This is a genomic window from Prosthecobacter sp. (assembly GCF_044227185.1).
Lineage (GTDB): Bacteria > Verrucomicrobiota > Verrucomicrobiia > Verrucomicrobiales > Verrucomicrobiaceae > Prosthecobacter.
Genome location: NZ_JBGAFO010000006.1, coordinates 344045 through 457013 on the forward strand (window position 1 = coordinate 344045; position 112969 = coordinate 457013).

Annotated in this window: 99 protein-coding genes and 2 tRNA genes (2 of these 101 cut by a window edge); 57 read left to right on the forward strand and 44 right to left on the reverse strand. The window is 62.6% G+C overall.

All coding sequences use genetic code 11. From position 1 onward, the window contains the following. The 3 genes from ACILSQ_RS16285 to ACILSQ_RS16295 all read right to left on the reverse strand — a co-directional run. Positions 1–1230 carry the 5' portion of a DUF1501 domain-containing protein gene (locus tag ACILSQ_RS16285; protein WP_395744713.1) on the reverse strand. The gene continues 225 nt to the left of window position 1, outside the view, so 1230 of the gene's 1455 nt are visible here — the first part of the coding sequence; the start codon lies at positions 1228–1230; the stop codon falls past the left edge of the window. A 79-nt stretch (positions 1231–1309) separates the two neighbouring features. Further along, positions 1310–4417: a PSD1 and planctomycete cytochrome C domain-containing protein gene (locus tag ACILSQ_RS16290; RefSeq protein WP_395744714.1), complete on the reverse strand. Its 3108-nt coding sequence runs from the start codon at positions 4415–4417 to the stop codon at positions 1310–1312. Positions 4418–4489: 72 nt separating this feature from the next. After that, the gene (locus ACILSQ_RS16295) at positions 4490–5905 is read right to left on the reverse strand and encodes a dihydrolipoyl dehydrogenase family protein (RefSeq protein ID WP_395744715.1); all 1416 of its coding nucleotides are present in this window, start codon (positions 5903–5905) and stop codon (positions 4490–4492) included. 201 nt (positions 5906–6106) lie between these two features. On the opposite strand from ACILSQ_RS16295, the gene ACILSQ_RS16300 reads away from it, so the two are divergent. Further along, positions 6107–7405, forward strand: a complete 1299-nt coding sequence (locus ACILSQ_RS16300) for a Gfo/Idh/MocA family protein (RefSeq protein ID WP_395744716.1) — start codon at positions 6107–6109, stop codon at positions 7403–7405. Positions 7406–7636: 231 nt separating this feature from the next. Further along, positions 7637–8071, forward strand: a complete 435-nt coding sequence (locus ACILSQ_RS16305; RefSeq protein WP_395744717.1) for a hypothetical protein — start codon at positions 7637–7639, stop codon at positions 8069–8071. Positions 8072–8216: 145 nt separating this feature from the next. Here the strand turns inward: ACILSQ_RS16305 and ACILSQ_RS16310 are convergent, their stop codons facing one another. After that, positions 8217–8987 carry a TrmH family RNA methyltransferase gene (locus ACILSQ_RS16310; RefSeq protein WP_395744718.1) on the reverse strand — a complete coding sequence of 257 codons (771 nt, stop codon included), beginning with the start codon at positions 8985–8987 and terminating at the stop codon, positions 8217–8219. Positions 8988–9073: 86 nt separating this feature from the next. Here ACILSQ_RS16310 and ACILSQ_RS16315 point away from each other — a divergent pair. The 3 genes from ACILSQ_RS16315 (at position 9074) to ACILSQ_RS16325 (ending at position 12424) form a co-directional block, all read left to right on the forward strand. Then, a tRNA-Thr gene (locus tag ACILSQ_RS16315) sits at positions 9074–9148 on the forward strand. A 287-nt stretch (positions 9149–9435) separates the two neighbouring features. Continuing rightward, positions 9436–10845, forward strand: a complete 1410-nt coding sequence (locus ACILSQ_RS16320; protein ID WP_395744719.1) for a DUF1501 domain-containing protein — start codon at positions 9436–9438, stop codon at positions 10843–10845. A gap of 121 nt (positions 10846–10966) precedes the next feature. Next, the gene (locus ACILSQ_RS16325) at positions 10967–12424 is read left to right on the forward strand and encodes a hypothetical protein (RefSeq protein WP_395744720.1); all 1458 of its coding nucleotides are present in this window, start codon (positions 10967–10969) and stop codon (positions 12422–12424) included. 31 nt (positions 12425–12455) lie between these two features. On the opposite strand, the gene ACILSQ_RS16330 is transcribed toward ACILSQ_RS16325, so the two are convergent. The 4 genes from ACILSQ_RS16330 to def form a co-directional block, all read right to left on the reverse strand. Beyond that, a complete protein-coding gene (locus ACILSQ_RS16330) occupies positions 12456–13775 on the reverse strand; it encodes a hypothetical protein (RefSeq protein WP_395744721.1) in 1320 nt (439 codons plus the stop codon). 402 nt (positions 13776–14177) lie between these two features. Beyond that, positions 14178–14537, reverse strand: coding sequence for a c-type cytochrome domain-containing protein (locus tag ACILSQ_RS16335; RefSeq protein WP_395744722.1), 360 nt, complete (start codon positions 14535–14537; stop codon positions 14178–14180). 20 nt (positions 14538–14557) lie between these two features. After that, positions 14558–15625 carry a DUF3500 domain-containing protein gene (locus ACILSQ_RS16340; protein WP_395744723.1) on the reverse strand — a complete coding sequence of 356 codons (1068 nt, stop codon included), beginning with the start codon at positions 15623–15625 and terminating at the stop codon, positions 14558–14560. 59 nt (positions 15626–15684) lie between these two features. Further along, positions 15685–16248: a peptide deformylase gene (gene def / locus ACILSQ_RS16345; protein ID WP_395744724.1), complete on the reverse strand. Its 564-nt coding sequence runs from the start codon at positions 16246–16248 to the stop codon at positions 15685–15687. A gap of 98 nt (positions 16249–16346) precedes the next feature. Here def and ACILSQ_RS16350 point away from each other — a divergent pair, with 98 nt between their 5' ends. From ACILSQ_RS16350 to ACILSQ_RS16375, 6 genes are all read left to right on the forward strand, one after another. After that, positions 16347–17723 carry an MFS transporter gene (locus tag ACILSQ_RS16350; RefSeq protein ID WP_395744725.1) on the forward strand — a complete coding sequence of 459 codons (1377 nt, stop codon included), beginning with the start codon at positions 16347–16349 and terminating at the stop codon, positions 17721–17723. Positions 17724–17746: 23 nt separating this feature from the next. Then, positions 17747–18376 (forward strand): hypothetical protein, encoded by a 630-nt coding sequence (locus ACILSQ_RS16355; protein WP_395744726.1) that lies wholly within the window; start codon positions 17747–17749, stop codon positions 18374–18376. A gap of 135 nt (positions 18377–18511) precedes the next feature. Beyond that, complete coding sequence (locus ACILSQ_RS16360) at positions 18512–19840, forward strand: dipeptidase (RefSeq protein ID WP_395744727.1); 1329 nt, start codon at positions 18512–18514, stop codon at positions 19838–19840. Positions 19841–19992: 152 nt separating this feature from the next. Next, positions 19993–20805: a hypothetical protein gene (locus tag ACILSQ_RS16365; protein ID WP_395744728.1), complete on the forward strand. Its 813-nt coding sequence runs from the start codon at positions 19993–19995 to the stop codon at positions 20803–20805. A gap of 713 nt (positions 20806–21518) precedes the next feature. After that, positions 21519–22181, forward strand: coding sequence for a histidine phosphatase family protein (locus tag ACILSQ_RS16370; protein ID WP_395744729.1), 663 nt, complete (start codon positions 21519–21521; stop codon positions 22179–22181). Positions 22182–22786: 605 nt separating this feature from the next. Then, complete coding sequence (locus tag ACILSQ_RS16375) at positions 22787–24160, forward strand: DUF1501 domain-containing protein (RefSeq protein ID WP_395744730.1); 1374 nt, start codon at positions 22787–22789, stop codon at positions 24158–24160. 166 nt (positions 24161–24326) lie between these two features. On the opposite strand, the gene ACILSQ_RS16380 is transcribed toward ACILSQ_RS16375, so the two are convergent. From ACILSQ_RS16380 to ACILSQ_RS16400, 5 genes are all read right to left on the reverse strand, one after another. After that, positions 24327–25199, reverse strand: a complete 873-nt coding sequence (locus ACILSQ_RS16380; RefSeq protein ID WP_395744731.1) for a hypothetical protein — start codon at positions 25197–25199, stop codon at positions 24327–24329. A gap of 63 nt (positions 25200–25262) precedes the next feature. Further along, complete coding sequence (locus ACILSQ_RS16385; protein WP_395744732.1) at positions 25263–25784, reverse strand: dihydrofolate reductase; 522 nt, start codon at positions 25782–25784, stop codon at positions 25263–25265. Positions 25785–25810: 26 nt separating this feature from the next. After that, positions 25811–26785 carry an MBL fold metallo-hydrolase gene (locus tag ACILSQ_RS16390; protein WP_395744733.1) on the reverse strand — a complete coding sequence of 325 codons (975 nt, stop codon included), beginning with the start codon at positions 26783–26785 and terminating at the stop codon, positions 25811–25813. 150 nt (positions 26786–26935) lie between these two features. Next, complete coding sequence (locus ACILSQ_RS16395) at positions 26936–27790, reverse strand: 50S ribosomal protein L11 methyltransferase (RefSeq protein WP_395744734.1); 855 nt, start codon at positions 27788–27790, stop codon at positions 26936–26938. A gap of 37 nt (positions 27791–27827) precedes the next feature. Beyond that, positions 27828–27902: transfer RNA gene (locus ACILSQ_RS16400), tRNA-Gly, on the reverse strand. Between the two features lie 96 nt (positions 27903–27998). Between ACILSQ_RS16400 and ACILSQ_RS16405 the strand changes: the two genes are divergently transcribed. The 5 genes from ACILSQ_RS16405 (at position 27999) to ACILSQ_RS16425 (ending at position 32375) form a co-directional block, all read left to right on the forward strand. After that, positions 27999–28847 (forward strand): aminotransferase class IV, encoded by an 849-nt coding sequence (locus ACILSQ_RS16405; protein WP_395744735.1) that lies wholly within the window; start codon positions 27999–28001, stop codon positions 28845–28847. A 149-nt stretch (positions 28848–28996) separates the two neighbouring features. Further along, positions 28997–29374 (forward strand): hypothetical protein, encoded by a 378-nt coding sequence (locus tag ACILSQ_RS16410; protein ID WP_395744736.1) that lies wholly within the window; start codon positions 28997–28999, stop codon positions 29372–29374. Between the two features lie 136 nt (positions 29375–29510). Further along, on the forward strand, positions 29511–31673 hold the full coding sequence (locus ACILSQ_RS16415) for a multicopper oxidase domain-containing protein (protein ID WP_395744737.1): 2163 nt from the start codon (positions 29511–29513) through the stop codon (positions 31671–31673). A 59-nt stretch (positions 31674–31732) separates the two neighbouring features. Then, entirely contained in the window at positions 31733–31984 is a 252-nt protein-coding gene (locus ACILSQ_RS16420) for a YHS domain-containing protein (RefSeq protein ID WP_395744738.1), read from the forward strand. Positions 31985–32063: 79 nt separating this feature from the next. Continuing rightward, the gene (locus ACILSQ_RS16425) at positions 32064–32375 is read left to right on the forward strand and encodes a hypothetical protein (RefSeq protein WP_395744739.1); all 312 of its coding nucleotides are present in this window, start codon (positions 32064–32066) and stop codon (positions 32373–32375) included. Positions 32376–32425: 50 nt separating this feature from the next. Here ACILSQ_RS16425 and ACILSQ_RS16430 read toward each other — a convergent pair whose 3' ends face one another. Further along, positions 32426–32944, reverse strand: a complete 519-nt coding sequence (locus ACILSQ_RS16430; RefSeq protein ID WP_395744740.1) for an RNA polymerase sigma factor — start codon at positions 32942–32944, stop codon at positions 32426–32428. A 110-nt stretch (positions 32945–33054) separates the two neighbouring features. Between ACILSQ_RS16430 and ACILSQ_RS16435 the strand changes: the two genes are divergently transcribed. Next, the gene (locus ACILSQ_RS16435; RefSeq protein WP_395744741.1) at positions 33055–33777 is read left to right on the forward strand and encodes a heavy-metal-associated domain-containing protein; all 723 of its coding nucleotides are present in this window, start codon (positions 33055–33057) and stop codon (positions 33775–33777) included. A 130-nt stretch (positions 33778–33907) separates the two neighbouring features. Here ACILSQ_RS16435 and ACILSQ_RS16440 read toward each other — a convergent pair whose 3' ends face one another. Genes ACILSQ_RS16440 through ACILSQ_RS16450 form a run of 3 tightly spaced genes read right to left on the reverse strand, consistent with a single transcriptional unit; the run spans position 33908 to position 37580 of the window. Further along, a complete protein-coding gene (locus tag ACILSQ_RS16440) occupies positions 33908–34252 on the reverse strand; it encodes a barstar family protein (protein ID WP_395744742.1) in 345 nt (114 codons plus the stop codon). Continuing rightward, a complete protein-coding gene (locus ACILSQ_RS16445) occupies positions 34249–35223 on the reverse strand; it encodes a hypothetical protein (RefSeq protein ID WP_395744743.1) in 975 nt (324 codons plus the stop codon). The genes ACILSQ_RS16440 and ACILSQ_RS16445 overlap by 4 nt, the downstream gene beginning before the upstream one ends. Positions 35224–35264: 41 nt before the next feature. Further along, a complete protein-coding gene (locus tag ACILSQ_RS16450) occupies positions 35265–37580 on the reverse strand; it encodes a hypothetical protein (protein WP_395744744.1) in 2316 nt (771 codons plus the stop codon). Positions 37581–37723: 143 nt separating this feature from the next. Between ACILSQ_RS16450 and ACILSQ_RS16455 the strand changes: the two genes are divergently transcribed. The 8 genes from ACILSQ_RS16455 to ACILSQ_RS16490 all read left to right on the forward strand — a co-directional run bounded on the left by ACILSQ_RS16455 (position 37724) and on the right by ACILSQ_RS16490 (position 44409). Continuing rightward, the gene (locus tag ACILSQ_RS16455) at positions 37724–37990 is read left to right on the forward strand and encodes a hypothetical protein (protein ID WP_395744745.1); all 267 of its coding nucleotides are present in this window, start codon (positions 37724–37726) and stop codon (positions 37988–37990) included. Between the two features lie 85 nt (positions 37991–38075). Beyond that, entirely contained in the window at positions 38076–41300 is a 3225-nt protein-coding gene (gene secA, locus ACILSQ_RS16460; RefSeq protein ID WP_395744746.1) for a preprotein translocase subunit SecA, read from the forward strand. A gap of 78 nt (positions 41301–41378) precedes the next feature. Then, entirely contained in the window at positions 41379–41588 is a 210-nt protein-coding gene (locus ACILSQ_RS16465; RefSeq protein WP_395744747.1) for a hypothetical protein, read from the forward strand. 18 nt (positions 41589–41606) lie between these two features. Next, positions 41607–42026: a type II toxin-antitoxin system VapC family toxin gene (locus ACILSQ_RS16470; protein ID WP_395744748.1), complete on the forward strand. Its 420-nt coding sequence runs from the start codon at positions 41607–41609 to the stop codon at positions 42024–42026. Positions 42027–42537: 511 nt separating this feature from the next. Next, the gene (locus ACILSQ_RS16475) at positions 42538–43047 is read left to right on the forward strand and encodes an alpha/beta hydrolase (protein WP_395744749.1); all 510 of its coding nucleotides are present in this window, start codon (positions 42538–42540) and stop codon (positions 43045–43047) included. Positions 43048–43196: 149 nt separating this feature from the next. After that, complete coding sequence (gene rplM / locus ACILSQ_RS16480; protein ID WP_395744750.1) at positions 43197–43628, forward strand: 50S ribosomal protein L13; 432 nt, start codon at positions 43197–43199, stop codon at positions 43626–43628. A gap of 21 nt (positions 43629–43649) precedes the next feature. Beyond that, positions 43650–44042: a 30S ribosomal protein S9 gene (rpsI, locus tag ACILSQ_RS16485; protein WP_395736162.1), complete on the forward strand. Its 393-nt coding sequence runs from the start codon at positions 43650–43652 to the stop codon at positions 44040–44042. A 103-nt stretch (positions 44043–44145) separates the two neighbouring features. Then, complete coding sequence (locus tag ACILSQ_RS16490) at positions 44146–44409, forward strand: hypothetical protein (RefSeq protein ID WP_395744751.1); 264 nt, start codon at positions 44146–44148, stop codon at positions 44407–44409. 91 nt (positions 44410–44500) lie between these two features. On the opposite strand, the gene ACILSQ_RS16495 is transcribed toward ACILSQ_RS16490, so the two are convergent. Next, positions 44501–44773: an HPr family phosphocarrier protein gene (locus ACILSQ_RS16495; RefSeq protein ID WP_395744752.1), complete on the reverse strand. Its 273-nt coding sequence runs from the start codon at positions 44771–44773 to the stop codon at positions 44501–44503. Between the two features lie 23 nt (positions 44774–44796). Next, entirely contained in the window at positions 44797–45765 is a 969-nt protein-coding gene (gene hprK, locus ACILSQ_RS16500; RefSeq protein WP_395744753.1) for an HPr(Ser) kinase/phosphatase, read from the reverse strand. Between the two features lie 133 nt (positions 45766–45898). On the opposite strand from hprK, the gene ACILSQ_RS16505 reads away from it, so the two are divergent. From ACILSQ_RS16505 to ACILSQ_RS16540, 8 genes are all read left to right on the forward strand, one after another. Then, the gene (locus ACILSQ_RS16505; protein ID WP_395744754.1) at positions 45899–47113 is read left to right on the forward strand and encodes a bifunctional 3,4-dihydroxy-2-butanone-4-phosphate synthase/GTP cyclohydrolase II; all 1215 of its coding nucleotides are present in this window, start codon (positions 45899–45901) and stop codon (positions 47111–47113) included. Between the two features lie 138 nt (positions 47114–47251). After that, entirely contained in the window at positions 47252–47755 is a 504-nt protein-coding gene (gene ribH, locus ACILSQ_RS16510) for a 6,7-dimethyl-8-ribityllumazine synthase (RefSeq protein ID WP_395744755.1), read from the forward strand. A gap of 4 nt (positions 47756–47759) precedes the next feature. After that, positions 47760–48200 carry a transcription antitermination factor NusB gene (nusB, locus tag ACILSQ_RS16515; RefSeq protein ID WP_395744756.1) on the forward strand — a complete coding sequence of 147 codons (441 nt, stop codon included), beginning with the start codon at positions 47760–47762 and terminating at the stop codon, positions 48198–48200. A 180-nt stretch (positions 48201–48380) separates the two neighbouring features. After that, positions 48381–49226, forward strand: a complete 846-nt coding sequence (gene ftsY / locus ACILSQ_RS16520; RefSeq protein ID WP_395744757.1) for a signal recognition particle-docking protein FtsY — start codon at positions 48381–48383, stop codon at positions 49224–49226. 184 nt (positions 49227–49410) lie between these two features. Continuing rightward, on the forward strand, positions 49411–50835 hold the full coding sequence (locus ACILSQ_RS16525; protein WP_395744758.1) for a MotA/TolQ/ExbB proton channel family protein: 1425 nt from the start codon (positions 49411–49413) through the stop codon (positions 50833–50835). Between the two features lie 30 nt (positions 50836–50865). Further along, the gene (locus ACILSQ_RS16530) at positions 50866–51780 is read left to right on the forward strand and encodes a hypothetical protein (RefSeq protein WP_395744759.1); all 915 of its coding nucleotides are present in this window, start codon (positions 50866–50868) and stop codon (positions 51778–51780) included. Between the two features lie 9 nt (positions 51781–51789). Further along, positions 51790–53328 carry a hypothetical protein gene (locus ACILSQ_RS16535; RefSeq protein WP_395744760.1) on the forward strand — a complete coding sequence of 513 codons (1539 nt, stop codon included), beginning with the start codon at positions 51790–51792 and terminating at the stop codon, positions 53326–53328. 112 nt (positions 53329–53440) lie between these two features. Beyond that, positions 53441–54658 carry an aminotransferase class I/II-fold pyridoxal phosphate-dependent enzyme gene (locus ACILSQ_RS16540; RefSeq protein WP_395744761.1) on the forward strand — a complete coding sequence of 406 codons (1218 nt, stop codon included), beginning with the start codon at positions 53441–53443 and terminating at the stop codon, positions 54656–54658. A gap of 57 nt (positions 54659–54715) precedes the next feature. On the opposite strand, the gene ACILSQ_RS16545 is transcribed toward ACILSQ_RS16540, so the two are convergent. Further along, positions 54716–55414, reverse strand: coding sequence for a vancomycin high temperature exclusion protein (locus ACILSQ_RS16545; RefSeq protein ID WP_395744762.1), 699 nt, complete (start codon positions 55412–55414; stop codon positions 54716–54718). A gap of 152 nt (positions 55415–55566) precedes the next feature. On the opposite strand from ACILSQ_RS16545, the gene ACILSQ_RS16550 reads away from it, so the two are divergent. Further along, on the forward strand, positions 55567–56124 hold the full coding sequence (locus tag ACILSQ_RS16550; RefSeq protein ID WP_395744763.1) for a hypothetical protein: 558 nt from the start codon (positions 55567–55569) through the stop codon (positions 56122–56124). 55 nt (positions 56125–56179) lie between these two features. On the opposite strand, the gene ACILSQ_RS16555 is transcribed toward ACILSQ_RS16550, so the two are convergent. From ACILSQ_RS16555 to ACILSQ_RS16575, 5 genes are all read right to left on the reverse strand, one after another. Continuing rightward, complete coding sequence (locus ACILSQ_RS16555) at positions 56180–56443, reverse strand: hypothetical protein (RefSeq protein ID WP_395744764.1); 264 nt, start codon at positions 56441–56443, stop codon at positions 56180–56182. Between the two features lie 234 nt (positions 56444–56677). Then, on the reverse strand, positions 56678–57994 hold the full coding sequence (locus tag ACILSQ_RS16560; protein WP_395744765.1) for a caspase family protein: 1317 nt from the start codon (positions 57992–57994) through the stop codon (positions 56678–56680). Between the two features lie 115 nt (positions 57995–58109). Beyond that, a complete protein-coding gene (locus ACILSQ_RS16565) occupies positions 58110–58628 on the reverse strand; it encodes a hypothetical protein (protein ID WP_395744766.1) in 519 nt (172 codons plus the stop codon). A gap of 52 nt (positions 58629–58680) precedes the next feature. After that, positions 58681–59121, reverse strand: coding sequence for a hypothetical protein (locus tag ACILSQ_RS16570; RefSeq protein ID WP_395744767.1), 441 nt, complete (start codon positions 59119–59121; stop codon positions 58681–58683). A 122-nt stretch (positions 59122–59243) separates the two neighbouring features. Continuing rightward, entirely contained in the window at positions 59244–59861 is a 618-nt protein-coding gene (locus ACILSQ_RS16575) for a L,D-transpeptidase (protein WP_395744768.1), read from the reverse strand. A gap of 122 nt (positions 59862–59983) precedes the next feature. On the opposite strand from ACILSQ_RS16575, the gene ACILSQ_RS16580 reads away from it, so the two are divergent. Further along, positions 59984–61345, forward strand: a complete 1362-nt coding sequence (locus tag ACILSQ_RS16580) for a caspase domain-containing protein (protein WP_395744769.1) — start codon at positions 59984–59986, stop codon at positions 61343–61345. 32 nt (positions 61346–61377) lie between these two features. Here the strand turns inward: ACILSQ_RS16580 and ACILSQ_RS16585 are convergent, their stop codons facing one another. The 7 genes from ACILSQ_RS16585 to ACILSQ_RS16615 all read right to left on the reverse strand — a co-directional run bounded on the left by ACILSQ_RS16585 (position 61378) and on the right by ACILSQ_RS16615 (position 68816). Then, complete coding sequence (locus ACILSQ_RS16585) at positions 61378–61653, reverse strand: caspase family protein (RefSeq protein WP_395744770.1); 276 nt, start codon at positions 61651–61653, stop codon at positions 61378–61380. Positions 61654–61827: 174 nt separating this feature from the next. Continuing rightward, entirely contained in the window at positions 61828–63645 is a 1818-nt protein-coding gene (locus ACILSQ_RS16590) for an SUMF1/EgtB/PvdO family nonheme iron enzyme (RefSeq protein ID WP_395744771.1), read from the reverse strand. Between the two features lie 199 nt (positions 63646–63844). Then, positions 63845–65680, reverse strand: a complete 1836-nt coding sequence (locus ACILSQ_RS16595) for an SUMF1/EgtB/PvdO family nonheme iron enzyme (protein ID WP_395744772.1) — start codon at positions 65678–65680, stop codon at positions 63845–63847. A 153-nt stretch (positions 65681–65833) separates the two neighbouring features. Continuing rightward, positions 65834–66499 carry a hypothetical protein gene (locus ACILSQ_RS16600; protein ID WP_395744773.1) on the reverse strand — a complete coding sequence of 222 codons (666 nt, stop codon included), beginning with the start codon at positions 66497–66499 and terminating at the stop codon, positions 65834–65836. Between the two features lie 64 nt (positions 66500–66563). Beyond that, positions 66564–67493: a hypothetical protein gene (locus ACILSQ_RS16605; protein ID WP_395744774.1), complete on the reverse strand. Its 930-nt coding sequence runs from the start codon at positions 67491–67493 to the stop codon at positions 66564–66566. Positions 67494–67538: 45 nt separating this feature from the next. After that, positions 67539–68138 carry an OmpA family protein gene (locus tag ACILSQ_RS16610; RefSeq protein WP_395744775.1) on the reverse strand — a complete coding sequence of 200 codons (600 nt, stop codon included), beginning with the start codon at positions 68136–68138 and terminating at the stop codon, positions 67539–67541. 135 nt (positions 68139–68273) lie between these two features. Next, a complete protein-coding gene (locus tag ACILSQ_RS16615; RefSeq protein WP_395744776.1) occupies positions 68274–68816 on the reverse strand; it encodes a GNAT family N-acetyltransferase in 543 nt (180 codons plus the stop codon). Positions 68817–68998: 182 nt separating this feature from the next. Between ACILSQ_RS16615 and ACILSQ_RS16620 the strand changes: the two genes are divergently transcribed. The 6 genes from ACILSQ_RS16620 (at position 68999) to ACILSQ_RS16645 (ending at position 78915) form a co-directional block, all read left to right on the forward strand. After that, positions 68999–69151 (forward strand): hypothetical protein, encoded by a 153-nt coding sequence (locus tag ACILSQ_RS16620; protein WP_395744777.1) that lies wholly within the window; start codon positions 68999–69001, stop codon positions 69149–69151. 55 nt (positions 69152–69206) lie between these two features. Further along, a complete protein-coding gene (locus ACILSQ_RS16625) occupies positions 69207–71444 on the forward strand; it encodes a trypsin-like peptidase domain-containing protein (protein ID WP_395744778.1) in 2238 nt (745 codons plus the stop codon). A gap of 148 nt (positions 71445–71592) precedes the next feature. After that, positions 71593–73068 carry a serine/threonine-protein kinase gene (locus ACILSQ_RS16630; protein ID WP_395744847.1) on the forward strand — a complete coding sequence of 492 codons (1476 nt, stop codon included), beginning with the start codon at positions 71593–71595 and terminating at the stop codon, positions 73066–73068. 122 nt (positions 73069–73190) lie between these two features. Next, a complete protein-coding gene (locus tag ACILSQ_RS16635) occupies positions 73191–76820 on the forward strand; it encodes a CHAT domain-containing protein (protein ID WP_395744779.1) in 3630 nt (1209 codons plus the stop codon). 114 nt (positions 76821–76934) lie between these two features. After that, positions 76935–77777 carry a polysaccharide deacetylase family protein gene (locus ACILSQ_RS16640; protein ID WP_395744780.1) on the forward strand — a complete coding sequence of 281 codons (843 nt, stop codon included), beginning with the start codon at positions 76935–76937 and terminating at the stop codon, positions 77775–77777. A gap of 190 nt (positions 77778–77967) precedes the next feature. After that, a complete protein-coding gene (locus ACILSQ_RS16645; protein ID WP_395744781.1) occupies positions 77968–78915 on the forward strand; it encodes an energy transducer TonB in 948 nt (315 codons plus the stop codon). 89 nt (positions 78916–79004) lie between these two features. On the opposite strand, the gene ACILSQ_RS16650 is transcribed toward ACILSQ_RS16645, so the two are convergent. Then, complete coding sequence (locus ACILSQ_RS16650; RefSeq protein WP_395744782.1) at positions 79005–80117, reverse strand: hypothetical protein; 1113 nt, start codon at positions 80115–80117, stop codon at positions 79005–79007. A gap of 273 nt (positions 80118–80390) precedes the next feature. Between ACILSQ_RS16650 and ACILSQ_RS16655 the strand changes: the two genes are divergently transcribed. From ACILSQ_RS16655 to ACILSQ_RS16670, 4 genes are all read left to right on the forward strand, one after another. Then, a complete protein-coding gene (locus ACILSQ_RS16655) occupies positions 80391–83861 on the forward strand; it encodes a hypothetical protein (protein ID WP_395744783.1) in 3471 nt (1156 codons plus the stop codon). A 99-nt stretch (positions 83862–83960) separates the two neighbouring features. Further along, positions 83961–85631, forward strand: coding sequence for a caspase family protein (locus tag ACILSQ_RS16660; RefSeq protein WP_395744784.1), 1671 nt, complete (start codon positions 83961–83963; stop codon positions 85629–85631). 302 nt (positions 85632–85933) lie between these two features. Continuing rightward, the gene (locus ACILSQ_RS16665; protein WP_395744785.1) at positions 85934–88486 is read left to right on the forward strand and encodes a hypothetical protein; all 2553 of its coding nucleotides are present in this window, start codon (positions 85934–85936) and stop codon (positions 88484–88486) included. Between the two features lie 20 nt (positions 88487–88506). Then, complete coding sequence (locus ACILSQ_RS16670) at positions 88507–91506, forward strand: hypothetical protein (RefSeq protein WP_395744786.1); 3000 nt, start codon at positions 88507–88509, stop codon at positions 91504–91506. Positions 91507–91659: 153 nt separating this feature from the next. Here ACILSQ_RS16670 and ACILSQ_RS16675 read toward each other — a convergent pair whose 3' ends face one another. Continuing rightward, positions 91660–92184: a hypothetical protein gene (locus tag ACILSQ_RS16675; RefSeq protein ID WP_395744787.1), complete on the reverse strand. Its 525-nt coding sequence runs from the start codon at positions 92182–92184 to the stop codon at positions 91660–91662. 172 nt (positions 92185–92356) lie between these two features. On the opposite strand from ACILSQ_RS16675, the gene ACILSQ_RS16680 reads away from it, so the two are divergent. From ACILSQ_RS16680 to ACILSQ_RS16705, 6 genes are all read left to right on the forward strand, one after another. Continuing rightward, positions 92357–94471: a S16 family serine protease gene (locus ACILSQ_RS16680; protein WP_395744788.1), complete on the forward strand. Its 2115-nt coding sequence runs from the start codon at positions 92357–92359 to the stop codon at positions 94469–94471. Between the two features lie 19 nt (positions 94472–94490). Next, the gene (locus ACILSQ_RS16685) at positions 94491–95315 is read left to right on the forward strand and encodes a hypothetical protein (RefSeq protein ID WP_395744789.1); all 825 of its coding nucleotides are present in this window, start codon (positions 94491–94493) and stop codon (positions 95313–95315) included. Between the two features lie 54 nt (positions 95316–95369). Beyond that, on the forward strand, positions 95370–96344 hold the full coding sequence (locus tag ACILSQ_RS16690; protein WP_395744790.1) for a DUF4384 domain-containing protein: 975 nt from the start codon (positions 95370–95372) through the stop codon (positions 96342–96344). 19 nt (positions 96345–96363) lie between these two features. Further along, complete coding sequence (locus ACILSQ_RS16695) at positions 96364–97149, forward strand: OmpA family protein (RefSeq protein ID WP_395744791.1); 786 nt, start codon at positions 96364–96366, stop codon at positions 97147–97149. A gap of 104 nt (positions 97150–97253) precedes the next feature. After that, positions 97254–97406 carry a DUF3309 family protein gene (locus tag ACILSQ_RS16700; RefSeq protein ID WP_395744792.1) on the forward strand — a complete coding sequence of 51 codons (153 nt, stop codon included), beginning with the start codon at positions 97254–97256 and terminating at the stop codon, positions 97404–97406. A gap of 25 nt (positions 97407–97431) precedes the next feature. Continuing rightward, positions 97432–98559 carry a DNA topoisomerase IB gene (locus tag ACILSQ_RS16705; RefSeq protein ID WP_395744793.1) on the forward strand — a complete coding sequence of 376 codons (1128 nt, stop codon included), beginning with the start codon at positions 97432–97434 and terminating at the stop codon, positions 98557–98559. A gap of 23 nt (positions 98560–98582) precedes the next feature. On the opposite strand, the gene ACILSQ_RS16710 is transcribed toward ACILSQ_RS16705, so the two are convergent. Both ACILSQ_RS16710 and ACILSQ_RS16715 read right to left on the reverse strand, forming a co-directional pair. Beyond that, on the reverse strand, positions 98583–99674 hold the full coding sequence (locus ACILSQ_RS16710) for a putative zinc-binding metallopeptidase (protein ID WP_395744794.1): 1092 nt from the start codon (positions 99672–99674) through the stop codon (positions 98583–98585). Positions 99675–99778: 104 nt separating this feature from the next. Next, positions 99779–100609 (reverse strand): Ku protein, encoded by an 831-nt coding sequence (locus tag ACILSQ_RS16715; protein ID WP_395744795.1) that lies wholly within the window; start codon positions 100607–100609, stop codon positions 99779–99781. A gap of 201 nt (positions 100610–100810) precedes the next feature. Here ACILSQ_RS16715 and ACILSQ_RS16720 point away from each other — a divergent pair, with 201 nt between their 5' ends. Further along, on the forward strand, positions 100811–101002 hold the full coding sequence (locus ACILSQ_RS16720; RefSeq protein ID WP_395744796.1) for a hypothetical protein: 192 nt from the start codon (positions 100811–100813) through the stop codon (positions 101000–101002). An 81-nt stretch (positions 101003–101083) separates the two neighbouring features. On the opposite strand, the gene ACILSQ_RS16725 is transcribed toward ACILSQ_RS16720, so the two are convergent. Further along, positions 101084–101467: a hypothetical protein gene (locus ACILSQ_RS16725; protein WP_395744797.1), complete on the reverse strand. Its 384-nt coding sequence runs from the start codon at positions 101465–101467 to the stop codon at positions 101084–101086. Between the two features lie 2 nt (positions 101468–101469). Further along, the gene (locus tag ACILSQ_RS16730; protein WP_395744798.1) at positions 101470–101919 is read right to left on the reverse strand and encodes a CBS domain-containing protein; all 450 of its coding nucleotides are present in this window, start codon (positions 101917–101919) and stop codon (positions 101470–101472) included. 236 nt (positions 101920–102155) lie between these two features. Between ACILSQ_RS16730 and ACILSQ_RS16735 the strand changes: the two genes are divergently transcribed. Beyond that, entirely contained in the window at positions 102156–102803 is a 648-nt protein-coding gene (locus ACILSQ_RS16735) for a sigma-70 family RNA polymerase sigma factor (RefSeq protein ID WP_395744799.1), read from the forward strand. A 113-nt stretch (positions 102804–102916) separates the two neighbouring features. Next, the gene (locus ACILSQ_RS16740) at positions 102917–103654 is read left to right on the forward strand and encodes an endonuclease/exonuclease/phosphatase family protein (protein ID WP_395744800.1); all 738 of its coding nucleotides are present in this window, start codon (positions 102917–102919) and stop codon (positions 103652–103654) included. A 2-nt stretch (positions 103655–103656) separates the two neighbouring features. Here ACILSQ_RS16740 and ACILSQ_RS16745 read toward each other — a convergent pair whose 3' ends face one another. The 3 genes from ACILSQ_RS16745 to ACILSQ_RS16755 all read right to left on the reverse strand — a co-directional run bounded on the left by ACILSQ_RS16745 (position 103657) and on the right by ACILSQ_RS16755 (position 106352). Next, positions 103657–104970: a phosphatidylserine/phosphatidylglycerophosphate/cardiolipin synthase family protein gene (locus ACILSQ_RS16745; protein ID WP_395744801.1), complete on the reverse strand. Its 1314-nt coding sequence runs from the start codon at positions 104968–104970 to the stop codon at positions 103657–103659. After that, positions 104967–105470 carry a DUF421 domain-containing protein gene (locus tag ACILSQ_RS16750; RefSeq protein WP_395744802.1) on the reverse strand — a complete coding sequence of 168 codons (504 nt, stop codon included), beginning with the start codon at positions 105468–105470 and terminating at the stop codon, positions 104967–104969. The genes ACILSQ_RS16745 and ACILSQ_RS16750 overlap by 4 nt, the downstream gene beginning before the upstream one ends. A 282-nt stretch (positions 105471–105752) precedes the next feature. Next, positions 105753–106352 carry a nitroreductase family protein gene (locus tag ACILSQ_RS16755; RefSeq protein WP_395744803.1) on the reverse strand — a complete coding sequence of 200 codons (600 nt, stop codon included), beginning with the start codon at positions 106350–106352 and terminating at the stop codon, positions 105753–105755. A gap of 121 nt (positions 106353–106473) precedes the next feature. Here ACILSQ_RS16755 and ACILSQ_RS16760 point away from each other — a divergent pair, with 121 nt between their 5' ends. After that, the gene (locus ACILSQ_RS16760) at positions 106474–108285 is read left to right on the forward strand and encodes a glycoside hydrolase family 15 protein (protein ID WP_395744848.1); all 1812 of its coding nucleotides are present in this window, start codon (positions 106474–106476) and stop codon (positions 108283–108285) included. Positions 108286–108295: 10 nt separating this feature from the next. Here ACILSQ_RS16760 and ACILSQ_RS16765 read toward each other — a convergent pair whose 3' ends face one another. Then, a complete protein-coding gene (locus ACILSQ_RS16765) occupies positions 108296–109612 on the reverse strand; it encodes an Nramp family divalent metal transporter (protein WP_395744804.1) in 1317 nt (438 codons plus the stop codon). A gap of 307 nt (positions 109613–109919) precedes the next feature. On the opposite strand from ACILSQ_RS16765, the gene ACILSQ_RS16770 reads away from it, so the two are divergent. Together ACILSQ_RS16770 and ACILSQ_RS16775 are read left to right on the forward strand one after the other, a co-directional pair. After that, positions 109920–110798 carry an SDR family oxidoreductase gene (locus tag ACILSQ_RS16770; RefSeq protein ID WP_395744805.1) on the forward strand — a complete coding sequence of 293 codons (879 nt, stop codon included), beginning with the start codon at positions 109920–109922 and terminating at the stop codon, positions 110796–110798. Positions 110799–110814: 16 nt separating this feature from the next. After that, positions 110815–111795, forward strand: coding sequence for a DUF72 domain-containing protein (locus ACILSQ_RS16775; RefSeq protein ID WP_395744806.1), 981 nt, complete (start codon positions 110815–110817; stop codon positions 111793–111795). On the opposite strand, the gene ACILSQ_RS16780 is transcribed toward ACILSQ_RS16775, so the two are convergent. Both ACILSQ_RS16780 and ACILSQ_RS16785 read right to left on the reverse strand, forming a co-directional pair. After that, positions 111785–112456: a hypothetical protein gene (locus ACILSQ_RS16780; protein WP_395744807.1), complete on the reverse strand. Its 672-nt coding sequence runs from the start codon at positions 112454–112456 to the stop codon at positions 111785–111787. The genes ACILSQ_RS16775 and ACILSQ_RS16780 overlap by 11 nt on opposite strands. 340 nt (positions 112457–112796) lie before the next feature. After that, positions 112797–112969, reverse strand: the 3' portion of a protein-coding gene (locus tag ACILSQ_RS16785; RefSeq protein WP_395744808.1) for a hypothetical protein. The gene runs 169 nt beyond the window's last position; 173 of the gene's 342 nt are visible here — the last part of the coding sequence; its start codon lies beyond the right edge, outside the window; the stop codon is at positions 112797–112799.

A 112969-nucleotide genomic window follows, 5' to 3' on the forward strand; every position in this document is an offset into this window, starting at 1 on the left:
GTAGCAGCGGGGGTGGTGGTCGCGGCCGTAGTTCGTGGGGGTGAGCGTGCCCTGGGAGTAGATGGTGCGGCCGAATTCGCCGCCCCACACAATAAGAGTGTCATCCAGCAGGCCGCGCTGCTTGAGGTCTTTGATGAGGGCGGTGGTGGGCTGATCGGTGTCGTAGCACTGGCCGCGGATGGCATTGGGCAGGCCGCCGTGGTGGTCCCAGCCCATGTGGAAGAGTTGGATGCAGCGCACATCGCGCTCGGCGAGGCGGCGGGCGAGCAGGCAGTTCGCGGCATAGGTGCCGGGCTTTTTCACTTCGGGGCCGTAGCTGTCGATGATGTGCTGCGGCTCCTTGGAGATGTCCACCAGATCGGGGACGCTCATCTGCATACGAAATGCCATTTCATACTGGGAGATACGGGTGGCGGTTTCGGGGTCGCCGAAGGCTTCGAAGTCGCGCTGATTGAGCGCGGCGAGTTCATCCAGCATCTGGCGGCGCATGGGGCGGTCCACACCAGCGGGATTGGAGAGGTAGAGCACGGGGTCGCCGGAATTGCGGAAGCGCACGCCCTGGTGCTGCGTGGGCAGGAAGCCGCTGCCCCAGAGGCGGTCATAGAGCGGCTGATCATCGCGGCGACCGGTGCCGAAGGAAGTCATCACCACATAGGCTGGCAGATCGCGATTGGCGCTGCCGAGGCCGTAGCTGAGCCAGGAGCCGATGCTGGGGCGACCGGCGAGCTGGGAGCCGGTCTGGCAAAAGGTGATGGCGGGATCGTGATTGATCGCCTCCGTGAACATGGAGCGGATGACACACATCTCGTCCGCCACGGTGGAGAGATGAGGCCAGAGCTCGCTGAGCCAGATGCCGCCCTGGCCATGCTGTGCGAATTTGAAGAGCGATGGAGCGACAGGAAAAGCCTTCTGGCCGGAGGTCATGGTGGTGAGGCGCTGGCCCTGGCGGATGCTGGCGGGCAGATCCTCGGCGCGGTGCTTTTCCATCTGCGGCTTGGGATCGAAGAGATCGAGCTGCGAGGGCGCGCCGGACTGGAAGAGGTAGATGATGCGCTTGGCCTTCGGCGCGAAGTTGGGGAAGTAACGCGTGGGGGACGCGGCGGCGGCTTCTTGCTGCAAAAGTCCTCCGAGCGCGGCCGCTCCGATGGCGGCGGAGGAGTTCTTGAGGAAGATGCGGCGGTTGAGCCGGTCCTGAGCTTGGAGCAATGAAGGAGTGAGCTGCGGATGCATGGCGGAGGGGAATTGAAGGTAGAAAAATTAGGGGTAGAAAAATTTTCCAGACTTCTGAATTTTGAAATGATCTGTCCTGTCAATCACGGGTGATGACGCGGTCGAGATTCAGAATCACGGAGGCGGTGGTGGTATAAGCTGCCAGTTCGGCAGCGTTCAGCGAAGCATCCGGCTTCGTGGCGCCCTGAGCGATGAGGGCGGTGGCCTCGGTGGGTTTGGCCTGGAATTCAGCGAGGCGCTGCTTCACGCCAGCGGCCAGTTGCTTGAGCGCTGCGGGCTCGATGGCCTTGCCCGTGGCGCGCTGGTAGCCGTAGGCGATGCGCTGCTCAGGCGTGGTGCCGCCGTGCTGCATCATCTGCTGGGCCAGGCCGCGTGCGGCTTCCACGAAGGTGACTTCATTGAGGAGGGAGAGCGCCTGCAGGGGCGTGTTGGTGCGGCTGCGTTTCACGGTGCAGATCTCGCGTGTGGGCGCATCAAAGAGGAGCATGGTGGGCGGTGCGGCGGTGCGTTTCCAGATAGTGTAGAAGCTGCGGCGGTACAAGCCTTCGCCGGTGTCGGCCTTGTAGCCGCGGAGGTCGCCGTACTTGCTGGTTTCGTCCCACACGCCTTCGGGCATGTAGGGCTTCACGCTGGGGCCGCCGATCTTGGGCACCAGCAGTCCGGCGATGGACAGCGCCTGATCGCGCACCACCTCACCGGGCAGGCGGAAGCGTGGGCCGCGGGCGAGCAGGCGATTCTCGGGATCTTTTTCGAGCAGGGCGGGCGTGAGCTTGGACGACTGGCGATATGTGGCGCTCATGACGATGAGCTTTTGCAGGGCCTTCATGTCCCAACCGCAGCGGATGAATTCGGTGGCGAGCCAGTCGAGCAGTTCAGGATGCACGGGATACTCGGACTGCGTGCCGAGGTTCTCGGTGGATTTGGAAAGGCCGACGCCAAAGAATTTCTCCCACGCGCGGTTCACCCACACGCGGGCGGTGAGCGGATTTTCTGGAGACACGATCCACTGCGCGAGGCCGAGGCGGTTTTGCGGCGCATTCTTCGGCATGGGCGGCAGCACGGCGGGCGTGGCCATGGTGACTTTGTCGCCGGGCTTGTCATACTCGCCGCGTTTGAGGATGAAGGCATCGCGCACAGGGCCTTCTTTCATGACCATCACGGAGGGGACGTTGCGCTCGTATTTGTCGAGCTCGGCCTTTGCGGCGGCGAGCGCGTAGTCGGCATCGCGCAGGGGGCTGTCCACGCTGGTGCGATAGTACTTTTCCAGCTCCGTGCGCTGTTTGGGCGTGCGGTTTTCAGTGGGTGTCTTCAGCACCGCCAGCACGGTGGCGGGCGGTCCGCCGGTGCCGTCGATGCTGGCCAGCGCGGGCTCGGCATCGGTGCTGGAAAGGCGGAAGCGGCCCATGTTGTGCCCGCCAAACTTGGACTGGTGCAGCAGGCTCACGGTCAGCGTGGCGCCTGCGGGCACGCGCATGGATTTTTCCATGATGAACATGGCATTGCGCTCCACGCGCTTCGTCGGGTCGTTGCCATCGATGGCCCAGCCGTTCTTCGGGTCTTTGTCGAGCAGCAGCTTCACATCGTAACCCTTCTGCGCGTAGTCGGCCTCGGCGCGGGTGAAGGCGATTTTGACCGGCCTTCTCAAGGTGGGGGCGGTGATGGTGCCTTCGATGCCGGTGAGCACGAAGTTGCCATTGGACGCGCGGCCGAGGCTTTGATTGGGCAATGAAGGATCTGGCAGCGCCTCCAGCAGCAGGCCGCTGAAGCTGCCCTCCGCGAGCGGTGTGGTGACGGTGTAGCTATCGGAGGCTGGATTGGTACCGCTGGCGAGCCAGGAGGCGTCGGCCTGTTTCGTCAATGTGGCGCCGCCCTGAGACTTTGCCTCGATCACCGGCAGCACATTCCACATGGGCTTTTTCAGGGCTTCGGGGTTGTCCATCTCGGCTTCCCAACTGGCCACGAGGTTGGGAAGCTGGAGCTGCACTTCCGTCACCTGCTCCTGCGCGTCCTCGATCTTTTTGCGCAGAGCCGCAAGCTGCTGCTCCTCAGCGGCATTGGGCACGGTGATCACGGGGTCGGAGTTGCCGCCGCTGCGATTGGACGAGCCCTGGATGGTGCCGCTTTCGGCGATGTTGTTGAAGAAGGCGAAGAAAGAATAGAAGTCCTTTTGCGTGAAGGGATCATACTTGTGGTCGTGGCAGCGGCAGCAGTTCAGCGTGAGGCCCAGCCAGGTGAAGCTGGTGGTCTCCACGCGGTCGATGATGTTTTCGATACGCCACTCCTCGGCGATGATGCCGCCCTCGCCATTGATGCGGTGATTGCGATTGAAACCGGTGGCCACGATCTGCGGACGCGTGGCATTGGGCAGGAGATCGCCGCCGATCTGCTCCAACGTGAACTGGTCGAAAGGCTTGTTGTCATTGAAGGCCTTGATCACCCAATCACGCCAGGGCCACATGGCGCGGCTGCTGTCGGTCTGGAAGCCGTGGCTGTCGGCGAAGCGGGCGAAGTCGAGCCACTGCATGGCCATGCGCTCGCCGTAGTGCTCGGATTTGAGGAGGCGGTCCACCACCTTCTCGTAGGCCTGCGGAGATGTGTCTTTTTCAAAGGCGGCGATTTCTTCCAGCGTGGGTGGCAGGCCGGTGAGATCCAGCGTGACGCGGCGGAGGAGGGTGGCGCGGTCGGCTTCGGGTGCGGTGTGAAGCTTCTCCTCCTGCAGGCGCTCGGCGATGAAGGAGTCGATGGGATTGCGGATGGTGAAGGCAGCATCCTTGATCTGCGGAACGGGGGCGCGCTCGGGTTTGATGAAGGCCCAGTGGCCCTGATACTCCGCGCCTTCGGTGATCCACTGGCGGAGGATGGCTTTTTCTTCGGCGGTGAGGGGCTTGCCGTCTTTGTCCGGCGGCATGACGTCGTCATCGTCATGCGGCAGTTCGACGCGGGCGATGAGCTGGCTCAGCTCGGGCTTGCCGGGGACGAGAGCGATGTCTCCGGACTTCGCGGGCTTGATGGCGCTTTCGCGGAGATCGAGGCGCAGGTCGCCTTTGCGATGGCTGGCATCGGTGCCGTGGCAATGAAAACACTTCTCATTGAGGATGGGCCGCACATCGCGGTTGTATTTCAGTTTGGCAGGCCCCGCTGTGAGCAGGGCGGGGAGGGCCAGGAGGATGCAAAGAGCTCGGCGCATGGTGGGGACGTAGTAAGATGCTAACGTCCGCCGACACCTGCCTTTTCTTGGGATTGTGATGTCCTATGCTGCTCAGCCCGCCATCTGGTCGGCGATTTCCTCCGCGGGGTAGGTCCAGATTTCGCTCAAGGTCGGATGATAATGCGGGATGGCCATGAACTGCTGCACGGTGGCGTTGAAGTTCATGGCGATGACGACTTCGTGGATGAGTTCGGTGGCCTCAGGGCCGACGACGCAGGCACCGAGGATCTCGCCGGTTTCCTGGTGGGCGAGCATCTTTACGAAGCCGGCGGTTTCGCCCATGACCATGGATTTGCCGTGGTCGTTGAAGGGATAGCTGGCTTCGAGGAAGGGGATATTTTGTGCTTTGAGCTGCTCGGTGGTGGCACCGACCACGGCCATCTGGGGGTGGGAAAAGACGCCGAAGAGGGTGAGGCGGTAGTCGATGGTTTCATCAGCGGGTTTGCCCGCAAGGAGCTTGGCGGCATTGCGCGCGGAGATTTCTCCCTGCTGGATGGCGATGTGAACGACATCGAGCGGGCTGCAGACATCTCCGGCGGCGAAGATGTGCGGCTGGGAGGTCTGCATGCGGTCATTGACGATGACTTTGGATTTGTGCAGCGACACCTTTGCGGCTTCGAGATCGAGGCCGCGCGTGGCGGGGATGCGGCCCATGGCGAGGAGGATTTCATCGACGAGGATGGAGTGCGTGTGGCCATCCTGTGTGAAGGAGATGCGTTTGCGGCCTTCGTGTTTGGAGACGCTGCTCAGGTGCGTGCCCAGGTGCATTTTCATGCCGCGCTCGGAGTAGGCTTTCACCAGGACGTCGCTGCATTCGCGGTCCTGGCCGGTGAGGAGCTGGGTGTTCCGCTGCAGGAGCGTGATGCCGCAGCCCATGGCTTCGAGGTAGTGGGCCATTTCGAGAGCGATGGCACCACCGCCGAGGACGGCGATGGTTTTTGGCAGGATGTCCGCATCCAGCACATCATTGCTGGTCCAGTAACCAGTCTCAGCGAGGCCGGGGACATCTGGGACCATGACTTCTGAGCCGGTGGCGATGCAGAAGCTGCGCGCTGTAACGCGGAAGGAGGCAGAACTATCGCGGGGCTGTACTTCGAGAGTGTGCGCATCCACAAAGCGCGCATAACCGCGATGGAGCGTGAAGCGGCCGTCTTCGAGCTGGCCCTGGCGATAGCCTGCGAAGTCGGCGATGAGGGCGCGTTTGCGGTCGCGGATGGTGCGGACGTTGACGCCGTGGGAGGTGGCCTTGAGGCCGAACTCCTCCGCGTGGCGGATGTGGAGCTGGCGGTTGGCGGATTCGATGAGGGTCTTGCTGGGCATGCAGCCGCGCAGGATGCAAAGGCCGCCGAGCTCTGAGGCACCGTCGATGACTGCGACGCGGAGGCCGGCGCTGTGGGCGGTGCGGGCTGCTGCGTAGCCACCGCTGCCGCCGCCGATGACGATGAAATCGAAAGATGTGTCTGACATGGGAAGAGGTGTGGAGAGAGATGAGGGGATACGCAAGGCTGGGAGGTTGAGAGAAGATTTTTTTGGTAGAAAGATTAGGGGTAGAAAAATTTCAGAGTCCAGAAGGGGTCTGGGGTTGTCTGATTTCGCCCAAACTTTGTCCTTCAAAACACAGGGGTGGGTTTCGTAGCATTCATGAATCCAGCCATCACCCAACCAGCCATGAAGACACGCCGCTCCTTCCTTTCCCAGATCATTGCAACTGGTGTCGCTCCGGTGTTTGTGCCTGCGCATGTGCTGAGGGCGCAGACGGCGCCGTCGAACAAGATCACGCTGGGAGTGATTGGCGTGGGCTCGCAGGGGACGCATGACATGAAGGCGTTTTTGAATCATGACGATGTTCGGGTGACGGCGGTGTGCGATGTGAACAAGAAGAACATCGAGCGTGCGCAGCAGGCGGTGGCGGAACGTTATGGGAGTGCGGATGTGAAGGTGGTGAGCGATTTCCGTGAGCTGAACCGGGACAAGGGCGTCGATGCGGTGCTGATGGCGCTGCCGGTACACTGGCACAGCATTCCGGCGACGGATGCGATTTTGAATGGGAAGCACATTTACCATGAGAAGCCGATGGGGATGTCCATGCAGGAGTCGAAGCATGTGCGGGCGGCGGTGAAGAAGACCGGCGTGGTGTTTCAGTTTGGCACGCAGCAGCGGAGCGATCTGAAGTTTCGCTGGGCCTGCGAGCTGGCGCGCAATGGGCGGCTGGGGAAGCTGAAGGAGATCCAGGTGGGCGTGCCGGGCGGCAAGATCGGACCTGATTTTCCTGAGCAGCCCGTGCCGGAGCATGTGGACTGGGAGCGCTGGGTGGGACCCGCGCCGATGACGGCTTTCAATGTGGAGAAGCTCAAGCGGGACAACCACGAGAACATCACGAATTTCTCGCTCGGCATGATCTCGTGCTGGGGCATTCATCATCTGGACATCGCGCAGTGGGGGAATGGCACGGATGAAACGGGGCCGATCAGCGTGGAGGGGGAGGCGACGTATCCTGACAAGGGAGGGTGCGATGCGGTGCTGACGTGGAAGGTGCGCTTTGAGTATGCGAACGCGGCGCCGATCACCTTTGTGAATGAGAAGAACATGGACATCGGCCATGGCACGCGCTTCATCGGCGAAAACGGATGGGTGCATGTGCTGCGTGGAAACATCAAGGCGGGCGATGATGCCATTCTGCGCGATCCGGCGAACAAGGCGGGGACGATGCCGGTGAAGCTGATCGAAAGCATCGAACACACGCGCAATTTTGTGGATGCGATCAAGAACAAGCAGCGGGCGATTTGTGATATTGAAACGGCGGTGAGGTCTGACACGCTGCCGCAGCTCACGGCGATGGCGCTGAAGGCGAAGAGGAAGCTGCTGTGGGATCCGCAGACGGAGACGTTTACGAATGACGGGGCGGCGAATGCGCTCATGAATGCGCGGCCGTTCCGTGGGGAGTGGAAGCTGCCGGGGATTGGGTAGGCGGAGGTCAAGGGGGGCAACGAGGCGGCGGTGGGATAACTGGGGACTTGGATGCCGGCGCTTCATTTCCCGCGCTCCTTCAGAGCGCTACCTTGAACTGGGAGAGGCCTTGTCATGCGATACCCAGGGCTTGCTCCGCTGCGCCCTGGGCTGACTCCTGCGGGCCGTCAGCCCGCGTCAGGTGGAGTCGTGTTAATTGACAAACTGCAGTGCGTGGCGGTCATTTTCTGCATGTCTGATGCCGCCGAGAGTTCTCAATTTGTCTTCAAGCGCACTTGGTCCTATCGCTGGATCGGGGCTCCGGTGTGTCTGTGGGCGGCGGTTTGGATTTTTAGCAACATGGTTCAGGATGGTCTTAAAGACTGGCGTTTTGGCGCCCTTTTCGTGGCGGGGTGTCTGTGCGTGGTGCTAGGCCTGTGGCTGCCATCCCGCCTGGCGGTGTGGCCGCTGCGTGTGCTCGGCGGGATGATCTCTGTGGTGATGGTCTTTTCTTTCATGGATACCTGGGAGAGACGGGCCCAGGTGCCTGGGTTTGGCGGCTGGCATGGGGTGTATGAGATCCTGCGCGCCTCGAAGGGTGTGTTTCTGCTGACCTTTCCCGGCATGTGGTTTGCACTGACGGGCAAAATCGGCTGGAGAGAGGATCAGCGGCCGGTCATTGTTTGAAATGATTCAAGTGGTCTGAAGCGGGACCGCTGAAGCCGGTACTATAATACGAAAGGCGAGATGTGTCGCGGAGGCTAGGGCGCGGGCGGTGCGTTAGGATCGAGGACGAGTTCGAGTAGGAGGACGAGGACGATTGACTGAATGACTAGCGGCGCTGCCTTACCGCTTCGAAGAGGATCGCTGCGCCGGCGGCGGCGACGTTGAGAGATTCCACGGGCGTATGCAGCGGGATGCGCACGCGGGTGTCGCAGGACTGCATGATTTCGGGGCTGGCGCCGCGGCCTTCGTTGCCGAGGATGAGGAGGGTGGGCTGGCGCCAGTCGTAGTCGTAGTGGAGGAGGTCGGCTTCGCCGGTGGCGACGACGGCCTTGAGGCCACGAGCGCGGCAGGTTTCGAGGGTGCCGAGGCCGGAAACATCCGGCAGGATGGGCAGGCGGAAGGCGGAGCCCATGGAGCTGCGCAGGGTCTTGGGAGAGAAGGCATCGGCCGAGCCAGCGAAGGAGAAGAGGCCGCTGACGCCGGCGGATTCGGCGGTGCGGACGAGGGTGCCGAGATTGCCGGGGTCCTGAATGCGGTCGAGGCCGAGGATGAGCGGGGCTTTGCCTTCGAAAAGGCGGTCCAGTGCCGGGAAGGGGCGCTCGGCGATGACGATGATGCCCTGCGTGGAGGTGGTGTCGCTGAGGGATTCGAGGACGGATTCGGAGAGCTGATGCACCGGGCAGGAGATGCGCTCCAGCAGCGCTTGCTGGACAGGGGAGGGGACCTCGGCGGTGAAGCAGGCGTGCAGTTTCAGTCCAGAAGACACGCACTCGCCCACGAGACGCTCGCCTTCGATGAAGATGAGCTCTCGCTCACGGCCTTCGCGCACGCGGCGGGCGTGTTTGATGCGTTCGTTGGAAGAGCTGGTGATGAGCATGCGGGGCTGATCATCTACCGTCTATTCCGCTTGTAAATCCATTTGCCGAATCATCTCCGGCGTTTATTATCCTGACCCTCACGAATGCCTGCATAGCTCAGTGGTAGAGCAGCGGTTTTGTAAACCGCAGGTCGTCGGTTCGACCCCGACTGCTGGCTCCATTTGAAAACTTTCCAAAGTGTCTGGTGTCAATGGTTTGATGGGCAAGGAGGGGCCAAACGACCTCTCTCAAGCGGGCAAAAGTCCCGGCATTCCAGGTCAGAATGCGTCGGGTGTGCCATTTTCCAGCGGCAATGACTGCCAGAGACCGACGAATTCTCTCATCTTAGGCCTTTCATGCCGGTGATGAGAAATCTCGGCGAGTGGTGCCGTAATTCTCCAGTCCCGGGGTCTGCACGGGGCATGTGGCACGCAGCTGCATTCCATTTGTCACGAACAGCCACTGTTTATGAACGTCCTCCCGACCTCGCGCCGCCGGTTTCTTCAAGCCGGTGGCATCGGCGCTCTGAACCTCGCCATCCCGGGACTGGTCGTGGGGAAGGACAAGCTGGACGCCTCAGGCAAAGCGGTGGCTTCGAAGAAGCGCTGCATCTTTCTGCTGCTCTGCGGCGGCCCGAGCCAGCTCGACACCTGGGACCTCAAGCCGGACGCACCGTCCGAGATCCGGGGCCCTTATAAACCCATCCGCACCAAGGTGCCGGGCATGCACCTGAGCGAGCTGCACCCGATGCTGGCGAAGGTGACCGATCAGTTTTGCCTGATCCGCTCGATGACGCATCCGGGGCCGATCAACAACCACTTCGACGCGATGCACAACCTGCTCAGCGGGCAGTTGATCGAGCGCGTGAAGCAGGGCGAGCCCGACGGCCTGCCCTATCTCGGCTCCGTGGTGGCCAAGCATCTGCCGAGCGAGCACAACCTCGTCTCCAACGCCTGGCTGATCAAATGCGTGGGGCAGCCGGTCTTCTGCGCGCCGAATATCGGCTCCGGAGGCTACCTTGGGTCCGCGCATGCGCCGGTGTTCGTCGGCTCCGAGAGCAACCATCCCGCGATGCCGAATTTCAGGCCGCCGGAGATCTATGACATGGGCGATCCCGAGCGTCTGTGGGAACGGCGCAAGCTGCTGGCCGATCTGGAATCCAAGCTCCTCGCGGACAATCCGCAGGGCAAGGACTGGAACGAACTCCGAGAGAAAGCCTACGACTCCATGACCCGCCCGGAAGGCCGGCAGGCGTTTGATTTGAAGAGTGAGCCGCTGGCCGTGCGCGAACGCTATGGCATGCACCCGCTCGGCCAGAATCTCCTGCTCGCCCGGCGTATGGTGGAGGCAGGCGTACGCTTCATCACCGTCAATGGCTGGGTCGGTGCCGCGCCGGATGAAAAAGGTGGCGGCCCGCCCAGCTCCAGCTGGGACATGCATGGTGGCAACATGGGCATGGGCAACGCCTTCGGCGGTGGTTCCTATGGCATGAACTTCTGCCTGCCGCGCCTCGATCAGGCGCTCTCCGCGCTCCTCACCGACCTCAAGCAGCGCGGCCTGCTGGAAGACACGCTGGTCGTTGCCGTGGGCGAATTCGGACGCACGCCCATCATCCTGACGCAGGGGCCTCCGGGACGCCAGCACTGGCCCAAGTGTTTCTCCGCCATCGTCGCCGGTTGCGGTATTCGCGGCGGTGCGGTCTACGGCGAGTCCGACAAGACAGCCTCCGCTCCGGTGAGCGACCCCGTCACCGTCCAGGATCTCCACGCCACCGTGCTGCATGCCTTGGGGGTGCCCTTGAACGATCTCACCATGAACACGGGCCTGTCCCGTCCGCCCTTCTCCACAGGCAAGCCCGTCATGGGTCTGTTTGGATAGTGTGGTGCGGAGCGCGGGGCGAAGCGAACGCAGAGGAAATCAACGTTCTCCTGACCCCGACCGGTCCACGAGCTTTGTCTTGAGACTCGAAGAAAGGGCTGTTGCGGCCCGTTTGTCGCTCATGAGACTTCTTCTGGTTCTTCTTGTCACGAATTCGCTGTGCGCCGCCGAACTCCGCATCGGCTCAGCCACAGTCAGCATCACGCCGGACAAGCCGGTGGCTCTGGCTGGACAGTTTGGCACGCGCATTTCGCAAAGCGTGGAAGCTCCGATTATCGCCGCCGCCGTGGCGATTGAGTCGGTGGAAAGCGGCAAGGTGGTCGATCAGAGCATTCTCATTTCCTGCGACCTCGTGGCGATCCATCACTCCGTGCTCGCCCAGTTTCGGCAGCATTTGAAGCCGCTGCTGCCCGATTTCGATGTGCGGAAGGTCATCGTGTCCGCTACGCACACTCACACCGCGCCGGTGACGTCCGAGATTCCTGAGGAGACGCTGATCACCTACGCGATCCCCAAGGAAGGCGTCATGCAGCCGGTGGAATACACCGCGTTTCTCGTCGAGCGGCTCTCGCAAGCCGCTGTACAGGCCTGGAAGGGCCGCAAGCGGGGTGGTGTGAGCTGGACGCTCGGGTTTGCCCAGGTCGGCGAAAACCGCCGCTCGGTCTTTGCCGATGGTCACGCACAAATGTATGCGAAGACGAATGACGCGCGTTTCCGTCACATGGAGGCCGGCTCCGATTCGGGTGTCGAGACGCTCTTCTTCTGGAATGCGGAGAAGCAGCTTCAAGCCGTCGCGATCAACATCGCCTGCCCATCGCAAGAAGTGGAGAGCCGCAGCGCGCTCAACGCCGACTTCTGGCATGACGCACGGGAGCGGTTGAAGGCCAGATTGAACATGCCTGACCTCACGGTGCTCGGCTGGTGCAGCGCGGCCGGTGATCAATCGCCACATCCACAGTATCGCAAGGACGCCGAGGCACGCATGATCGCCCTGCGTGGTCTCACGCGGCAGCAGGAACTCGGCCGCCGCATCAGCAATGCCGTTTACGACACGGTCGATGCTGCAAAGGCCGACATCCGCACTGATACGTCCTTCGGCCACATCGTTGAAGACCTGCCACTGCCGCCGCGCAAGATCCTCGAACGTGAGTATGTGGACGCGAAGAAGAACATCGCGCAATACAGCGTCGTCGAGAAGCCGGACAACCGCGTCATCACGATGCTGGCGCTCGAAAAAGGCATCGTGAAGCGGTTCGAAGAGGCGGACAAGCTGCCGCCTTATGGCATGGAGCTTCATGTGCTGCGTCTCGGCGACATCGCCATCACCACGAACACGTTTGAGCTGTATCTCGACTGGGGCATCCAGATGAAGGCTCGCAGCCCCGCTCAGCAGACCTTTGTGCTCCAGCTTACGAATGGCTGCGGCATGTATCTGCCAACCGCGCTCGCCATCGAAGGCGGCAGCTACAGCGGTCTGCCGCACGTGAACAAGGTCGGTCCTGAAGCCGGGCAAATCCTCGTCGATCAAACCGTGCGTGCCATGCAGGCCCTGTTTCCATCACCTGCCGTGGTGAAATAAGACATGTTGTCGCAATTTGCGATGCGCGAGATCACACTCTTCGCAAAGGTTGAGAAAAGATCATGTCAACGATCGGGATGCGGGAGCGAAGTTCCGCGCCGCCTGAACTGGAAAAATGGGCCTTGCCGCCCGTGGAGCGGCGGTCATGCAGAAGGGAGATGTCATGGACATTCAGGTTACGCATTTTCTCAGCCGTCAGAGGCTCTCCGCCAAGGTGCGTGTCCGGATAGGCGAAGGCCTCCACCCGCACAAACGCCGCCATCCATTGGCCGGCTGCATTTCGCTGCAAAGGAAATTCCGCCTGCGATGCATCAACCGCCAGAACCACTCCCTGGTCGGTCACAAAACGGATTTGTACGTTGGGGCGCCTGAGGCTGTCGTTGCCTGTGACTGCAACCTCCACGGCCGCCGGATTGCCATCGGCATCGCGCCGGACGACGATGCGCGTGAAGCGAAAAGCGCTGTAATCATAAGGTGGCACCACTTCCCCCGCGTCGTTTACCGCCAATGCGGACACCGACCCGAAAAAGGCTCCCTTTCTATAAGCTCGCAGTGCCTCCACTTCCGCGCCGGCCGCGTGCCCTGCAGGGTTTGGGACGAGCAGCACATTGCGACCGCGCCCAAAGGTGTTGTGATCTTTGACAAAGAACCCCCAGCAGCGCCTGCCAGTTTTCAGCAGGTCGTCCCACAGCTCGTAGAAGTGCAAATGCGGCCCGGCGCTGTCATCGTAGAATCCTTTGCTGGATCCGAAGCCCGACGTCAGCTGATTCCATATCTCAATGCCCAGCACGCGGGGGTCAAAGTCCAGAAACATCTCATAGAGTTTACGATCCTGCGTGGGGTGGTTGAGCGTGATGCCGCCCCCATCCGCGTGCAGCAGCCCGCCAGTGCGGCGCCCGTCGATGGTTTCTCCATCCAGCGCCGCGCCGAAAACCTCGCGCCAGGGGCGGTTGGCACCCTGCATCAGGCGGTGCTGAGTCACCATGAGCTGCCTCTTGTCGTAGATCAGCTGCGTGTGCAGATGCGGTTCTGTCGTTCTGAAATAGAACGTATGACTGCCTGCCTTCAGTGGCACGTCACGCACTGGCGCTTTGGCGGCAAATTTACCGGTGAACTCGCATTCGTCGGCGCCTTCGACCGTCAGTTTGGCCAGTCCGCCTCCGGCGACGGCCGTTAACACCAGGTCCAGCCGGTACACGCCGGCCCATGGGCGGGCCTCATTGAAGACCTGCAAGCCGTCAAACCGATGAACCAGCGGAGATGCGCTGCGCTGCGCCGCACTGAGGCTGCTGCCATACCCGGTGGCGAGCAAGCTGCCGAGTGAGTTGAAATGAAGCCCCGCGTCTGGCATGGAGTGCTGCTCAGCATTCGGCGCAGCTATGACGTCCGCGTGCTTCGCCAGAAAGGCCTGAGGGAGCGGATACGTCGGCGCGGAAGGATAATAATTGCTGAAGGCAAAGTGGCGATAGCCCATGGCATAAAACTCGGCACAGGATGCCTCCGTCTGCCCCCCATGCTGATGTGACATCGAGTGCAGATAATCGCACTTTTCCCAGTCCACGTCCGCATAGGGGTCATGCAAACCGCCTTCGCTCCTCTGCTTTGCCGCCTGGGCGTCATGACGCAGCAGCGCCTGGGCGCCATACAAGCTGGCCATGGTGGAGAGTAGGCGCCTTCGTTTCATGGCTGAAACCAACGAAACCACTGCCGGATTTTTTCTGCCGCCGCTGGTTCCATTACGATCAGACATTGATCAAGCCTTGCCTGGCATGGAATTAATCCACAGGCGCAGCATTTCGAGTTCTGCGGGAGTGACGTAGCTGGCGTCTTTTTTGGGCGGCATCTCCTTGTAGTGAATGAGCTCGATGAGGAGGCTTTTTTTGGCGTTGCCGGGTTTGAGGGCGGGGCCGGTGTCGCCGCCTTCGAGCATGGCCTCCAGGGTGCGCATGTCCAGCTTGCCGCCTTTGCGTTTCGCGCCGTGGCAGCGGATGCACTTTTCTTCAAAGACGGGCAGGACGTCTTTTTTGAAATCGGGCGGCGCCGGGTCGGCCGCTTCAGCAAGGCTGCCGAGGAGCAGCAGTCCGCTGAAGAGGAGTGGAGGGAAAGCCCGCATCAGCGCAGAGAGGGGTGATCTCAGGCCTGGCCGACCACGTTCACGAAGCAGTGCACGTGCGGGAGGACGCGGTAGTTCCAGACGAAGCCGGGGCCTTCGATGCGCCAGGCGTCCCAGCGGTCGTTGCCTTTCTCCGCGTTGTCCTTGTAGAAGGCGAGTCGCAGCTTTTCCATGCCGCCGTTGGTCTTGATGAGCTGCATCACCTCGTCGCCGTCTTCCTGGCGGAAGGGGTTCAGGAGCTTGCGCATCACATCGGCCACCAGTTTGCGCTGGGATTCATCGAGGTCGCTGTAGCCGACGCCGGTGGGGGAGCTGGCCACCAGCTTGGCCTGCAGCGCGCCGACGCCATCGCCCGGGGAGCCGACGATGATGGCCTGCTTGCGCTGGGGTTCATTGAGCATGTCAAAGACGCTCATCACCTCACGCGTCTGGTCGTTGTAAACGTTCACATCGCTGTGGCCGTTGGCGGAATGGCCGTAGTACATGGGGCCGCCGAAGGCGGTGTTGGGCTGGGAGTTGCCATCGCAGCGCAGGGTGAGGTGATGACCCGCGAAGACCCAGGAGAAGGGATCTTTGCCGGAGGGATCGCCGAAGATGGCGATGCCATTGCCCTCAAAGGAGCCGCTGCTGTCCCACTTGCCGTGGCGGCTGATGCGGTCATAGGCCTCGTCACCGGAGAGGATGGACTTGAAGGTCTGCTGGATGAGGTCCTGCTGCGGTTTGGTGAACTGCTCGCCGAGCTTTTTGCCCAGCGGGGCGGCGTTGTGCGTCTTCAGACGCGTGGGGATGCCGCCTGCCTCAGCGCCGTGGTCCCAGGGGCGCACCATGTCTTTTTTCTGGTCGGCGGTGAGCGTGGCAAAGAGCTCGCGGATGAGCTCTTCGGCCGGCTTCGCCTTGCGCGGAGTTTCGGCCGGGGCCGCAAAGCCGGAGCTCAGCGTGGAGGCACCCATGACGCCCAGGGCGCTGCCGGAGAGCACCCGCATGAAGTCCCGGCGCCCCATCTGCGAGGGAGGCATGGCGTGCGCGGCGCACTCGGGGCAGGCCGTTTGATCGAGATCGGACGAGGAAGGGGTGGATGGGATGTTCATGGCAGCCTCATATACTGCCCGGGCACCCCGCATCTTGCCGCCTGCCGCCCGTCGCCCGGCTATTCGTCGTCCTCCTCCCACTCCTGCATGAGGCGGGCGAGCTTGCGCTTGATGCCCACCTTGGCCACGGCGTTCAGGCGGTCGATGAAGAGGATGCCGTTGAGATGGTCGATCTCATGCTGGAAGGCGCGGGCGAGGAGGCCGTCGCTTTCCACGGTGACGGTTTTGCCGTCGAGGTCGGTGTAGGTGACCTTCATGGTGCTGGAGCGGCGGATGTCGCCACGCAGGCGGGGGAAGCTGAGGCAGCCTTCTTCGCCGATCTCCTTGGCATTGCCGAGATCGAGCTGAGGATTCATGAAAACGATGGGCATGTGCTTCACCATGTCCACCGTCTCGCCATTCACCTTCATGAAGGTGATGCAGTCGGGATTGTGGGAGACGTCAATGACGGCGAGCTGGAGGTCCACGGCGACCTGGGGGGCGGCCAGACCCACACCATTGGCCTCGCGCATGGTTTCCAGCATGTCTGCCGCCAGGGTGCGGATTTCGGGCGTGACCTCGGTCACGGGGCGGCATTTGGCACGGAGGACAGGATCTGGATAGCGGACGATTTTACGGACCATATCCTTCTTCAATATCACCGGCTTTTCCCCGGCTCAAGCCCCGGAGTGGTTTTGTCCTTGCCAAGATGTGGCGCTCTCCCTAGCCTCGCGGCCACCTTATGACCGCCACTCCCGCGCAATCGTCCATCAAGTTCAAACTTTTCCTCATGATGATCCTCGAGATCGCGATCTGGGGGGCATGGCAGCCGAAGATCTTCAGCTACATGGGCATGCTCGGATTTGTGGACTGGCAGCAGTTCCTGGTGGGAAGCGTGTTTGGCATCGCGTCGATTTTGGGCATCTTTTTCAGCAATCAGTTCGCGGACCGTCACTTTGCGGCGGAGAAATTTCTGGCGGCTTCCCATGTGATCGGCGGGGTGGCTCTCGTGGGCGCGGCGTTTGCGACGGACTTCTGGCCCTTCTTCCTCCTGTTCTGCCTTTATGGCATCGTCTATGTGCCGACGATTTCGGTGACGAATTCACTGGCCTTTGCCAATCTGAAGGAGCCTGCGCGGGACTTTGGTTTTGTGCGAATGGGCGGGACGATCGGGTGGATCGTGGTCTCCTGGCCGTTCATCTTTCTGGTGGGGGAGAAGGCCGGGGCGGAGCAGGTGAAGAGCATCTTCCTGGTGGCTGCGGTGCTGTCCTTCATCATGGCTGGCTACAGCCTGACGCTGCCGCACACGCCTCCGCGCAAGGGGGCCGAAGGGCTGGACAAGCTGGCCTGGCTCAAGGCGGTGAAACTGCTGGGCACGCCGTTTGTGCTGGTGCTGTTCATTGTGACGCTGATCGACTCGGTCATTCACAACGGGTACTTTGTGGTGAGCGACGCCTTTCTGACCAACCGTGTGGGGATCGCGGGAAATCTGAGCATGGTGGTGATGAGCATCGGGCAGGTGGCGGAGATTCTGACGATGCTGGTGCTGGGCGCGGTGCTGATCCGCTGCGGATGGCGCACGACGATGATCCTGGGCATCCTGGGCCATGCGGCGCGCTTTGCGGTGTTTGCCTTCTGTCCGAACATGATGGGGCTGATCATCGTGGTGCAGATCCTGCACGGCATCTGCTATGCGTTCTTCTTTGCCACGGTTTACATATTTGTGGATGCGGTGTTTCCGAAGGACATCCGCTCCAGCGCCCAGGGGCTTTTCAATCTGCTGATTCTCGGCGTCGGCATGGTGGTGGCGAGCTATGTGTTTCCCAAGCTGCAGTGGCAGTTTGTGAGCGAGCCGGTGCTGCAAAACCTGCTGAGCCAGCCGGCGGTGCAGACCGTGATGAGTGGGGACCCGAAGTTTGCGGCGCTTCAGGGCGGCGAGCTGCTGGCGAAGATCAGCCAGGTGGATTCGCTCAAAGAAGTGGTGACCAAGGCATGGGCTGTGTCCAACTGGCAGCAGCTTTTCCTGGTGCCGACCGGAATGGCGCTGGTGGGCATTGTGCTGCTGGCCTTCTTCTTCCGCCCGCCCACACGCGGGCCGGTGGGAGAAGTGAAGCATTGATCCCCTCCGAACCTCCCCTCGCCATGAAAACGGTCCTGCTTCTCTGCCTTCTGCTTGCCGCCACCACCGCCACGCACGCGGCAGACAAGAAACCCAAGGCCATGCGACTGAAGGGGGATGTCATCCTGACGGACGATTTTAAGAGCGAGAAGCTGGACGAGAAGTGGGTTTATGCCAAAGGCGAGGAGGCGGCGAAATACGAGATCGTGGACGGCACGCTGCTGATGGATCAGGCGGGGTCCAAGGGCGCGGTGCTCTGGCGTGCGTTTGATGCGCCGGTGCAGGATGCGTCGATTCAACTGCTGGTGAAGCCCTGGGCCTGCATGTGGATCGCCTTTGGGTTTTACACTCCGGGAGACCGGCCGGGGGCGCAGCGGAAGGTGAACATCGCCGTGACTCAAAACGGCGCGGTGGTGGTTCGGGATGTCGATGGCGTGAAGGTGCTGAAGTCCGCCGCGACGCGCATCCCTGCCTCTGAGTGGGAGCGGGTGACATTTGAATCCAAGGGGGACAAGATCACCGTGCAGGTGAATGACCAGCAGGTGCTGGAGATCAAGACGGAGCTGACTGTGGGTCCGAAGGCGGGGATTTTGCTCAATCTCTATGGAGGGAAGGGGAATGTGGCTGAGATTGAGGTGAAGCGGTTGAAATGACGAAACCAGAATGAGGAATGACGAATGCCAGAGTGTCTGATTTCAGTGCTTGATGGGGTTCGGGCTTCTGTCATTTGGTCTTCGACATTCATTCCTCATTCCTCATTCGTCATTCTGGTTTAGTCATTTCCACCTATGAACCCTCCCGGCCTCGACAATCTCCTCACCTGCCTGCGTTTTCCTTCTGTTTCCACCGACTCCACGCGACGTGGCGATACACGGGCCTGCGCGGAGTGGCTGCTGGGGAAGGTGCGGGAGATGGGGCTGACGGGGGAGCTGCATGAGACGCCGGGGCACCCGGTGCTGGTGGCGAAGAACAAGCACACCGCCGGACGGCGCACGGTGCTGCTGTATGGGCACTACGATGTGCAGCCGGCGGAGCCGCTGGGGGAGTGGAAGTCGCCGGCGTTTGAGCCGACGATCCGGGACGGGCGCATCTTCTGCCGCGGGGCCACGGACAATAAAGGGCAGCTCATGGCGCATGTGCAGGGGCTGGCGGAGACGCTGGCGAAGCACGCGGACCTGCCGGTGAACCTGACGCTGCTGTTTGAAGGGGAGGAGGAGATCGGCAGTCCAAATTTGAAGCCCTTTTTACAGCAAAATCGGGAGCTGCTGAAGTGCGATGTGGTGGCGATTTCAGACACGGGCATGGTGGCGCCGGGCGTGGGCACGTTCACGTACGGACTGCGTGGCATCGCGTGCATGGAGGCCAAGATTTACGGACCGTCGATCGATCTGCACAGCGGCATCTTTGGCGGCACCATCGCCAATCCGGTGACGGCCATCGCGCGGCTGACGGCGACGCTGCATGATGCTGAAGGGCGTGTGATGATCGACGGTTTTTACGACGGCGTGCGGCCGGTGGAAGACTGGGAGCGCAAGGCCTGGGCCGCCCTGGGAGACGGCGATGCCGAGATGCTGGAGCTCACCGGATCTCCCGCGCTGTTTGGCGAGCCGGGCTACACCGAGCGCGAGCGCCGCTGGGCGCGGCCCACGGCGGAGGTGAACGGCATCGGCGGCGGGTACCAGGGGGAGGGATCGAAGACTGTGATCGGGCGCGAGGCGTTTGTGAAGCTGTCCTTTCGCCTGGTGCCGGATCAGCAGCCGGAGATTGTCTTGAAGCGTGCCGCCGAGCATCTGCAGGCGCACCTGCCGAAGGGTGTGAGGCTGGAGATCAAGCCGGGGCACACCGGCATGCCCTACCTCATGGATCCGCACTCACCGCTGGGCGCGGCCGCGCAGCGCGCGCTGAAGCAGGTGTTTGGAGACAAGACCGCGCTCATCCGTGAAGGCGGCAGCATCCCCATAGTGCAGGCGTTTAAAGATGTGCTGAATGCGGACACTCTGCTGCTGGGGCTGGCACTGCCAGACTGCCAGGCGCATGCGCCGAACGAGAACTTTCCCATCGAGAATTTTGTGGCCGGGGTGAAGCTGAACCAGGCGCTGCTGGCGGAGCTGGCGTAGCGGATTCTCGAAACAATCCGTCCGTCTGTCGGATCAAACGCGAATTCGTTCCGAGATGCGGGCCAAACTTTTTTTCCGCAAACTTCGCAACCAATCTTGCGGGGTTCTGTTTGAACCCGTGTTGCTTTTACTAACCAACGCACACGCACGACATGAAACTTAAAAAATCACTTCTTTACGGGTTCAGCATTTTGAGCCTGACCTGCCTCACCAGCGCTCAGGACGCACCCAAAGGACCTCCTCCTGAGGGTGGCCAGCCCGGCAGACCTCCTGGCGGTCCGCAGGGCGGCCCTCCTGGCGGTGGCGACCCCAGCGCGCGTCTGGCGGAATTCATCAAGCGTGCGGACGCTGACAATGACGGCAAGATCAGCAAGGAAGAATTTGCCAACCTGGGCAAGAAGGAGAGCGAGGAGCGCTTTGGCCGCATGGACGCCAACAGCGACGGCTTTGTGGACCAGGACGAGATCGGCAAGATGGCGCAGATGATGCGCCAGGGGCAGAACGGCCAGGGCATGCGCCGGCCGGAAGGCGGCCCCCCGGGCGGTGGTGGCGAAGGCGGCGGCTTCCGTCGTCCGCCAGGCGGCGAAGGTGGCTCCCCCGGCGGCCCTCCAGGTGGCGGTCAGGGGCAGGGCATGCGCCCCGGTGGTGAAGGCGGCCCGCGCGGCGGCGGCATGTTTGGAGATCCCAAGGAAAACTTCAAGCGCATGGACGCTGATGGCAACGGCAGCGTGTCCGAAGATGAATACATCAAGGCGATGGAAAAAATGCGCGAGATGTTCCGCAGTCGTGGTGGCCAGGGCGGCCCGGGCATGAACCGCCCCGGTGAAGGCGGTGCCGGCGGCCCTCCTGGAGAAGGCCAGGGTGGCTTCCGCCGTCCTCCGGTGGAAGGCGATGCCCCGAAGGCCCCCGCGGCTCCCGTCCCGGCTCCCTCTCCCACGCCTGACAAGCCGAAGGATCCGGCATAACACGAGACTCTGATCTCAGTTAATCAATCACCCACGAGGCGGGATGGTCGGAAGGCCATCCCGCCTTGGTTTTGGGGGATGGAGGGCCGGGTGGGTGAGTGGCTGGTGGTTATCGGTAGGACGTGGTATGAGAATGATCTGGCGGAAGGGATGGTGGCAGAAAGATTGTGTGCAGAAACGTTTTGGAAATTTGCCTGGGATGCATGAGGATGCAATCCAGCGCGGAGAAGGGGGGGCTGGATTGTAGAGACTCGTGCCATTGGGGTGATGGGATGCCTTGTGAACAACGCCACCTTGGACGGAGGCCGTTTGTATCCATTGATCCTGGAAGATCGCGGAAGGCAGCCGGTGGTGAAGCGAGGCTTGGCGAGCGGGAGCCACCGCCCCCTGTAAATCCACGCCCGGGATCAGAGCCGCATGCCGGAGGTATGCGAGAAGCTTTTGGCCTTCCGGCGTTGGCGAGGGATTCGCGAATGGTTCTCGCATGCCTCCGGCATGCGGCCTTGGGCAGAAAGGTGATCGCAGGCAAGATCCGGTGGTTCCGCTGCACCGCTTCGCGGTTTCGCTTCACCATATCTAATTTCTCTGCTCCCTCCGGGAGCTTGTGGCAAGACTGTGTGAGGATGTGACAGCAGTATCGCCTGTGCCATTTCCATTCTAAACGCACCTGCATTTGCCATTGGGCCCGCGCGCGCCTATGGCGGAGGTGAAATATGAAAACGATCTGGTTCATCCGACATGCTGAAAGTCTGAGCAATGCGGGGTTTCCCACGGACACGCCGCATGAGATCGGGCTGAGTGAGAAGGGGCTGCGGCAGGCGGAGGCGCTGGGGGAGCAGTGGCGGGCGGAGGCGGAGCCGGAGGTGATGGTGGTGTCGCGCTATGCGCGCACGGGGTTCACGGCGGAGCCGCTGCGCAGGCGGCTGCCGGCGGTGCCGGTGATCACGCTGCCGCTGCATGAGCTGACCTTTCTGGCGCCGGCGCGCTATATTGGCACCACGGAGACGCTGCGGCGGGAGCCGGCCCGGCAGTACTGGGAGCGCTGCGACCCCGACTACTGCGATGGCGAGGGCGCGGAGAGTTTTCGCGAATTCTGCGCGCGGATCGATGACTCCCTGGCGGCGCTACGGGAGCGGGCGGAGAGCCGCATCGTGGTGGTCTGCCACGGGTATGTGATCAAGGCGATCCTGTGGCGGCAGATGAATCCGGGCGCGCCGGTGACGGCGGCGTACATGCGCGGCTTCTTCGATTTCCACCTCCGCTGCGTGGTGCCGAACCTGATGGTGTACCCCTTTGAATGCGAGGGAGACGCGCCGCTTTTCATGCTGACGCCGTTTCAGATCCAGGTGGACGCAGCGGAGCGCCAGGCTGCCTGAGCCAGCGGCCAGACTTCCCCAATTTCCACGCCAGGGGGTACACGCAGGCGGGTCAGCCAGCGGCCAGACTTCCCCAATTTCCCCAATTTCCACGCCAGGGGATACACGCAGGCGGGTCAGCCAGGGGATGCCTTCCAGGCCGGTTTGCCAGGATTGACAATGAGATGCTTTCTCATGCGTTCTAATGCTATCTCATACCACCTTGGTACAGCACTGTTCAGGTCTCTGGGAATAAGGATGCGAAAGATCACAGGCGCTTTGTAACACCCCTCACCCGCCGCAATCAGTTACCCAAGCTGGCTGCTGGTTTGATCATTGCCCCTGGCAGGCGCTCTTCACGAGGGAGAGGCGTGGGGGTCAGGCCGAGTGCTTCCTTTTGCCTTGTTTTGCGTCTTGTTTCCATCACTGCCTGACGGGGAGGTCCCAGATTGGGGGTAATACCAGGACGCAGCGCCGTTGGCTGGAACTGCGCGTGCGTACCCCCTGCCGTGGAAATTGGGGAAATTGGGGAAATTGGGGAAGTCTGGCCCTTTCTTCCTGGCGAATCCCTGCCTGAATCTGCCCGGAGCCCGCAAGCGTCTGCCTCCGGAGTGCGTACACTCCGCATGTCTGATCTCTCCGCACTCTCGCGCCGTGAACTGCTCTCCCGCATGGGGGGCGGGCTGGGGGCGCTGGGGCTGGCGTCCACGCTGCAGGGAGCGGGCGCAGGCGGGCTGGTGCCGCGCACGAACTTTGTGCCGAAGGCGAAGCGGGTGATCCAGCTTTTCATGAACGGCGGGCCGTTTGGGGCGGACTTCTTTGATCCAAAGCCGGGTCTGCTCAAGTATGCCGGGCAGAAGCCTGCGGGTGCGGACCTGCGGACGGAGCGGCCCACGGGCGGGCTGCTGGCTTCTCCTTACCAGTATTCAAAGCACGGGCAGAGCGGGCTGGAGATCAGCGAGCTGCTGCCGAATCTGGCGCAGCATGCGGACGACCTGTGCGTGCTGCGCTCCTGCCACACGGACAATCCGAACCACGGCCCGGCGCTGCTGCTGATCAACAACGGCACCATGACCGAGCGTGTGCCGAGCATGGGCTCGTGGCTGAGCTACGGGCTGGGCAATGAGAATGCGAACCTGCCCTCCTTTGTGGTGCTCTGCCCGGGCAAGCCGGTGCGGTTTTCGGTGTTGTGGACCAGCGCCTTTCTTCCTGCGCAGCATCAGGGCGTGTACATCAACCATTCCAATCTGGATCCGAAGCAGATGATCCCCTGGCTGACGAATGAGAAGCTGGCGCGCGCAGACCAGCGCAAACAGCTCGATCTCATGCAGGCGCTGAACGCCGAGCACCTGGCCGCACGCGGCGGCGCGGATGTGGCGCTCAATGGGCGCATTCAGGCCATGGAGACCGCCTTCCGCATGCAGTCCGCCGCCACGGATGCCTTTGATGTGAATCTGGAGCCGGAAAAGGTGCGCGAGCTGTATGGCAAGAGCCACTTCTCCAACGGCTGCCTCATGGCCCGCCGCCTGGTGGAGCGCGGCGTGCGCTACGTGCAGCTCTACTACGGCAACGGCCAGCCCTGGGACACGCACTCCAAGCACGACGAGCAGACGCGCAAGCTCGCGGCGGACATCGACCGGCCCATCGCCGCGCTGATCGGCGACCTCAAACAACGCGGGATGCTGGAGGACACCCTCATCATCTGGGGCGGTGAGTTTGGCCGCACGCCCGTGAGCGAGAACGGCAACGGGCGCGACCACAATCCGCACGGCTTCTGCATGTTCTTCGCCGGCGGTGGCGCACGTGGCGGGCAGGCCTATGGGCAGAGCGATGAGTTTGGCTTCAAAGCGGCGGTGGACAAAATGCACGTGCATGACATCCACGCCACAATCCTGCACCTGCTGGGGATGGATCACGAAAGACTGACCTACCGCTACGCCGGGCGGGACTACCGCCTGACGGATGTACACGGCCGCGTGCCGCAGGCGATCGTGGGGTGAGTGGTGTGGTACTCTCGCTCTTTCCTCTCGCGCTTCGCGAGAGGGGCGAGGGCTTTCGCAGGGAGGGGAGTTTGGGGAGGGGTGGGGACGTGGGAGGTGGCGCGAGCGCTGGGCTCATCTCGGCGGAGCGAGATGAGTACTGTACGGCGGCTGCGGCGTGCGGGCGCTATGCGCGGGACTTGTCCGTGCGGAAGCGGCTCCAGAAGGAGGGCTTGCTGGGAGTGGCGCGGCGGATTTCCACGGTGGGATGCTTTTTGTTCGCCGCGGGGGCTGGCTTCTGTTTCTCGGATTCCTTTTCGGGCTTCGCAGGGGATGGTGTCGCGGGCGGTGTGTCCTGCTGTGCGGGGCCGTAGAGCTCGCGGGTTTTCTGGTGCAGCATCTCGGCCTCGGCGGCGCGCTGCATGGAGTCGCGGATGCTGCTGGGCACGGCGCTCTCCGTCAGCGGAGGCAGCAGGGGATTGGGGCCGGCGGCCCAGGTGCCGAGGGTCGGCATCATGGAGGCGATTTCATTCTGATTGTTCACCTTGTGCAGGCCGATCACGCGCAGCGAAGTGCCGAAGAGGTAGAAGATGGTGCTTTCATCCAGACCTTCCACCATGCTGCCGCCGCGCTGCAGGATGGGGCTGCCACGCAGGATGATTTCGTCTTCGGTGATGAAGGCTTCCTGGCAGAGGGCCTTGGCAGGCTCATTGAAATTCATTTCAATGAAGACCTTGCCACGCGCGCGCGCCTTGAGGGGCTTGCCATCGGGCGAGTACTTGAAGACCTGGATGGAATCCGCGGCGATCTTCAGGTAGGGCGGAAACTCGAGCTGCTGCGTGGAGATGCTCTTGGCCTCCATAAAGCTCATGCTGAGCAGGAAGCTCAGATCTGCGGGCGATTTCACCAGCGAGATGTCTTTGGCGCCGGTCTGGGTTTTGTCGGACGCCGTCGCAGACTTGGTGGAGGCGGTGTTCATGCTGGCGCAGCCGGCACACAACACGACCGCCATCAGCAAAGTGGCTGCCGAGCCGGGTTTAATCTTGGAAGAGAAGGTCATCAGCGAGTCTTAGATACACCCAAAGGCGATTTTGCTCATCTTGAAATTATTATAAAGCGTTATTCACGGCCCGGCGGGGGGCCTGACGCGCTCGTAGGTGACAAACCTCATGCTCTGGGGGTTGGCGGCATCGGCGGGGAAGTCCTGCTGCGAGGTGGCCTGCCACTCGGCGGGGTCCACAGGCGGGAAGGGGACGCCAGCGCCCAGCGTGGAGTCCACATGGGTCAAAATCAGCCGGTCAGCGAGGGGCATGGCGGCCGCGAAGGCGCCACTGCCGCCGAGGTTAAACAACTCGCGGGCTCCGTGGCTCCCCGCTTTGTGGAGTGCTTCCTCCACGGTGGCGACTTTTTCGCCCACGGGGGGAATGAAGGACGGATCCCGCGTCAGCACGAGAGGGTGGCGGTCGTCAAACCAGCCGATCATCTCCTCGTAGGTGATGCGGCCCAGCAGCAGCCACTGGCCGCGCGTGGTGCGGCGGAAGTGCTCCTTGTCCCGGGGGAGGTTCCACGGCACGCCTCTGCCGGTGGAAATGAAGCCGTCTGCCGAGACGGCGGCGATTAGGGTCAGGACTGGGCGTGCACTCACTGGGGGGCGGGGAGCGGAGACCTCGCTCAGTAAATGGCGGATTCACCTTCACTAAGGAGGCGCACGCGGTGCTCCAGCCCGCGGGCCAGCGCGGCTTTCATCAGGCGTTCGGCGGGCTCGCGCAGGGGCTCACCGCCGAGGGGGAAGGTGTCGTGGTGCATGGGCACCATGGACTGGGCCCCCATCATTTCAAAGGCGTCCAGCGCCTCCTCGGGATTCATGTGCACCTGGCGGCCGCTGGGCGCATCGTAGGCGCCGATGGGCATGAGCGCGAGGTCGATGCTGGCGCGTTTGCCGATCTCCTGAAAGCCGTCAAACATGGCGCTGTCGCCACAGTGGAAGAGGCAGCGGTTGGGGGATTTTACCAGGAAGCCGCCGAACTGCCGGTGGGTGTCGTGGATGTTGCGCGCACCCCAGTGGCGTGCGGGGGTGAGGGTGATGCGCAGGTCCTTGAAGGTGGCGCTCTGCCAGGTCTTCAGCTCCACGATGTGCCCAAATCCGCAATTTTTCACCACCCGGCCCACGCCCTGGGGCACGATGATGGGCTGGGCGGCGGCCAGCTTGCGCAGGCTGGGCAGGTGCAGGTGGTCGTAGTGGGCGTGCGTGACCAGCACGAGATCGATGTGGGGCAGATCATGCGCCCAGACGCTGGGGTGGCGCACGCGCTTCACCGGGCCGTGCCAGAGAGCCCAGTTGGGGTCGATGGCGATATTGACCCCGCCGATCTGGCAGAAGAAGCCGGCGTGACCCAGCCAGGTGACGGCGATCTCGTCCCGGGTGGCGACGGGCAGGCGGCCGAAATCCTGGCCTGGCTGACGCGGAGAGAAGAGGGTGGGAATGAGCACCTCATTGAGGAACTGGAGGTTGCGCTTGCGCCAGCCTTCCGTGGGCAGCAGGCCGATGCGGTTCCCTTCGGTCTGCGCTTTGTGGAGCAGACCGCGCTTTTTCTGCGGACTGGTGGAACCAGGCCCGCCCAGTGGGGAAGCGGGATCGAAGAGCATGGGATTCTGCTGAATTCGGTGACAATGGTAGAACCCAACGTTTTCAAACTCAAGACTTAAGTTCACAGGGCACACCGGAGAGGTGCCTGGGGGTTTTGCCGATGGCGCACCCCCGGGATTCGCTGGTGCATGGGGCGCAGCGGGGAAGCTCTACGCTTTCACGGTTCCCAGAGCGGTGACCCATTTGCCTTTGGTCACCACTTTCTGCAGGACAAACCCCGCGCGCTTTCCAGCAGCCAGGCAGGCCTTCGCCTGGGATTTCAGAATGCCGGAGAGCATGAGGAGGCCGCCCGGGGCCACGGAGCGCACGAGCTGCGGAAAGGCCGCCTCCAGCACATCAAAAAAGATGTTTGCAGCCACGATGTCCCACTTCTGCGTGGGCTCCCACTTCAGCACGTCCACCTGGGTGAAGCGCGTTCTGGGCGTGTCGTTGCGCTCTGCGTTTTCCTTGGAGATTTTGACGGCGGCGGGGTCGTAGTCGCAGCCCCAGATGCGGGTGGCGCCCAGTTTCTCGGCGGCGATGGCGAGGATGCCGCTGCCGCAGCCGAGGTCTGCCATGCTCCATTTCTGACCGGCCTTCTGCCGTTCAGCAGCGGCGTCCACCAGCAGCCGCAGCACGGTGGCGGTGGTGGCGTGGTGGCCGGTGCCAAAGGCCATGTCTGCCGGCACGGCGATGATTTCACGACCGGGAAATTTGGCGCGGGCTTTGGCGAGGTCGGCGTCTGTCTTGGCCGCGCAGATGACGAAGCGGTCCCGCACCTTCACCGGCGGCGGTGTCTGCGAGGCATGGGCGGCCCAGTTCTGTGTTTTGAGCTTCTTCACCGTGCCGCCGTATTTTTTCTGCGCGGCTTTCACCGGGGCCTGCACTTCGCTGTAAAGCTCCAGGCGGACCATCTTCCGGCCGGGAAAGCTGGTGGTGACGAGCGTGGCGTCCGGGGTTCCTTCAAAACGTTCTTCCCAGGTGTCAGCCGAACGTGAAGCTGTGAGTTTGGTCCAGACAAACATGAACAATCTTGGAGGAGGAGCATCTCTCTGAGAGAGATGGAGCGGGTGACGCGATTCGAACGCGCGACATCTTCCTTGGCAAGGAAGTGCTCTACCACTGAGCTACACCCGCTTTTGCTTTGGGACGGGGATTGTGGCGCATGCCGAAGATCGCGCAAGTGCAAAGTGCATGGGTTGAGAATGTTTTTATCCGGGCCATGCTGCGGCTGTGAATCTTCCCGCATACACCTGGATCAACGGCCGCATCGTCAGCACCGCCGAAGCGCGCATCTCACCTTTCGACCACGGCATTCTGGTGGGAGATGGTGTTTTTGAAACGCTTGTGGCACGCCGTGGCAGGCCCTTCACACCCACGCGCCACTGGCGGCGGCTGGTGGCCTCCGCGCAGGCCATGAACATCACGCCTCCGGAGTTTGACGCTTACTTGAGCGCGATGCTGGCCACCATGCAGGCGAATGATCTCACGGAGGCGCGCGTCCGTGTCACGCTGACCAGCGGTGACGGGCCGCTGGGCTCCGACCGTGGCGAGTCTCCTCCGACGATGACCGTGGCGGCCACACCTCTCAAGCCCTGGCCTCCCACGGATACCGTGATGACCGTGCCATGGACACGCAACGAACGCGGCGCGCTGGCGGGCATCAAGTCCATCTCCTATGGGGACAACGTGCGCGCCCTGGCGCTGGCTCATGGAGAAGGGGCAGGGGAGGCGATCTTTGCGAACACACGCGATGAACTCTGCGAAGGAACGGGGACGAACATCTTCATCGTCGCTGCGGGCAAGGTGCACACACCGCCGCTGAGCTCCGGCTGCCTGGCCGGCGTGACCCGCGCGCTGGTGCTGGAGGCCTGCGCCGCCGCCGGCATCGCCGTGGATGAGACCGCGATCCCCATCGCCATGCTGCACACCTGCGACGAAGCTTTCCTCACCTCCAGCACGCGGGATGTGCATCCCCTCGCGAAGATCGACCAGCGCCCGATGCCCGGGGTGTCAGGAGCCATCACCCAGCGCGTGGCGCGGGCGTTTCAGGATTTTGTGGCGGGGCGGGATGATCCGTGAGACGCGCCTTTTTGTGACGCACTGATCGTGGAGCGGAGCCTCACTCTCGTAGCGTTGCGTCGATCTTGTCACTCACGCCGGGCGCGGGGGGGGAGAGCGATTCAAAAAGCTTGAAATAAAACCGCGGAGGCGCACTCTAAAATAGAGAGATGAAACGTGCCCTCCAGATGTGTCTGATGATGCTGGTGCTGCTGATGCAGACGGCACCGCTGCTCATCGCCGCCTCTCCGCAGGAGAAGAAATGCCAGATGGCATGCTGCGCGTGGCTGGAGCAGGCGGGCATGTCAGACTGCACATGCGCCGAGCCATCTCTCCCAAACCAGAACCTCCCCGCACCGCTGCCGCCCGCCTCTGAAGGCCGCGGCTTTACGCCCCAGGTGGTGTGGACGGAGCTTTCCCAGGATTTTCAGTTCTACCTTTTCCAGGCAAAACAGACGGGCTGCACGATCCGGCCCGCTGCTGAGGAGCGTGCCAGCACCTGGCCCCATGTGAGGCTCAGCGTGCTGCACTGCTCCCTGCTGACCTGAATCCGGCCGAGCACAGACGCACTGTGCCTGCATCACGCGGTCCCACCGGGATCCTCATGCTTTGCAGGCGTGGCTTTTCGTATCAACGCCCCGATTCAGCTTCTCCGTGAAAACACTTCATGTTCTGGCGAGTGCCATGCTCCTGGCACCCGGCGCAGCTCTTGCCTGCGACACCTGCAAGAAAACGCCGCCGGCCCCCGGCCAGCGCGTCGTCGAGTACGACCTGCACATCTCCGAGCAGCATCTGGCCCCGGCGGGCAGGAAGGTGCGTGCCCTCACCATCAATGGCAGCATCCCCGGCCCGGTGCTGCGTTTTCGTGAGGGCGACTACGCCCGCATTCGCGTCCACAATGACCTGAGGAATGAGGAGACCTCCACGCACTGGCACGGCCTGCTGCTCCCGAATGAGCAGGATGGCGTGCCGTACGTCACCACACCGCCGATCCTGCCCGGCACCACCCACACCTTTGAGTTTCCGCTGCGGCAGAGCGGCACCTACTGGTTTCATTCCCACACGCACCTGCAGGAGCAGAGCGGCGTGTATGGCGGCATCGTCGTGGAGCCACGCGGCGGCGAGCCGGTGAAGGCGGACCGCGAGCAGGTGCTCATCCTCTCCGACTGGACCAACACGGACCCCATGGAAGTGATGCGCATGCTCATGCGCGGCAGCGACTACTTCGGCATCATGCGGAGGAACTCGCAGACCATTCTCGGCGCATGGCAGCGCGGCAATCTCAAAGACTACTTCCGCAGGGAATGGAGCCGCATGGTGCCCATGGACGTCTCCGATGTGGGCTACAACGCCTTCCTCATCAACGGCCAGCGGCAGACCCGCATCTCAGGCCGCCCAGGCGAGCGCGTGCGCCTGCGGGTCATCAATGCCTCCGCCGCCACCTACTTCCACCTCAGCTCCAGCGCAGGGCCCATGACGATCGTGGCCGCAGACGGTCCGCCGGTGCAGCCCGTGCAGGTGGGCAGCTTTCTCATGGCCATCGCAGAGACCTACGATCTCATCATCACCATCCCCGCCAGTGGCGAGTATGAGCTGCGCGCCACCGCGCAGGATGGCAGCGGACATGCCTCCGCCTACTTTGGCGAGGGCGAGCGTCACGCTGCCGAAAGCCCCCCGCGCCCCAATCTGTATCAGATGGATCAAATGCTCTCCCTCTCGCTGGAAGAGCAGGAGGCAGACCCCCGCGCACCGCTCCGGCTACCCCGCCCGGGCTCGCCCTACAAGCTGCTGAAAGCCACGCATGACACGACGCTTCCGTCAAAACTTCCGCGCCGCAGGATCACCCTGCACCTCACCGGAGACATGGTGCGCTATGTCTGGAGCTTCGATGGCAAGACCATCGCTCAGGAGCCTTATATCAAGATCAGGAAGGGCGAGATCATCGAGCTGGAACTGGTGAACGACAGCATGATGCACCACCCCATCCACCTGCACGGTCATTTCTTCCGCCTGCTGCTGGGCGGCGGCTCACGCTCCCCTCTGAAGCACACCGTCGATGTCCCGCCCATGGGCCGGCGGCTGGTAGAATTTGAAGCCAATGAGGACAAGGACTGGATGTTTCACTGCCACATCCTCTATCACATGATGAGCGGCATGGCCCGGGTGTTTCGCTATGAGCAGGGCACTGCGGCTGCGCCTCATCATGGCGATGCCATGAGCGAGACTCCTGCCGACACACTCGCCAATGCCGCCGGGCTCACCGGCATGACCGCCGCTCCTCACGCCGCACACCGCCCGAGCCCCTTCTCATTCTTCCGTCATGATCACGCCGCCGCCGGACTCGGCGAGCATGCCCATGACATGAGCTACTTCTGGGGCGCGGCATCGCTCCAGACGCAGATGAGCAACGGGCTGCTTTCCTGGATGAATCCGAAAAACAACCTGCTCCTCTCCTGGGAGCTCGGCTGGCGGCGCAAGCCCATCACCGAGCATGAAGTGGACGCCATCTACCAGCGCTACTTCAACATGAACTTCCAGGCCTACGCGGGCTTCCGCTTTGCCAACCATGGCGGCGGAAACCGCATCATCGCCGGGTTCAACTACCGGCTGCCGCTCATGTTCCTGGCGGACTTCACCGTGGACAGCCATGGCAACGGCCGCTTCCAGCTCTCCAAGCGCTTTCAGCTCACGCCGCGTCTCGGTGTGTCTGGCTATGCCTTTTATGACACCGGCAGCCGCTGGGAATGGAGCGCCGCCGCCGACTACACGCTGGCGCGAAATGTCTCCCTCTCCGCCAGCTACCACAGCGACTACGGCCCCGGAGTGGGCCTCATCATCCGCTTTTGATGGAACTCAACCCATCAACTCCGCACCCAAAAACAACACACCCCAAAAAACACATCACCATGAAAACAAACACACTCATCCTCCTCGCCACCCTGCTGCTCAGCCTCGGGCTCGTCTCCTGTGCCGGCACATCCACTGCCGGCGGCGTCAAACCCTATCCGCTGAAGGTCTGCCTCGTCACGGGCAACGCCCTCGACAGCATGGGCGGCCCCGTCAGCACCGTGTACAACGGCCAGGAGATCAAGTTCTGCTGCAAGCCCTGCCTCAAGAAGTTCGAGGCCAATCCCGCCAAGTATCTCTCGAAGCTCTAAGCGGCGGCAAACCCTTTCCCAGGCGGCTCCCCGCCGCCTGGGACTGAAAACAAACACACAACACAAACGCAAACACACCATGAAAACGAAACTCATCCGCACCACCCTCCTCGGCATCAGCGCGTTCAGCGCCCTGCTGCTGGCCTCCTGCCAGGCTCCCGCCTCGGCACCCCATAGCGCAGTGACATGCAGCAAGTGCCACACCGTTCACTTCATGTCTCCCTCCATGACCGGCACCGGCCCCAAGGGACTCGTGACTCTGAAGCACTCTGACAGCATGAGCTGCCCCGACTGTGAAAACAAGGTCGTGGCCATGCTGAAGACCGGCAGCCTGACCACGCATACATGCAAGACCTGCGGAGGCACTTTGCACCACTGCACCGGCCATTGAGCCGCGCTCAGGGTAAACGCCGTCTGCGAACGCGCCGCAGGCGGTCTGCATCACTGGCAGTCGCAGTCCAGGCAGCCATGCGTGGCGCAGCTGCGGCAGATTCTTTCCACCTGCGCACGCAGTCTCTGCCGCGCGCGCAAGAGCCGGACATTGACGGTGTTGACGCGCTGCTGGGTGGCCCTGGCCATTTCTGTGGGCGATTCTCCGCCGAGATCAATGCGTCTCAGCAGCTCCGCATCCGCCTCCGGCAGCAGCGGCAGCATCTTCATCACACACTGGCACAGTGTTTTTTCATCCTCCGGGGAAACGGATTCGGGCAGCTCCACCTTGAGCCGGGTCATGGCTTTTTCCTGCGTCGTCCTGCGCCGGTGCGCATCGATGATGGCATGACGCAGCACACGGTAAAACCACGTGACCACGCCCTCGCTGTCCGCAGGCGCCTGCCCGGAGCGCAGCGCCTTCAGCAGGCATTCCTGCACCAGATCGGCCGCCAGCTCGGGATCGCCCGTGCGGGAGCGCGCAAATCCCACAAAGGCATCGAGATGCTGAAGAAGCGCGTCCGGGATCATCACCTGAACATACGAGGCGTAAGAAAGACCGTAACATTTTTTATCGGCTGCGTGAGCAGGAGGGAAGGGGACATCCCTTCGACCAACCCTCAACTCAACCCCTGCACTCCATGAACCTTCCTCAGACATTTGAACTCACCGGTTTGTCCTGCCCCTCCTGCGTGGAAAAAATCCGCGCCCGGCTGCTGGATCATCCTGCCATCACCGAGGCCGTCGTCACCCTGCATCCACCTCAGGCCGACATCAGAACCCACCAAGTCTTCAGCGACGAGGAAATGAACGAGTGGCTGCGTCCTCTGGGGAAATATCAAGTGGCCGCTGAGGCATCTCCGGCAGAGCCGGTGCTGCCCGCCAAAAGCGCCCGCACCTACCGCCCGCTCATCATCCTTCTGAGCTATCTGCTGCTGGTCATCACGGCGGCAAATATCATGCAGGGCGGCTTTGATCCGGCGCTTTCCATGCGGCTTTTCATGGGCGGCTTCTTCATCGCCTTTTCCTTCTTCAAAATGCTCGACCTGCGCGGATTCAGCGACGCCTACCGCAGCTACGATCTCGTGGCCAGGGCGCTGCCTGCCTATGGTTTTGTGTATCCCTTCATCGAGCTGCTACTCGGCCTCGCCTACCTGGCCGGCTGGGAGCCCGCGTGGGTCAATGCAGCCACGGCGCTTGTCATGGGCGTGAGCCTGCTGGGCGTGCTCAAGGCGGTGACGAGCAGGAAAACCATCCGCTGCGCCTGCCTCGGCACCGTGTTCAACCTGCCCATGTCCACCGTCACCATCATCGAGGACGGTCTCATGCTGGTGATGGCCCTGGCGTCCGTGCTCCACTTCTGATGAGAGGCGAACGCCGTTTGTTTCAGGATTTTGCGGCGGGGCGGGATGATCCGTGAGGTGATGCAGCTTTTTCAAAAACGAGTCTGAACGGAAATCTCCGCATGGATGCCGAGTCGCTGTGTTTTCATTCTCACCTAAGCTCGTAAACGAATCGCTCGTCCATTTTGAAGTCTAAATCCTGCTTCACTGCTTCATTGAATATGGCCGTGATCTTGCCAAACAGAGTACTTCCCATGAACCGTTTGCTGATTGCAGAATCGTCCCAAATCAGCGTGATAGGACGCTCAACATCTGTCAGGAGGCGGTCCCGTAAAGCCGCGAGATTTCTCCCGTAATAAGGACCGAAATCCAGAAGGTTTGCCAACGACGTGTGCAATTCACCCTCTGTTGATATTTTTTTACCTTCGATATGAATTTCCATGGGGTGGACGTTGACAATTTGCGTCGATTTATGACGCGAATTGAAAGCGATCATGACTTCGTCTCATACACCTCTCCCAGCTTGCGCAGCAGGGCTTCGAGCTTGGTGTAGTAGTCGTCTTCTTTCATCTTGGCGCGTTGTTCCTTCAGCGCCTTCAATTCGCGCTCCAGAGCATCACGGGTGCTGCGCTGGGCATCGGTGAGTTTTTGTTCTTCTTCGCTGAGCACGAGCACCATCTGGGCGGCGCGTTCGCCATCCAGCACGGCGCCGGCGGCCACGGGGGCGTCCACGTTCAGAACTTCACTGCGGGTGCCGATGCCGTCGCCGTTGTCTTCAATAAGGGCGTGCTCGGTGGCCAGGCGGCCGTCGTTTTCATAGAACATGGCGGCGGCCTTGCTGGCGTGGCGAAAGGCTTCGAGGAGGGAGACCTGCTTGTCCTGATCGGCGTCGGCTTCGGCCAGTCCGCCGATGGCCTGGGCGAAGTATTCGCCAAAGCGGGCGTAGAAGACTTCATCCGGGCTTTTGGTGGAGGTGATGATGATGCGGTTTTTTCCAGACAGCGCCTTCAAGAAGCCGCCGCTGGCGGAGGCGGTGTGAATCACCGCCACTTCCTGCTTCAGCGGTTTGATCCAGCCGGCGAGCTGCTTCACATCGAAGTCTGGTCCTTCGGCGCTGAACTTGGCCTCGCGCCCGTCAAAGGTGCCGTGGCCGATGAGCACGAGCCAGAGCGAATGGGATGGGTCGGAAGTGGTGAGGCGTTTTTCGAGTTCTTCGGTGGTCTTCTCGCCATGCACGATGGCAGGAGAGACGCCCGCCTTCTTGCAGGCGGTGGTCCAGGCCTCGACCTGGGTTTGGAATTTCTTGCCGTATTCCTCCGTGCCGGGTGCGCCGAGGACGATGACGACATCCAGCGCACGCGGCGCGGCGTGGAGCAGGGGGGAGAGCAGGAGCAGCGCCAGCAAAGTACTCGCGAGCTTGAGCTCGCTCTGGAAGCGCCGCAGGGGATTGCGTGGGGTTGTCGTCATAACACGCCGGAGCGGGCTGAAGCCCGCGAGTACTTTCTTCGTCATGCCATGCCTCCTTTTCTACGCAAGACCCACTCCGCGCCGATGAGCAGCAGGAGCGCGAGGAAGATCCAGGGCGAATGCCACAGCGGTGTGGAAAGCGTGACCTCCACGGGAACGCGGATGTTTTTCAGCAGCTCCGGTATTTTGCCGATATCCTCCAGCGCGAGCATCTGGCCGCCGGTGTCTGCCGCGATGCGCTGCAGAAAGGCTTTGTCTGGAGCGAGACGGCTGAACTCCTCCGCCTGCGGGCCGTAGGTCCAGCCGGTGAGTTTGGTGCCGAGCTGTGTGTGCTTCTCCATGTCCTCCACACTGGCGGTGGCGCGGTAGTTGCCAGAGTTCGCGGAGAAAAATTCGGTTTCAAACAGTCCGGCCTCCTTGAGGCTGGGCTCGGCGAAGAGCTGGGACTTTTTGCCGTCGGGCTGGGTGACTTCGATCTTCACCATCGCATCGCCGTGGGCCTTGAAGGCGCGGTCCCGCACACGCACGGAGAGCTTCACGCGCTCGCGGTCGGCGGCGTCGGTTTCGGCGGAGAAGGTGATGCTGTCCGCCACGTCCACCACGAGCCAGCGCATGAGCTGACGCCAGGCGCGCTCCATGTCCTTGCGCGAGTCCGCGTCGTTCATGCCCCAGCGCCACAGGTCCGCCACCATCACGCTGCCCACGCGGCCTTCGCCGAAACGCTGGGAGACGATGGCGGGCAGGGTGGTCTGCGTGGAATCCGAGACGGTGGCCAGAATGCTGGCGCCGGGCTTGATGGCGAAGGTTTGATTGATGGCGTAGAAAGCGGGCATGGCGGCCAGGCGTTTTTCGTCCTCGGCGCGGTCCGTGCGCAGACGCATCCAGGACTCCAGCCAGCCTTCGCGGGTGAGATTGAAGCGCGCATCCAGCATGGGGCCGGTGGTGGTGGTGCGGTCAATATAGACCGGCAGCATGCTTCCAATCGGCGTGTGGTCATAGCCGCCCGCCTGGTAGCACTCCTGCCCGCCGAGCATGAGCAGCGCGCCGCCGCGCTCGCTGACGAAGCGCTGGATCAGGTGCATCTGCTCCTGGGTGAAGAAACCGGCTTCGAGGTCGTCGATGATGATGGCGCGGTACTCGCTGAAGAGATCCTCGGCGGCCTTGGGAAAGCCGTCGCTGAGTTCCTTGGCATCGCGGGTGCCAAGGCGGATGAGCACGGGCTGGTCGTAGCGCTGCGCCTCCTCGCCTTCCTTCGCACCAAAGCCGCGGAAAAGGGGATTGGCACTTTCTCCGGCATGGCCGCGCCATTCAAACTTCGGCTCTCGTTTGGCGATGCGCACGAGGCTGGGCATCTGGATGTCGTCATCACCCGCAATGGCGCGGCGCAGGAATTTGTACTCCCAGTTGGGCCGTCCGGCGATGTAGAGCACGCGGTAGGGGCCGGAGCCGCGGTCCGCCGCGAGGAGGCGGGTGTTGTTGGCCAGGGTGGCCTCCTGCACGCCTTCGGTCTTGAGCTCGAGCTTGTGAAACGACATGCCGGGCTTCGCCACCGGGATGCGCAGGCGCACCGTCTGAGGCGAGTCGCCACTGAAGGTGACTTTTTCGCTCACGATGGCTTTGCCCTGCTCATCCAGCGCGGCCAGGGTGGCCTGCCTGCCGTTCAATCCGTGGGCGGACACGCGGGAGGTGATGGTGATGGGTGCGTCTTCAAAGGGGCTGGTGGCCACGGTGGCATCCAGGATCGCCAGATCGGGCGTGGGAGTGTTTTTCCCTGCCAGCACGGTGAAGACGGGCGCGCCTTTGGCCTCCGTCTTCCAGATGGAGGCATCGGTGGCATTGCCATCGCTGATGAGCACCACGGCGGCGAGGTTGGTGCCGCCATTGCGCAGAGACATGAGGGTGCGGCAGAGGTCCGAGCGGGAGCCGTCAAACTTCAGCGCGCGGAAGTGCGGCACGCTCTGCGTCTGCGAGCCGGCGGTCATGAGGCGCAGCCGGAAGTCTTCACTGAGGGACTTGATCCACACCGCGTCTTCAGCGCCGGCATTGAGTGCAGCGGTGACCTGGGCGGCGCGGGTGGGCGCGCCGGCTTTCTCCGCGGTTTCCAGGGAGGCGCTGTTGTCCACCAGGACGATGACTTCGTTTTCCCCCTTCTTTGGCTGCTGCTTCGTCCACAGCGGGTCCAGCAGGCAGAGCGCCAGCAGGGCCAGGGCGGCCAGCTTGCAGGCGACGGCCGCCAGTTTGCGCCAGCCGCGCAGGGGGGAACGGCGGTAGCCCAGCCAGAGCAGCCCGAAGACAGCCACAACCACCAGGACGGCGAGCCAGGTGATGTCGGTGTTTTGCCAGAGAATGCGGGGCATGAGCTGCCAGTAAACGTGAAGCGGGCCGAAAAGCTACATCACAACCTGCCGCAATCTTTTTTGTTGCCAGAAAAATGAATGTGGAAGCGCTTGTGGGATCACGCATCCTCGTTTTGATCAGCGCGTCCTCACCGCCCGCCGCCATGCCTCTCTACGACCCCTATGCGTTCCAGCTCGCCGGCTTCAGCGAGGGAGATGTCGATGAAATCCTGGCCGATCTGGACTACCTGCACCGCAATTCACGCTGGACGCACCGGCGCGACCAGATCGAGCGGATGATCGTGGAATCGCCGGTGATTTTGCTCGATTTCCTGCGCAGCGTGAAGCCGGAAGTGGTGAAAAGCGCCATGATTCCGCGCCGCGTGAAGGAGCTGGTGTTCCGCCCCGCCTCGACGAGACAGGCTGTTTGAGTCCTTGCGCACTGGCTGACATCCGCCACATTCGGCCTCCCCCCGACCCGGCCATTGTGCGCCGGGAGGCGTATTCCCATTTCCCATGTTCAACTGGATCATCAAAAAAATCATCGGCACCAAGAACCAGCGCACCGTGCGCAAGCTTCAACCTGTGGTGCTCGAGATCAACCGCATCGAAGCGCAGCTTCAAAACGAGCCGGAGGAGGCGCTGCGGGAGCGCACGCAGAAATGGCAGCAGCAGTTCCAGGCCTTCCACACCCCGCCGTTTCTCGGTGGTGTGGGCCTGCGCATCGCCGATGAAGCTGCGGTGGACGCCTGCCTGGAAGCGGTGGAGAAATACTTCACCGCGCTGAAGCCGCACTTTCCCGCGCTGGAGAGTGATTACCTTGCCTCCGCCGCCTGGCGCAGCGCCGCTCTAGACGACAAGAAGGCACGCATTGACCGCGCCCGCGAAGCCTGGAACGCCATCCAGCCCGACTTTGCCGCCATCGAGCAGAAGATGCTCAATGACATCCTGCCCGAAGCCTACGCCGTGGTGAAAAACGGCGCCCGCCGCATGTGCGGACGCGAGATTGTCGTCTGCGACCAGCCGCTGGGCTGGAACATGGTGCACTTCGACGTGCAGCTCATCGGCGGGGTGGCGCTGCACCGCGGGATGATCGCCGAAATGGCGACCGGGGAAGGGAAGACGCTCGTGGGCACCCTGCCCGTGTATTTGAATGCGCTCACCGGCCGCGGCGTGCACGTGATCACCGTGAACGACTACCTGGCCCGACGCGACAGCGAGTGGATGGGCAGCCTGTACAAATTCCTGGGCCTCACCGTGGGCTGCATTCAGAACGACCAGCCCAGCCACCTCCGCCGGGAGCAGTACGTCTGCGACATCACCTACGGCACGAACAGCGAGTTCGGCTTTGACTACCTGCGAGACAACGGCATGGCCTCCAGCAAGGAGCAGCAGGTGCAGCGCGGGCACTACTTTGCCATCGTGGACGAAGTGGACTCCGTGCTCATCGATGAGGCGCGCACGCCGCTCATCATCAGCGGCCCCGTCATGGCGGCCGAGAGCAACCACCAGTACGAGCGCTACAAGCCCCTGGTGGAGCAGCTCGTGCGCCGTCAGAACACGCTGTGCAACCGCCTGATCACCGAGGCGAAGGAAAACGCCGCCGCGGGCGACATGGAGCTGGCCGGGAAGAAGCTCTTCCAGGTGCACATGGGCCAGCCGAAGAACCGCGCCCTCATGCGCGCCATGGAGGAGCCCGAGCTGCGCCGCGCCATGGAAAAGTCCGAGCTCTCCCTCTATGCGGACACGCAGAAGGTGGAGTTCTTCAAGCTCAAGGAGGAGCTGTACTACTTCATCGAGGAAAAATCCCACGACGCCGACCTCACCGAAATGGGGCGCAACTTCCTCAACCCCGACGAGCCGGACGCCTTCGTGCTGCCGGATATCGCCACCATTTATTCGGAGATCGACGGCGATGCGACGCTCTCTGAAGAAGCCCGCAGCCGCAAGAAGAGCGAGATGCAGGACCGCCTCTCCCACCAGGGCCAGCGCATCCACCAGATCAGCCAGCTTCTGCGCGCCTACTGCCTTTATGAGAAGGACGTGGAATACGTCGTCGAAGAGAACAAGGTGATCATCGTCGATGCGCAAACGGGCCGCAAGATGGCCGGACGCCGCTGGAGCGACGGCCTGCACCAGGCGGTGGAAGCGAAGGAAGGCGTGCAGATCGACGCCGAGACGCAGACGCTGGCCACCATCACCATTCAGAACTACTTCCGCCTGTACCAAAAGCTGGGCGGCATGACCGGCACCGCCGAAACGGACGCCGCCGAATTCCACGACATCTACAACCTGGACGTGCTCACCATTCCGACCAACCGGCCGGTGAAGCGCAAGGACCACAACGACAGCATCTACAAGACCCGCCGTGAGAAATTCACCGCCGTGGTGGAGCTCATCCGCGAGCTGAATGCCAAGGGCCAGCCCGTGCTGGTGGGCACCGCCAGCGTGGAGGCCTCTGAAATGGTCTCCCGCCTGCTGAAGCTGCAGAAGATCACCCACAACGTGCTGAATGCGAAGTATCACCGCCAGGAGGCGGAGATCGTGGCACGCGCCGGACACCGCGCCGCCGTGACGATCTCCACCAACATGGCCGGTCGCGGTACCGACATCAAGCTGGGCGAAGGCGTGGCCGAACTCGGCGGCCTCTACGTGCTGGCCACGGAGCGTCACGAAAGCCGCCGTGTGGACCGCCAGCTTCGCGGGCGTTCGGCCCGTCAGGGAGACCCCGGCGAGAGCAAGTTCTTCCTCAGCTTTGAAGACGACCTCATGCGCAACTTCGGCGCCGCCGAGCGCATGACGAAGATGATGGAGCGCTTTGGCATGAAGGAGGGCGAGGAGCTGCAGCACCCCTGGCTGAACCGCAGCGTGGAGACCGCGCAGAAGCGCGTGGAGCAGCGCAACTACGTCTGGCGCAAGCGCGTGCTGGAATACGATGACGTGATGAACCAGCAGCGCGAAGTCGTCTATGAGTGGCGCAACGACGTGCTCAACAGCAACGACACCCGCATCCTCATCAATGAGGCGGTGGAAAAGGGCATCACCGAACGCCTTGGCGCCTTTGTGCCGAAGGACGTGAAGGATGCGGACGACGTGGATTATGACGGCCTGCTTTCCTGGGTGAACACGACCTTCCCCATCGGCCTGCGTGTGTTTGACGAGGAGTTCAAGGCCCTCGATTTCGATGCCAAGGCAGCGTATCTCAAAGACAAGATCCTTGGCGCCTACGACGTCAAAGTCAGCAACGCGAATCCCACGGCCTTGCAGGAGATCGAGAAGATGATTCTTCTCAATGCCATCGACCGCCTCTGGCAGGAGCACCTCTTCGCCCTGGACGCCCTGAAGGAAGGCGTGAACCTGCGCACCTACGGCCAGAAAGACCCGCTCATCGAGTTCAAGCAGGAGGCCTTCACCATCTTCGCGGAGCTGATGAACAACATCAACGGCGAGGTCCTGGGCAATCTCTTCCGCAGCACGCAGCAGCTCGCCGCCTTTGAGCAGTTCCTGGCCCAGATGGTCCTACAGCAGAGCGGGGAGTCCACCGCGCAGCAACGCGAGGAAGAGGAGGAGAGGGAGGAAGCCGCCCCCAATCCCGGCCGCGACGGCCCCCGCCTCATCCTTCCCAGCGCCGCCGCCGGCGGCGCCAAGCCAAGGCCGAAACTCACCAACATCGGCCGCAACGACCCCTGCCCCTGCGGCAGCGGGAAGAAGTACAAGCAGTGCTGCGGGCGGATTGCGTGATTTGATCACCGGGAACAGCAGTGTTTCCGATCTCGAATACCTGTGGAACAGTTCCTTTTCGGCTGTTAATATCACCGCATGAGCAAAGCCTCAACCAAACGCCCAACAGTTAGCAAGCGTCTCGCCACGCTGGAGCTGGAGTTCGCGGCGCTGCGGGAGCAGGTGCTGGGACACCCTCCTGTGAAAAAAGACTGGAAGAGCACCGTGGGTTCGTTGCCGGACGATGCCATGACCCGCCGTGCATTCAAGCTAGGCGCCCGGTGGAGCAAGGCCGCGAGAGGGGCTTGATCCTTTAGTCCTCTCCTCATGCTGGTGCTCGATACAGATCACCCCAGCGAACTGGAGGTTCGCTCGCCGTCCGGCCTGCGCCTGCTGCGTCGTCTGGAACAAAGCCACGAGGATGCGGTGATCACCGCTGTGACGTGCGAGGAGCAAGTGCGTGGCTGGCTGGCAGAGATTCACCGTCAAACGCGTCCTCGCGATCAGATCAGCGCCTATGCCCGCCTGATTCGTACCATCGAAAGTCTCGCGCGGTGGACGATCCTCTCACTGGATGAAGAATCATCCGCCGCCTTCGAAAGCCTGAAGAAGCAGCGCGTCCGCATCGGTTCAAACGACCTCAAGATCGCCTCTATCACGCTGGCTCATGACGCCACGCTCCTGACGCGGAACACTGGCGACTTCGCCAAGGTTCCCGGTCTGAAGTTGGAGAACTGGCTGGAATAGCCGCCGGATTCGCGTCCTCACGTGGGCCGTAATGCTCCCTTGTTCCTGCGGAAGTCCAAAAAGCGCCACGGACGGTCGAGAAAGCTGGAGCCCTCATCATCATGGGAGCTCCCTTCTTGACTCCTGTATGGCTCATCCTCAAAGTGGCGCGCCATGGCTTCACGTCTCCTGCTCCTGCTGCCCCTTTTTCTTTCCATTGTTATCCCGGTTCTAGCCGTCGATGACTACCAGCTTGGCCCTCTTTCGCAAGAGAAAGCGGAAGTGCCCAAAGGGAAGGTGATTGCCATGCCGGTGCATGAGTCGAAGATCTATGCGGGCACGAAGCGGGACTGGTGGATCTATGTGCCGGCGCAGTACAAGGCGGAGCAGCCGGCGAATCTGATGGTGTTTCAGGACGGCCATGATTACGTGGGAGTGAAGGGCGCGTGGCGGGTGCCGGTGGTGTTTGATAACCTCATCGCCAGCGGCGATATGCAGCCAACGATCGCCATCTTCATCAACCCGGGGCACAGTGGCGAGACGAAGCCGCAGGAGTGCGTGGAAGAACAACAACCGTGGCAAGGAGTACAACACGCTGGGAGACACCTATGCGCGCTTCCTGCTGGAGGAAATCATTCCGCAGGTGCAGAAGGACTACAAGCTGACGGACAACCCGGAAGGCTGGGCCATTGCGGGAGCCAGCAGCGGTGCGATCTGCGCCTTCACGGTGGCGTGGGAGCGGTCGGACAAGTTTCGCAAGGTGTTCTCCACGATCGGCAGCTATGTGGATCTGGCGGGCGGGCATGTGTATCCCTCCATCATCCGGCTGACGGAGCGCAAGCCGCTGCGCGTGTATCTTCAGGATGGCAGCAGCGATCTGGACAATCCCTTTGGCAACTGGCCGCTGGCCAACAAGCAGATGGCTGCGGCGCTGGCTTACCAGAAGTATGACTTCACTTTCACCTTTGGCGACGGGGCGCATAACAGCAAACAGGGGGCGAGTCTCTTCCCGGAGGCGATGAAATGGCTGTGGCGGAAGTGAGAGTTATGTGTCGGATTCGGCAAAAAGGCGGTGGCGGGGGCTTTTTTCATTGTGAATAACTTGGTTTCGACCTTGACACCCCGGCCAATCCCCTTACCATCGCGGCCCCCTTCTTTCCCACTCGGAAGATTTCTCGTACACAGCATTCAATGAAGACGTTTTCAGCCAAAGCCCAGGAGCATACCCCCACATGGTGGGTCATCGACGCCAAGAACCAGGTTCTTGGAGATGTCGCAGTCGCAGCCGCCAACCTCCTGCGCGGCAAAACCAAGCCCACCTTCACCCCCCACGTGGACACCGGTGACTTCGTGGTCGTTCTCAATGCCGCTGAAGTCCGTGTGACCGGCAAGAAGGAGCAGCAGAAGATTTACACCTCCAAGGCCGGCTACGTCGGCAATCAGAAGATTGAAAACGTCGAGCGCGTGCGCGCCCGCCGTCCGCAGCTTCTTGTGGAGCGCGCCGTGAAGGGCATGGTCCCGCACAACCGCCTGGGCCGTTCCGTGCTGGGCAAGCTGAAGATCTACGAAGGCGCCGAGCATCCGCATGAGGCGCAGAATCCGAAGCCCTTCGCCATCGCCTAATTTTTACTGTCACCCCATCGCATGAGCAAGCCTCTCAAAACCGCCACAGGCCGCCGCAAGACCGCCATCGCCCGCGTCTTCATCACTGAAGGAGCCGGAAGCATCACCGTCAACGGCCGCGACTTCGAGGAGTATTTCCCGACCGTCGCCCTGCAGAACCAGATCCTTTTCCCTCTGGCGCTGACGAACTCCCGCCAGACCTATGATTTCAAAGTGAACGCCAGCGGCGGTGGCAGCACCGGCCAGGTCGGCGCAGTCCGCCTCGGCATCGCCCGTGCGCTGATCGGCGTGAATCCTGAGCTCCGCGGCGTGCTGAAGCAGAACGGCCTGCTCACCCGTGACTCCCGCGCCAAGGAACGTAAGAAGCCCGGCCGCCCAGGCGCCCGCAAGCGCTTCCAGTTCTCCAAGCGTTAATCGCTTCCAGATTGTTACAGCTCGATGTGTGCAAAGCCCCGCCGTGTGCGGGGTTTTGTTTTTTCAGTCGCTGGCGGTCCATTCCGCCTCCAGATTCCTCCCCATGACTTCCGGCCACTTCCTTGTCTTAGGCGCCAGCATCATCTGGATCCTGTTCTGCATGCGTTTCTGGTGGGCCATTGACCGGGAGCATACCTGGCAGCGGCGGTTCATCGCCATCGGTGCCGGCATCGGCGGGGGGCTGATCTACCTCATCGGCGTGATGATGCTGCAGCTGCTGAAGGAGCCGCCGCAGGCCCCTGTGGAAGAACGGGATGAGACTGAAATCCGCGTGTCTCCACGTGTGGTGGAGCCGGGGAAGAAGTGAGGGCGCGGGCTATTTATGATTTATGATTTATGATTTCCCGGACGGCCCAGCCGCATCTCGGACCTGGGTTTCCCAAATCATCAATTCCTTTTCACTCCGCATCGCCGAAGCCGGAGGTGACGAGTTCTTCGAGGTCGGCCACGGCGGCTTCGGCGTCGTTGCCGTCGGCGATGATCTTGATCTTTTCGCCACGTCCGGCGGCCAGCATCATGAGGCCCATGATGCTCTTGCCGTTCACGGGTTCGTCGTCCTTCTCCACCCAGACATCGCACTGATACTTGCTGGCACGCTTGACGAACTGCGCCGCCGGGCGTGCGTGCATGCCCATTTTGTTGCGGATCGTGAGTTCTTTTTGGATGCTCATGGTGGGTGGGTGAGGAGCTACGCTTAACCTAATTGATCATCCGTCATCTTTTTCAACAACCTTTGGTCAAACTCTACCGCGCTGTTATAGCCAAACGTGCGCAGCTTGAAGTTGATTGCAGCCAGTTCGATCAGGCCGGCCACGTCCCGCCCCGGCTCCACCGGCAGGGCCACACGGCCGATCTTCAACCCCATGATCTCCCGGGTGTCGGCATTGACCCCGACGCGCTCCAGGTCCTCGGTCTTGGTGCCACGCACGAGCTCCACGATCAGGTCCAGCCGCTTGCTCAGACGCACGGCGCTGACGCCAAAGAGCGCGGCCACGTTGAGGATGCCCAGCCCGCGGATTTCGATCATCCCGCGGGTGATGTCCGGCGCGGAGCCCACGACTTCGCGGTCCTCGATCAGGCGCAGGCGCACGGCATCATCCGCCACCAGGCTGGCGCCGCGCTGCAGCAGGCCGATCACGCTTTCGCTCTTGCCGCAGCCGCTTTCACCCTGGATCAGCACGCCCAGGCCCTGCACGTCCACCAGGCAGCCGTGCACCAACAGGGTGGGGGCAAAGGCCCACTCCAGCTTGATGGTGGCGGCATTGAGGAACTTCATGGTCATCATGCTGGTCTGAAACACGGAGATGCCCGCGCTGTTGGCGATCTGGATTAATTCGTCGTCAATGCGGTGTCCGCGTGCCACCACAATGCAGGGAATGTCCCAGGAGCAGAGCTGGCTGAAGCGGGCGGCGCGCAGCCGGGGGTCCAGCCCCTCGAGGAAGGAGTGCTCGGAGTTGCCGATCACCTGCACCCGCTTGTAGGCAAAGTAGGTGAAAAACCCCGAAAGCGCGAGCCCGGGCCGGTTCACGGAGGGCTCGTTGATCTTGCGGCTGTAGCCCGCATCGCTGCCGATCAGCTTGAGCTTGAGCGATTTTTCATTGAGGCTGAAAAACTCCCCCACCGTCACGGAAGACGGGCGCTTGACTTTGGTTGGAGGAGGCATGCCGGACATTACGCGAAGCTTGTCTCTCGCGGCAACGAAAAACCAACTCGCACTGGAAAACAGTGCACACCCCGGTTACATCATCCGCCCCTGACGCCGCACCCTGCGGCACCGGCTCTTTTCCACCTCTCCCATGCCCCGCAAAAAGGAATCCGCTTTCGACTCCGTGGAGTCTGTGCTCGCAGACATTCGCGCTGGCCGCATGGTCATCGTCACCGATGACGAAGACCGTGAAAACGAGGGGGATCTGATCTGCGCGGCGGAAAAGATCACCGCCGAGATGGTGAACTTCATGGTTCGGCAGGGCGGAGGAATGCTGTGCGTGCCCGTCTCGCTGGAGATCGCGGAAAAGCTCAATCTGGCCAGCATGGTGCCGGAGAACCGCGAGGCCTTCCGCACCGACTTCACCGTGACGGTGGACGCGGCCAAAGGAATCAGCACCGGCATCAGCGCCGCCGACCGCACACGTACCATCCGCCTGCTGGCGGATGCCGAGACGAAGCCGGAGGATCTGGTGCAGCCCGGGCACATCAACCCCCTGGTGGCGAAGCCGGGCGGCGTGCTGCGGCGTGCCGGACATACCGAGGCGGCCGTGGATCTGGCCCGCCTGGCCGGACTGCGTGAGGCCGGCGTGCTCATCGAGATCATGAATGCGGACGGCACCATGGCACGGCTGCCGCACCTGAAGAAATTTGCCAGGAAGCACGGGCTCAAGATGTGCAGCATCGCGGATCTCATCGCCCACCGCCGGCTGAGCGAGAAGCTGGTGGAAAAGATCGAGGTGGTGGACATGCCCACGGACTTCGGCACCTTCAAGCTGCACCTCTACAAGAGCAGCCTGGATGGCGTGCACCACGTGGCGCTTGCGATGGGGGACATCACCCCGGACGAGCCGGTGCTGGTGCGCGTGCACAGCGAGTGCCTCACGGGAGATGTGTTTTCCTCACGCCGCTGCGACTGCGGCAGCCAGCTCCACGCCGCCATGCGCCACATCGCGGCGGCGGGGAAGGGGATCATTGTTTACATGCGCGGCCATGAGGGGCGCGGCATCGGCCTGCACGGAAAGATCATGGCCTACAAGCTCCAGGAGCAGGGCTTTGACACGGTGGAGGCGAATCTAAAGCTCGGCTTTCCCATGGACCTGCGCGACTACGGCATTGGCGCGCAGATCATCTCCGACCTGGGCGTGCGCAAGATCCTGCTCATGACCAACAACCCGCGCAAGGTCGTGGGACTGGAAGGTCACAAGCTCGAAATCGTCGAGCAGGTCCCCGTCAAATCTCCGCCCAAGCCCGAGAACGCCCGCTACCTTGAGACCAAGAAGAAGAAGATGGGGCATAAGCTTTGAATGACGAAACCAGAATGAGGAATGACGAATGAATGCCGAATGAGCCAATCGCTTTCCCTCTGAAACTCCACAACCTTACTTTTCACCCCTTCCCCTCTGAGCATTCGTCATTCCTCTTTGATTTCGTCATTTTGTCATATGTCCAATTACGCCTCCAGCCGTCCACGTCCCACCCAGGAGCCGATCAGCATCGCGATCGTTGCTTCGATGTACAACAACCAGTTCGTCCAAGGCCTGCTCAATGCGGCCAAAGAGGAGATCGAAATCATCGCCCCGAACGCCTCCATTGACGTCTATCGCGTGCCCGGCGCCTTCGAGATTCCGGTCTGCGTGGAGCATGTGCTGCGCGGCAGTTCTCCGGACGCGGTGATCACGCTCGGCGTCATCATCCGCGGTTCCACGGAGCATGCCGATCTGGTGGGTGCATCTGTGACCGATGCCCTGCAGCAGATGGCCGTGCGCCACTGCATCCCGGTCATCCATGAAGTGCTGCTGGTGAGCACGGAGGAGCAGGCGGAGGAGCGCTGCCTGGGCGCCACCATCAACCGCGGCACGGAAGCCGCGCAGACCTGCGTCAAAATGATCAACCTGTTTGGCAAAATGAAGGCCACCTTTGCCGGCGAACCCATCGACCACGCGTAACATCATGGGAAGACGCCGCGAAGGCCGCGAGGCCGCCATTCAGTTTCTCTTTGCCCGTGACCTTCAGGGGGAGGCCAAGCCCGAGGATGCGGAGGTGTTCTGGACGCTGCACAGCGCGAAGACCTCCACCCGAGCCTTTGCCGAAAGCCTCATCAAAGGCGTGCTCAATCATCAGGAGCAGATCGACACCGGCATCACCGGGCTGCTTGAAAACTTCAGTTTTGAGCGTCTGGCCGCGGTGGACCGCAATGTGCTGCGCGTGGCGTCCTATGAGCTGCTGTACTGCCCGGAAGTGCCCACGCCGGTGATTTTGAACGAGGCCATCGACATCGCCAAGGCGCTCAGCGCCGGGGAGTCGGGTTCGTTCGTGAATGGCGTGCTCGACAAGCTGGCGAAGTCCCTGCGGAAACCGGGGGCGCCTGCGCCCACAGCTCAAGCTTCTTAGAAAACGCTGATTGCGGCGGAGCCTCCGCCGATTCGAATGACGAAACCAGAATGGCGAATGACGAATGAAGTCCGAATGACCCAAGGCCGCTTCAGGCTTGGACATTCATTCGTCATTCCTCATTATGGTTTCGTCATTCTTTCCGCCCTTCAACAACCCTGATTCCCATAAATTTTCAAGATGGCCGGCTTTTTCAAATCTCTCATCCAGCGTTTCACCAAGCCCGACATCGACTGGGATGAACTCGAAGCCATGCTCATCTCCGGAGATCTGGGGCCGCGGCTGGCGCTGCAGATCGTCACAGACCTGAAGTCCCGCCAGCGCACGCTGCACGGCGCGGACATCGTGCAGGTGGCGCGCGAGCATGTGCGTAAAATTTTGCCGGAGTCCGTGCCGCCGCTGGAGCCCGCGGCCGGGAAGCCGAAGGTGCTGCTCATCGTGGGTGTGAACGGCACCGGCAAGACCACGAGCACCGCGAAGCTGGCCAGCCTGCTGCACAAGCGGGGCCACAAGGTGGTGCTCGCCGCGGCAGACACCTTCCGTGCCGCCGCCGTGGAGCAGCTCACCGTCTGGGCGGAGCGTCTGAAGATTCCCCTGGTCAAAGGTCCGCCGAATGGCGATCCGGCCTCCGTCTGTTTTGACGGCTACGAAACGGCGCTGAAAACGCAGGCGGACTTCCTGATCTGCGACACCGCCGGCCGTCTGCACACGAAGCACAACCTGATGGAGGAGCTGAAGAAGATTCACCGCATTCTCGGGCGCAAAGATCCCACCTCACCGCATGAGGTGCTGCTCGTCTGCGATGCCACCACCGGCTCCAATGCTTTGCAGCAGGCGCGGGAATTTCATAAAGCGATTCCTTTGACCGGTGTCATCGTCACCAAGCTGGATGGTAGCGGCAAGGGCGGCGTGCTTGTGGCGATCCAGCAGGAGCTCGGCGTGCCCACCCGTTTCATCGGGCTGGGAGAGCGCGTGGAGGACTTCCAGCCGTTTGATTCGAAGCGCTTCGTTGAAGAGCTGCTCTGAGCGGGGCCGCATGGTCAAAATCGATACCTTTGACTGATTCTTTGGTATCTTTGTCGCCCATGTGAACTTCATCCCAAGAAATGCCTTGTGGAAGGTGTATGGCTTTCGCTAAATAGCAGAGCACCCTTTTCAATTCATACCTCGGAGGAAATCACCTGTGACGTTCAAATGCCCCTCATGTGACATGCAGCTCAAAGCGGAGCCGGAAATGGCCGGTAAAATTGTCCGCTGCCCCGGCTGCAATACCAAGCTGAGCATTCCCGCCCTCAATCCCGCCGCACTGCCGCCGCCTTCCGGCCTGCCACCTCCCAGCGGCGTGACACCGCCGGCCTCCACGGGCCCGGCTCCCGCTGAGAATGACGCCTTCGGCGCCGAGTATGAGCACGGCGCCTCCGCTCCGGACCAGCCCCCGGCCACCGGTACTCCGGAGCGCGGTGAGCGCGGCGGGTGGGAGGAAATCGACCCCACCAATCCCAACGGATTCCTGAGCTTCGGCATCGGCTTTGTGCTGTTCCTCACCTGGATCGGCATTCTCTATCCCTTCAAGGCGCCGGACAGCGTCCCGGCCGCGGAATACACCGGCATGCAGTTTGTGGCCTCGCTGTTCTTCAAGCACATGCTGGTGAGCTTCATGAACACGCTGTTCTTCACGTGGGCCATGTCCATCCTCTACCTGAAGCTGCAGAAGCTCAACCATCAGCGCAAGGCCCTCCTCCTGGATGTGCTTCCCTGGGAGCTGGGTGCGGAGATCAACCGCGACAACGTGGGCCAGTTCATCGACAACCTCTACAAACTCCCGCACCGCCTGCGCGACAGCATGATGGTGAACCGCATCCGCAAGGCGCTGGAGCTTTTCGAGGTGAAGCAAAACACGGGTGATGTTTCCAACATGCTCTCCAGCCAGTCTGACATCGACGGCATGCGCATCGGCGGCAGTTATTCGCTCCTCAAAGCCTTCCTCTGGGCCATCCCCATCCTGGGGTTCATCGGCACGGTTATCGGTCTTTCGCACGCGATCGGCGGGATGAACTTCAGCAACATGACCGACCTCAAGCAGGTGACCTCGACACTGGGCACGGTGACGGGCGGCCTGGGAACGGCGTTTGACGCCACCCTGCTCGGCCTGGTGCTGGCCATGACGCTGAACTTCCCGCTCAACGGCATGATGAAGGCGGAGGACGACTGCCTCAATGACATCGACGCCTTCTGCAATGAAGTGCTGCTGCCACGCCTCAATGACGGCGGCAGCATCGCGGGTGGAGACACCGCCGGCGTCATGGACACGCTGGTGAAGGCCGTGGCCAATGCGCAGAAGGACTTCCTGGTGGACCTGAACGCCCTCTCCAAGCAGATCAAGGAGCAGGCGGACAATCTGGACAAGCGGGCCGCGGCGCATCAGCAGCGCGTGGATGCGGAGTTTGGCATGGCGATGAACCGCATGCGCGAGGATCTCACCAATGCAGTGAAGGACAGCGTCAAGACCACCACGGAGTACACGCGTGCGCTGGCCACCGGCATCCAGGGCCTGAACAACGTGCTCACCGAACTCGGCGGCAAGCAGGTACTCATCCATCAGGTGAAGAAAAAAGGCTGGTTCAGCAGCAAGTAGCCCCTTCAGTTTCACCACTGCTCATCCCTCATGGCAAAGCGCCGACATGCCGCCAAAGACGAGATCCTCCTGGTCCCGTTTCTGGATATTCTCTGCTCGCTGATCGGGGTGCTCATCCTCATCATCGTGGTGCTGTGCGTGTCGCAGACCCAGCAGACCGAGGGGCGCACGCAGGAGGAGGTGCAGATGGCGCAGGATGCGAAGCGCATGCGCAAGGAGATCGTGGAACGCAAGGCGCTGGACGTCGTGCTCAAGGAGAAGCTGCAGACGCTGGAGGAGCTGAAAAAGCAGATCGAGGAAAAGGAGCAGCGCTTTGTGAAGCTGCGCAAGCTGCTCAGCACCTCCAAGGAACTGCAGGAGCAGAACCAGAAGATCAGCCAGAAGATGCAGAAGGAGCTGGATGACCTGATGCTCGAAATCGAGGGCATGAAGCAGCAGCAGGCGGAGAGCAAAAAGGAGATCGCCGCGCTCATGGCGGAGCTGAAGAAGCGCGAGGTGCCGCCGGACAAGAAGGTGCCGCCGGTCGTTGTGCAGCCCTCCGGCGGCGGCATGGCCGCGGACACCAAGGTTTACTTTGTCGAAGCCTCGAACGGCTCGCTGAAAATCCTCGGCGCCTGGGGGGAGGACTACCGCCTCAGCGCCTCCGCGGCCGTGGTGGTGGCGGACGTGGCCTACAATTACTTCCTCACCGAGGTGGCCAAGGACCCGAAATCTCTCATTCTCTTCCTCATTCGCGATGACGGCCAGTCCGCCTTCAACAACGGCGCGGGACGCGCGGAAAACGACTACAAGGTGCGCGTGGGCAAGCTGCCCATCCCCGGCCGCGGGAACCTGGACCTCAACCTCTTTGCCAAGTACCGCGGCAAGATCCCGCCGCCCCCGCCGGGCGCCATCCCCGCGGCCCCGCCCGCCCCTCCTCCCGTGCCACCCAAGAAATCCGCCTGACAACGCACCATGGCAAAACGCAAACACGCAGAAGAGCAGGAACTGCCGTTCGTCGCCCTGATGGACACCATGACCAATGTGGTCGGGGTGCTCATCATCGTGCTCGTCATGGTGGGGCTTAGCGTGGCCAGCGCGGTGAAGAAGGTGCTGTCAGACCTTCCGCCCGTGACCAAGGAGGAGCTGCAGCAGATCCAGGAGGAGGTGAAGAAGCTGCCCGAAAAGATCGACCCTCAGAAGGTGGAGGAGCAGAAGAAGCAGTCAGAGGCGGAGCTCAAGCGCGTCACCGAAGAGCTCAAGACCGTCGATACGTCCGACCTGCAGTCCAAAATGAAGTTCATGGATCTGGAGGCCTTCCAGAAGCAGCTGGACGAGCGGAAAAAGGAGAGGGACAAAAGCAAGGTCGAGACCGACAAGATGCTCACCGAGGTGGACCGCCTCAAGGCGCTGCTGGATCAGACCCCCGTCTTCACTCCGCCGCCGCCCACCTACGTGCGCCTGCCCAATCCGCGCGTGTATCCCGAGAAGCCCAATGAGACCCGCATCCTGGTGGCGAAGCAGGGCGTCCTGACCTTCAACCAGACCAAGTTCATGCAGCCGATCCTCGATGGCATGGAGAAGGTGAAATCCCAGCTCGAATTTCAGAAGGTGGAATTTGCCACCTTTGCCAAGCTCCTCGAAGCCATCCTGGGCTCCGCGGCCAATGCCCAGAAGGCCTGGCCGGACGTGGCCCCGCTGGTGGACCGTGTGCAGCTTGAATACGTGGCGCAGGCCTACAAGGCGCTGACGGCGGGGGGCATCCCCGCGACCAAGCAGATGCTGGCCGCCGTCGCGGATCTGGGCGTCGCCACGCGCCAGACCATGCCTGTGGTCGCCGAGGCCATCGTCGCCGCCACCAAAGGAGACGTGGCGCCCTGGCTCAAGCTGGACCCTGCCAAGGCCCCCGCGCCTCCCGTCATCAAGGCGACCGTCGCGGGCGGCAAGATCAGCTTTGCCTGGGGGGCCAACACGCGGGACGTCAAGGTCAACCCCAAGGACGTGGCGGACTATTTCCATGACCTGGCGAAGGTCAAAGGCATCGAAAACCTCAGCAAGAGCCGCACCATCTACGATGCCACGCGCATTCAGGCGATGGTGCAGCGCGCCGCCGCCAATCCGCTGCTCTCCGGCTCCTACGCCTTCGAGGCCAAGATCGTTCCCACCCTGCCTTACGTTCAGCTTGCGCTCACGCCCAAAGGCGGCGGCGGAGAGACCATCGAGGCCATGAAGCAGCCCAACTCCGCCTACATCCGCCTCATGCGCGACATCAAGGCGGACTCCCATGGCGTGGCCATCTTCCAGGTCATGCCGGACGCCTTTGAGACGTACCTCGAAGCCCGCAAGCTCGCGGATGAAGTGGGCGTTCCCGCCACCTGGGAGTTCCTGGCCAAGCTGGACCTCATCGTGAACCTCACCGGCTACGAAGTCCAGCGCCTGGCCCCCACGCCGCCCCGCCCCGCCACCACCGGTACGGGCGTCATCATCGCGCCGCCTAAGCGGTCCTTGGATTAGGATAGGCTCCTTACCCATGTTCTTTCAGGCATTCTGAAAGGCTTATCATAATGTAAGGAGTTCATGGACAGCACGTTTTCCGGTGCCACTGTCGCGGCTCATTTGCGCCCCGATGTCCTCTATTTCTCCGACCAGCCCCCTCCCATTGTTTGACAAGGTGCGCAAATTTCGTGCGGCGGGGGAGCTGGAGGGCGTCCGGGCAGCGGGCATCTACCCCTACTTCCGGGAGATTGCCTCCGCCCAGGACACCGAGGTCATCATCAATGGCCAGCAGGTGCTCATGCTGGGGTCCAACAGCTACCTCGGCCTGACCAATGATCCGCGCATCAAGGAGGCCATCTGCCAGGCGGTGCAGAAATACGGCGCAGGCTGCGCGGGCTCCCGCTTTCTGAATGGCACGCTGGACATCCATGTGCAGCTCGAAGAGGAGCTGGCGCAGCTGATGAAGAAGCAGGCGGTGCTGCTGTACAGCACCGGCTTCCAGGTGAACCTGGGCGTCATCAGCGCCATTGTCGGGCGTGAGGACTGCATTTTAGCGGACCGGGCGAACCACGCCAGCCTGGCCGCCGGCTGCCAGATGGCTCCGGGGAAGACCTTTCTTTTTTCCCACAATGACATGACCTCTCTGGCGCGGCGTCTGGCGCATCTGCCGCCGGAGGCCCCCAAGATCATCGTGGTGGACGGTGTCTTCAGCATGGAGGGGGACATCATCAAGCTTCCCGAGCTGGTCAAACTCGCCAAACAGTACCACGCCGCCGTGATGGTGGATGACGCCCACAGCATCGGCGTTCTCGGCGAGCACGGCTCCGGCACCGCCTCCCACTTTGGCCTCGTGGATGACGTGAACCTGGTCATGGGCACCTTCAGCAAGTCGCTCGCCAGCCTTGGCGGCTTCATCGCCGGAGACGCGGACACCATCGACTACCTCAAGCACCACTCCCGCCCGCTGGTTTTCAGCGCGAGCATGAGTCCGGCCAATGTGGCCGCCGCGCTGGCCGCGCTGCGCATCATGATCGCCGAGCCCGAGCGCATGACGCAGCTCTGGGCCAATACGGAGCGGATGAAGCAGGGCCTGCTGGGGCTGGGCTACAAGCTGGGCGCCACTGAAACGCCCATCCTGCCGGTGTATGTGCATGACACGATGAAGACCTTCCTCTTCTGCAAACGCCTGCAGGATGAAGGCGTCTTTGTGAATCCTGTGATCCCACCGGGGGTGCCTCCCGGGGAAGAGCTGCTGCGCGTGAGCCTCATGGCGACCCATACCTTTGCCCAGATCGACCGCGCCCTGGAGAAATTTGAGAAGATCGGCAAAGAACTCGGGCTCATCTGAGTCTCTGCGTTTTCCAGTGTGCATGCGGCGCGGTGTGAAACCCCTGCCGCCACCGCCTCAGCTCTGTGTGGAGGCTTTGGGAAGGAGGGTCAGATGCTTTGAGCCATGCTGCTCCCAGGCTTCCGTCCAGTCGCGCAGGCCGGCGAGATCCAGCACCGCGCGGACGCAGGCCGCTTCTTCACGTGCCAGGCTGGTTTCGCGGGGCTGGTTCGGGATGGAGCAGGCGATGGCCGGGACGCCCAGGCCGCGGGCGAGGAGGAGGGAGCGCGGGCAGTAGAGCTCCTGGGTGACGATGACGAGGCGGCGGCCGGCGGCGATCTGGCCGGCGCGGTGGATGGAGTCGTAGGTGGAGAGGCCGGCGGGGTCTTCGACCATGGCGTAATCTGGAACGCCCAGGCCCTGGAGCATGCGGCGCATGGCATGGGGCTCATGGTAGCTGGGGCAGCGGCCGTCACCGCTGAGGATGAGGTGGGAAACCAGGCCCGCATGATACAGGCGGGCGGCGGCCTCCACACGCTCCCGCAGCAGGCTGCCACGGATGGAAGTGCCGGGCACCAGGGCCACCTGCTGGGCGGCGGGGACCTGCTGCTCGGAAAAGATGTCAGTGCGGGTGAGCTGGCGGGTGGCCTCGAGAACGAGGCGGCTGAGGCGGTCCTTGCGCTTCCAGGCCTGGGCGAGGCAGGTGCAGCCGATGGCGAGGAGGGTGAGGGTGCGGACGATTTTAAGCAGCGGGCGGGAGGGAGAGCGTGTTTTCATGCCTCCGAAAAGAGAGGCGGATTTGAGTTTTCCGGCGGCGGCTGAATTTCAGCGGGGCCCTGGCGGCAGGGGCGCAGATGATTCTACAAATGTTCTTCATCTGTCGTGCGTTACAGGAGGTGATTACCGGCGCAGATGCGTCTTGTCCGCTTATGAAACCAGCCTCCGCACGTTCAAGCCCAGAGGAAAAGAATTCCTGGCGGTGGTTCAGGGAACTGCTGGTGATGACCGCGGCCTGGCTGCTGACGAGCTGCTCAGCAAGGACGTGGGACATGTTTGATCCGGAGTATGACGCACTGCTGCCCTACACGGGAAAGGACTGGCCGGAGAACAAGATCGTGGGCATCTGGGTGACGCAGACGCAGCCACGGATAGGACTGCCCTCCCGGCGATGGACGGCGCTGGTGAAGGCGGACCACACGGCGATGATCCGGGTGGACGGGAAATATGGCGGGTGGGGAAGGTGGACCTACGACGGGCATGGTACCTGGACGGTGACGCCTGTGGAATACACGAATGCGGTGGCCAACAAGTCGCTGGGGCAAAAGTGGCTGCCCGCGACGCTGCGCTGCAATGGGAGGTATGGGCTGCTGGATGGACGGTTCAATGGCGGGGTGCCGGCGCGGTTTGGCGTCATTCACGGGCATCAGATTTTTGCGCGTTCTGAGGACGAGGCTGGTGTGGAGCATGTGCTGAGCAAGCACTACTGATTTTTCATCCACAGTGGTGCCAGTGTGGCGGTGGTGAATGCGCTGGGTGGTACGGCTACCGCCGCCTGTCCAGATGTTCTTCGACGGCGGCGTCATCGCTGGCACGCACATAAACGAGCTGCTGTGTGCCCAACGCGCTGCGTTGCTCTAAGAGCAGGCACTGGCCATCGAAGCGAATGGGGCCTTTGCTGGAGTCTATACAGTCCTGCCAGACTATAGAGTGCTGCCAGATGCCGCCGCCTTCATACCGCCAGGTTAACCTGGTCTCTCGTATGGGGCGGCTCTTCCGCCAGATGCCGGTGCCGTCAGGCCGGATCAAGAGGCTAATTCTGGGATTGTTCCTCGGCAACTTAGCGTGAGACACCCATGTGCCGACAATTTCATTTCCAGCGCAGTCGTGGCGTGCGTTCTGAAGGCGACGGGTGTATTCGAGATCGGTGATGGTGCATCCGGACAGGCAGATACCGAGGACCAGTGCAAGAAGGTGAAACCGCGAGAAATAGAAACGCCGTAATGTTAGTTTCATCACGCAGGGGATGTGTGTGGTCTTGTCTCAGCGTTTCTGCTCAAACTTCGTGGCGGCGCGGCGGAACTGCTCGTCGAGGCTTTCCGAGGAGGCGGGCGGGCCGATGAGATAGACTGCTGGATTCGTGGGCTGGCGTGAGGCGGCGGGCTGCGGGCGTGGCGTTGCTGGCCTGGCGGCGACGGGTTTGGGAGCGGGGGCCTGCTGCTCACGCACGGCATCGAGATTCAGAGCCTTCAAGGTGGTGGTGTCGAGCCTGCCGGAGACGGGGACGGCATGGGCGCGCTGCCAGGCGATGAGGGCGCGCTGGGTGCCGGGACCGGGGGTGCCGTCCGCGCTGCTGGTGTAGAGGCCCTGTTTTTTCAGCACCTCCTGCACCTGGGTGAGGATGCGGGTGCGCGAGTAGCTGTTGTAGCCGGAGTAGGGGCCGCCTTCGTAGAGCGCCTGGAGGTCAAAGTAACCGCGGGCTGGCAGCGCGGGGCCGGCTTCCGCAGCCACCGCTTCTGCGGGAGCAGGAGCAGGCGGTGCTGACTGCACGACTGCGGGTGAGGGTGCGGGCGCCTGCGGTGCCGTGGCACCCTGGGCGAAGCGGAATTCGCGGAAGGGCAGGGTGCTGCCGTTGTAAAAGAGGCGCGGCTTCTGTTTGCCTGCGGTGGTTTTGATCACGCTTTCCTCCACGCGGCCGAAGACTTCAAAGGAGTGGATGCCGGGCTGGGGCAGTTCATCGAGCAGGGCCTGGGTGAAGGGGCTGTGTGCATCCCGGTCCTGCATGCGGTCCAGTGCGGGCTTTCCGGGGCTGGCGGAGTAAACGACGAGCGTGGCTTCGTTGAGGGTATCCTGGTCCAGGGTGGCGAGGCCGCCGCTGCTGCCGCGGGTGGCCAGCCAGGAGCGGCCTTCGAGAGGATTGTCGCGGCAGCAGTCGAGGATGACCATGCGGGCGGGAACGTTCATGCGTTTGAGTTCTTCGAGCAGGCTGTCCATGCTCAGGGCCTGGGTGCGGAGCTGCAGCTCGCGCTCGAGTTTGGCATCGACGGGGACGAGGTAGTTGGTGCCATTGCTCTCGATGCCGTGGCCTGCGTAATAGACCAGCACAGCGCGGGCGCCGGCCGCTTTGACGCGGAGGGTGTCGAGCGCCTCGATCATGCTTTCCAGTCCGGCGTTTGAGGCGGTGAGGGTCTCAAAGCCGAGTTTCTGCAAGGCTCCGGCCACCGCCGAGGCATCGTTCACCGCCGTCTCCAGCGGGCGTGCGTGCTGGTAGGCGTCATTGCCGATGACGAGGGCCACGCGGTCTGCCGCATGGAGAGTGAACGTCAGCAGAACCGGGAGGATGAAGCGGAGCGTTTTCATGCGGAGTGGAGGCACGTGGGCAGAAGAGAGAATTTATCGGAAATGGCAGTCAGGCAATTAAGAAGATGTGCGGTGGAAGTTGCGGGGATTTTGCGGGGTGGGGCGGTATTCATCTTCATGGCCGGGCTGTCACTTTGCCTGGAGCCGACGCAGATGGCGGCGAGGTCTGCTGGGCGGCCTGCTCCCGCTGGGGGCGCTTGTATGACGAATGCGAGCTGCGGCGGGACAGAAAATCGTCCACGGCCGCCTCATCTGCAGCATTTACAAAAACCAGCCGGTAGACATTGAACATGAGCAGCTCACGCCCCGTGGTCTTCAGCGCGAAGGGAGAACCTTTGCCGATGACCTGCGCACGCCAGATGCCGCCGCCGGCGTAACTCCAGTTAAGATCCCGTTCCGAAGACTGGTCTTTGGCCCCATAGCGCCAGCGGCCGGTTCCATCCGGGCGGAGCTGCATGGTGACTTTTGCTCCCTTGAGGAAATCGAGCTGTGACACCCAGATGCCCACCACCTCGTTTCCCTGGCAGTTTGTCAGGACTTTGGCGCTAAGCGCATTGAATTCGGGATGGGCGACGCAGGAGGAGAGCAGGCACAGGGCAGCCAGACCCAGCATGCGGAGAAAGGCCGGGGCCATGCAATTATTCAATGATGCTGAGCGGACCGGTGTTTTCATGATGGGAAAAAGTTCAACGGCGGTTCAGATGCTTCTCCACAGCGGCCTCGTCATCGGCACGCACGTACACATCATGGGTCGCATCCAATGCGCGGCTCTCCAGCAGCAGGCATTGGCCATCGTAATGAATGGGGCCGGACCGTGGCCCCTGCTGATGCTGCCAGACTCCGCGGCCTGTGTACTGCCAGGTGATTCTGCGTTCCCGGAAGACATCTGAAGTGTCCCTGCCGATGCCGGTCCCGTCCGGACGGAGGAGGAGGGTGTATCGCCTGGACTTGCGGGCATAGCTTGGTTGTGAGACCCAGACGCCGACGATTTCGTTTCCAGTGCAGTCGGTCCGGGCATTCGGCAGCCTTCGTGCGTACTCCATGTCGATGTGCGTGCAACTGAACATGCCGGAGAGGACGAGCAGGCTTAGCAGATGCAGGCAGGTCTTTTGAGAAGACTTTTTCATAAGTGTGTGCGTCAGGGAGAGCTCCGGTTTATTCTGGCTGCCATTGGCAGACATGCAAACAACAAGCGCCATCTCTCCGGCTCCCGCCCGGCCTTGAAGTGGCCGGACGGGCCACCAAGATTTCACTGCGCCTCCTCATGCTCGGCGGCGAGGCGGCGGCAGAGGCGGTTTTCGGTGATCATGACGGTGGTGCCGACGGCGAGCTCTTCGAAGACGGTGATGACGTCCTTCATGCCCATGCGGACGCAGCCGTAGCTGGCGGGGCGGCCGAGATTGCGCTCCTCCGGGGTGCCGTGGATGTAGATGAGGCGCTGCTCGGTGTTGCGGTTGCTGGATTCGAGGCCGCGCAGCCAGAGGATGCGGGAGACGACGGGATCGCGGCCCGGTGCATTCGGTGTCAGCACCTCGCCGTTCCAGGCGCGGGCCTTCAGCACGGCGCCGGCGGGGAGACCTGCGCCGATTTTGTCGGCGATCTCCAGGTGGCCGAGCGGCGTCTTGCAGCTTCCGGGTGCGCTGCCCAGCCCGAACTTCGAGGTGGAGATGGTGTACTTCTTCTTCAGCACGCCGTGTTCATACAGGCCGAGCTTCTGATCCTTCACGCTGACGATGACTTCGTCGGGGTGCAGAGGAGCGGCTGTGGTGTGGAGGCGGGGCTGGAAGGAACTGCACTGGCTGAGCAGCGCGGCGGAGACGAGGAGGAGAGAGAGGCGAAGAGCCGTGGCGGGAGGCAGCGTTTTCATGCCCTCCGAAAGAAAGGGGGCGGGAGATTTTCCGGAAGGATTTGCCGCCTGAAAATTCGATTCCCCCCCCCTCTTTTCCTTGGATACACTGCGCCCACGTCGCACCGCCCACCGTACCCGCCATGAAACTCTGGACTGCCTTCCTCGCCTGTCTGTACTGTATCGTTGCTTCCGCAGGGGAGCGCCATGCCCTCGTTATCGGAAACTCGCACTACCCCGCCGACGGACTGCTCGTGACCCCGCTGGACAACTGCATCCCCGACGCCCGCCTCATCACCTCCACGCTCCGGAGCATCGGCTTCAAAGTCACCCTCGTGGAAGATGCCTCCAAAAGCGCCATGGACGACGCCCTCCTCGCCTGGGAGGAAAAGCTGCCCAAAGGCTGCGATGCCCTCGTGTACTTCGCCGGACACGGCATCGAGCACAATGGGAAGAACTACCTTCTCGGCACCAATTCAAAGCTCAAGGCGCAGAGCCGTATAGGTGAAGAGGCGCTGGAAGCCGAGACGCTGGCGGTGGCCATGCTGCTTGCTGGTGCGAAGTCCAGCTTCCTCTTCCTGGACTGCTGCCGAGAAGCCCCGCCTGCGGAGTGGGTGACACGCGGCCTGAAGAAGCGCGGCTTGGCGGATGTGAAGGTGGATGGCGACATCATCATCGCATACGCCGCGAAGCCTGGGGAAGGCGCTCTGGATCAGCCGGTTGTAAGCGGTGACAACGTGCTGTCTGGCAACGGTCCTTATGCGCAGGCATTGGTAAAGTTCCTGTCCGGAGGACTGAAGCATACGGATTTTTTCCAGCAGGTGCGCAAGGAGGTAGCCCGTCTGACCGGGGGCAAACAGCGCACTTGGGAGAACGGCAGTTTTTTGGAGGAGTTTTATTTCAGCGCGCCCTCAAATACACCAAGTTCAAATAAGGCGCAAAACGCTTCCCCACAGCGAGACTTCATGCTCATCGAAGTGGGTGACAAGCCAAGGAAGATTTCTCTCATTCCTGCTGAAGAACTAGCGAGGCTGCGCATTTCCAATCCAGACCTCAAAGCAGTGAACCGGGCCTTCAGACTGGATCTCACATCGAAGGATATTGGCAAGCACATTCAAGGGTTCTCATTTGAGGCCCGGAACGACTTCGGAGTCCCTGCAGTTTTTTATGACGGCTCTGAGGGAACTGTAGAATTTGCAAAAGTTTCAAAGCCATCCATCTGGCGCCAGTCCGGCAACATTAAAGACATGCTGGCATATCCCCTGGAGTATATAGCTGGCCGACGTCGTTTCAATGGAGGAAAGAATGGGTATCCTTTGCTTGCAGGTGATTTAACCGCCTGGACCATGATGAAAGAGGATGCCTGGCTGATGCTCCTAGATCCGGGGGTAAGCGTTTCTAAAGAACAGCCGATTTTTACAGTATCGGCCACTGCACAGTTGTTTCTTTCAAAAGATGCTCCGCCAAATCCTCAAACTGAGGCGGTTCTTATTTACTACAAATAGCGCCCCAATGACCTTTGGGAGTCATGGCTTCGTCACTCCCGTTTATGGAGGCACTGGCCTTCGCAGAATTTGATGAGCGCCTCCTCCATGCCGAGGCGCGTGGCGTTTTTCACCTCGGGCGCCATCTTGAAACCTGCCTGCGTCATGAGCCGGTGCATGAGCGCGGCGTCATTGAGCGTGGTGGACAGGTCGGGAAAGCGGCCGGTGTCTGAGTAGTCACGATTGCCAATGACGATGCCCTGGCGCTCCGCGGCGAAGGTGCTGAGGGTGAAGGACAGTGTGCAGAAGGTGAGAAGGAGGCGCTTCATGAGCTGGCGGATTTTTTGAGGGCCTACGGAACACACGGAATGCACGGAAGGGGTGGAGGGAGGGGCAAGAGCAGCGCGGTGAGGAAGAACAGGAGGTGCTTCACGGGTGCTGGCGGTTTTGATGGCCTACGGAACACACGGAATACACGGAAAGGGAGGGGATGCCTGCGCTTGTTACGGGGTGGATGGAACTAGGGCGGGGCGGAAGCCCAGACCGCTGTTGCTACGGTCGCCCGGCTCATGGCTGCACCGGTGGGCCGCGCGGCAGTAGGCGGCGAGGCAGTCCCACGAGCCGCCACGAATCACGCGGACGATGCCCGAAGAAGGCCCCTTGGGATCTGCCACGCTGCTAAAGATGTCGGCAGCATACCAATCCGCACACCATTCATAAAGGTTGCCGATCATGTCGTGCAAACCCCAGGCATTGGCTTTCTTCTGCCCCACTCGCCGTGGTCCGGCAACGCCGCCTGGATACTGCTTTTCCGGCCAGACTTTGGTATCCCAGCCACGCCCACTGTAGCCTTCGCTGCTGTTCCCTCCATACCAGGCGATGGCGTCGAGTGCGGGCGCATTCGTTTTACCTTTGATGGTCATGCCGCCACTGTACAGAGTGGTTTCCGTGTCCGCGCGGCAGGCATACTCCCACTGTGCCTCCGTGGGCAGGCTGTAGCGCCAGCCAGCGGGGATTTTTCCGGCGGACCTTTCCTTGTCGGTGAGCTTCCGGCAGTACTCCACGGCCTCGTCCCAGCTCACAAAGTAGATCGGCAGGCTGGGGGATTCGATGGCGATTTGGTTGGCCGGATCGTCATCGCGCTTGGCTCCCTTCAAGTCGCGGAGGGTTGTTATTTTGCCATCGATGTCATAAAGCGTGTCATCCTGGAGCATCTTGCGGGCCTGGTCTTTGAGGGTGGTGCCCATCACGGTCTCCCACTCGCCCTGGGTGACTTCGTTTTGGCTGAGCCAGAAGCCGCGGGTGAGTTTGACCTTGTGCCGGGTTTCGTCGTCGGTGGTGACATCATCCCGGGCGAAGGTTTTCTTGTCTTCTTCGCTGCTGCCCATCCAGAATTCTCCGGGCGGGCACCAGCGGAAGGGGGTGCCTTTGGAGTTTTCCCAGGCTTGGCCGGCGAAGGTGCCGGCGAAGGGGTCGGCTGTTACCACTGCTGGCGCTGGTGCGGGCATGGGGGCGGGGGCCACGGGGCTGCTGGTGGGGGGAGAGAAGTAAAACTCGTCGAGGAAGCTGCCGTTTTCCCAGGTGCGCTGCTGGCCGCCGGTGAGGCGGGCCACTTCCCGGCGCACCTGCTGGAAGAAATCGGTGTGCTTGAGGCCGGAGCGGAGGAAGCGGTCCACCGCCTGCGCGTAGGGGCCGTGGGCGAGGGTGACGTCCGTGCCGCTGATGGTGGGGGTGTCCAGGGCGCTGTCTCCGGGCTTGGCGGCGTAGGCGATGATGATGTCGCCGTTGATCTTCACATCGGCGAGGCCGCGTTTTTTGATGCCGCGTGTGACCCACTCCGCAGGCGGGGCTTCGCGGCAGCAGTCCAGGAAGAGGAGGCTGGACTTGGCTCCGGAGAGGAGCATGGCCTGCGCCACGGTCTCTGCCTCCAGCGCTTCTTCGCCGATGCGGCTCTGGGCCTTGAGGCGGGCATTGGTGCCGAGGAGGTAGTTCCTGCCGTTGTGCTCGATGCCGTGACCGGCGAAGTACACGAGGGCGTCGCAGCCTTTCGGCAGTTTTTCCTCCCAGGCGAGGAGGGCGTCGTCCATGGCGCTCTTGGTGGCATCTTCCACGAGGGTGACTTTGAAGCCGAGGCTCTGGAGGGTGGAGGCGATGAGGCGGGCGTCGGGGATGCAGTTGTCCAGGGGGGTGACGAGGAGGCCGTTCTCGGGGTAGTGGGTGTTTCCGATGACGAGCGCGTGGCGCTCTGCGGCCAAGGCGCTGAGCGTGAAGAACAGCGTGGTGAGGATGAGCAGGAGGTGCTTCATGAGTTTGCTGATCATTTTTGGGTGGCCTACGGAACACACGGAATACACGGAAATGGAAAAGCTGAGTCCGCTTTCCGGATTCTCCACTTCTGACATTCCGAGTATTCCGTGTGTTCCGTAGGCACTCCCTTCCGGATTCTCAGCGTGCCGAAGATGAGAAAGAGAGTGTCTGCGATGCATGAGCTTTTAATTGTAGGCAACCAGGGCGGGGAGCCTACCTGGAGCGGACGAGGGCGGGGCGGAAGCCGAGGAAATTGAGGCGGAGGCCGGGCTCCAGGGAGCGGCGCTTGGCGGCGCGGCAGTAGGCGGCGCCGCTGTCCCACGAGCCGCCGCGCACGACGCGGCCGGTGCCGTAGGCGGGGCCGATGGGGTTTTCCACGCCGCTGGAGATGTCCGGGAAATACCAGTCCGTGCACCACTCCCAGACATTGCCGATCATGTCGTGCAGGCCCCAGGCGTTGGGCTGCTTCAGGCCGACCTGGCGCGGGCCGGCGAGGCCGCCGGGGTACTGCTTCTGGGGCCATCCGGCGGTGTTGAAGCCGGGGCCGATGAAGCCCTGGCTGCTGTTGCCGCCATACCAGGAGATGGCATCGAGGGTGGCGGAGTTGTTGCTGCCAAAAATGATCATGCGGCCGCTGTAAACGGGGGTCTCGGTGCCGGCGCGGCAGGCGTGCTCCCACTGTGCCTCGGTGGGCAGGGTGTAGCGCCAGTTGGCGGGGATTTTGCCGGAGGCGTGCTCGGCGTCTGTGAGCTTGCGGCAGTACTCCATGGCCTCCTCCCAGCTGACCATGTAGATGCAGGCGCCGGAGGAGGGGGTGAAGGAGAGGTCTTCCGGGCGGGCGTCTTTCTTCACGCGCCAGAACTCCCGCAGGGTGGTCCTCCCACCACCCAGGGCGTAGAGGGTGTCGTCACGCAGGGCCTTTTTGGCCTGGTCCTTCACGGTCGCGCCCATGACGGTCTCCCAGTCAATCTGGGTGGCCTCGTGCTGGCTGAGCCAGAAGCCGAGGCTGAGCTTCACCTTGTGGCGGGGTTCGTCACTGGTGACGCAGGCGTCGCGGTTGAAGGTGGCTTTGTCCTCCGGAGTGCTGCCCATCCAGAACTCGCCGGGCGGGCACCAGCGGAAGGGGGTGCCGTGGGAGTTTTTCCAGCTCTGCCCGGGGGTGGTGCCTGCAAAGGAGACCTCCGCCGCGGCGGGCGGGGGCGTCACGGGCACGGGCGTCACGGGCACGGGCGTCACGGGCATGACGGACGCTGAAGAGGAAGAGGGCGTGCTGCGTGAAGGGGTGGAGAAGTAATACTCCTCGATGAAGCTGCCGCTTTCCCAGGTGCGCTGCTGGCCGCCGGTGAGGCGGGAGACCTCCATGCGCACCTGCTGGAAGACATCGGTATGCTTCAGGCCGGAGCGAAGAAAGCGGGCCAGGGCCTGCGCGTAAGGGCCGTTGGTGGTTTTGACGTCGGCCCCGGTGATGGTGGGGAGATCCATGGCGCTGGCGCCGGGCTTGGCGGCGTAGGCGATGATGATGTCGCCATCGACCTTCACCTCGGCGAGGCCGCGTTTTTTGATGCCGCGGGTGACCCAGTCCGCAGGGGGGGCTTCACGGCAGCAGTCGAGGAAGAGGAAGCTGGACCTGGCGCCAGCCTCCAGCATGGCCTTGGCCACCGTTTCGGCCTCGAGCGCTTCTTCGCCGATGCGGCTCTGGGCTTTGAGGCGGGCATTGGTGCCGAGGAGGTAGTTCTTGCCATTGTGCTCGATGCCGTGACCGGCGAAGTACACGACGGCTTCGCAGTCTTTGGGCAGTTTTTCCTCCCAGGCGAGGAGGGCGTCATCCATGGCGCCACGGGTGGCGTCCTCCACGATGACGACTTTGAAGCCGATGCCCTGGAGTGTGGAGGCGACGAGGCGGGCGTCTGTGATGCAGTTGTCCAGCGGGGTGACGAGCACGCCCCCTTCAGGGTAGTGGGTGTTTCCGATGACGAGCGCGTGGCGCTCCGCGGCCAGGGAGCTGAGGGTGAAAGACAGTATGCAGAAGGTGAGAAGGAGGCACTTCATGAGCTGGCTGATTTTTTGAGGGCCTACGGAACACACAGAATACACGGAAAGGGGAGGAGGACGAAAGTCTGATGGATTCTGCGGGGATGAGATTCCGGGTGTTCCGCCGGGCTCCGCAGGCGCTGCTTTCCGGGCTTTGCTCCGGTGCTGCTCTCAGCGAGGCCGTGCGGCGGCGCGGACGGAGCGGATGAACCAGAGGAGGATGACGAGGCCGCCGAGAATGGCGAGGGCGATGGCGCCAATGCGGACCCAGTCGGCGGTGGTGTATTTTCCGGGGATGATCTGGCTGGCTTCATCGCCCCAGGTTTTCTCCCCGCTGGCGACGTTGTGAACGCTGATGCTGGCGCGGAGGGTGAGGGCGCCATTGACACTGCGGTCGATGTCGATGCGGGGCAGCACCACGGCCTGCGCGCCCACGAGCGCGAGTTTTTGCACGGTGCTTTTCTCCAGCGAGTCACCGTAGTTCTGCTGGAAGCCGATTTCGGTGAGGACTTTTTCCAGGGTGCTGTCGGCGCGGGTGTAGAGCTTGTAGCCGGCGGACTTGGCCTTCTGGGTGAAGGCGTTTTCAAACTGGAGGGTGAAGTAGCCCTGGTCGATGTCCCGGCCCAGCGGGAGGATGATGTAGCTTTTGCCTCCGCTGGCCGCTTCATTGGCGGTGAAGGCCGCCAGCACGTCCGCGATGGCGAGCCGTCCGGCGTCCTTGATGACGGCGATGTCGGTGTCCGCCGGGAGGGTGAGGGGGCGGGGCTGGGGGATGCCCTGGGCGTGCAAGGTCGCAGCCGCGAGAAGAAGAGTGGCGGTGAGGTGCAGGAGTTTCATGGACGGGAAAAGTTCAAAGTTTAAGGTTTAAAGTTTCAAGGCGGAGGCGTGGTGTGACCGCGGTTCATTTCATCCAGTCTTTGTTTTTCTGGCGGAGCTTTTCGTTCTGGACGATGCGGATGTGCTTCACGTTGATGATCCACTTCTCGTGCTTGGGCAGGTTTTCCATGTAGGCGCGCCAGAAGCTCTCGGTCTGCGGCGCGCCGATGATTTCAATGACGGCGAGCTTGGTGGCCTTGTCATAGGTGAGCTGGCGCACGTGGTACACGCCTTTGAGCTTGGCGGTGTACTCCATGATCTGCAGCAGGTGCTGGTGGTCCTGCACGCCTTTGAGCTGCGCCTCATGCACGAGGATCTTGTGCGCCTTTTCCAGGGTCTTCACGATCACTTCCTTCACGGCGGCGTCCACGGCCGATTCAAAGGCGGAGCGCAGCGCCACTTCGGGGTCGATGTGGCGCTCGCCGTCCTTGCGCACGGTCTGGCTGACCAGAAGCTCCTCAGACATGGGGTTGTACACCTGCACGGTGGCCTCGGCCTCGTAGAGGCTGAGCTTGCCGAGCTTGGGCTTCTCACGGCCGGAGACTTTGGTATAGACCACGAGGTCGGCCAGACGGTCGTTGCCGATGTCCTGCAGCGCCTTGGGCTCCACGCGGCCATCGATGACGCTGCCCTTGGAGAAGACCCGGAAGTCGGCGTCGCTGAAGGCTTCGGTGACGCGTGTTTCAAAGGCCTCGGCGTTTTCATCAAACACAAACGTGGCGCGCATGCAGCCGAGTTCGGTGATCTGCACGCCCGCCTTCACTTCCTTGAGGAAGTCAGCCTCGGCGCGGGCTTCGCCCGCGGCCTTGTCATCCGCGGGTTTTTGGATCGTGGCGTTGCCGGAGTTTTTCTCGAAGCGGGAGGGCGGCACATCGGCGCGGCATGGCTGGGTGGAAACAAGTCCGGACAGTGCCAGCAGGAAGGAACAGGCGAGGCGTGAGGTGTGAGTCTTCATGATGATGGGGTAAGAGTGAGGGCTGAGCTTTTTCCGGGGCGGGCGCTATTTTTTTCCAGCGGCCTTCTCCGGCAGGATGCGGCGCAGCACCACGCGGCGGCTTTTCATGCGCCGGGTCTCGGCCTCGGCGGCGGTGTCGCCGGATTTCACGGGGTCAACGATTTCAGTTTCGCCAAAACCCAGCGCCACGAGACGCTGCGCGCTGATGCCACGCTTGATCAGCAGGCGGCGGATGGTGTCCGCGCGCTGGGCGGAGAGGTCCAGGTTATAGGCGTCCTCTCCCAGGTCGCAGGTGTGGCCTTCGATGAGAAAGCGGGCGTCCTTGAGCTTGGGCGACTTCAGCGCGGCGGCGATGTCGTCGATCAGCAGCTCGGAGGCGCGGTCGCGCAGCTCCGCGGAATCAAACTTGAAGAAGATGTTGTCAAAGGTGACGGATTTTTTGGAGGTCGTCAGGCGGGCGGTGCCGCCGCCGGGGATGCGGCCTTCGCGGAGCGCGGAGCCGGAGGGCGGCGGCGCGAGGACCTCAATGATGGTGATCTCCGCCTTGCGGGTGGTGGTGGCATCAAACGACTCCCGCTGGGCGGAGGCGGTGGTGAAGGGAAGGGCCGGCAGGAGGAAAAGGAGCGCGCTGAGGTGTGATTTCATGGATGGAATGTTGAGTGGGTTCGTGACGAAAAGAAGACCGGCAGCGGATATTCCGAAAAAAACATGCACATAAATCCTTAACCGCCCCCGAGTGTGGAGAGAGCGCCTGAGCACGTCAATGCGGGTTTTGCGGGGTCAAATGCAGCGCTCCAGGATGTCCTCCAGACCGTCCACCTCATCGATATGGGAAGCGATGCGGACAAATCCAAGCTGGGCGGCAAGGGCGTAGGAGGCGGTGTTTTGCGGACTGATGGTGAGGATGAATTCGCTCACGCCGTGGCAGTGATGCGCCCAGTTCATGAGCGCCTGGGAGGCCTCGCGCGCATAGCCATGGCGGCGGAATGAAGGAAACACCGTGAAGCCAAACTCCACCGCCCTGGGTGAATAGGGCTGCAGGTATGCGGCCCCCGGAGCGGTGTGAAAGCCGATGTAGCCGACCATGAGGCCGGCCTCCCGCAGGCACATGCCACGCAGGCACCAGGGCTGATAAGATGGATCCGCCTCAAGCTGGCCGAGCCGAAGCGCGAGCAGCCCGCCGGCATCTCCGGGCCACTCCGCCGGAAGCCGCGCCGGGAGCTGCTGCTGCGCCGCGGCCAGATCCTGACGGAGTGAGGCGCGCATGAACTCCGGCGAGAGGGGCACCAGATCGAGTCGCTCTGATTGAATGAACGAGGTCATGGGAAGACGAACGGGACGGAGCCTAGCGGTGCTGGCGAAGAAGGCAAACCGCTCGAATGGCGATGGTCCCGCAGTGGGAGGGAGGGTACATGAGGCAGATTTTTTACCGGCCGGATGGTGCAAAGAGCCGGAAAACGCGCGGCGGGGCTTCTTAAAGTGGATGAACAGCCCTTCCAACACCCATGAAAACACTGCTCATCTTTCTCGGAACTCTCATGCTCAGCCAGTTTCTCTACGTCGAATACGGTCCGAACAATCCCGTGGCCCGGGTGTCGGCGGCGGCCGCAGGCAGCGTGCGGTGGTTCTTGCATAGCGCCTTCAATGTGGTGGAATAGCCCGCCGGTTGCCTCGGGCATTTTCCCGTCCTATCTCATTCATCATTCTAATCCTATGTCCCTTCTCAAATTCTTTTTTACTGAGAAATGCAGCAACTGCGGCGAACGCATTGAAAAAGCGGCGCAGTTCTGCCGCCACTGCGGGGCGGGCCGCGCCAACTCCTGGCGCAAGTGCAACACCTGCGGCGTCAGTGTGGCGGCGGACTCGCAGTTCTGCTGGAGCTGCAAGGCGAACGTGGCCGCGCAGCCGCGGGATGAAATCTACAGCGACCGCTGGCGGCGCACGCCGGGCGTCTTTGCCATGCGTGTGACCATCGAGACTCCGCAGGACCGGCTGCGCAACGGCATCCAGGTGGATGAAGGCACGCTGGGGGCGCTGTACAGCAATGGGGTGATGAAAAGCAAACTGGACGCGGGATACCACCCGCAGACCAGTTTCTGGGACCGGCTGCTGGACGGCGGGAAGAGCGGGGGATTTGTGGAGGCCATCATCGCCGTGGCGGACCCAGTGAGCAGCTTTGTGAGCCTGGGGGGGACCGCGGCGCTGTTTACCAAGGACTTCGCCGCCGTGGAGGCCGCGGTGCTGGTGACGGTGCAGATGGCGGACCTGGGGCTCTTCACCCGCCGCATGCTGCCGGCCGGGAGCGATCTGGTGCGGGATGATGATCTGATGCTGCCGCACAGCGCGCGCGTGGCGGAGATCCTGCGCCGTCATTTGTCAAAGCTCGGCGTGGCGGAGGTCGCGCGCTCCACGGAGCTGCGGCATGAAATCGAGGCCGCGCTGGGCGCGGAGCTGCCCGGGCTGCTGGAAGACTACGGCCTGCGCTTCCGCGGTGTGGAGGATGTGCGTGTGGACTCGCCGGAGATCAGCCGTGTGCGGGAGGCGGAGGGCGGGCTGACCCAGACCAAGCGGGAGCTCGACTGGAGCAAGAAAAAGCGCGAGCTGGAGACGGAGCACAAGCTGGGGGAGATCAAGGACGAGTTTGCCTTCAAGGAGCAACTGGACCGCTGGACGCACGAGTACACGCTCACCTCCATGGAGCGGGAGCACATCATCGGCATGCGCCGCATCCAGCTGGGCGAGGCGGAGCGGACCGCCGCCATGCACGCGGAAGGCCGCGTGCGCGGGATCGAGAAGGACTACGAGATCGACATCAAGCGCAAGGACCGCGACTGGGAGGATGAGGAGGACAAGCGCGACCTGGTCATGCTGGATGAGATGCGCAAGCGACAGTTTGAGGCGATGGAGAAGATGCAAAAGCTCAAGCTGGAGCGCCTTTCCGCGGAAATGAGGAACATGGTGGACCTGGGCCAGGGGCTCAAGGATGTGCCGTCTCCGATAGCCGCCGGGGTGCTGCCGCCGACGCAGGGGAACCAGGTGATCCGGGCGCTGGAAATGCTGCGGCCGCTGCCAGACGTGGTGGTCATTTCTTCCTCCACGCACAGCTATGGCCCGGGGTATGGCATGCCGCAGCCGCCGCCGCCGTCTTACATGCCCTCCTACATGCCGCAGCCGAGCCCGGCGCCGGGGTATTCTGGCATGAACTCTGGCGGCCGAAGCCTGGAGATGCTGGCACAGCGGTACCTGCCGGGTGTGGGCGTGGTGGTGGCAGGGGTGGAGACGGGGAACCCGGTGCCGATGGGCACGGCGTGGATCGCCGCCGGGCGCGGCGTGGTGGTGACCAATGCGCACGTGGCGGAAGGGGTGAATGAGGCGCAGACAGAGGCGGGGATGAGCGCCTGGGTGATTTTTTCCGGCCAGACGGAGCCCTGCAAGGTGCGGCGCGTGCTGATGCACCCCGAGTACGCGCAGAGCGAGGCGAAGGGATACCCGCTGCCGTCCTACGATGTGGCGGTGCTGGAGCTGGAGACGCCGCCGCCGCACGCGGGGCTGCCGATCGCGGGGCGCAGCAAGCTCTTTGCCCTGCGCGAACTTCAGGCGGTGGCCTATCTGGGTTTCCCCATGGAGCACCTGGCCGGTGGCGGCACGAATCTGGAACGGCCGAAGGCGATCGCCAAAAAAGGGGTGATCTCCTCTCTGGAAGACTGGCACATGCGGCACAGCGACGACCCCGCGCAGCGCATGCTGATCAAGCATGACCTCGGCGTGGCCGGCGGTGCCAGCGGCAGCCCGATGTTTGATGAAGAAGGGGACGTCGTCGGCATCATCTCCGCGGGCAATATGGAGCAGATGTACGATCCGCAGTCCAAACGGATGCGCCGCACGCCCAACGGGGTGGTGCTGAACTTCGCGCAGCGCATCGATGTGCTGCTGGGGTGGATGGGGTGGTAGTGGTGGGGAAGTTTCCTTCGCCATTCTGGTTTCATCATTTCTCCTCATGTCCCTTGATCCCTTTGATCAACCGACGATCCCGTCTCATGCTCCGCGCTATCATCAGGGGCGGAAGTTGTTTGGCGGGCGGTAAACGCTGCTGCGGCCGCTGGGGCGTGGCGGGATGGGGGAGGTGTGGCTGGCGCAGGACAATGAACTGGGCGTGCACCGCGCGCTGAAGTTTGCACCGCCGGAGGTGGCGGCGGATGCGCGCTCTGTGGCGATGCTGAAGCGGGAGGCGATTGCCGGCACGAGCCTGGCGCATCCGAACATCGTGCGCATTTTCGACTTTGCCCACGACCCGGCGGAAATGGAAAGCGCGGTGATCATGGAGGTGGTGGAGGGCAGGAGCCTGGCGGAGCTGCAAGCGAAACGCATCGAGGAAGCGGGGGACGGCTTTTTCGAACCGGCGGAGATCGAAGGCTGGGTGCGGGAGGCCTGCATGGCGCTGGACTATGCGCATGGAGAAAGCCGGGTGCATCGGGACCTGAAGCCGCAGAACCTCATGATTGAAACGGCCAGCCAGAGGCTGAAGATCATGGACTTCGGCATCAGCCGCCGCATTGGAGACAGCTTCAGCCAGCTCACGGGCAAGGACAGCAGCGGCACTCTGCCCTACATGAGCCCGCAGCAGGTCATGGGCGACCCGCCGAGTGCCAGTGATGACATCTACGGGCTGGGAGCCACGCTTTACGATCTGCTCAGCGGCAGCCCGCCCTTCATCGGCGGTGCGCTGGAGACGCAGGTGCGTGACAAGGTGCCTCCTTCCATTTTACAACGGAGAGCCGAGGTGAATGCCTCCACCGGCAAGCCGGTGCCGGCGGCGTGGGAGGCCGTAGTGATGGCGTGCATGGAAAAGGAGCGCGAGAAACGTCCGAAGAATGCCGCAGCCATTCTGCAAGCCACTGCCGCGCCTGTGCCGAAAACGGCGACCGCCGCTCTCCCAAAAAGCGATAGACAACCGGCGGCTGAAAAAAAACCGAACCTTCAAGAGAGTGAAGTGTTTGGTGATCAGCAACGCCGTCTGACGTTACCGGCTTTGCCAATCCAGGCGAAGCCTGAATCCACTGACAAGCCGCGTGATTTTCAGGAAGGCTCCTCCAATGGCGCGATTTTTTGGGTTTGCATCACCTTTTGTATCGCGTTAGGAACCCCTGCTTTGGTCTATTTCGGTGAGCTGCGCGAAAAGACAAACTATCTTGAATTTTTTCAATTTGGGCAGGACGAGAACTGGTGGCATATATCAAACAGCCAGCAGGTTTTTTTGACTTTTTCCATTCTTTCCGCCATGCTTCTCCTGGTGAGTACCACGGCTCATGCCGCAGGTCTTCGGAGAAACAAGCCACTATTCGCCCTCCCTGTGCTGACGCTGCTTGCGATCGCGTCAAGTGCTGTAGCGTTCCAGTGTATTTGCACGTATCGGGCCAAGATAGAACCTTACCAGTTTGAGCAGTGGGGTGCTGCTCATCTCAAGGCCCAGCTCGCTGATCTGTTCTCCCTAAATTGGATTGTATGGATACTTCTTGGTGCAAGCATTGTTCAGCTCCTTTGGAAGCGTTCGAAATCATCAACATCACACCGTTGAGGTTAAGACAGGGTTCCAGCCGAGGAACATGAAGTTGAATAACCGGATAAAAAGACGGAAACGATGGAAGTGTGCAGGGCGCCGCTTGCCAAAACCTTGATGCTCCTTCACAGTCGCCGTCCATGAGTGGAAGCTGTCGATTTTTCGCGCTGCTCGCTGCGGTGCTCATGGCCGGGACTGTGGGCGTGCTGGGGCAGAATGCGCCGAGCCGCTACATTGTGGCGGATCCGGTGGCGGACATGGTGGAGAATGGGCAGGTCATCGGGCGGCTGGCGATGGGGCAGGTGGTGAGCATCCAGGCGCTGGCTGAAAACGGGGCGTGGGGGCTGGTGACGGTGGGCGGGGTGTCGGGGTGGGTGTCGTCGAAAAATCTGGTGCCGGCGCGGCCGCTTTCGATCGCGTATTTTCAGGGCACGAATCATTTCAATCTGGCGCGGCAGGCGGCGCAGCAGGGCGGGAAGGAGGTGGCGCGGAAGGAGTTTGGCGCGGCCATCCCGCTGCTGCGCAATGCGGTGGACCTTGCGCAGAGGGAGAACAACGGGCGCTATGTGGCCTCTGCCGCGACGAATCTGGCGATCAGCTATGACGAAAGCCAGCAGTACTCGAAGGCGGAGGCGCCATACCTGCTGACCTACCGCACGCATGAAGCGATGATGGGCGCGGGGCAGGTGCAACTGGGCACGGACGCGCGGAACCTGGCTTTCTTTTACCAGCGCTGGAAGCACCCGAAGGAGGCGCTGGAGTGGCATGGGCGCGCGCTGGAGGTTTTTGAAAACAAGTTTGGGCCTGAGCATGGGGAGACGGCCAGGGAGCGGCTGGAGGTCGGCTGCCTGATCCACTCTGAGCTGCGGCAGTTGGGGGAGGCGGAGGCGCATCTGGTGCAGGCGCATGCGGTGCTGCTGAGGACATCCGGAGCGAATGATGCGTACACGCTGAAAGCCGCGCAGGAGCTGGCGGAGGTTTATTCGGAACTGGGCCGGGCGCGCGAGGCGGAGGCGCTGTACCGGCAGGTGCTGGCGGCGCGCGAGGCGACGGTGGGACCGGAGGACCTGAGCGTGGCGGGCACCTGCCAGCTTCTGGCGGGAGTGTGCACAACGCTGGGAAAGGATGCCGAGGTGGAGAGCCTGCTGCTGCGCAGCCTGCGGATTCGTGAGATACGGCTGGGAGCCGCGCATCCTCATTTGATCGTGAGCCAGCGGGATCTCGCGGACTTGTGCTCCGCCTCAGGCCGCTTTGTGGAGGCGGAGGAATATCTGGGGCGCGCCAAGTTCATCGCGGAAAGCATTGGCAAGAACTCGGTGGAGCTGGCGAATGTGCTGGAGGGCTTTGGCAATCTGCGCAAGCAGCAGGGGCGCTATGATCAGGCGGAGGAGATGTACCAGCGTTCGCTGGCGATTTTGGAAAAGGGCGGGAAGGGAGAGTCGGACATCGCGCACACGCTGGGAGGGCTGTCGCGGCTTTATCTTCTGACGGAGCGCTATGACGCGGCGGCGCCGGTGCTGCAGAGGCGCCTGCGCCTGCTGGAGGCGGCGCATGGCAAAGAGGCGCTGCAACTGGTGGACAGCATCGAGGATCTGGCCACCGTCCAGCGCATCAAGGGCCGGCTGGGCGAGGCGGAGGCTCTGGAGAAGCGGGCGCTGGAAATCGTGGGGCGGTATCCTGAAAGCAAGGCCTACGGCGCGGCGGCGTGGAACAACCTGGGGGCGATCTACGCGGTGCAGAAGAAGTTTCAGGAGGCCGGGGATGCGTACCGCCGGAGCCTGGAGCTGTTTCAGCAAACGCTGGGTGCGCGGAATCACCGGACGGCCTTTGTGAGGATCAACCTGGCGCTGCAGGAGCAGCGGCTGGGGCATGCTGCTGAAGCACGGCGGCTGGCGGCGGAGGCGCGTGGCGTGCTGGAGCAGTGCCCGGGAGATTTTGACCAGGCGCGGGCGCTGGCCCTGCTGATCGAAGCCGATTCCGGCCGTGAGGAAGGCCACGCGTATGAGGCGCTGCAGGCGGCGCAGAGCCTGCGGCGGCTGATGCGCGAGCGCTTGAACAAGATGCTGCTGGTGCGCTCTGAGAGCGAGCGGCTGCAGTTTTTGCAGGGGCCGTATGCGGCGGATCTCCACAGGCACCTGGCCTGGGCGCTGGAGCCGCAGGCGGACCAGGGTGTGATCCATGCGACGGCGGAATGGGTGCTCAATGCCAAGAACCTGGCCAATGAGCTGCAGGCGAATCTGGCGAAGATCTCGCGCCATGCGGAAAATGAGCGTGTGCAGGCAATGCTGGCCGAGCTGGAAACGGTGCGCAGCCTGATGGCGGAAATGACCTGGAGTGATGGACCTGCCGCGCATGTGACCGCGGAGATGACCCGCCTTGCCGCGGAGCAGGACCGGCTGGTGCGCGAGATCCGGGCGCTGGGGACGCCTGAAACCGTGGGCGGGGCCTGGAGCGAACTCGATATGATCCGGCAGGCCCTGCCGGCGCGAAGCTGTCTCATCGAGATGATGAAGCTGCGACTGTCTGCCGGAAGAGAGATTTATGTGGCGTGGCTCATTCCGCCTCCGCGCCAGGGGGTGACGACCGTGGTGAATCTGGGGGACGCAGGGAAGATCGAGCAGGCGGTGGCGGCCCTGCATCAGGAGATCAGCGAGGCGCCGGAGCACATTGTCAAAGAGGGAGAGGCGGCGGCGGAAAAGCGCCTGCAGGCGGCGGCGCGCGGCGTGGCGCAGCTCGTGCTGGATCCGCTGCTTCCGGCGCTGAAGGAGGTGGAGCGCTGCTACATGGCGCCAGACGCGGCGCTGTGGCTGGTGCCCTGGGCGTCTTTGCCCACGGCGGAGGGGGCCTACCTTGTGGAGAAGCTGGAGATCTGCCAGGTGGCCTCCGGGCGGGAGCTGACGCGGCCCGCGAATGCAGTCTCCGGGACAGCGCCGCTCATCATGGCAGATCCTGACTTTGACCTGTCTCCGAGGACGGCGCAGAAGTCTCTGGAGGCGCTGCGGGGCGGGCAGCGCGGTGTGAAGGCGCCCGCCGCGGCGCGCAGCGGCATGCGCGGAACATTGCCAGCCCTGCCGAAAGTGGAGCGGCTGCCAGGCACTGCGGCGGAGGCGAAGGCCATCGCACCCGCGCTGGGGGCTTATGCCGGCGCGGAGGCGGGGCTGCTCACGGGAGACAAGGCGCTGGAGGACATCTTCAAAACGATCCAGCATCCGCGGGTGCTGATGATGAGCACGCACGGATTTTATTTTCCAGCGTCGCAGACAGCGCAGGCGAACGTGATACTGGATCTCGGCGGGCCAGCCACCGCCACCAAGGGCAGCGGCGAGGCGGACAATCCGCTGCTGCGCTGCGGGCTGCTGCTGGCCGGGTGCAATTTGCGGGGCAAAGGTGCCGCCTCCTCATGGTCTGTGCTGGATGACGGCGTGCTCTCCGGCCTGGAAATCCTGGGGGTGGATCTGGAGGGCTGCGAGCTGGTGGTGCTGAGCGCCTGTGAAACGGGGCTGGGGAAGACGGAGGCCGGGGAAGGGGTGGCGGGGCTGCGGCAGGCGTTTCAACTGGCCGGAGCGCGGGGCGTGATGGACACGCTGTGGGCCATTCCGGACGACGAGACGACGCAGCTCATGCAGCAATTCTTCCAGGGGCTGGCGCGGAAGCTGCCGCCCTCCGCGGCTTTGCGCGAAGCACAGCGGCAGATCATCGCCTCCCGCAGGCAGACGGCGGGGGCGGCGCATCCGTTTTTCTGGGGTGCTTTCGGTTTCACGGGGCGCTGAGCTTTGCCGGCGGTGACAAAAATCGCGCGGCTTCGAGGAAGGGCTGCAGGCGCGCCGGAAAATTGAAGACGGGTGTTCTTTGGTACGTCGAACCCGAACTGACTCCTTACTGCCATGAACTCTGACACAGACCTGATTGCTTCTCCCGAAAACAATTCCGCTCCCACGCGGCGCTGGTGGAGGCGCCTGCTGCTTGCCGGCGCAGGGGCGGGGCTGGCGGTCATCGTGGGCGCGGCCGCACTGGTGAAACACTGGACGGCGAAACCGCAGGCTGCCGCGCACCAGGCCGCGGCCAGCGAGGTGAAGCTGGGAACGCTGATGCCGGCGGACACGTTTACGGCGAAGGGCCTGGCGATGAAACAGGGCGCGGGGGACAGCGGCTTTCACCTGACCTTTGACGACGGGCCGCACCCGCTGTACACACCCGCCCTGCTGGACTGGCTGAAGGCGAACAAGATTCGCGCGACCTTTTTCCTGGTGGGAGAAAATGCCGTGCGATACCCGGAGCTGGTGCGGCGCATCGCGGCGGAGGGGCATCAGATCGGCAATCACACCTGGTCGCATGCGAACCTGACGAAGCTTTCAGATGCGAAGGTGCGGAGTGAAATCCAGCGCACGCATGATGTGATCGTGCAGATCACAGGGCGCGCGCCGACGGTGTTCCGTCCGCCCTATGGGGCCATCAAGCCGGCGCAGCGGCAGTGGGTGGCCAGGGTGTTTCATTATGAGACGGTGCTGTGGGATGTGGACACCGAGGACTGGAAGCTGAGCAGCGCGGAGGCCATCACCCAGCGCATCGAGCGCACGCTGAAGCCGGGGGGCATCATTCTGGCGCACGATATTCATCCGCGCATTCTGCAGGCTCTGCCAGTGGTGCTGCCACGGCTGCAGATGCACGGGCTGAAGCCCTCCAGCCTGCCGGTGCACGCGCGGAGTGTGACCCTGGCAGCGCGGTGATGGGGGAAGGGGAGGGCTGAATGCGGCGCGGCATGCCTCGAACGAGGGCATGCCGCGCCTTTGTTTTTTCCAGTCTCACACCGCGCTCAGGTTTTGTGCTTGCCCTGTCCGCCACTGCCAGGGCATGCTGCGGCACAGGCGCTGGTTTTCACGCCCGCGCGCCATCCACGCCCGAACCCTGCACTGAACGATGAGATCCCAACCATGCTTTGGCGCCTGGCTGCGCTTCACTTTTCTCGCCGCCGGCATCGCCACCGCCACCGCCGCGGACAAGCCCACGGTGTACAACGCCATCTCCGGCCCCGTCACGGAAATCGACACTCTCGCGGAGGCGGTGTTGAAGTCCGCCTATACCATCGTGAGGCTCCAGGATTCTCCCGACTACGCCCCGCCGAAGCCCACCGCTGGGAGTCTTCCGCACTTCGCCCGCACGCCCGAGGGGGAGTACCTCGGCGGCTACGTGCTCGCCTCCTATGTGGTCACGGCGGAAGGGCAGGCCGCCGCGCCGGCGATCCTCAAGACCGACGATGAGCGCCTCAATGCGGCGGCGCTGAAAGCGATCCACGAATGGCGCTTTCAGCCCGCCAGCTTGAAAGGGCAGCCCGTTTCCAGCGTCTCGGCGCAGGAGTTTCACTTTGAGGCCACGCCGAAGAGCTTCGAGACCCAGGTGCTCGAACCCATGGGTGGGAAAATCGCCAAACCCGCCGGCTGGTTCTATGAGGAAAACCACGGCGGGCCGAAGTATGAGTGGACGCTGACACGCGAGGACACGGACTCTGGCAAGAAGCCCTACGTCACCGGGGTGCGCATCCAGCTCTTCACCGGCATCCAGGAAGGGACAGGCAAAAACGCCCGCCAGTTCCTTCAGGACTTTATGGACGGGAAGAAGAAGGCCGAAGGTGTGAAGGTCATCAAAAGCTGCGGTGCCGAAGACCAGGGGCTTTTCACCCGCAGTTGTCTCGAAGTGGAGGAAGGCCCGTTTCACGTGCTTTATTCGCTTTTCTGGGGCAGCGACGGGCTGGACATGGCGGTGGTGATGGTCTCCGGCACGCGCAAGGAGCTTTGGGAGGTGTATCAGCCTGCGTTTCAGAAAATGCGCGCCCTGGAGCTCATCGACATGAAGCGTTTTGAGAAGTGAGCCTCATTCCGGGCCGGGACCGCGTGTGTCTGGATGGCACAAGCTGGTATGAGCCGGTCTGGCGGGAGGAGGGGCTGAAATGCGCGCGGTTATTGAGGGCGCTTCCACAGGGGCTTGTCGGCGCCGGTTTTTTCCAGCGGCGAGGTGCCGGCGGGAATGTCGGTGCGGAGGGGGATGCCTTCGGGAGTGAAGGCGGATTTTTCGTTGGAGAGGACCAGGCCAAAGGGGCGGCGCTCGCCGGCGGTCAGGGGCTTGTCCTCGTCGTGCCAGATGGAGGCATTGGCGGCTTCGGTGCGCTTGGGGAGGCGGATGTGCTCGGAGAGGCTCAAGGTGCCTTTCTGCTGCAACTGCTGGGTGGTCTCCGCCGCATAGACGCGGGCTTCCTCATGCAGGACGTGAACGGGAATGGCCTTCGGCACGGGCTCCTCAGAGGCGGCGATGGCCAGGGGCACCGCTGCCTGCGGGCTGTCCTGCGATGAAGGGGGGGCGGGCGAAGGGGGCGGGGTGGTCTTTGCGCCGGGGTGGAACTGGCCTTCGGTGATGAGGGTGAGCGTCTGTGCGATGAGCCCCGGCAGTTTGCGGGCAGCGGGGACAAAAACGGGCCTGGACTCCTCCTCCCGTGGCTTGGAGGCCTTGTCCGCCCTGGCCACGGCGGGCGCTGAGGAATGCCCGGCTGGTTTTGTGGCGGTGCTGGAGGGCGCGGTGGCTGCTGCGGGCGAAGCGGAAGCGTGCGCGGGACCGGAGGTGGCTGCCGCGGGACGTTCCGTGCCATGAGAGGGAGGAGTCACGACGGCGACGGCGGGCGTCGCGGGCTTTCCTTGCTGCGGGCCGCTGTGCGTGGGCGGGGCCGCTGGTGGGGCGGTCACGGGCGGAGCGGCGGGAGCGTTGTTGTCTCCCGTGACGATGCTGGAGGGGGCTTTGCCGGTGGAGGAGGGCTCGACAGTCGGCCTCCTGCGTGCCTCGGCACCATCGGGCATGCCGTCAAACCAGTCCTCGGGGGTGGCCTGGGAGTTGAGATCGACGGCGGCCAGATTGATGAGGGTGCCGATCTGGGTGTCGCTGCTGTCAGCAGGGCTGGCCACGTGCGCTTTTTTTCCGGTGAGGACAAACGCGAGGCCGAGGGTGACCGCGAAGAAGGCGAGGGCGGCCATCGCGATGACTTTCCGCTGAGAGGAAGCGGAGGAGAGAGGCGCGTCGGGCATGGGAGAGGTGGATTCGACGTGCATGGTGAAGATTTCCTTCGAAAAGACAAGAACTCATGTTTTTTCCGGTGCTAAAGCTGAAAACAAAGCGCTTTCTGGAACTGAAGGAGGCCGTGAATGGGGTGGCGGCGTGGCAGGGCGAATGTGTAAAACGCGCCGGAAAATCTTGACCGGCTTCTCTTTTCCTCTTCATCAGCACACAGACCTGGGTGAATGCTTCGCAGGAAACTTCTGGTCTTTGCCTGTGGATTTCCTTAACCTGAGACTTCTTCCATGCCCACCTTTACGATCTTCTACCTTGTGCCTGCCGGGGTGTTTCTAGCCATGGCTTTTCTGTGGTATGTCAGCGGGAGGCTGCCGCGCCTGTTTGCGGTGCTGCCGGTGGTGTCCTGCTATGCGGTGACGGCGGTGCTGCTGTTCTGTGGAGGGATGTGCCACCGCGTGGCGCATGTAAAGCTCAGCGGGCTGGAGATGGATCTGGTGGACCGCAGCGGCAAAGAGCAGTCCATTCCGCTGGGCGGCACGGTGAGCGGAGGGCGCGCTGAGGATGGGATTGAGGTGCCGGGCCTGCCGCCGGAGGCGCTGGTGGTGCGGCTGGAAGGAGACAAGCTGAAGATTCTGCCCGGGCCGGGCTACCAGCGCGGCATTCTGGTGCGCAGCGGCGGCAGGCTGGTGCCGCTGGAGGATGGCGGAGTACCGCGGCTGGTGCCGCTGGCGAACGGAGACCAGATCAACGTGCCGGCGGACGAAGGGGGCGAGGTGATCGCCCAATGGCGTCTGGGGACGCAGCGCATGGAACTGGATGTGAGCGGCGCGGTGCGCTGGATCGGCGGTGACAGCAAGGGCATGGCGAGGCTGCCGGGACTGGCGCCGCAGGTGATGGGCCTGAAGGTGATGGGGGACACGCTGGGGGTGGTGAAGGGCGGCGGCTGGACGAACGAGCTGGGCGTGCTGATCAACGGCCGGCGCGTGAACTTTGGCGACCAGATGGAACTGCGTGCGCCCTACCGCGAGGGGCTGACGACGGTGGCGCTGGTGAAGCCGGAGCCGCTGGCGGGAACGATCACCTTTGCAGAGTCGTCCGCACCGCTGCGGATCACCGCCGAGATGACGTGGAAGTCCGTGCTGGAGCAGCCGGCGGCCTTTCCCTTTGAGGTGGAGACGGGGCGCGCGTACCGCGTGGGGGGCTCGCTGGAAGACCATGTCTTTATCAAAGGGCTGCCCGCCGGGGCGATGACGCTGCATGTCTCCGCGGATGGCAAGCTGACGCTGGAACTGACCAAGGATGGACTGGATGCGCAGAAGGATGGGCGCATCAGCGGGGTGTATCCGCAGACGGTGGAGACGGGCAAGGCGCTGGCGGTGGGAGATGCGAGCGTGCCGTATGCGGGCACGTTTCACCTTCTGGGAACGGCGGTGCCGGAAACGCCGCCCCCTGCGGATGGCACCACTCCGCCGGAGACGCCCGACGATGATGCGGATGGCGCAGTGGCCGGCGCTCCTGCCGCCGAGCCCGTCAACCGCTGGCGCTGCGCGTGGCAGCCGATGATCCAGACCCGCTGGCAACTGCCGAACCGCACCATCAGCCTGCCGCTGATCGATGTGCCGGTGAATCTTTTCACGCGCCGGCTGTGGACGCAGCGGGTGTTTCCGCTGAACGAGATGTCCGCACGGGAGGGCGCGCTGAGGTCTGTGATCGCCTACACGCCGGACCATGCGGCCTGGGTGAATGGCGCGAGCCTGCTGCAACTGGACCCCGCGCTGACGCTGGCGCGCGGGGGGCGGCCGGTGGCCACCGCCTTTGCGGAGACCGGGCTGCTGCAGAAGGACGCGATGCTGGAAATCCTGCAGATTTCGGCGGAGAAGCAGGGGGACCGCATCGCCAGCAGCCTGGGCAGCGTGCTGCACCCGGCCACGGCCTATGATGCGCAGCGCGTGGCCCTGAGCCGGCGCTTTGCGAGCCTGAGCGTGGTGATGGAGGAGCGCGGCAAGAAAGAGGTGCCGGTGCTGCGGGTGGAGTTTGAGCGGCCGATGATCCGCTCGGTCTCGATGTCTGAGGTGAAGGAGGAGCTGGCGGCGCGCGAGGATGCCGGGCTGCAGGGGGTGCGCTTCGGCTTGAACGACCGCAGCGGCTTCAGCGACCTGCCGCACCAGATCACCTTTCCGCTGCTGACGCGCGCCTTTGACGAGGCCAACGCGGATGTGGAGATGCAGTGGTCCAGCTTCAACGTGCAGGATGATTTCAAACGGCAGACGCTGGACTATGGCGACCCGTTCAAGATCGGCGGCGGGCACCGCCTGCTGCTCTCCATCACGAAGGAGACCATTCCGCCGTGGCGCATCTTCTGGGTGCTAGTGGCGGGTTTCATCGCCATGGTGGTGGCGTGGAAAAACGGCACGTCGTTCTGGTGGATGGCGCTGCAGTTTGGGGTGGCCTTCCTGACCTGCAACCGGGTGATCTTCGGCCAGGCGGTGCTGGTGAATCCGCCGTTCAATCCAGACATCATCAGCGTGGCGATGAAGACGCTGGTGGCGGCGCCGGTGCTGCTGGGGCTGGGGATGTTCATGGCGCGGGAGCTGCTGCCGGGGCGGATCGAGCAACGGCTGCGGGGCGTGGAGTCCCGCCTGACGTACCCGTGGCTGTGCGCGCTGGCGGCGCTGCTGGTGGTGGTGCGGCTGCTGCTGCTGGCCGGGCTGGGGGCGAAGGAGGCGCTGTCCTTTGGCGGGCTGCGCGTGGCGCTGTCGGTGTTTTTTGTGCCGGCCTACCTGCTGCTGTTTGCACAGGCCTGCCTGCTGCTGTGGCGTGAGAAGGAAGGCACGGGCGGGCTGGCGGCGCGCGTGGTGGGGCGCTTTGCGCTGGTGACGCTGTGGCTGTTTGGCTGCCAGGCCTTCACGGCCGGGGTGGTGAGCGACCTGGGCATGTTCCTCTACTTTGTGCCGATGGCCCTGGTGCTGGCCACGGTGGGGGTGTGCGCGCTGTGGGAGGGCGTGGTGCGCAGCCTGCGGGTGTCCAAGGAGGAGCTGAAGGCGCAGAAACCCTGGCTGGCAAGCGTGGCGGGCCTGGGGCTGGTGCTGCCGCTGCTGATGATGACGCTGGTCTTCACCGCGCCCAAGGCGCTCCTCAACCTGTGGCCGCATGTGGCGCAGGAACTGACCAGCGACGAGGAGCTGGTGACGGACAGCACGATGCTGCGCGTGCTGCAGTTTGCGCATGAGGACTACCTGATCAACCTGGGCACGGACACGGCGGAGCGCATTGCGCAGGACCATGCGATCATGGCCAACTACGCGCACCGGGGGCTCTTTGGAGAAGGCTACCTGCAGGTGGACGTGCTGGCGGCCAAGGCGGTGACGGCGCTGAATGACAATGTGTCCGCGGTGTTCATCTTCGCGCAGTTCGGCGTGGTGGGGGCGCTGGCGGTGATGCTGGCGTATCTGGCGGTGATGGTCAGTTCCCTGGGCGCGCGGGAAAGCATCAACTCACTGACGAGCTGGCTGAGCCTGATGGCGGGCATGTCATTCGCGCTGGTGAGCCTGTACATGATGGCGGCAAACTACGGCCTGCTGCCCTTCACGGGGAGAAACATGTACCTGCTGGGCCTGAACAGTTGGAGCGACGTGGCGGAGAGCTTTGCGCTGATCTTCCTCATCATCCTGGGGATGGCGCGCGCGGATTTCCGCACGCGGGAACTGAACAAGCCGGAGAGCGCGCTGGGGGATATTATTGAGGGGAATGAGGCGTGAAAAAACACTGAAGTGCATCGCAATGATATGAAGCTCTTTTCATTCTCCACTCTTCTGCGTCCCAGAACCGGACCGGCTAAAGCCGGTACTACAATACTCATGGGGTGTTTGCTGTTTGTGTTTCTTTTGATCACGACGGCCGAGGCGCAGCAACCGGTCACGGGAAAACGCGTGGCCTTGGTCATCGGGAACAACCGCTACGCGGGCAGTCCGCTGGAGAATTGTGTGAGCGATGCGGCGGCGATTGCGAAGGTGCTGCGTGAGCAGTTGAAGTTTGACGTGGTGCTGGCGGACAAGGATTCGGAGAACTTGGACCGGCTGAGCTTTGCGCGGCGGCTGCAGGCTTTTCAAAAGGAGGCCAGCGGCGCGGCGGTGGCGCTGTTTTATTATGCGGGGCATGGCATGGAGGACTTCGATGGGCGCGACAACTACCTCATCCCGGTGGATGCGAATCTGGTGGAGGCGGCGAAGGACAATGCGGGATTGCAGGCCCAGGGCATTGCGCTGGAGCAGGTGCTCAGGGCGATGAAGGAGGCGACGAAGGGCGCGAAAATCATTCTGCTGGACTGCTGCCGCGAGCGGCCTGCGGACCGGGCGATCCGCACGCGTGATGGCGGCGGTTTTGTGATGCCGCAGGATGCGGACCTGCCGCAGGACACGCTGATCATGCTCGCGGCCGCACCTGCGCGCACGGCGAGTGATGGCGAGTCGGGGCATGGGCCGTTCACGGCGGCGCTGATCAAGCATCTGCCCACGGCTGGCACGGCGTTGTTTCAAACTTTCCGCACGGTGCGCAACGAGGTGCTAACAGCGACGAATCAGGCCCAGAGGCCCTGGCTGAAGCTGGATGGGGCGGGGGACTTTTTTTATGAGCATGCGCTGGTGGTGGCGAGTGCTGGGGCGAGTCAGTCTGCTCTGCCGCCTGCGATGCCTGTACTTCCAACGCCTCGCGCGGCGGCAGAACTGCTGCGCACGGCGAGCAAGGATGCTCCTTTTGTGAACAGCCTGGGGATGAGGTTTGTGCCAGTGTTAGGCTATAAGGACGGCAGGAAGTTGCTCTTCAGCATCTGGGAGACGCGAAGCAAGGACTACGCCGCCTTTGTCAAAGCCACGGGTCATGATGCTGGAGAGGACTGGAAGACAGACGCTTTTCTGACCGTGCCGGTGGGCCGCGGCGAGGGAGAAAGTGCTGAAGAGAGCAGTCACCCGGTGGCTGATGTAAGCTATGAAGACGCAGCGGCCTTTTGCGACTGGCTGACGAAGCGAGACCGTGAGGCAGGCCTGATCGGTGCACAAGATGAATACCGGTTGCCGACGGATGTGGAATGGAGCCATGCAGTGGGTATTGGGGAGAAAGAGGATGCGAGCGCGAGCCCAAAAGACAAGCATGGGGAGCTCACGGATACCTATCCCTGGGGCGTGCGCTATCCACCACCGACTGGCAGCGGAAATTACGCAGACACCGCCTCCAAAGTGAAGAGAATCGATATCAACGGTAGCATTGAGGGCTACAGTGACGGCTATGCAACCACTTCTCCAGTGGGCAGGTTTGAGCCAAATGGTCTGGGAATCTATGATCTGGGAGGGAACCTGTGGGAATGGACCAGTTCAGTTTGGGAACAAAATGGTAATCATGTGTTGCGCGGGGCTTCGTGGAAGGACTCTTCCTCCATTCGTCTGATCTCCTCCTGTCGCCTCAGCATTCATCCCGGTTTTCGCAGCGGTTTCTACGGGTTTCGGCTGGTGTTGGCAACGGGGGCTGGTGATTAGGCTTTTACTTTTTTCATTTTTACCTTTGCCGCGCAAAAGGCGAATTTTTTAACCCTTACAAATTCTCAAAATAGACCCGGAAATATCGACATCTCGTTCCTTTCTCTCTCCATCCACCCACTCGCCCGCTCCGTAAAAAGTGGCCCGCTCAGTCCTCTGAGCGGAACCGCAGGCCGCAAGGCTTCCGAATGCAAAGCCAGACGCTCAGAGTCCGAATCACCTTCTTTCTTAACTTGCCCGCCCTATCTCCGCTCGTTCCGCACAGGGGACTGTGCGGGCCACTTTAAAAGCCATTCCCCCTCATGAACACGCTCCCTCTTCCCAAAATTCATCAACGGCCGCTGCTCCTGTGGGTGGCGGGGTGTGCGGTGGCGCTTGGCGTCATTGCTGCTGTTTTATTTGTGGCGGGGGCGCATGTGGATGATGAGGGGACGAACTATTACATTCCGGAGGGGTATCGGAAGAATGTGACGGCGATGGCGAAGGCGGGGGCGATCCGGCATGACAAGACGGCGCCGGCGGATCCGCGCCAGGCGCTGCCGCCGTGGGGCAAGATGATCTTTGATGATGCGAACGCGAACCCGCGGCAGGAGCAGTTTTTCCAGGAGAGCAAACGCCTGCAGTCGGACCTGCGCGATTTCAATGAAACGGGCGGCGGCTTCTTTGAGGTGCGGCTGGACGGGAAGATCTACATCGCGCAGCAGTTTCACAATTTTGCGCTGCCGTACCCGAAGCGCCCGGCGTGGCGCGGGAGCTTTTCGCTGGCGGGTGAGAAGCTGCCCTCGCTGGTGAGCGAGGATTTGTATCTGGGATTTTCCGCGACGGATGAGGATGGCTCCCCCACGGCGGAGGACTACAAAGTGCTGAGGCTGGATGCGTGGTCGCAGCCGAGGAAGAAGCAGACCCACTACCGGGCACGGGCGTTTGAGCTGCTGGGCGATGAGTCGCCTCTGGTGCGGCTGTCTCTGATGGGGGAGCGCGTGGTGCTGCAACTGACGAACACGGCGGACTGCGAAGTGAAGCTGAACGGTGACATCATCAACCGCGCGGGGTCGGAGGCGGTGGGCCGCTTTATGGAGCGCCGCTCAGATCTGCCGGAGGCGAAGCTGCCGAACAATGCGGCGCCGCTGCGGGATGGCGACCGCCTGCGCCTGCGCCACCTGCGCACGGGGCGGGAGATCTCGCTGCGCTATGGCCGCTACGCGGGCGGCATGGTGAGCCGCCGCTGGCTGGAGGACGGGCGCGAGGTGAACCTGGTGGACCCCGAGCTGGCCGCTGAGCTGCCGTATTTTCAGCAACTGCAGGACGCGCTGAACCGCTTTGTGCAGCAGCATCCGCATCCGGACCAGATCGGCCAGCCGAACATCCATCTCACCATTGACCGCGGGCTGCACAGCAGTGTGAACCGCATCTTTCTGGATGCGGTGCGGGGCTTTGATGCGCGGCGCTCGGCGGTGTCAAACATCCAGCTCGAACCGGCGTGCATCTGCATTGTGAATGCGCTCAACGGGGATGTGCTGGCGATGCCCTCCTATCCCGCGCCGGCGGATGTGCAGTCGCTGCGGCAGCGGGCGCAGAATGGATCGCTGCCGGGAGTGACGGAGGCGAAGCTGAGGCGGCTGGGGCTGAATCAAAACCTGACGCTGATCCCCATCGGCTCGACGACGAAGCCGCTGTTTGCCAGCGCGGTGTGGGACACGCGGCCGGAGCTGAGCAAGCTCCAGATCGACGAGCCTGCGGGGGGGCGCAGCGAGGTGCTGGGCTACAAGCTGACGGCGCCGTACGGCACCTTGGGGCCACGCCATGTGGATTCGAAGGGCTTTCTGCGGATGTCCTCAAATGATTACACGCTGCACCTGGGGCTGCTGATGCTGACGAAGGGGGTGACCTTCAGCGCCAACGGCACGCCGATTTTTCCCGCGGGCAAGGCGGATCTCTCGGCCTTCTTTCGTGGCGACACCATTCCCGGCGGGCTGGACCGCCCGGACGTGCCCGCCTTTCCGAAGATGGCTGACTGCTATGATGTGGGCCTGGTGCAGCGCCTCACCGACGGCTCCTCCGGCATGTGGGATGTGGGCCTGCTGCAGCCGATGCTGCGCCAGCTCGGCGTGAAGGATGGGGCGATGCAGGCGGCGGCTGAAAACGCCGGGCCGGACAAGACGACCGCGGAAATGCGCGAGATCGTTTACAACAGCTTCTCCAGCGTGCTACCGGAGCGCGCGAACCTGCAACTGGACACGGTGAGCAGCGTGCGCGGCAAATTCACCTCCATGCTGCTGGGCTCAGGCACGAACTACTGGAGCAATGTGAAGCTGGCGGAGGCCTATGCGCGGCTGGGCACGGGGCGCAAGGTGCAGGTGCGCCTGGCTGCGGACGCCGGCAGCGAGGGCAAGCCCGCCGAATTTCCCGAGCTGCCGCTGAAGCGTGAGACGCTGGCGCTGGTGCATGCGGGCATGCAGGAGTGCGCGGAGGGCGTGGAGGGCAGCACGGCGGAACGCATCAGCGACAGCGTGAAGGCTGCGCGGAAAAAATTTGAGGCGAAGGGGCTGCAGCTCTTTGCCCTGGCCAAAACCGGCACCGCCACCCGCCGCGCCCCGGTGATGAAAAAAGGCGTGGTGCTGGAGGACAAACGCGAGTGCGCCGCCTTCTGCCTCTTCCTGGAAGTGCGCGACAAAAGAGGCACCCCTCTGGCCGCGCTGAGCAGCGCCACCTACCTGCAGGACCGCGCCGCCACCCGCGGCAACACCTCTCCCAGAAACTCCGCCGTGGCCGTGCAGCTCACCGAAGACTTCTTCCCCGAACTCGTGACCTGGCTGGAAAGCCAGCCCGCGGTGAAGAAGGCGGTGGGGAAGTGAACCCGCCTTATCCAGCCACCATGCGCCCGCTCCTGCTCCTTTCGGTCTTCTTGTGCCTCCTGCGCCCGTCATTCGCCGCGGAGCCGCCCATCGCACCCATGCTGCGCATTGAGGCGGGGATGCATACGGCCATGATCAATCGCATCGCCACGGATGCCGCTGGGCGGGTGGTGCTGACCTGCAGTGATGACAAGACAGCGCGGCTGTGGTCCCTGCCTGCAGCCACGGCGGACGGCACCCGCCCACCTGCCACGTTGCTGCGCACCTTCCGCATTCCCCTCGGTGCGGGGGATGAAGGCAAGCTCTATGCCTGTGCCCTGAGCCCGGATGGCAGCACCGCCGCTCTGGGAGGATGGACTGGCAGGGAATGGGACCAGTCAAGATGCGTTTACCTTTTCGACACCGCCTCGGGCCACTTGCTGCGCCGGCTGACGGGTTTGCTCAATGTGGTGCACGATCTCTCGTTCTCTGCCAGTGGCCGCGCTATTGCAGCGGGCCTGGGAGGAAAAAATGGCATCCGCGTCTGGGAGGTGGCCAGTGGCCAGCTTGTCGGCCAGGACAGCGACTACGGTGACAGTTGCTACGGTCTGGACTGGCAGGGAGACGGCACCCTGGCCAGCACTTGTGATGATGGCTACTTGCGTCTTTACAGTATGACAAAACTGGCCGGAGCCTCCCCCTCCCTCCAACCTGCCGGCCTCACTCCTTTGCGTAAGGCCCGCAGCACGCTGGGCCAGCAGCCCTATACCATACGCTTCTCCCCAGATGGCCAGTCAGTGGCGGTCGGTTTCTATGACAGCAGGGCCGTGGCTGTTCTAGCGACCGAAGATCTGCGCCATCTCTACCAGCCGGACGCCACGGGAGTGACCAATGGCAACCTTGGCAGGGTGGCCTGGAGCGCTGATGGACGCAGTCTTTTCGCCGGGGGACTGTGGGATATTGGCGGACCGAACCCCATCCGCATTTGGCCGCAGGCAGGACGCGGCAAGCCTCAAGACTTGCAGGTGGGGGCTACCAGCACCCTCATGGCTTTACGCCCCCTGCCCGGCGGCGGCTTGCTTTTTGCCGCCGCCGATCCCGCGTGGGGAGTGGTTCAAAAAAGCCAGACTACGACACCTGGTGCAGGCACCCAGGAAAGTGGCTGGAAAGGCGTGCTCATGGGCCAGCCTCCCATCGCCGACCATCGAACGACGGGCGCAGTGATTCATCTGTCCGCAGATGCTTCGGTGGTGGCTTTCAGCTATCAATCTTTTGGCAAGATTCCGGCCACATTCTCCCTCAGCGAACGTCGACTAACGCCCGGAACTCCGCAGGCCACCCTACGTGCTCCACGCCAGGAAGGGCTTCCGGTTTCGAACTGGGAAGATAAGACGGCCCCCACGCTGAGCGGCCAGCCCCTCAAACTGGAGAACTTTGAAAGGTCGCGTTCTTTTGCCATCGCCCCAGATGCCAGCTTCTTTGTGCTTGGAACCGGCTTCTACCTGCGCTGCTATGCGGCGGATGGCAAGGAACGCTGGCAGCAGTCGGTGCCGGGCACAGCCTGGGCGGTGAATCTCTCGGCTGATGGCCGCATCGCAGTAACAGCGTATGGGGATGGCACCATACGCTGGCATCGGGCGGACAGTGGGAAGGAGTTGCTGGCTTTCTTTCCGCATGTGGACCGGAAGCGCTGGGTGCTGTGGACGCCGGAGGGGTATTATGACTGCTCTGCGGGTGGGGAGGAGCTCATCGGCTGGCATGTGAACCGGGGGAAGGACCGGGAGGCGGATTTCTTTCCGGCGGCGAAGTTTCATGATGCTTTTTACCGGCCGGACGTTGTTTCCGAAGTGCTGCGTACGCTGGATGTGGGGGAGGCGGTGAAGCTGGCGAATGCGAACCGGCCGGCGGCGCAGGCGGCGCCGCTGAATGCGGCGGAGGTGATCACGCGGATGGCGCCGCCGGTGGTGGAGCTGGGCACGGGCGGGGCGGCGGCGGAGATCGAGATCCCCGCGGAGGCGGAGAGCGCCACGCTGCGCTACCGCGTGCGCGGCGGGCGCACGGAGCCGGTGAAGCTGGTCTCCGTGCGGGTGGATGGCCGCCCGGTGCAGGCCAGCGCGCCGGTGCCGGGGGATGAGGACTCGTTTGTGGAGGCGAAAGTGCCGCTGCCGCTGAAAGACTGCGTGGTGGCGGTGCTGGCGGAGAACCGCTACGCGGTGAGTGAGCCCGCGCTGCTGCGCGTGCGCCGGCAGACGGTAGCCGCCGCACCGAGCGCGCGCCCTGCGGTGGAGAAGAAGGGGCGGCTCTTCATCCTGGGCATCGGCGTGAGCATGCTGAAAAACCAGGCGGCGCTGACGGGGCTGGATCAACTGGAGTATGCTGATGATGACGCCACCGTTTTCACCACCACTTTGGCGAAGCAGACGCAGCTCTACCGCAGAATTGAAAAACGACTGCTGACCAACGAGGCCGCCACGGCGGGAGACATCCTGGATGCGCTGGACTGGCTGAAGAGCAGCACGAAACCAGAAGATACCACGATGATCCTGCTGGCGGGGCATGGCGAGAGCGATGAGCAGGGACGCTACACTTTCTGCGCGCATGACTACGACCGCGCGCGCCGGCTGCGCACCGGCGTGGGGTTTGAAGACATCAAGCTGGCGCTGGGCGCGACGAAGGGGGAGGTGGTGCTGTTTCTGGACGCCTGCTCCGCCGGCAACAGCCTGGGCGCGGGCTCGAAGGTGGATGTCACCGGCCTGGTCAATCAGCTTAGCGACAGCGAGAGCAACATCGTGGTCTTTGCCGGCAGCGACGGGCACAGCGCCTCGTTTGAGTCAGACGCGCTGAAGCAGGGCATCTTTACCCACTGCATCAAGACCGGCTTGGAAGGCAAGGCCGACGTGCTGCGCAACGGCAAGATCACCCTGAGCGGCCTGCAGACCTACGTGGACGATGCGGTGCGCAAGCTCAGCAACGGGCAGCAGGTGCCCGTCATCAACATTCCCAAAATGGTGCCGAACATGACGCTGGGGCTCACGCCTTGAATGGAGTGAGCTCTGGCAGCTCGTTTGCGCGAAAAAAGCCGAACCCTTTTCCACATCACCTCTGCAGAAAGCCTCCGGATGGAGGCTCCGTGGCATTCACTCCTTTTCTGTCCTCGTCGTCACATGACCAAGCACCGCCAAATCGAAGCAAAATCAAAACCGCCGCGGGATGATCAGGCGGCCGCCGGAATTGCCGCCGCTGCTGCTGCCGCCGTCTCCTGGAGAGGTGGGGCTGGAGGGCGGGGGGGAGTCGGCAGGGCGGGTATTGCGGGAGGAGGACGAGGAGCGAGGGCGGGAGCTTCCGCTGCTGCTGCTGCCGCCGCTGGAGTGCGGATCATTGCCGTCGGCGATGGCTTCGGCCTTGGCCTCGGCCCAGCCTTTGGAGTAGCCGTTGCGGTAAAACGTCTGGGCCGCGGTGGAAAATTCGTGCTGGTGTCTGGCGGGAGAGTAGGGGAGGGGCTCCCAGAAGTCTTCGCCGCCGTACTCGTGGCCGTCCCAGTAGGCGTCGTATTCATACTTGAGCCAGAGGTTTTGCGGCGGGAGCTGGCCGCGACGGAGTGCGGAGTTTCGCGTGGCGATCTGCTGTGGCGAGAGCTGGCTGAGGCTGTAAACCGTGCAGCAGCCGGTCAGGAAGACAGCGCAGACGCAACAGATCATGAAGAGAAGTCCGGGCTTCATGGGCGCAGTTATTATTCCAGTGCGCAGCTTGTCAACCGGGGTATTGCCACAAGGTGGAGACCGGGGGGCGGGCTGCCTGTTTTGTACGACATCCCGAGATTTTCATGTTTCATCTTGCAAAAAAAGAGGTAAGCCACTCGTCAGGGTTTCCCGTGTCCCAAGCCTAACGCCCATGAAAACGCGCCTTGTTCCTCCGCACGCGGCCTGCAGACTGCTGCTTAGCCTGCCCGCCAGTGTGATGCTGCTGTGCCTGCCGGCGAGCGGCCAACTGACCGACGCGCCACCGGGGGGCGGAGCCAGGGCCGGAGGCTTTCTGGAATCGGGCGCGATTCAACTGGATCCACTGGCGCAGCCTGGAACGGCACCGGCTGGCGGTGCGCGCCTGGCGACGCCGACGCTGGCAGGACGGAAGGAAAGCGTGGTCTATGCAGTCTGGCTGACGGGAAAAGCGGGCCAGGCCTCGGGCGGGGGGACGCCGATCACGATCCGGGTGGAGCCGAACTACTCCGGCGAGCCGGCGGTGGGCGCTACGGAGGGAACGCCGGGCGGGCTGGGCAACCAGTGGAAGTCGAGCTTCTGGATGTCGGCGTACAATGCGGCGCGGATGACGGACCACGTGCTGGCGGACTATGAGTTCAGCATCAAGGTGGGCAGCGGCCGGATCGACGGACCTTCGGCGAGCATGCTGCTGGCGGTGGGAATGCTGGCGCTGCTAAGAGGGGACGACATCATCCCGGGCACGACGATGACGGGCACCATCAATCCAGACGGCACGTGCGGGCCGGTGGGAGGCATCCCGCACAAGATGGAGGGGCTCAAGGCGATGGAGAAGAATTTTGCCGATGCGAACGGCCACCCGATCATATTCCGGCGCTTTGGATATCCCATCGGCTCCCGCATGTCCCACAACATGAACACGGATGATTTTGTGGACCTGCATGAGTGGGGGAAGGACCTGGGCTACACGGAGGTGCGGGAGATCGCGGACATCTACGAGGCGTACGAGTTTTTCACGGGCAAGCCGCTGCCGAAGCCCGAGGCGCTCACGGAGTCGGAGATGGAGCTGCCCCTGGCCATCCGCAAAAAGCTGAGGGCGAAGATTGAGGTCACGATGAGCCGGCTGAAGCCGCAGCTTGCGGAGCTGAAGGAGCGCATCCGCAACAGCAATGACAGCAGCAAGAAGGAGCAGGAGATGCTGATCGAGACGCTGAACCAGACGGACCGGCGGTTCGCGAACTACCGCTCCAGCGGGCTCGAAGAAGCCTCCTACATCGAGCTGGTGATGCTGCATACGTTGTACCAGCAGTCGATCCACACGCTGAAGCTCAAGGAGCTGACCGATCAAAAAAACGCGGCGGCGGTGCTGGATCTGCTGGCGTCCTTCAACATCCTGGAGGACAACCTCAACAGCCTGACGCTGGAGGCATCCTCCCTGGCGCTGGATGACAACCTGGCGGGACGCCTGACCGCCATCGAGGCGCTGACGCAGTACTCCATTGCAAAGACGCTGCACCAGACGGTGACGAGCATCGCCAATGAGCTGAAGCCGAGGCTGGAGGGCGCCGGCCGGCGGGATGTGAAGACGCCGCCCATCGACTGGCAGGACACGTACCAGAAGGCGGTGCTGGCCTCCTTCATGCATGCCATGGCGCAGACCTGCGCGATGGTGGCGCAGGACTGGCTGAATGTGGGGGTGGACCAGTCTTCTCTAAAATCGAGCCAGGAGGAACGGCTGGGACGTTTTTCCAAATCAATGACTTCGGTGGCGGGGGCCATGGCGTCTTATTTCCGGGAGGTGGTGCTGACGCCGATGATGGCGAATTCAAGCGGGTCTGCGGCCGCACCGATCGGGGAGACGGAGCTGGGCTACATTCTGGCCAAATCGACGAGCAATTTCGCGGAGCATCTGGCGCCGAATTTTCCCTCCCGGCTGAAGGAGAAGAACAACCATCAAATCGCCTATTCGTCGATTTCGTTTTTGGAGTCGGCGGCCCTGATCAACCGGCACTATTCGCTGGATTGCCGCACGGACGACGACGGTGACCTTGTGATCCGGCGGAGGAAGGCGCTTTCCAGTCAACTGGACCTGGCGCGTCTGCATGCGCTGGAGGCGGCGAGCCTGTGCAAGAAGCGCCTCGGTTTTGTGCCGTGGAACGTGCTGATGAACTACCAGCATGGAAAGGCCTACCGCGATGGTGCGCAGGAGCATGACAAGCTGACGGCACTGCTGTGCTTCTGGCAGTCCACGCTTTCAGCGGAGATCGCACTGCAACTGGTGGACCGTTGATCTCATCCGCCCTCTCTGCATGAACGCGTCCGCCTGTCCGACCTGCCATGCGGAGATCCCCGCGGGGGCTCCGGCCTGCCAGCATTGCGGAGCGGGAGCGGCGGGCGGCGCGCCGGACTACACGAAGGTCGGCATGGGGGCGCTGGGCAGCGTGCATGTGGAGCATAAGCCGGTGGGCGTGCTGCACCAGGAGACGCATTATCACCAGCATCCCGCGGCGGTGTCTGTGCCCCGATGGATGTGGATGATAGGACTCGTGGTGGTGAGCGGCGCGATCGTGCTGGTGGTTTTGAATCGTGCTGCGCCGGTGATCCATATTCATTCGGAGACGGCGGCCGCCCCTGGTGCACCCGACAAGCAAGTTGCTCCGCAGGGGAGTCTGCCTGCCCGGCCAGCAGTCGTGGCGGAGGCTCAGCAGCCGGCGGTTGTGGAGTTTGACCGTCAGGACCGCATCTATTACGGCGGCGAGGTGCAGTCGCTGCGGATCACGGCTCCTGAGACGGGCTTTCTCTATGTGGCCTCTCATTGGGCGGACGGCCGCATGCGGCTGCTGGCGCACCCGGCTTTCAAAGGCAGCACGCAGCCGGTGCAGAAGGGGCAGATGATCTCCATTCCGGCAGTGCGGCTGGTCTTCACTCCAGCCACCGCGGACGCCAGCGAGAGCCTGGAGGAAATCTGCGTGCTGATCGGCAGGGACGGGCAGCTCGACATTCCTGGCAGCGACACCGCGGATGTTTCCCAATCCTGGAAGGACATGACAGCGGGGAGCGGCTCCACGGCACGCCAGGTGGTGGTGAGCAATGCATCCTACCGCATTCGTGCGGGCAAACGCCCCCCGCTTTGAGTTTTCGCCGGAAAAGATGGCCCAACAGCTCTTTTGATTTCATCATTCCTTCCCGTGAACCCCGTGCCAGACCCTTCCTCCTCCGCCGCCAGTCCTGACTTCAGCAAGGTCGGGTTTGGCGCGATGGGGAATGTGGAGGTGAGGCATGATGCGTCCCAGCATACGACTCATCATGTGACGCATGATTCCTCCACGATCTCCCACACGCATCACGACGACAAAAGCCAGCACATTGACCAAAGCGTCAATCAGCAGACGACCATCCATCACGCGGGACTGTCGCCGATGGTGTTGTTTGCGATCACCTGCGTGATCATTGCGGGCTTTCTTCTGACGATCCTGGCGCTGCGGTCTGCGCCTGCGGGCGCGGGCGGAGGGCAGCCGCAGAGTGTGCCGGCCATCGTGATTGAAAACAAGCCTGTGGTGCAGGTGGACAGTGCGATGGTGCCGCAGGCACCCCGCACCGGAGAGGTCACTCAGGTGCCTGGCCCTGCCACTGTCAGCCTGCCGGAGATCGTGCTGGCGGAAGTGGGTGTGGTGGCGGACGGGCGGTTCACACCGCGCACATCGTTCAAATCCGGGGAGCTTCTGACGCTGCGCCTGAAAGTCAGCCGCGCCTGTCATGTGCGCGTTTTGTACCAGCCTGCCCAGGGAGACCCGGTGTGGATGTACCCAGAGTCAAGCACGGGGAGTGATGCTGTCTCGGGCGGCAGGGAGGTGCTGATCCCGGACCCCGAAAAGCTCAGGGCCAAGGCGCCGGATGCGACCGCCTTTCAGCTTTACCACGACACGGGGCGCGGACCGCCGATTCAGGAGCAGATCCTGATCCAGACCGCGGACGAAGCCTTCACGGGGGAAGGGGCCACCCGCACGGCTGACTCGCCTTACCGCACTTACCAGGGCCTCACGCTGGCGGAGGCGCGCATGCGGGGCATGGTCCGGCTGCAGGGGCACAGCGCCAGCGCGGCGCAGGCTCAGATGGAGGCCATGCATGCTGAACGCACTCTTTCCTTTGCCATCTCCCCCTGATTTACGTCCCACGCTTGTCATGAAAACATTCGTCCTCATTCTTGGCGCCGTGTGGTGTCTCACGGGAAGTTCGCCGGCCCAGCAGGCGCCTGCGACCACGGACGGCTCCGCCATGAAGGCGGATGACATTGCCAAACAATGGCAGAAGACCGTGCCCGCGGGGCCGGTCCTGCGCACGCGCGGCCTCACGCGTGGCGGAGGCAATGGGGCCGTGCAGCCAACGCTGCGCACACGTGGAGCAGGACTGAGCCAGAAGGCGCTGGAGGCGAACACGGGTGTGCTGGAGATCCTGCGGAACCGCGGCATGAAGATTCTCAAAGGTTCAGAGGCCGCCGCCGCCCAGGCCGCGCAGGATCAGGCTGCGGCTGGTGCCGCGGCTCCGGAAACGCCGCGTGCGGAGGCTCCGCCGCCACCGCCGCCTGTTTATGTCGAGGTTCCGGTGGTGCAGGAAAAGCAGATCGCCTTTCGTCTGCGCTTCAAGAAGGACTCCACCGAGCTGGCCGACGCGGAAAGCCGGATGCTGGTGGCCACCATTGCCCAGGCGATGAAGAAAATGCCGGACGCCCATTTCCTGCTGGAAGGGCATACCTGTGACCTGGGAGAGAGCGGGTATAATCTGCGCCTGTCCGAGATGCGCGCGCTGCAGGTGCGCACCCTGCTGGGGGACATGGGCATTCCGGCGGAGCGGCTGCTCGCGGTGGGGCAGGGAGAAAGCCAGTGCGAAGTGCCCAATACCTCCGAGTCCAGTCGCGCGCTCAACCGGCGCGTGGTGATCGGGCCCATTGAGCTTCCGCACTTGCCGTGACAGGCGCATGGTGAGTGTGAGGCGGAATGCGGGCGGTGATGAGCTGACGCCACGGTTTTTCGTTTTTCTACGGCCAGAACGAACTGCCACGGCGAAATGGCGGTATGAACAACCTCCTACTGATTCTTCTAGTCCTGCTCTTGCTCGGAGCACTGCCCACATGGCCGTATAGCAGCGGATGGGGCTATGGGCCGAGCGGTGGTTTCGGCCTCATCCTTATCATCCTGCTGATTCTAATGGTCACAGGAAGACTTTGAGGGCAGTGCCACGACCCGGAGCCTCATGAAAGCCGGCACCGCTCCGCCCGTGAGCGTTCCCCCTGACAAGACCGCCCGGCAGGCGGGGCTGAGATATGTGCTGGATGAAGGACCTGGGATCACCCGCCGCCGCCGGGGCAGGGCGTTTGTGTACCATCTTCCCGGTGGGAAGCTGCTGCGTGATCAAGACGCACTTCGCCGCATCCGCAGCCTTGCCATTCCGCCTGCATGGACGGAGGTGTGGATCTGCCCGATCGAGAACGGGCACATTCAGGCCACGGGCCGGGATGCGCGCAGGCGCAAGCAATACCGCTACCATCCGCGCTGGCTCGAAGCACGAGACGCCACGAAATACGAGCGGGTGCAGGCCTTCGGAGCGGTGCTCTCGCGCATCCGGCGGCGTGTGGATGCCGATCTGCGCCGGCACGGGCTCAGCAGGGAGAAGGTGATGGCCACGATCGTGCGCCTGCTGGAGACGACGCTGATCCGTGTGGGCAATGACGAATATGCGCAGCAAAACGGCAGCTACGGCCTGACCACGATGCACAACCGCCACGCGAAGGTGCGCGGCGCTCAGATCACCTTTTCCTTCAAAGGCAAAAGCGGGAAGCATCACCAGATCGACATGCGGGATCCCCGGCTGGCCAAGCTTGTGCGCCGATGTCAGGAACTGCCAGGACAAAATCTCTTCGGGTATCTGGATGAAGAGGGGGTGGTACATCAGGTGGCTTCCGAGGACGTGAACGCTTATCTGCGCGAGATCGCCGGCGAGGAGTTTTCCGCGAAAGACTTCCGCACGTGGGCGGGGACGGTTCTTGCCGCAGTGGCGCTGCGAAGTTTCGGGCCGTTTCATTCGCTCCGGGAAGCGAAACGAAATGTGGGGAGCGCTGTTGCGGCGGTGGCGAAAATGCTGGGCAATACGCCCGCGGTTTGCCGGCGCTCCTACATCCATCCGGTCATTCTCGACAGCTACCTTGCCGGGGAGGAGCTTTGCCCGCGCCGCTCATCTGGTTTACGGGCGCTGCGTGGTTCTTCGCTGGGGAGACTGCGGTCCGAAGAGGCGGAGGTGCTGCTGCTCCTGCGCGAACGTGCGTCAAGCACCGCGCCTGTGCCTGCCGCCGTACGTAGGCCCTCCCGCCGCAGGCAGTGCTGATGTGAGCCAGTCAGCGTGCTTCATCACGCGGCGGCGGCGCTGGCTGGCGGCGTCTTCGCGGCGGGGGCGGGCATCGCCGGCTTTCTCCAGGACTTGGCCGCGACGCCCACCATCTTGTGGACGAACAGGATCTTCCGAGCTGTTTGGGAGGAGAAGACGAAGGGATACAGAGTCGTGTGACCCAGGCTTGCAGCCATCTCATTGAGCGCGGGCGAGAGCCTGGCCCAGTCATTGAGGGTGTTTAAAAAGCTGGCGTCCATGCCTGGAGCGCCCGCGAGCACCTCCTCCGGCTTGAAGGGGGTGAAGGGGATGGGCACACTTTTGCCTGCCCAGCCGAATGCTCCGGCCGTTTCCACACCATCGAGAATGTGGAGATACTGGGCCCAGGTTTCCGCCCAGTCCTCCCAGGGATGGGCCGTGGCATAACCGGTGATGTGGGTGGCGGACCAGGTGCCCACGGGGCCGTTTGCATAGTAGTTTGCCAGGGCGGCGGAGTAGTCTTCACGCTCGTCTCCAAACAAGGCGCGGAACTCGGCGCGCAGCGGGTCGTCCTCCTTGCGCTGGGCAAAGAACCTGTCCCAGTAATAATGCCCGAGCTCATGCCTGAAATGGCCCACGAGGGTGCGGTAGGGCTCGCCCAGATGGTGGCGCTGCCGTTCACGATAGAGATCATCCGCCTCGTTGAGATTGAGCGTGATCACGCCGTTGTCATGGCCCGTCATCACACAGAGGTTGGGAATGGGGCTGAGAAAATCAAAGGCCAGGCCATCGGGCTGCTTCTTCCGGTCCGCAGGGGTGATGCGCAGCCGTGCGAGAGTGTAAAGGGCCCGCCGCTTGGCGATCTCCATCTTGTGCCAGGCGTCCTGATTTCCAGGAACGCTGAGATCCGGCACCATGTGGTTCAGGGTGCAGGCGCTGCAGTACTCGGGGCCTTTCGCGTGGACCAGCCAGTTGCACACTCCAAACTCGGTGCCATTGCGACACTGGACATACGGGGCGGCGACGGGCTTCATGCGGTTGTCGGTCACGTCATAGCCCACCGTGCTGCCGCATTTCAGACAGAGCGTGTTTTCAAAGAAGAGAGTGTTTCCGCAGGTGCAGGCAAAGTGAATCATGGGATGAAAACGGATGCGTGGTTTGTTGCCAGTTTCATCGGCGGCTGGGAGGGTTTCGGCCTTGTCCGGGCACCTGAGTTTGTCCCGCTTTTGCGCAGGGGCGGTCACGCGGCTTTTCGCCGGCTTTTGGTGTGGCTCTTCTTTTTGGAGCCGCCGCTGTCCCCGTGCTGCTGGAGGCTCTTTTTCAACACGGAGACGAGGTCGATGACATTGGTGGGCCGCGCGCTCCGGCCCTTCTTGGTTTTGATGGCTTTGCCGCCAGAGGCCGCTTTTTTCTCGATCACGTCCATCAGCGCCTCCTTGTAGTCGTCCTTGTATTTCTTTGGCTCCCATGTGCCGCTCATGCTGGCCACGAGCTGCTTTGCCATGTCAGCCTCCTTTTTGCCGATTCTTGCCTCGCCCGGGACGTGCAGCTCATCGGCGGGAATGATTTCATCGGCAAAGTGCATGAGCTCAAGCACCAGGGCGTCTCCCTGCGCTTTCACCGCCGCCAGGTGCTCGCGTGTCTTGATGACCACTTTTGCAATGCCGAGCTTCTTTGTGCTGCGCAGCACTTCGCGCAGCAGCGCGTAGGCTTTGGCACCGCTCTTGACCGGCTCCATGTAATAGGGCTTGGAGAACATCATCGGGTTGATCTGGTCCGCCTCGACGAACTCCTGAATGTCCACGGTCTGCGTGGCCTCCACATCCACACGGGAGAAGTCCTCATCGCTGAGAATGACAAACTTGCCCTTCTCATGCTCGTAACCCCGCACAATGTCTTTCCACGGTACTTCCTTTCCGTCGGCCTCGGCCACGCGCTTGTTGTTGATGGGGCTCAGGTCACGTTTGCGCAGGAAGTGGAAACGCAGCTCCTCGCGGCGGGTGGCGGGATAGAGCGTGATGGGAATATTGACGAGGCCGAAGCTGATCGCGCCTTTCCAGATGGGTTTCATGGGGAGGGGGAGCCGTTGCAGTTGTCATGGCTCTGCCATGTTTCCGTGCGTCCCTGCGCTTATGTGCGTATGCAATCCCGTCTGAAGGTTAGGGGCGGCGCCGGATTGACCCCTCAGCGGGAGAGGAGAATCCGGTCCGCGTCCAGTTGCCATGGGCTTTGATACACGCAGGCTTCGGCAGGCACGCGAAAACTTCATGCTATGAAAACTTATCTCATCCTGGGTGCCTCCGCACTCGCCTCGATCCTCTTCTCTTCCTGCGACACGCCTGATGTTGTCACCCAGCCGGTGACGACCACGACCGTCACTGAAGAGACGGTTACGCCGCAGCCCATCACCAACCCGGAGTTTGCGCAAACCACGAAAACCACCACGACGCGCACCACACGCTGATGGTTCAGGGCGGCATTGTCCGGTACTGCCGGACGGTGCCGTGCTGGTTTCTCTCCGCGGGATGGCTTTGCGCGGAGCCTCTCACTGTTTTCTCTTCAATTCTTTCTCAGCAGCCACGCGGAGGTCGTGATCTGCTTCTTCGAGGCCGTTGCCGATCAATTGTTCGGCGATGACGTGCTCCTCGTCCTCCGAAGAGGCGGTGATGACGAGGTGGCCGGTTTGCACCGAGGGGTGATCGCGCAGGGTCAGAGGGGTGAAGGCTGCATCTTCTTCAGGTGCTTCCACGGTGGTGCCGCCCCCGGCGAGTTCCGCCGCAGCCTGGGCGAGGTCGGCATCGGAGACTTTTTCGCGGCCATCGCTCAGGGCCAGCTCTGCGGCGCGCTCCTCCACCTCAAGCTGGCTGGCCTGGCCGAGGCCGGGAGCGGTGGCGCGGAGACGGGTGGGAAGCAGGGTGCTGGCGCTCATGATCAGGAAGCGGTTGGTGCTGCGCTGTTTTCGACCGGGGCCTGAGTCTTGGCCTGGATCTCCTCGCGACTGAAGATGCCAACGACATGCATCTCGCGGTCCACCACGGGGAGGTAGCTCAGGCCGCGCTCGTCCATCACGCGTTGGGCGCTTGCGCAGTCTTCATCTTCATAGCAGAAAATGACATCCTTGCTCATGATCTGGCCCACTTTTCCTGTTTTAGGGTCGTGGCCCCGGCCGCCCAGTTTCCAGTCGGGATCTTTTTGGTCGATCATTCCGACCAGCTTGCGGTCACGTGCCACGGGCCACTTGCTGGTGTCGTGCTCACGCATGCGGGTGCCGGCGGTCTGCACACTGTCATCCGGATGCAGGGCACCGGCATTTTCTTGAGCCAGTGTTTTCAGAGGAGGGGAGCCGGCTTTGGCCGGACGTGTTTTTGATTTGGCGGCCATGGGGAAGGACAAGAACTGTTTTGTTCCTGCCCATGGGATCGACACAGACGTGCGGCTGGTTGTATCACATTCGCGGGCTGCCCTTTTCCTTAGCGGGCGATCAGTGGATTTCCCGGCCTTTGGAGCGGCGTTTTGGGCACCCTGAGGGTTTTTTAAGGGGATCAGGCATACCCTGAGCAGAGGTACGGGGTGGGGTCGGGTTGTGGGAGAGGGGGAGGTTCTGTATCTGGTTCCTCATGAAAACGTTCACCACCACCTCCTTTGCCGAGTCGCCGTCTCACCCCCACCACCACGAGACCGACACCCAGCTCCCCGCGGATGAAGACCTCATGGCCGCCATCCAGCAGCGGGATGCCGCCGCGCTGGAAACTCTCATGCAGCGCTACCGCCGGCTGCTCAAAAGCGCCATCATGCGCACCGTCAATGATGATGCCGCCGCCGAAGACGTGCTGCAGGAGTGCTTCTTTGAGCTGTGGCGGCAGGCGGACCACTATTCCCCCTCCAAGGGGCGGCCGCTGGCCTGGCTGATGACGCTGGGCAAGCGCCGCGCCATCGACCACCTGCGCCGCTCAATGGCCTACTGCCGTGCCAAGGACCGCATGGAGGATGCCCTGCACCAGACGCAGACGATGACGCAGGACTCCGCAGCGGACTGCGAGCAGGCGGACATCGGACGTGTGCTGGGCGAGCACCTGACGCTGCTGCCCGAGGCGCAGAAGCAGGTGATCGAGCTGGCGTTTCTGCAGGGGATGAGCCAGCGGGAGGTGGCGGAGGCCACCCACACGCCGCTAGGCACGGTGAAGACACGGATGGAGCTGGGGCTGAAAAAGCTGCGGCAGACCTTCCGCACTCGCAGCGCCATCCACACGCTGGAAGCGGCGTGATCCAAAAGAGAATCTGAATGAAGGGCGTGCGTCTGCCAGGACTGCACGCCCTTGTTTTTTGACGCCACTCCCTTGACGGCATCCATCCAGGGGCTGCAGACCGATTTTTGAGCATGAACCAACGGCTGCGAGTGATGACCTACAATGCGCATAGCTGCGTGGGGACGGACGGTCAGCTTGATCATGGGCGAATCGCGGAGGTGATCGCCATGCATGATCCGGACATTGTCGCGATTCAGGAGCTGGATCTGGCGAGGCCGCGCAGCGGGCGGATGGACCAGGCGGCACTCATTGCAGGACATCTGAAAATGCGATTCCACTTTCACCCGGCTCTGCGGGTGCAGGAGGAAATGTATGGAGACGCGATTTTGAGCAAATGGCCGCTGCGCCTGCGCCATGCGGGAGAGCTGCCGACGGCGAAGGCATGGCTGGCCTTTGAGCCCCGCGGCGCCCTGTGGGTCACGGCGAAATGCGGCGATCATGAGGTGCAGGTAATCAACACCCATCTGGGGCTGAGCCGGCGGGAGCGCGAAGCCCAGGTACAGGCGCTCCTGGGATCAAACTGGCTGGGGAACCCGGAATGCGCCCAGCGGGTGATCTTTTGCGGGGATCTGAATGCGCTGCCCTGCTCAGCGGTGCACCGTTCCTTTCGCAGCGTGCTGCGGGACGCAGCGAAAAACGTGAAACCCTCAGGCGGGGCCACCTTTCCTTCACGCTTTCCGCTTCTCCGGCTCGACTACATCTTCGTGAGCGCCGACGTCAAGGTGCTGGCCGTGCACGCCGCCAGCACGCCGCTTTCCCGGCAGGCTTCGGACCATCTGCCGGTGATCGCAGATCTGGAGATCACATGAGATCACATCTGCGAGCGCAGCACGGAGCCCAGCGCCCCCCAGACCCTTTCGCGCATGGGCCGCCGCCGCCACTCCGCCAGAGTGATCTCGCGCGAGACTGCGCGGTCCTTTGCAAAGAGCTGCTCATGCAGAGCGGCAAACCTGGCGTCGTGGACGTTCAAATTGGCCTCCGCATTGAGGCGCAGAGAGCGGTTGTCGAGATTGGCCGAGCCGACCGACGCCCAGCAGCCGTCCACCACCATGTATTTGCAGTGGTAGAGGGCGGGAAGGTACTCATAGATGCGCGCTCCCGCCTTCAGCAGCGGCCCCCAGAGCGAACGCCCCACCAAACGCGCCATCCTCTCATCGATCAACGGCCCCGGGACAATGATCTCGACATCCACACCACGCTGGCAGGCCTCCACCAGAGTCCGGATGGTGAGGTTGTCTGGAATGAAATAGGCGTTTCCGATGCGGACCGACTGACGGGAGGCGGCGATGGAAAGGAGAACCATCAGCCGCGCATTTTCACCGCCGTCACTGGCGGAGCTTTTGAAAACCTGGCAGGTCACATCACCCGCTGGCTGCAGCGGGGGGAAGTAATCGTCCCCATGGAGGACGACGGTCCGGGTCTCCATCCAGTTGTCCATGAAGGCCTGCTGAAGCTGGGCTACGACGGGGCCCTCCAGGCGGTAGTGGGTGTCCCGCCAGCGTTCCGGCAGATCCGCATCTCCGTCCCAGTCATCCGAAATGCCGACGCCCCCGGTGAAACCTATGCGGCCATCGATGACCAGGATCTTCCGGTGGGTGCGCTGGTTGAAGCGGGTGAGTTTCATGTAGCGGTAGATCTCCACCTCCACCCCTGCACGCTTCAGCAACTGCATGTCCGGCCCGTACAGGCAGTTGCTGCCCATGGCATCCTGCAGGAAGTGCACCCTGACTCCGGCGCGGGCGCGCTCCGCCAGGGCGCGGGCGAACTGACGGCAGACGCCGCCCTCGGAGAGGACAAAATTTTCAAAGGTGATGGAGCGCTGCGCAGAGGCGATGGCCGCGAGCATGGCCGGAAAGATCTGCCGGCCATTTTCCAAAACCTCCACGGTGTTTCCATCGACCAGCGGCGGCCCGAGAAGATGGCTCATCGTCCGGCAGAAGGGCGGCTCGCCCACGGCATACGAAGTATGCACCCGGTGCTGGATCTTTTTGTCCGTCTCAAAAAAGTTCCGCGCGATGAAGACTCCCGCCAGCACACTGCCGGCCGCTGTGACAGCGAACGGCAGAAGACCGTGAGATTTTCCCACAGGGGCGTCGTCCTTCCGATGGCGTGCGCTGGACTTCATTCACGCCTTTTGATAAAGCTGATTTCACCGCTGCGCTCCAGGCAGGCGAGCCGGATGTCCGGCAGTTCTGATGTCATGGCCTTCAACCGCAGCTGCTCCGCAAAGTCGTCGCCGCTGATGTGGTGCCTGCGCAGGGTCTGCTCGTGCAGCCGGCCGTCTTCGGCGAGCACGTCGGTGTGGCCTTTGACCCAGGTCTCAAGCCGCGGCCAGCGGCAGGCGAGGCTGCCCATGAGGCGGTGCAGCAGGATCAAAAAGAAGCAGGCCCCGACGGTGGGAAACAAGCGCTCGGTGCCGGTGATGCTTCTTCCCATGATGGATCCCAGGATCAAAATGAGCAGCACGTCAAAGGCTGACTTTTTGGCGAAGGAGCGTTTGTCGGCGATTCTCACCAGGACGATGCCGGAGATGAAAACGACCACGGCGCGCGCAATCATTTGATGAAACTCCAAGGTCTCCGCCGTGCGGTCCAGGCCAAACAAATCTGTGAAAAGGGGCCACATGGTCGTTCACTGGCTTCGTTTCGCGCACGCGGAGTCCGGCAAAAGAACTTCGGGGCCCCGTCGTGTTACGGCTTCATTGCCACCGGCTGTCAGGCGGCGGCGAAAGACGGCTCCTGGGGTCCGCAGATTTGCGGCGTTTGGTGGGGGGCTCATTTCCCCTGGTGTATTTCCAGCGGGATGCGGCGGCGAGTGACGTGCTGGTCTCCTTAGCCTGCTGCCCCGCAGGAGGGAGTAAGATCATGATGGAGATTTTCATATGGATTCAGCAGGTTGTGGATTGTTTCAAAGGGTCACATAGGGGCCCTCTTGAATGCTTTCCTTGACGGGTCTCCGCCCGGAGGGGGATTCCATCTGCCGAAGTTTTTCGGGGAGTTGTTCCGGGTCTCCCGGACGCCCAACGGCAAACATGGCCACGACGTCATGATCTTCGGGCACTTTCAGTTCGCGGTGCGCACGCTCGAAATCGAAGCCTGACATGCCATGGACCACGAGGCCCATCGCCGTGCCTTGCAGCGCCAGGTTTTCAAAGGCGTTGCCGCAGTCAAAAAGATGCACCGGATTGGGCTTGCCGGTCTTGGCGAAGACCTTGCGGGCCAGGATGACCACCAGCATCGCCGCGTTCTGGCACCAGACCTGGTTGTCCTTCACCAGCAGGCCAAAGAGAGCGGGCCAGTGAGGCGTGTCACGCCGGGCGTACAAGAAACGCCACTCCTGCTCATTGTAGGTCGAGGGCGCCCAGCGGGCCGCCTCAAACAAGGTCAGCATTTCTTCTTCAGAGATGGGCTCTCCTGTCATGGCGCGTGGCGACCAGCGACGATAGATCAGCGGCTCGATCGCATGATCAACCTGGCGGATTTTGGCGGGATCAGGATGCTGGCTCATATTTCTTAATCGCCCGCTGCGGAAACTGCGGCTGTCTGCTTTGGTAAAAAAGCCATGACCCCGGCATCTGTGGGAGACGAGCGAAACGTACCGCCGCATGCGGGGCATGCCGCGAAATGGGATAGGAATGCAGATCGAGGATTATGGATTTCTCAGTGACACGGAAACTGCCGCGCTGGTCAGCCGCGACGGGTCGATTGACTGGCTCTGCATGCCGCGATTTGACTCCGGGGCCTGCTTTGCACGCCTGCTGGGCACGGAGGAAAACGGGTGCTGGCAAATCTGCCCGAAAGGGAAGGTGATGCGGACGAGCCGCCGCTATCGAGGTGACACACTGATCCTTGAAACGGAGTTTGAGACGGCGCAGGGCCGGGTGAGACTGACGGACTGCATGCCGCTGCGGGATGAGTTTCCCGACATTGTGCGCAAAGTGGAGGGACTGAGCGGCAAGGTGGAAATGACGACACGTGTGGTGCTGCGTTTTGACTACGGCCGCCTCGTTCCCTGGGTGCGACGCGTGGATGGAGGCATCACCGCCATGGCCGGGCCGGATGCGATCATTCTGCGCAGTGATGTGGAACTGCGCGGGCAGGACCTTTCCACCGTGGGCGATTTTTCCATCGAGGCAGGGGAGTCCAAGGCTTTTGTGCTGACGTGGTACCCCTCCCACAAGCCGCCACCAGACGCCGAAAACTCCGAGGAAAGCCTGCGACGCACCGATGAGTACTGGACGAAGTGGTCGGCAGAAACCCGCCCGCCCGGAGAGTGGAGGGAGGCCGTGGTGCGCTCGCTTCTGGTGCTGAAGGGGCTGACCTACGCGCCGACGGGGGGAATCGTGGCCGCGGCCACCACGTCACTGCCGGAGCAGATCGGGGGCGAGCGAAACTGGGACTACCGGTTTTGCTGGCTGCGGGATGCGACGTTCACCCTCTATGCGCTGCTGGGGGCGGGTTACAAACAGGATGCCGAGGCCTGGCGAAACTGGCTGCTGCGGGCGGTGGCGGGCAGCCCATCCCAAATGCAGACGCTGTATGGCGTGGGCGGGGAGAGGCCGTGCCTGGAATATGAGCTGCCGTATCTCGCGGGGTATGAGGCATCCAAGCCGGTGCGCGTGGGCAATGCAGCGTCTTTGCAGTTTCAGCTCGATGTGTATGGCGAGGTGATCGATGTGATGCACCAGACGCGGAAGCTCGGGCTGGAAGTGGATTGTGCCGCCTGGCAGCTCGAGCGCTGTCTGGTCAAATTCGTGGCCGAGCACTGGCAGGAGCCGGACATGGGCATCTGGGAGGTGCGCGGTCCGGCCCGGCATTTCACGCATTCCAAGATGCTGGCCTGGGTGGCCATGGACCGCGCGGTGAAGGCCTGCGAAAAATTCGGGCTTGAAGGGCACGCGCCTGAATGGCGCGCTGTGAGAGACCGCATTCATGCCGAGGTTTGCGCACGCGGATACAATCAAAAGCGCGGCGCCTTTGTGCAGTCATTGGACAGCGACAAGCTCGACGCCAGCCTCCTGATGATTCCGCTGGTGGGCTTTCTTCCTCCCAGCGATCCCCGGGTGCGCTCCACCATCGCCGCCGTTGAAAAAAATCTGATGTGGAACGGTTTTGTGCTGCGGTACCATACCGACACGGATGTCGATGGGCTGCCCCAAGGGGAGGGCGCCTTTCTGCCCTGCTCCTTCTGGCTGGCTGACTGCATGAACCTGACTGGGCGCTACGATGAAGCCCGCGAGCTGTTTGAGCACCTGATTTCATTGCGCAATGATCTGGGGCTGCTCTCCGAGGAGTATGATCCCAGAGCGCGCCGCCTGACTGGAAACTTCCCCCAGGCCTTTTCGCACGTGGCGCTGGTCAATTCAGCCGCAAATCTCAGCAAGCACCACGGCCCTGCCGCGCAGCGGGCCAATGGAGCCGAGGGCGCCACGGCCAAGTAAGCTACGGAAATCAGCGCCCCCACGTCGCGAACAGCCCGACGGTGGCCGCGATCATCAGCAGCGTGGCAAGCCAGCCGGTGATGCGCAGGTACGGGGACAGAGTAAACTGGCCCATGACCCTGCGGTTGGTGGTCATGAGCATCATCAGCACCATCAAAGGCGCGGCGGTCACGCCATTGATGACGGCTGTCCAGATCAGCGCCTTGATCGGATCCATGGGGGTGAAATTCAGAATGATGCCAATAACCGTCGCCACGGTGATGACGGCGTAGAAACCCTTCGCTTCGCGCGCCTTGCGCTCAAGGCCGGTGGGCCAGCGCAGGGCCTCCCCCACGGCGTAGGCGGCGGAGCCCGCGAGAACGGGAAGGGCCAGCATGCCGGTGCCCACGATGCCCACGGCAAACAAGAAGAAGGCGAAAGGACCTGCCACAGGGCGCAGGGCTTCGGCCGCCTGTGCAGCGGTTTCGATCTCCGTCGTTCCTTTCTGATGCAAGGTGGCGGCCACGGTGAGCATGATGAAGAACGCCACGAGGTTCGAAAAGGCCATGCCCACATAGGTGTCCCAGGCGATGCGCTGCGTCTCTTTGGGCGCCTGCTCCGGCGCATGTTTGAGGGGCTTGGCCGCCTCATGCTTATTGACCTCCTCCACTTCACCGGCCGCCTGCCAGAAGAAGAGATAAGGGCTGATGGTGGTGCCCAAAACCGCGATGAACATGGTGAGAGTCCTGCCGTCGAACTTCAGATTTGGGAGAAAGGTGCCTTTCAATGCCGCGCTCCAGTCAATGCGCACGGTGAAGACGGTGGCGACATAGGTGAAGAGGGCGAGGCAGAGCCAGCGCAGGATCTTTGCATACCGCGAGTAGGGGATGCGGATCTGCATCACCACCGAGATTCCGGCAAGGAGCACGAGGTACAGATGCACCGGTCCGCCGATGAGCAGCTTCACGGCTGCGCCCATGGCGCTGAGATCGGCGGCGAGATTGATCGTGTTGGCGATCAGCAGCATGAAGACCACCGGATAGAGCAGCCAGCGGGAATAGTAGCGGCGCATGTTGCCTGCGATGCCGTTTCCGGTGACGCGGCCAATGCGCGCGCTGATCTCCTGGATGCTCACCATCAGCGGATAGACAAAGAGCATCGTCCACAGCATGCCGTAACCGTGCTGCGCACCGGCCTGCGAATAGGTGGCGATGCCGCTGGGGTCATCGTCAGAGGCACCCGTGACCAGGCCCGGGCCCAGGAGCTTGAGAAAGCGGCGCGGCGGCGGCTCGTCCTTTGGAGAACCTGGTTTGCGGATGCGTTGAGCGAGGTTTTTCTTGGATCTCATATCCTTGCAGTGGCTGGGGCTGATTCAAAGGCGTGCCGCAACTGGCCGAGGTGGTGCAAAAAAGCGGGCGTGCGGTCTGTGACAACCCACGCCCTTGGTCATTGATTCCTCTCTGTTCATTGAAATCGAGATTGAAGCACTGACACCTGTTTATCGCTTCCATGGCGGGCTCCGGATGTGGACGGACTTTTTTAACGCCTGATGACAGCCATCCTGATGGCGGCTCCAGCACGAGGCCTGAAACCCACCACACAACCGGAGAGAGCGGGGTCTTCGATCTTAATCCTCAAACGCCTGAATGAATGACATGAAACCCTTGGCTGATCCCCGGCACCTGTATCCCCGACCGCCTTATGGCAATGAACCGCAGGCACCCCCGGGCTGCGAGGCAGACATGCATCCTGCCGCTGATCATGGTGAGGCCAGCTATGCGGGAAACCAGCTCCTGCAGGGGCGCCGCGCACTGATCACGGGAGCTGACAGCGGCATCGGACGGGCGGTGGCGCTGGCGTTTGCACGTGAAGGCGCGGACGTGGGCATTTCTTATCTTTCCGAACATGACGACGCGCGCGTCACCGAAAAACTGGTGGCGGAGGCGGGCAGAAAGGCCGTGCTGCTGCCTGGAAATCTGGAGGCAAAGCAGACCTGCGAGGAGGTGGCCCATGCGGCCGTCAGCAAGCTCGGAGGGATTGACATTCTGGTCAACAATGCGGCATTCCAGCGCACCTTTTCGTCGCTGGACGAGACGGCGGATGAAGATTTTGTGAAGACCTACGAGATCAACGTTCTTGCGATGTTCAGGATGTGCCGTGCCCTGCTGCCGCAGATGCAGGCGGGGTCCTCCATCATCAACACGGCCTCCATTCAATCGTTTGATCCCAGTCCCAATCTTCTGGCGTATGCATCCAGCAAGGCGGCGATCGCGAGTTTCACGCGCTCGCTGGCCCATATTGCCATCGAGCAAGGCGTACGGGTCAATGCGGTGGCCCCAGGCCCCGTGTGGACGCCCTTGATCCCATCCACCATGGAGAAGGAAAAGGTGAGGACGTTTGGCGCACACACGGCTTTTGGCCGCGCGGCCCAGCCTGCGGAACTGGCGCCGATCTTTGTGTTTCTGGCCAGCGCCCAGGCGAGCTATGTCACTGGCGAGGTCTATGGAGCCACGGGCGGCCAGATGCCGCTGTAATCCATCTCCGCACGCCATGCCCGCCTCCGGCCAGTTTCGCATCGGTATTTCCGGCTGGCGGTATCCCCCGTGGCGCGGCACCTTCTACCCCCGTGAACTGCCGCAGCGGCGGGAGCTGGAGTATGCGGCGAGCCAGGTGAATTCGATCGAGATCAATGGCTCTTTTTATGCGCTCCAGCGGCCGCAGAGTTTTCGTCTGTGGTATGAATCCACACCGGAGAACTTCATGTTTTCCGTGAAGGGGGGACGCTTCATCACCCATCTCCGGCGGCTGCAGGATGTAAAGGTGCCGCTGGCCAACTTTTTCGCTTCCGGCGTTCTGTGCCTGAAGGAAAAGCTGGGTCCCTTCCTGTGGCAACTTCCGCCAAGCCTGCCCTTTGAACGGGACCGCCTGGAAACGTTTTTCGATCTGCTGCCGCGGGACACGCGTGCAGCCGCGCGGCTGGCCCGCCAGCACGATGCGAAGGTGTCCGGCAAGGCATCCATGAAGGCGGCTGTGGACCGGCCTTTGCGACATGCGCTGGAAGTGCGGCACCCTTCCTTTCAATGCCGGGAGTTTGTGGAGCTGCTGCGGGCGCATGGCATTGCCCTGGTGGTGGCAGATACCGCTGGGAAATGGCCTTTCATGGAAGATGTCACCTCAGACTTTATCTACGTCCGTCTGCATGGTGACGAGAAGCTTTACGTGAGCGGATACACTCCTGCCGCGCTGAAGGAGTGGGCGCGGAAGCTTCGCGTGTGGGCCGCGGGGCGCTCGCCCTCCGGCTCTAAACTGACGGCACCCCGCGCCATGCCGGCGGCAAAGGGGCGCGATGTCTTTGTGTATTTCGACAACGACGTGAAGGTGCGCGCGCCCTATGACGCGCAATGTCTGGCGCACCGGCTCGGGATGTGCAAAGAACCGCCGGCTCCAGGGAAAGCGGAGCCAGCGGATGATTTTGAGCCGCGGGACTCGTGGCCAGAGAGAAGGACCCGCAGGCGTGCGGTCAGCGCCTGACCTCACGGGTGACGGTCGTGCGCGTGGTTTCAGTTTTAACGGGTGGCTTGGGCAGGCCCGTGGGGCCCGCGCCGAGAACCTCCACCTTGCTGGCGATGAGCGTGTCTCCCACTTTGGTGTAGAAGACGCGTACAGGCGCGCCGGCTTTGACGGACGCCGGCGGCACCGGTTTGCCGTTCTGATCCACGTAATTGGTGGTGGTGTTGTTTACATATCGCGCGGGGGTGGTGGAGGCCCCTGGCATCTGGATGACCAGCACGCCGGGGCTCACTTCAACAAGGGTGCCGTCCGAAGTGAGGGCGGTGTTTGCCACGACTTTGGTGGCGACGATCATGTTGCCCACAGGAGTGTAGTGGACCGTCACAGGAGTGTCCTGGGTGATGCGGTCGGGCGGGATCGCCCGGCCGTGGGTGTCCACAAACATGGTGTCCGCATTGGTCATGTACTCGGTCATGCTGCCGGTGATGGGGTCGAGCATCATCATGCCTTTGGCATTGAACGAGGAGATGGTTCCAGAGGCATGCAGATCCTGCGGCAGCGTCACCGAAGTGGTCTGCGTAACGGTGGTGGGGGCGAGTGTCTGGGCCGAACTCAGCAGGGGTAGTGCCAGCATTGGCGCAGCAATGAGAAACAAGCAGGAGGGGTGGAGGGAACGTTTCATAGATGAAGGCCGTTTGTTTGTTTGGTTTTGTTTTTTGAGGCCATGGGTGTTTCGCCCGCAGGGCGTTTCACGGCTTCATGAATCGGCGGTAATTCTGGTGCTGATGCACGCGTCAGAGCGCTCTCTCATGGTATTGGCCCGGAAGCCATGGTGTGGAAAAATGCGGGCGTGCGGTCCGTGAAGACCCACGCCCTTGATCAGAGATTCATCTCTGCTGTGATTCGAGACTTGACCCGTGATCCTTTAAAAATCGCCGCTGCGGTTGAGGGCGGACGTATTGCGTCCGCACGTTTTCTTGGAACATCTCGTCGCAACTGCGCAGCGGTTTCATTGAATGCCATCAGTCATCGTCAACGACCACGCGGCTGATCACGCGGGCGTTGCCGTCCATGTCGTAGTACACATGCACGGGGGTGCCGACTTTGACACGGGCCGGCAGATCTGTTTCGGAGATCACTTTGCCGTTTTTGGTTTCATAGACGACCTTCTTTCCGTAGCGGTAGGTCACCGGAC

What these genes read in the sequence shown, in the direction of transcription:
- ACILSQ_RS16735 (WP_395744799.1), top strand. Translation starts at nt 102,156, where the DNA reads ATGAAAACGTTCACCACCACCTCCTTTGCCGAGTCGCCGTCTCACCCC.
- ACILSQ_RS16715 (WP_395744795.1), bottom strand. Translation starts at nt 100,609, where the DNA reads ATGAAACCCATCTGGAAAGGCGCGATCAGCTTCGGCCTCGTCAATATT.
- ACILSQ_RS16530 (WP_395744759.1), top strand. Translation starts at nt 50,866, where the DNA reads ATGGCAAAGCGCCGACATGCCGCCAAAGACGAGATCCTCCTGGTCCCG.
- ACILSQ_RS16420 (WP_395744738.1), top strand. Translation starts at nt 31,733, where the DNA reads ATGAAAACAAACACACTCATCCTCCTCGCCACCCTGCTGCTCAGCCTC.
- secA (WP_395744746.1), top strand. Translation starts at nt 38,076, where the DNA reads ATGTTCAACTGGATCATCAAAAAAATCATCGGCACCAAGAACCAGCGC.
- ACILSQ_RS16540 (WP_395744761.1), top strand. Translation starts at nt 53,441, where the DNA reads ATGTCCTCTATTTCTCCGACCAGCCCCCTCCCATTGTTTGACAAGGTG.
- ACILSQ_RS16570 (WP_395744767.1), bottom strand. Translation starts at nt 59,121, where the DNA reads ATGAAAAAGTCTTCTCAAAAGACCTGCCTGCATCTGCTAAGCCTGCTC.
- ACILSQ_RS16395 (WP_395744734.1), bottom strand. Translation starts at nt 27,790, where the DNA reads ATGTTTGTCTGGACCAAACTCACAGCTTCACGTTCGGCTGACACCTGG.
- ACILSQ_RS16575 (WP_395744768.1), bottom strand. Translation starts at nt 59,861, where the DNA reads ATGAAAACGCTGCCTCCCGCCACGGCTCTTCGCCTCTCTCTCCTCCTC.
- ACILSQ_RS16695 (WP_395744791.1), top strand. Translation starts at nt 96,364, where the DNA reads ATGAAAACATTCGTCCTCATTCTTGGCGCCGTGTGGTGTCTCACGGGA.
- ftsY (WP_395744757.1), top strand. Translation starts at nt 48,381, where the DNA reads ATGGCCGGCTTTTTCAAATCTCTCATCCAGCGTTTCACCAAGCCCGAC.
- ACILSQ_RS16415 (WP_395744737.1), top strand. Translation starts at nt 29,511, where the DNA reads ATGCTCCTGGCACCCGGCGCAGCTCTTGCCTGCGACACCTGCAAGAAA.
- ACILSQ_RS16450 (WP_395744744.1), bottom strand. Translation starts at nt 37,580, where the DNA reads ATGCCCCGCATTCTCTGGCAAAACACCGACATCACCTGGCTCGCCGTC.
- rplM (WP_395744750.1), top strand. Translation starts at nt 43,197, where the DNA reads ATGAAGACGTTTTCAGCCAAAGCCCAGGAGCATACCCCCACATGGTGG.
- rpsI (WP_395736162.1), top strand. Translation starts at nt 43,650, where the DNA reads ATGAGCAAGCCTCTCAAAACCGCCACAGGCCGCCGCAAGACCGCCATC.
- ACILSQ_RS16750 (WP_395744802.1), bottom strand. Translation starts at nt 105,470, where the DNA reads ATGTGGCCCCTTTTCACAGATTTGTTTGGCCTGGACCGCACGGCGGAG.
- ACILSQ_RS16770 (WP_395744805.1), top strand. Translation starts at nt 109,920, where the DNA reads ATGAAACCCTTGGCTGATCCCCGGCACCTGTATCCCCGACCGCCTTAT.
- hprK (WP_395744753.1), bottom strand. Translation starts at nt 45,765, where the DNA reads ATGCCTCCTCCAACCAAAGTCAAGCGCCCGTCTTCCGTGACGGTGGGG.
- ACILSQ_RS16565 (WP_395744766.1), bottom strand. Translation starts at nt 58,628, where the DNA reads ATGGCCCCGGCCTTTCTCCGCATGCTGGGTCTGGCTGCCCTGTGCCTG.
- ACILSQ_RS16700 (WP_395744792.1), top strand. Translation starts at nt 97,254, where the DNA reads ATGAACAACCTCCTACTGATTCTTCTAGTCCTGCTCTTGCTCGGAGCA.
- ACILSQ_RS16435 (WP_395744741.1), top strand. Translation starts at nt 33,055, where the DNA reads ATGAACCTTCCTCAGACATTTGAACTCACCGGTTTGTCCTGCCCCTCC.
- ACILSQ_RS16645 (WP_395744781.1), top strand. Translation starts at nt 77,968, where the DNA reads ATGAGATCCCAACCATGCTTTGGCGCCTGGCTGCGCTTCACTTTTCTC.
- ACILSQ_RS16590 (WP_395744771.1), bottom strand. Translation starts at nt 63,645, where the DNA reads ATGATCAGCAAACTCATGAAGCACCTCCTGCTCATCCTCACCACGCTG.
- ACILSQ_RS16470 (WP_395744748.1), top strand. Translation starts at nt 41,607, where the DNA reads ATGCTGGTGCTCGATACAGATCACCCCAGCGAACTGGAGGTTCGCTCG.
- ACILSQ_RS16580 (WP_395744769.1), top strand. Translation starts at nt 59,984, where the DNA reads ATGAAACTCTGGACTGCCTTCCTCGCCTGTCTGTACTGTATCGTTGCT.
- ACILSQ_RS16635 (WP_395744779.1), top strand. Translation starts at nt 73,191, where the DNA reads ATGAGTGGAAGCTGTCGATTTTTCGCGCTGCTCGCTGCGGTGCTCATG.
- ACILSQ_RS16525 (WP_395744758.1), top strand. Translation starts at nt 49,411, where the DNA reads ATGCAGCTCAAAGCGGAGCCGGAAATGGCCGGTAAAATTGTCCGCTGC.
- ACILSQ_RS16350 (WP_395744725.1), top strand. Translation starts at nt 16,347, where the DNA reads ATGACCGCCACTCCCGCGCAATCGTCCATCAAGTTCAAACTTTTCCTC.
- ACILSQ_RS16710 (WP_395744794.1), bottom strand. Translation starts at nt 99,674, where the DNA reads ATGATTCACTTTGCCTGCACCTGCGGAAACACTCTCTTCTTTGAAAAC.
- ACILSQ_RS16375 (WP_395744730.1), top strand. Translation starts at nt 22,787, where the DNA reads ATGTCTGATCTCTCCGCACTCTCGCGCCGTGAACTGCTCTCCCGCATG.
- ACILSQ_RS16620 (WP_395744777.1), top strand. Translation starts at nt 68,999, where the DNA reads ATGAAAACACTGCTCATCTTTCTCGGAACTCTCATGCTCAGCCAGTTT.
- ACILSQ_RS16495 (WP_395744752.1), bottom strand. Translation starts at nt 44,773, where the DNA reads ATGAGCATCCAAAAAGAACTCACGATCCGCAACAAAATGGGCATGCAC.
- ACILSQ_RS16595 (WP_395744772.1), bottom strand. Translation starts at nt 65,680, where the DNA reads ATGAAGTGCCTCCTTCTCACCTTCTGCATACTGTCTTTCACCCTCAGC.
- ACILSQ_RS16490 (WP_395744751.1), top strand. Translation starts at nt 44,146, where the DNA reads ATGACTTCCGGCCACTTCCTTGTCTTAGGCGCCAGCATCATCTGGATC.
- ACILSQ_RS16660 (WP_395744784.1), top strand. Translation starts at nt 83,961, where the DNA reads ATGGGGTGTTTGCTGTTTGTGTTTCTTTTGATCACGACGGCCGAGGCG.
- ACILSQ_RS16295 (WP_395744715.1), bottom strand. Translation starts at nt 5,905, where the DNA reads ATGTCAGACACATCTTTCGATTTCATCGTCATCGGCGGCGGCAGCGGT.
- ACILSQ_RS16455 (WP_395744745.1), top strand. Translation starts at nt 37,724, where the DNA reads ATGCCTCTCTACGACCCCTATGCGTTCCAGCTCGCCGGCTTCAGCGAG.
- ACILSQ_RS16445 (WP_395744743.1), bottom strand. Translation starts at nt 35,223, where the DNA reads ATGACGACAACCCCACGCAATCCCCTGCGGCGCTTCCAGAGCGAGCTC.
- ACILSQ_RS16780 (WP_395744807.1), bottom strand. Translation starts at nt 112,456, where the DNA reads ATGAAACGTTCCCTCCACCCCTCCTGCTTGTTTCTCATTGCTGCGCCA.
- ACILSQ_RS16505 (WP_395744754.1), top strand. Translation starts at nt 45,899, where the DNA reads ATGCCCCGCAAAAAGGAATCCGCTTTCGACTCCGTGGAGTCTGTGCTC.
- ACILSQ_RS16550 (WP_395744763.1), top strand. Translation starts at nt 55,567, where the DNA reads ATGAAACCAGCCTCCGCACGTTCAAGCCCAGAGGAAAAGAATTCCTGG.
- ACILSQ_RS16640 (WP_395744780.1), top strand. Translation starts at nt 76,935, where the DNA reads ATGAACTCTGACACAGACCTGATTGCTTCTCCCGAAAACAATTCCGCT.
- ACILSQ_RS16355 (WP_395744726.1), top strand. Translation starts at nt 17,747, where the DNA reads ATGAAAACGGTCCTGCTTCTCTGCCTTCTGCTTGCCGCCACCACCGCC.
- ACILSQ_RS16560 (WP_395744765.1), bottom strand. Translation starts at nt 57,994, where the DNA reads ATGAAAACGCTCCGCTTCATCCTCCCGGTTCTGCTGACGTTCACTCTC.
- ACILSQ_RS16650 (WP_395744782.1), bottom strand. Translation starts at nt 80,117, where the DNA reads ATGCCCGACGCGCCTCTCTCCTCCGCTTCCTCTCAGCGGAAAGTCATC.
- ACILSQ_RS16765 (WP_395744804.1), bottom strand. Translation starts at nt 109,612, where the DNA reads ATGAGATCCAAGAAAAACCTCGCTCAACGCATCCGCAAACCAGGTTCT.
- ACILSQ_RS16360 (WP_395744727.1), top strand. Translation starts at nt 18,512, where the DNA reads ATGAACCCTCCCGGCCTCGACAATCTCCTCACCTGCCTGCGTTTTCCT.
- ACILSQ_RS16600 (WP_395744773.1), bottom strand. Translation starts at nt 66,499, where the DNA reads ATGAAACTCCTGCACCTCACCGCCACTCTTCTTCTCGCGGCTGCGACC.
- ACILSQ_RS16655 (WP_395744783.1), top strand. Translation starts at nt 80,391, where the DNA reads ATGCCCACCTTTACGATCTTCTACCTTGTGCCTGCCGGGGTGTTTCTA.
- ACILSQ_RS16290 (WP_395744714.1), bottom strand. Translation starts at nt 4,417, where the DNA reads ATGCGCCGAGCTCTTTGCATCCTCCTGGCCCTCCCCGCCCTGCTCACA.
- ACILSQ_RS16670 (WP_395744786.1), top strand. Translation starts at nt 88,507, where the DNA reads ATGCGCCCGCTCCTGCTCCTTTCGGTCTTCTTGTGCCTCCTGCGCCCG.
- ACILSQ_RS16755 (WP_395744803.1), bottom strand. Translation starts at nt 106,352, where the DNA reads ATGAGCCAGCATCCTGATCCCGCCAAAATCCGCCAGGTTGATCATGCG.
- ACILSQ_RS16775 (WP_395744806.1), top strand. Translation starts at nt 110,815, where the DNA reads ATGCCCGCCTCCGGCCAGTTTCGCATCGGTATTTCCGGCTGGCGGTAT.
- ACILSQ_RS16320 (WP_395744719.1), top strand. Translation starts at nt 9,436, where the DNA reads ATGAACGTCCTCCCGACCTCGCGCCGCCGGTTTCTTCAAGCCGGTGGC.
- ACILSQ_RS16325 (WP_395744720.1), top strand. Translation starts at nt 10,967, where the DNA reads ATGAGACTTCTTCTGGTTCTTCTTGTCACGAATTCGCTGTGCGCCGCC.
- ACILSQ_RS16335 (WP_395744722.1), bottom strand. Translation starts at nt 14,537, where the DNA reads ATGCGGGCTTTCCCTCCACTCCTCTTCAGCGGACTGCTGCTCCTCGGC.
- ACILSQ_RS16605 (WP_395744774.1), bottom strand. Translation starts at nt 67,493, where the DNA reads ATGAAGACTCACACCTCACGCCTCGCCTGTTCCTTCCTGCTGGCACTG.
- ACILSQ_RS16545 (WP_395744762.1), bottom strand. Translation starts at nt 55,414, where the DNA reads ATGAAAACACGCTCTCCCTCCCGCCCGCTGCTTAAAATCGTCCGCACC.
- ACILSQ_RS16465 (WP_395744747.1), top strand. Translation starts at nt 41,379, where the DNA reads ATGAGCAAAGCCTCAACCAAACGCCCAACAGTTAGCAAGCGTCTCGCC.
- ACILSQ_RS16725 (WP_395744797.1), bottom strand. Translation starts at nt 101,467, where the DNA reads ATGAGCGCCAGCACCCTGCTTCCCACCCGTCTCCGCGCCACCGCTCCC.
- ribH (WP_395744755.1), top strand. Translation starts at nt 47,252, where the DNA reads ATGTCCAATTACGCCTCCAGCCGTCCACGTCCCACCCAGGAGCCGATC.
- nusB (WP_395744756.1), top strand. Translation starts at nt 47,760, where the DNA reads ATGGGAAGACGCCGCGAAGGCCGCGAGGCCGCCATTCAGTTTCTCTTT.
- ACILSQ_RS16730 (WP_395744798.1), bottom strand. Translation starts at nt 101,919, where the DNA reads ATGGCCGCCAAATCAAAAACACGTCCGGCCAAAGCCGGCTCCCCTCCT.
- ACILSQ_RS16305 (WP_395744717.1), top strand. Translation starts at nt 7,637, where the DNA reads ATGTCTGATGCCGCCGAGAGTTCTCAATTTGTCTTCAAGCGCACTTGG.
- ACILSQ_RS16675 (WP_395744787.1), bottom strand. Translation starts at nt 92,184, where the DNA reads ATGAAGCCCGGACTTCTCTTCATGATCTGTTGCGTCTGCGCTGTCTTC.
- ACILSQ_RS16615 (WP_395744776.1), bottom strand. Translation starts at nt 68,816, where the DNA reads ATGACCTCGTTCATTCAATCAGAGCGACTCGATCTGGTGCCCCTCTCG.
- ACILSQ_RS16310 (WP_395744718.1), bottom strand. Translation starts at nt 8,987, where the DNA reads ATGCTCATCACCAGCTCTTCCAACGAACGCATCAAACACGCCCGCCGC.
- ACILSQ_RS16440 (WP_395744742.1), bottom strand. Translation starts at nt 34,252, where the DNA reads ATGATCGCTTTCAATTCGCGTCATAAATCGACGCAAATTGTCAACGTC.
- ACILSQ_RS16585 (WP_395744770.1), bottom strand. Translation starts at nt 61,653, where the DNA reads ATGAAGCGCCTCCTTCTCACCTTCTGCACACTGTCCTTCACCCTCAGC.
- ACILSQ_RS16365 (WP_395744728.1), top strand. Translation starts at nt 19,993, where the DNA reads ATGAAACTTAAAAAATCACTTCTTTACGGGTTCAGCATTTTGAGCCTG.
- ACILSQ_RS16380 (WP_395744731.1), bottom strand. Translation starts at nt 25,199, where the DNA reads ATGACCTTCTCTTCCAAGATTAAACCCGGCTCGGCAGCCACTTTGCTG.
- def (WP_395744724.1), bottom strand. Translation starts at nt 16,248, where the DNA reads ATGGTCCGTAAAATCGTCCGCTATCCAGATCCTGTCCTCCGTGCCAAA.
- ACILSQ_RS16680 (WP_395744788.1), top strand. Translation starts at nt 92,357, where the DNA reads ATGAAAACGCGCCTTGTTCCTCCGCACGCGGCCTGCAGACTGCTGCTT.
- ACILSQ_RS16665 (WP_395744785.1), top strand. Translation starts at nt 85,934, where the DNA reads ATGAACACGCTCCCTCTTCCCAAAATTCATCAACGGCCGCTGCTCCTG.
- ACILSQ_RS16535 (WP_395744760.1), top strand. Translation starts at nt 51,790, where the DNA reads ATGGCAAAACGCAAACACGCAGAAGAGCAGGAACTGCCGTTCGTCGCC.
- ACILSQ_RS16705 (WP_395744793.1), top strand. Translation starts at nt 97,432, where the DNA reads ATGAAAGCCGGCACCGCTCCGCCCGTGAGCGTTCCCCCTGACAAGACC.
- ACILSQ_RS16390 (WP_395744733.1), bottom strand. Translation starts at nt 26,785, where the DNA reads ATGCTCTTCGATCCCGCTTCCCCACTGGGCGGGCCTGGTTCCACCAGT.
- ACILSQ_RS16685 (WP_395744789.1), top strand. Translation starts at nt 94,491, where the DNA reads ATGAACGCGTCCGCCTGTCCGACCTGCCATGCGGAGATCCCCGCGGGG.
- ACILSQ_RS16410 (WP_395744736.1), top strand. Translation starts at nt 28,997, where the DNA reads ATGAAACGTGCCCTCCAGATGTGTCTGATGATGCTGGTGCTGCTGATG.
- ACILSQ_RS16625 (WP_395744778.1), top strand. Translation starts at nt 69,207, where the DNA reads ATGTCCCTTCTCAAATTCTTTTTTACTGAGAAATGCAGCAACTGCGGC.
- ACILSQ_RS16740 (WP_395744800.1), top strand. Translation starts at nt 102,917, where the DNA reads ATGAACCAACGGCTGCGAGTGATGACCTACAATGCGCATAGCTGCGTG.
- ACILSQ_RS16370 (WP_395744729.1), top strand. Translation starts at nt 21,519, where the DNA reads ATGAAAACGATCTGGTTCATCCGACATGCTGAAAGTCTGAGCAATGCG.
- ACILSQ_RS16425 (WP_395744739.1), top strand. Translation starts at nt 32,064, where the DNA reads ATGAAAACGAAACTCATCCGCACCACCCTCCTCGGCATCAGCGCGTTC.
- ACILSQ_RS16745 (WP_395744801.1), bottom strand. Translation starts at nt 104,970, where the DNA reads ATGAAGTCCAGCGCACGCCATCGGAAGGACGACGCCCCTGTGGGAAAA.
- ACILSQ_RS16340 (WP_395744723.1), bottom strand. Translation starts at nt 15,625, where the DNA reads ATGAACATCCCATCCACCCCTTCCTCGTCCGATCTCGATCAAACGGCC.
- ACILSQ_RS16430 (WP_395744740.1), bottom strand. Translation starts at nt 32,944, where the DNA reads ATGATCCCGGACGCGCTTCTTCAGCATCTCGATGCCTTTGTGGGATTT.
- ACILSQ_RS16300 (WP_395744716.1), top strand. Translation starts at nt 6,107, where the DNA reads ATGAAGACACGCCGCTCCTTCCTTTCCCAGATCATTGCAACTGGTGTC.
- ACILSQ_RS16720 (WP_395744796.1), top strand. Translation starts at nt 100,811, where the DNA reads ATGAAAACTTATCTCATCCTGGGTGCCTCCGCACTCGCCTCGATCCTC.
- ACILSQ_RS16330 (WP_395744721.1), bottom strand. Translation starts at nt 13,775, where the DNA reads ATGCCAGACGCGGGGCTTCATTTCAACTCACTCGGCAGCTTGCTCGCC.
- ACILSQ_RS16610 (WP_395744775.1), bottom strand. Translation starts at nt 68,138, where the DNA reads ATGAAATCACACCTCAGCGCGCTCCTTTTCCTCCTGCCGGCCCTTCCC.